Here is a 115,343-nt window from a genome sequence, read left to right as displayed (position 1 = left end):
CTGGGCATCCCCTACAAGACGTCGACCGCATACAGCGACACCATCGAGGAAGGGCACATCATCCTCGCGACGCTGCACGGGAAGGACGCCGAGGTGAACACGCACGTGAGCAAGCGCGACACCCCCACGATGAGGGTGGTCGTGTCCCGCGGCGTGAGGATGGCGACCATCCCCGACGACATCCTCGACCCGAACTCGGCGAACGGCAAGGCCCCGCTCGACGCATTGAGCAAGGCCGGATTCACGAACGTGAAGCACGACCAGTCGAAGGACGTGTACTCGGAGACGCTGCCCGAAGGCGCGACCCTGAGCATCTCCCCCGACCCGGGCACCACGCTCAAGCACAACGCGGAGATCGACGTGGCCCTGTCGAAGGGCCCGATGCCCGTCACCATGCCCGACATCGTCGGACGCACGAAGGACGAGGCCGCCACCGCGCTCGACGACCTCAAGCTCAAGGCGAACTGGAGCGAGGAGTACAGCGACACGATCGACTCCGGCAAGGTGATCTCCTCGTCCGTCGCGAAGGACACGCAGCTGCACTGGGGCGACTCGGTGGACGTGGTCGTCTCGAAGGGGCCGGAGATGGTGACCATCCCGGACGTGCGCGGCAAGACCTACGACGAGGCATCCAAGACGCTGGAGGCGCTCGGCCTCGAGGTGAAGAAGTCGGCGCCGCTCGGCGACGTGACGCACACGGTGCGCCTGCAGAGCCCCGACCCGGGCCAGCAGGTGCGCGTACGCGACGAGAAGGGCAACAAGACGGTCGTCACGCTCACCGTGGTGTGACGGCCGCTTCGGCCTCCTTCTTCGCCTTGAGCTCGGCCTTGACCTTCTGCGCGTATTCGGGCACGTACTCCTGGCCGCTGAGCTTCTGGATCTCGGCGGTCAGATGGTCGGTCAGGGAACGCAGGTCGTCGTGCGTGATCTCGTCGGCGGGCTTCCTCTCCACGTGGATCGGCTTGCCGTAGATCACCTGCGTCCTGCCCTTCTTCGGAATCGACGTGCCGATCGGCTGGAGCTTGTCGGAGCCGATGAGCGCGGTCGGCACGATCGGGCAGCCGGTCTCGAGCGCGAGGCGGGCCACGCCCGTGTGCCCCTTGTACAGGCGGCCGTCGGGACTGCGCGTGCCCTCGATGTGGATGCCGAACAGGTGGCCGTCCTCGATGATCTCGCGCGCATGCTCGAGCGCGCCCAGCGACTTGTTGCCGCCGGAACGGTCGACGGGGAACACGCCCACGGACGTGAACCACCACTTCTTGAACTTGCCCTTGATCCCCTTGCCTTCGAAGTATTCGGCCTTGCCCATGAAATGCACCATGCGCGGGCAGGTGATCGGGATGAGCGCGTCGTCGATGACGGCCAGATGGTTGGCGGCGATGATGGCCCCGCCCTTGCGCGGGATGTTCTCCAGCCCCTTGGCCGTGGGGCCGAGGCGACGGCGAGCGATGGGACCGAACACTTTGACGAAGAACCAGTAGAGCACTTGGCGTTTCCCTCCCCGCGCAGGCCATGGCCGCGCATTAGAGTGGTATGTATGACTGACCTCAACAATACCAATGCGGGCGACGAGCGGCCAACCCCCACGCCGGATGGCGACGACCGCAAGGGAGACTCGGCGGCGAAGCCGGATCTCGGCAATCTCGACGCGGCGTGGGCGGCATTCGAGGCGGAGCACAAGGACGAGCTCAAGTCGGTGGCGTCGTCGCGCAACGCGAAACGCTTCGAAAAGCACGCGGAACGCCGCGAGAAGGAACGGCTCATCGACATCGACGACCTGGCTCCCGACGCGTTCTCACGCACGGGAGCCAGCCATGGGCCGCGCGATTTCACCGGTTCCAGCTGGCTCGACACGGACAGGGTGATGGACTCCTACGATGACGGCGGCTTCACTCCCCCGAACCCCGAGATCGGCCCGGTGAGGCGTTCGACGCTCGTGTGCTGGATTCTGCTCGTCGTCGGACTCGTCGGCTCGGTCGCCACGATGTTCATCCCCGGCATCGGCTCGGTGCCGATTCTGGGATGGCTGCTGAGCTTCGTGTTCAGCATGTGCACGATCATCGGCCTCGGCGGCCTGATCGGCAAGATCCTGAACCGCAGGCGGCAGACCGGCGACCGCGGCGGCTATTTCGACGACGGCGCGCGTGTGTGACACTCTCGACGCGGACTTGTCCACGTAGGTCATCGTTGTCTTGGGCGTCTCGCCGGCGAGCGTCGGGATGGGCCGGGGCGCCGAAGACGCCTCGGGGATGACGATGCCCCGGCCGCCGGGTGGCGGTCGGGGCATCGGGGATGAGTGCGTCCGGGAACGGTTTGGGCCGTGCCGGCGATCAGGTCAGGCCTTGGCCTGCGCGACGGCGATCCACTTGTCGAACAGCGCCGAGGCCTTGCCGGAGTCGACGGTCTTCTCGGCGAGCGCGTACGCCTCGCGGAAGCGCTCGGCGAGCGTGCCGTCGGAGACCAGATGGCCGTCGGCGACGATGGCGGACGCGGCGTTGAGCAGCGCGGTGGTGCGGGCGGGAATGTCCTTGCCGGCGAGGAAGTCGCGGAACGCCTGGGCGTTGACCTCGGGCTCACCGCCCTTGAGCGTCGTGACGTCGATCTTCTCCAGTCCCAGTTCGACGGTCGGGTCGAACTCGGTCTCGGTGACCTTGCCGTCGCGGATCTCCCACACGGAGACCGGACCGGTGGGCGCGAGCTCGTCGAGGCCCTCATGGGAGGTGTACACCATGCCGGACTGGCCGTTGGCGGCGTACACGGCGGCCATGATCGGGCTCACCTCGCGCTTGGCGCAGCCGATGGCCACGTGCGAGGGCTTGGCCGGGTTGGTGAGGGGGCCGAGCACGTTGAACACGCACGGGATGCCGAGCGCGGCGCGGATCGGGCCGACGAAGCGCATGGCCGGGTGGAAGGTGCGGGCGAACGCGAAGGTGATGCCCACCTCGTCGCCGACCTCGGCGACCGCCTCGGGCTTCAGCTCAAGCGGCAGGCCGAGCTTCTCGAGCACGTCGGCGGCGCCGCACTTCGAGGAGGCGGCGCGGTTGCCGTGCTTGACGATCTTCACGCCCGCCGCCGCGGCCACGACCGAACCCATCGTGGACAGGTTCACGGTGGAGAAGCCGTCGCCGCCGGTGCCGACGATGTCGGTGGTCTCGCCGGAGACGTTCAGTGGTACCGCATGCGACACCATGGCCTTGGCCGCACCGGACACCTCCTCGGGGGTGAGTCCCAGCTGCTGCTGCATAGCGAGCGCGGCGCCCACGGCGGCCGGGTTCGCGTTGCCCTTCATCAGATCATCGACGAACCATTCGGACTCCCCGGCACTTAGATGGTCTCCCCCGACCAGCTTGGTGAGAATCGACTTCCATGTGATCTCTGCCATTGTTCCTCCTTGGCGCGCGTGCAGCGCGACCGATTCACCAGTAACGCCGCTCATTGTAGTGGCCTCGGGTTTCCTCCCGCCGGAACTTCCATATAGCAGAACGCACGGCGGCACATACGGCACGCGCATACGGAAGCGGCGGCTCCCGCCCGGAGGCAGGAACCGCCGCTCATCGAAGGACGGACGTCACATCATGGACGTCACTTCTCGTTCTGGCCGTGGCACATCTTGTACTTGCGGCCCGAACCGCACGGGCACGGGGCGTTGCGGCCGGTGCCCGGGAACGTGCGGCCGTCGGCCCACGGGGTCTTCAGCTCCTCGCTCTTCGGACGCTTGTTGGCCGGGACCTTGCCCTCGGCGTGGCTAATCGGCGCGGGGCCGGAGATGGCGGACGTGGTCTCGCCGGCCTCGGACGCCTTCGCGGCCTCGGCGATGGCCTCCTTCTCGGTCTCGTCCTGCTCGGACTCCTCCTCGACCTCGCCTTCGGCGGCCTCGGCCTCGGTCTCGCCGTCCTCGTCGGGGCCGGCGGCCTCGGTGGCGGTGGTGATGCCGAGCTCGCTTTCGGTGGCGTCGACGGCCGCGTCCTCGTCGGATTCGGTGGTCGTGTCCTCGGTGCGGGCGACCTCGCGGATGTCCACGTGGAAGAGCAGCTGGACGGACTCCTCCTTGATGGCCTCGACCATCGAGTTGTACATCTGGTAGCCTTCGCGCTGGTATTCGACCAGCGGGTCGCGCTGGCCCATGCCGCGCAGGCCGATGCCGTCCTTGAGGTAGTCCATCTCGTACAGGTGCTCGCGCCACTTGCGGTCGAGCACGGCGAGCACGACGCGGCGCTCGAGCTGGCGCAGGCCCTCGGCCCCGAGCGTCTCCTCGAACTCGGCGTACTTGGCCTTCGCGTCGGCGACGATCACGTCGCGCACCGCCTCGACGGCCTTCTCGCCCTTCTTGCCTTCGGCGGCCTCCTTGACCTCGTCGACGGTCACCTCGGTCGGAATCACGGTGTTGAGCGCCTTGAACAGGCCCTCCCAATCCCAGTCCTTCGGCTTGTCGGAGCCGTTGTTGGCACCCTTGACGTAGCTGGTGACGGTGTCGGAGATGAAGCGCAGGATGTCCTCGTGGATATCCTCGCCCTTGAGCACGGCCTGGCGCTCGGAGTAGATGACGGTGCGCTGCTTGTTCATCACGTCGTCGTACTTGAGCACGTTCTTGCGGATCTCGAAGTTCTGCGACTCGCGCGCCTTCTGCGCAGTGCGCACGCCCTTGGAGACGCTCTTCGCGTGGATCGGCTCGCCCTCCGGCAGGCCCTTGGCCATGACGCGGGCGACGAGCTGCGTGTTGAACAGGCGCATCAGGTCGTCCTCGAGGGACAGGTAGAAGCGGGACTCGCCCGGATCGCCCTGACGGCCGGAACGGCCGCGCAGCTGGTTGTCGATGCGGCGGGACTCGTGGCGTTCGGTGCCGAGCACGTACAGACCGCCGAGCTTCTTGACCTCCTCATGCTCGTCCTTGACCTGCGCCTTGACCTCGGCGAGGGTGCCCGGCCAACGCTTCTCGTACTCCTCCGGGGTGTCCTCCGGGGAGTAGCCCTCGGACTTGAGCTTGGCGTCGGCGAGGAACTCGACGTTGCCGCCGAGCATGATGTCGGTACCACGGCCGGCCATGTTGGTGGCCACGGTGACGGCGCCCTTGCGGCCGGCGACCGCGACGACCGCGGCCTCCTTCTCATGCTGCTTCGCGTTGAGCACCTGGTGCGGGATCTTGGCGACGTCGAGCAGCGTGGAGACGACCTCGGAGCTCTCGACGGAGGCGGTGCCGAGCAGCACCGGCTGGCCCTTGGCGTGACGGGCGGCCACGTCCTTGACGATGGCGGCGAGCTTCTCCTTCTTGGTGCGGAAGATGAAGTCGTCCTTGTCCTGGCGGATCATCGGGCGGTTCGTCGGAATCGGCAGCACGCCCAGCTTGTAGGTGCTCATGAACTCGGCCGCCTCGGTCTCGGCGGTACCGGTCATGCCGGCGAGCTTGTCGTACATGCGGAAGTAGTTCTGCAGCGTGATGGTCGCGAACGTCTGGTTCTCGGCCTTGACCTCGACGCCCTCCTTCGCCTCGATGGCCTGGTGCAGGCCCTCGTTGTAGCGACGGCCGGGCAGGATGCGGCCCGTGTGCTCGTCGACGATGAGCACCTCGCCGTGGGTGACGACGTAGTCGCGGTCGCGCAGGAACAGCTCCTTCGCCTTGATCGCGTTGTTGAGGTAGCCGATGAGCGCGGTGTTGCTCGGCTCGTAGAGGTTGTCGATGCCGAGGAAGTCCTCGACCTTGGTGATGCCCGGATCCTTGATGCCGACGACCTTCTTCTTCTCGTCGACCTCATAGTCCTCGTCGCGTGTGAGCTTGAGGACCAGCTTGGCGAAGGTGCGGTACCAGCGGGTCACGTCGCCTTCGGCCGGGCCGGAGATGATGAGCGGGGTGCGGGCCTCGTCGATGAGGATGGAGTCGACCTCGTCGACGATGGCGTAGTGGTGGCCGCGCTGCACCAGCTCGCTCTTCTCCCACGCCATGTTGTCGCGCAGATAGTCGAAGCCGAACTCGTTGTTCGTGCCGTAGGTGATGTCCGCGTTGTACTGCTTGCGGCGTTCGGCCGGCTTCTGCTCGGTGATGATGCAGCCGACGTTGAGGCCCAGGAAGCGGTAGATGCGTCCCATGAGCTCGCTCTGGTAGCTGGCGAGGTAGTCGTTGACGGTGACCACGTGCACGCCCTTGCCCTCGAGCGCGTTGAGGTAGCTCGGCAGCGTGGCGACGAGGGTCTTGCCTTCACCGGTCTTCATCTCGGCGATGTTGCCCCAGTGCAGGGCGGCGCCGCCCATGAGCTGCACGTCGAAGTGGCGCTGGCCGAGGGTGCGCTTCGAGACCTCGCGCACGGTGGCGAACGCCTCGGGCATGATGTCGTCGAGCTTCTTGCCGTTGTCCAGCTGCTGCTTGAACTTCGGGGTCTGCGCCTTGAGCTCCTCGTCGGAGAGCGCCGAGATTTCGTCCTCGAGCGCGTTCACGGCCTTCGCGACGTTCTCGAGTTTCTTGATCTGCCGGCCCTCGCCCATGCGCAGTGCCTTGTCAACGATATCTACCACTGTTCGCTCCTGTGTCGTTACCTTGGACCGCCCATCCGACGCGGCCCGCGCGGCCTGGACCGCACGTCCGTGTCGCGCCTGCGCGGACACACTGCCGATTATCTTACGCGATAATCGCGATAAGCCCGCACATTTTCCCCATATTCGGCGGCCTTTTTCGCCGACGGCCGGCGGGAGGACGCCAACGAAACCGTTTTCCGCCCCGCACGCATCGGGCCGCGCATACGATGAGGGGGCCGCGCCACCATGGGCGCGGCCCCCTCATCGGTCAATCGTGTCGGATGCGTCGAATCGACGTCACTCGGCGGCCTTCACGTTCTCCGGGGTGTCGATCTCGAACACGCCGTAGCTCCAGCCGTGACGGTGGTAGACGACGGACGGACGGCCGGTCTCCTTGTTGACGAACAGGAAGAAGTCGTGTCCGATCAGCTCCATCTCGTACAACGCCTCGTCGATGCTCATCGGCTCGGCGATGTGAAGCTTGCGACGGATGACGATCGGGGTGTCGCCCACCTGGACCTCGACGGACTCGCCGGGGCCGAGATCCGAGGCGACGGCCGCGGCCGGGCTGTTGTTCGGCTCCTCCTCCGGAGCCTCCTCCTCGACGACCGGCGGCTCGACGACGCCCATGTCCACCGGGACGGGGTTCGTGTAGCCGCGGCGGTGGTCCTTGCGGCGGTCGCGCGTGCGGCGCAGACGCAGCGTCAGCTTGTCCATCGCCAGGTCGAGCGCGCTGAACTCGTCGGCGCTCGATGCCTCGGCGCGCACCACGGTGCGGCCGGCGATGATGGTGATCTCCACGCGCTTGGCGGTATCCGCCTGACGCGGGTTGCCCTCATGCGACAGCACCACCTGGGCGCGCTGCGCATCGGGCGCGATAGCGGTCACACGATTCATCTTGTTCTCTACGACATCACGGAACCTGGGCTTGACCTGCGTGTGACGTCCGGTAACGACGATTTCCATGTGGACCTCCCTTAACTCAAGCGGTTGCCCGCTATTTGCGTTCCGTACGGCGTCTTCACCGTCCGGGTACGCCCCATTCTAGACGAACCGGGCGTTAACGGCGGGAGAACTCGCGGAAAGAATACCGGTTCTTCGTCATTTCCCCGACGCATGCGTGCAACATCCGCGTGATTGCATGGATTCCGCATGGGCGGGAGCCGACGCGCCCCGCGTGTCTTCCAGCGTCCGTCGAGGCGACGTGTCGGACGGTCGTGTATAGTTGTGCGGTCGAGACCCCTTGATGGCCGCGGCCCAGGTCCCGCATGGGACTCGGGCTGAGGAACTTCCGGGCTCCGCAGAGCACGATGGCGGATAACGTCCGCCCAGGGCGACCTGAGAGATAGCGCAGCAGAGAACAGACCGCCCGTCCTCGACGGGTAAGGGTGAAACGGCGGTGTAAGAGACCACCGGGCCCCTGGCAACAGCGGGCCGCATGGCAAGCCTCATCGGGAGCAAGGCCAAGCAGATGGCGGTAAGGGCTGCTCGCCCGTGCCATCGGGTAGGCTGCTAGAGCCTGGCGGCGACGTCAGGTCGAGATGGATGGCCATCCGTGCCGCGCGTTCGCGCACGGCACGACAGAACCCGGGGTATAAGGGGTCTCACCTCAATTCCTGATTCCCGCTCGCGGTTCCGACGGATACGACGGAACGATGGGCCATGATGGCCCCGGGCGGAGCGACGGTTCACCGGAACAGTTCCGACGCGACGTGACGCAGCGTCTCCGCGTCATGTCCCTTGCGCCCGCCTGCCGACCAGAACCGGCGCATGCGCACCTGACGGTCGAGTCCTTCGGTCTTGCGGGCGACCTTGCGTCCCAGCTCCCATGCGGCGTCCTCGAAGGCGCCGTCGGCGTCGGCCTCGCCGGCGACCTCCTCGGCCATCGACCGCGCGACGCCCTTGCGCGTCAGTTCCGCGACGGCGCCGCGCCGGCCCATCATCCTGCCCACGCAGTAGCGCATCGCGCTTTCGGCGTATTCACGATCGTCGAGCAGACGCACCTGAATCAGACGGTCGATGACGCCGTCGACCACGTCCTCCTCGTAGCCTTTGCCCAGCAGACGGTCGCGAAGCGCGCCGGATGCGCGCGGGGCCGCATCGAGCAGGCGCAACGCCGCCTCGCGGCAGGCGTCGAAATCCGCGGCCCCGTCGCGGGCGGTGTCACCGGATGTTCCGGGCGCATCGTCCCGGACCGCGGGGATGGGAGGCTTCCCCATCCCCGCGAGAAACGACTCGGCGCTGATCACGTCAGGCCTTGGCCGTCGTCTTGGCGTCCGCCGACGGCTTCGCCGAAGCCTTCGCCGGCGTCTTCGAGGACTCGTTGGATTCGCTGGCGGCTACCGACTCGGTGTTCGCGTCGGCCTCGGAGGCGGCCTTGGTGGCGTCGTCCTCGGCGAACTGGTCGGTCGGCTGGATGAGGCCGAATTCGGCCTTGACCTTGTTCTCGATCTCCTCGGTGATGGCCGGATTATCCTTGAGGAACTGGCGCACCTTCTCGCGGCCCTGGCCGAGCTGGTCGCCGTCGTAGGTGAACCAGGAGCCGGACTTCTTGACGACGCCGACCTGGATGGCCATGTCGAGCGCGGAGCCCTCGCGCGAGATGCCCTCGCCGTAGAGCATGTCGAATTCGGCGGACTTGAAGGGCGGGGCCATCTTGTTCTTGACGACCTTGACGCGCGTGCGGTTGCCGATGGCCTCCTCGCCGTTCTTGATGGTCTGGATGCGGCGGATGTCGAGACGCACCGAGGAGTAGAACTTCAGCGCCTTGCCGCCGGTGGTGGTCTCCGGGCTGCCGAAGAACACGCCGATCTTCTCGCGCAGCTGGTTGATGAAGATGGCGGTAGTGCCCGCCTGGGCGAGCGCGCCGGTCATCTTGCGCAGCGCCTGGCTCATCAGCCTGGCCTGCAGGCCCACGTGGCTGTCGCCCATGTCGCCGTCGATCTCGGCCTTGGGCACGAGGGCGGCGACCGAATCGACGACGATCACGTCGAGCGCGCCGGAACGGATGAGCATGTCGGCGATCTCCAGCGCCTGCTCGCCGTTGTCCGGCTGGGAGACGATGAGGGAGTCGGTGTCGACGCCGAGCTTGCGGGCGTACACCGGGTCGAGCGCGTGCTCCGCGTCGATGAACGCGGCCACGCCGCCCTTGCGCTGCGCGTTGGCGACCACGTGCAACGCGAGCGTGGTCTTGCCCGACGATTCGGGGCCGTAGATCTCGATGACGCGCCCCTTGGGCAGGCCGCCGATGCCGAGGGCCATGTCGAGGGCGAGCGAGCCGGTGGGGATGACCTCCACGTTCTGTTCGGGACGGTCGCCGAGCCTCATCGCCGACCCCTTGCCGAAGCTCTTCTCCACCTGCGCCAGCGCGGTGTCGAGCGCGGCCTTGCGGCGCGCGTCGAGATCGTCCTTGCCGCTGGCCGTCTGCCCTTTGCCCGATGCGGCGCCCGTCTTCTGTGCCATGATGTCCTCCTTCGCGGTTGCGGCGGATCTGCCGTTCCCACGGTATGGGACCGACCCGGGCCACGGCAAGACGGGACCGCCCCTGTGGTCGGAGCCCCTCCCCCGCCCGCATCTCATACGACGCGGAGAAGACGGCGAACCCAATCGGGACAACGGTTCCGGCCCGCAACGCGGCAACGCCACGCGCAACGCAGTTGGTTATCGCTGTGGATAACTATAGCGCACAGGCACGAACATTTGTTCGACTTCACGACATGCACACAAATCGGCGCGGCGCGATACGCGACCGCCGGTCTCACCGCGCGGGCATTGGCGGAGCGTTATGATCCCGTCCCCAACGTTCGGAGTCGGGAACCCCCATTTGGTCGCACAGCACGTTCCACACCACACGGGGCTCCTCCCCCGCGTCCAACGCCTCGACGACGGTCATGTTCGCCAACCGCGGCAGCTGCTGGTCATGGGAGAGCGCCCGGCCGTAGCTCCGGCCGAACACCTCCTCGAGCAGCTGCCAGAACTCACGTTCCCTCACCGGCTCAAGCCCCGATCATGTCGAGGCGGTCGGCGACCATGCGCAGCAGCTGCGCGGTGCTCACGCCGAGCGCCTCGGCGATGGAGCTGAGCAGCTCGGAGCTGGCCTCCTTCTGGCCGCGCTCCACCTCGGACAGGTAGCCGAGCGACACGCCGGCCTTCTCGCTGACCTCGCGCAGCGTCTTGTGGTCGCGCGTGCGCAGGTCGCGCAGCACACGGCCGATGGCCTCGCGCAACGTCAGCTCGGCCGGTTCACGTTCGGCTTCGCGCCTGGCGTCGGACTGGACCGCGGCGCGCGCCGGGCGCTCCTCGCCGTCGGCCTCCTCCCACATGCGGCGGCGGGCCTCCTCGGCCTCGGCCTTGGCCTTCTTCGCGGCGCGCGCCTGGATCATCTGCTGCTGGGCGAACATGACGGCGCGGCGCTGCGCGGGCGTGAGCTCGCGCATGCGGGCGGCGCCGGGGCGGACCATCGCCGCGGCGGGGTTCATCGTCGTCTGTTCGGTTCGCGTCATCGTCTCCATGTTCCCATCCCTTTCCTACGGGGTCTCATATCGCTCGATATCACTTCCAACAGCCCGACGGCACGGACTATTCCCAGAGCGAAGCGGGAAACTTCAGAAAGTTGATGTGAACTGGCTCACGTTTTGCAGGACGCGCAGCACGGTACGCTCCCGAATCTGCTGCCTGGTGCCGTCGAGCCGCAGTTCGACGGCGACGGTGCGGCGGCCGTGGCCGTCAATCGCGTCGAGACGGACCGTGCCGATCGGCGTTTCCGCCCCGATCCACGTCTCCCGCGGATCCGGCGCGAGCGCGGCCGCCGTTGCCGGGAGCGACACGCCGATGTAGACGAGGCCGGCGGGCTTGTCGCCGTCCGGACCGGGCCCGGCGACGCCGGTGGTGGCGAGACCGATCACCGTGTCGCCGTCCTCCGGCTGCGCGTACAGACGCGCCGTGGCGATGGCCATCTGGCGCGCGACCTCCGGGTGCACGGCGCCTTCGCGGGCGAGCAACGCACGGTCGACGCCGAGGATGGACGCCTTCGCACGGATGTCGTAGGTGACCGCCGAGCCGAGGAAGACGGCGGAGGCGCCGGGGATGCGCACGAACGCGTCGGCGAGCAGCCCGGCGGTCAGCGATTCGGCGCATGCGATCCTCAGGCCGCGCGTCTCGCAGGTCCTGAGGATCGCTGCGGCGAACGTGTCGCGCTGCACGTCAGCGCTTCCTCGATCCGATGAACGTGTTGTAGAGGTACACGCCGCCGGAGTAGAGGCACAGGACGAGGGCCACGTAGAGCAGCGCGTAGGTGAGGAAGTAGTAGGCGCTCAGCCACATCGGCATGGCCTGCCCCTCGTCGAACACCCACAGCGGCAGCAGCAGCATGGCCAGGCCGATGCACTGGAAGAGGGTCTTGAGCTTGCCGGGCCATGCGGCGGCGATCACCTTGCCGCCGGGGCGTTCCATCACGAAGAAGCGCATCACGGTGATGCCGATCTCGCGCACGAGGAACAGGATGGTCGCCCACCACGGGAATTCGGCGAACACGGAGGCGACGACGAGCGTGCCGCAGGTGAGCAGCTTATCGGCGATCGGATCCATGAGCTTGCCGAGCTCGGTCACCTGGTCGTACTTCCTGGCCATCCACCCGTCGAGCTTATCGGTGGAGGCGGCGATGATGAAGATGATCGCCGCGGCCCAGCGCAGGGTCTGGTCGTCGCCGCCCCACGGGCCGGCCTTCACGTACAGCACAAGGAACACCACGACAAGCACGATGCGCGAGTAGGTGACGAGGTTCGGCGGGGCGTTCCATCCGTCCAGCAGTGACGGTTTCTTGTTTTCTACGATCTGTTCGTCGGTCATGGTCTTCACGTTACCCTCACTGCTCTACCTCGGGAAGGGAACGGTCTGACGGATTCCTGTAGGAATCCCAAGAGGCCGTCCCGTTCTTCCATCTTCCCGTCTTCCCGTCGCGTCGCGCCCGCGCCCGCGCCGGCGGAACCGTCACGCCTGAGTCGCGCCCGCCGATTGCGGTGCGGGGCCATCGCCGCGGATGAACGCGAGCACCGTCTGCAGGTCCTGCGGCTGGACGAGCACCTGACGCGCCTTCGAGCCTTCGGAGGGACCGACCACGCCGCGAGACTCGAGCAGGTCCATGAGACGTCCGGCCTTCGCGAAGCCGACGCGGAGCTTGCGCTGAAGCATCGACGTGGAGCCGAACTGCGTGGTGACGACGAGCTCGGCGGCCTGCAGCAGCACGTCCATGTCGTCGCCGATCTCCTCGTCCGGCTCGTTGCCCTTCTTCTCCGCCTCCTTGGCCATCTGCTCGATGTCCTCGCGGTATTTCGGCTTGCGCTGGGTGCGCACGAACTCGACGGCCTTGCGGATCTCCGATTCGGACACCCACGAGCCCTGCACGCGCTTCGGCTTCGCCTCGCCCATCGGCAGGAACAGGGCGTCGCCCTGGCCGATCAGCGTCTCGGCGCCGGTCGTGTCGAGGATGACGCGCGAATCGGTGGCCGAGGAGGTGGCGAACGCGAGCCGGGACGGGATGTTCGCCTTGATGAGGCCGGTGACCACGTCGACGGACGGGCGCTGCGTGGCGAGTACGAGGTGCACGCCGGCGGCTCGCGCCAGCTGCGTGATGCGCTGGATCGAGCTTTCCACGTCGTTCTTGGCGACCATCATCAGATCGGCCATCTCGTCGACGACCACGAGGATGTACGGGTAGGGCGCGACCTTGCGGTTCGAGCCGGCGGGCGCGTGCACCTGTCCGGCGCGCACCGCCTTGTTGAAGTCCTTGACGTGGCGGAATCCGAAGTATTCGAGGTCCGAGTAGCGGGCGTCCATCTCCTTGACGACCCATTCGAGCGCCTGCGCGGCCTTCTTCGGATCGGTGATGATCGGCGTGAGCAGGTGCGGGATGCCCGCGTACGCGGACAGTTCCACGCGTTTCGGGTCGACCATGATGAGCCGCACCTGATCGGGCGTGGCGCGCATGATGATCGACGTGAGCATCGAGTTGATGAAGCTCGACTTGCCGGAGCCGGTGGCGCCGGCGACCAGCAGGTGCGGCATCTTCGTGAGGTCGGCGGTGACGAACTTGCCCTCCACGTCCTTGCCGATGCCGGTGAGCATCGGATTCGGGTCGGCGAGCGCGCCCTGCGAGCGCAGCACGTCGCCCAGGTGCACGATCTCGCGGTCCTCGTTCGGGATCTCGATGCCGATGGCGGATTTGCCGGGGATCGGCGAGAGGATGCGCACGTCGGAGCTGGCGACCGCGTAGGCGATGTTGCGCTGGAGGTTGGTGACCTTCTCGACCTTGACGCCCGGCGAGAGCTCCACCTCGTACTGGGTGACGGACGGGCCGCGCAGGAAGCCGACGACCTTCGCATCGACCTTGAACTGCTGGAACGTGGAGGTCAGGGCCCGGATCACGCGGTCGTTGGCGGGGGTGCGGGCCGCATGCGGCTTGCCTTTGACGAGCAGGTCGAGGTCCGGCAGGCGGTACGGCGGCTCGGCCGTTTCGGCGGCCTCGCCGGTCCCGGCTCCGGCTCCCCCGTTCGCGTCGCCGGTGTCGACGATCTCGCCGGAGACCGGATCGACGTGTGGTTCAGACGGGGCGGAGGCCGCGGGAACGGCGGGGGTCATGTCCTGTTCGCCGGTGTCGGCGCCGTAGGCGCCCGTGCCGGCTCCCATCGCCACGGTGGCGGGCTGCGCCGTATGCGCGGGCACCACGTCGGCCGCGGGCGCGCCGGCGGGCAGGTCCGCGGCGGCGCCCATCACGGTGGTCGCATCGTCGGCGGCGGAGGCGATCGGCGCCCACGGATCGGTGTAGGTGGGCGAGACGGCGGGCAGGTCGAGCGAATCCGGTGCGATGACGGTGGTCTCGGCGGCGTCGCCGTGATGCTTCGCGGCGACGCGGAACGGGTCGTCGGCGTCGTACCGGTCGAGCGACGGGTCGTCGCCGGAACGACGTCGCGAGAACAGGCGCGACAGCCATCCGAACGCGCCGGAGCCTCCGCGCGACGCGGCGTCGTCCGTCCCGTCCTCGCCGTCGTGCGCGGGCACGCCGTCGGCGAACGCGATGGTGCCGTCGCCGACGCGCACCTCGTTCGGGAACTCGTCGTCGCGTTTCTCGTCGTCGGCGGAACGCCCCTGGACGCGCGCGACGATGCGGCGGGACAGTCCGGGCAGGTCGGTGACATGCAGACCCGAGATGAGCAGGAGCGAGAACAGGCCGACGATGACGAACACGACGATGGCGAACGCCCGAGAAAGGCCCCAGGCGAGCGGCGACCCCAGTGCGTAGCCGATGAGGCCGCCCGCGTTCTGGATCGCGGTCCAGTCGAATCCGGGCGTGCCGGCGGCGAGCGCCACGTCGATGATCGAGCAGACCGACCATAGGAGCATCACCCATCCGGTCATGACGCGCGGATTGCCGGACCCCCGGCCGGAGTTGCGCATCAGCCGGAACGCCACGAGGAACAGCAGGATGGGCAGCATGACGCTCATCACGCCGAACACGCCGGACGCGAGGGCATGCAGGAGACGGCCGAACGGTCCCTGGACGCGGAACCATTCCGACGCGCAGAACAGCACGCCGAACACGAGCAGCGCGAAGCACAGACCGTCACGGCGGTATGCGGGGTCGAACTCGCCCACGCCGGACACGGAACGGACCGCGGAGCCCAGCGCGCGCGGCACGGCGAGCAACGCGCGCCGCCACCACGGTTCGTCCATGTAGTCCCCCTCGTTCACCCGATCCATGCGACGGGTCCGCCCGTCGTTCGCGCCGGAACCGGCGCCTCTGCTTCCTCGTGTCTTTGCCATAGCGCACTCCAATGTAGCGAATCGCTCGTACCGTGGCGCGCATGCCGCGCGAATCATCGTCAATTCCCCATAACGGCGGGCGAGGGAACGCCCCGGCGCATGCGTCGTGGTTTATCATGGGTTGCATGACTCCAGCCGAACGTGCGAGCGCAGTCGCATTTGCACTGAAGAACTGCGCGTTGGATTCGATGAAGCCGGGCGATGCGACGATGCGCGCCGCGGCCGACTATGAGGCGGGCCGGATCGACGTGGGCGCCCTCATCGACGCGGCGGACGGCGAGACGTCCCATGTGGTGGGCGCCTCGCGGCTCGCGGACGGTTCGCTCGACGACCATGCGCGCGACCATGCGGCATCCGTGTTCGCCCGCACCGTGCTGCTGGTCGAGCGCCCGTGGCGGCCGACCGGCGACCTCGACGAGCTGACCGCCATCCACAAAGGGCTGTTCGAGGGCGTGTTCGACGACGCGGGCCGTCTGCGCACGTCGGACACGTCGCGTGGCGTGACGAACGACACGGCGCTCGCCCACAACCCGGAGGCGTTCTTCCCGGCCGGCCTGATCGAGACGGGGGCGCTCAACATCGCCACCGAGCTGGCGGAGCGACGCAACCTGCAGGCGTTGGACCGCGGCGAGTTCACGCATCGTCTCTCCCACGTCTACGACGAGCTCGGCTACCTGCACCCGTTCCGAGGCGGCAATGCGATGACGCTGCGCATGTTCGCCTCGCGTCTCGCGCACGACGCCGGCTGGGACCTCGACTGGGGCCCGGTGACTCGCGAGGCGTACAAGGCGGCGAAGCACGCGGCCTACTGCGGCGACACGTCCGGCTTCGAGCGCATGTTCGCCGCGATCGTGCGTCCGGCGAATCCGACGCGCGTGTTCCTCATCGCCGGGTTCGAGCAGGGCCCCGCGCACTGACGGCTTCCGGCGGGCCGACCCGCATCGACGAGGCCCCGGAACGTCCGCACGGGGGACGTTCCGGGGCCTCGTCGCGTCCGCGGTCAGGCGATGTCGCCGAGATGATGCTGGACGTATTCGTCGGCGTGCGCGTCGATCGCGTCGTAGTCGCCGGCGTCGGCGTGCGCGATGACCGCCATCGCGTTGTCGACGAGCCGCGGGTTCAGCGCCTCGAGCCAGTGGATGCGCGGGTCACGGCCGAACCATCCCATCTGCTTGCGGGCGAGACGGCGCGTCTTCTGCGCGATGTCCGCCCAGGCGTCCTCCTCCTCGTCCCACATGCCGTCGAGCAGGTCGATCATCTGCTGGTAGCCGAGCGCGCGGCCGGCGGTGAAGCCCAGATGCGGGCGCAGGCGGCGCACCTCGTCGAGGAAGCCGTCCTCGCGCATCCTCGCGGTGCGGATGCCGATGCGCCGATCGAGTTCGCGACGGTCCAAGTCGAGGCCGATCTGCACGGACGGGATCACGTAGCGGTAGCGCGGCAGGCTCGCCGAATACGGCCTGCCGGTCAGTTCGATGACCTCGAGCGCGCGGATCGTGCGGCGCGGGTTACGCGGGTCCATGCGCGCGGCGGCCTGCGAATCCTTCGCCTTGAGCTCCTCGAACAGCGCGGTCGCGCCCTCCGTCCTCTCGCACTCCTCGAGTCGTGCGCGGATCGCCGGATCGGTGCCGGGGAACGAGATGTCGTCGATGGCGGCGCGCGCGTAGAGGCCGGAGCCACCGACGAGGATCGGGCGCACGCCGCGCGCCTTGAGGTCGGCAATCGTGTCGCGCGCGAGCTTCTGGAAGCGCGCGACGGTCATCGTGTCATCCGGGTCGATGATGTCGATGAGATGGTGCGGCACGCGCGCCTGCTCCTCCTTCGTCGCCTTCGCGGTGCCGACGTCCATGCCGCGGTACATCTGGTAGGCGTCCGCGTTGACGATTTCGGCCTTCTGCCCCGCCGCGGCGAGGCGTTCGGCGATGGCGATGCCGAGGCCGGTCTTGCCGGAGGCGGTGGGGCCGACGATCGAGACGACGCGCGGCTCGGCGGCCGGCGTTCCGTTCCCGGCGGAGGAGGCCGAAGACGCTTCAGTGACGGACATGGTAGGTCTGCCCCTTCCTCGGATCCGGGTCGGCGATGAGGTTGTGGCGTCCCGCATGCGTGACGGTCGCGGTCACGAAGTCGCCGATCCGCGGCGTCGGCTCGCCCTCCGGCACGCCGATGTGGACGAGCACGCCGGTCTTCTCGCGTCCGGTGACGCGGTGCGTGTCCGAATCCTTCTTGCCCTGCTGACCGGTGACCATCACCTCGACGTCACGTCCCTCGAACGTGGCGAGGTTCTCCTCGGTGATCTGCTCCTGCAGCGCGACGAGACGCTCGAACCGTTCCTGGACGACGTCGTGCGGCAGCTGCTCCATGGCTGCGGCCGGCGTGCCCGGACGCGGCGAGTAGATGAACATGAACGCGGACGAGAAGCGGGCCTCGCGCATCACGTCGAGCGTGGCCTGGAAGTCCTCCTCCGTCTCGCCGGGGAAGCCGACGATCACGTCGGTGGAGATCTGCGCGTCGGGCATGGCGGCGCGGATGCGGCCGAGGATGTCGAGGAACCTGGCGGAACGGTAGGATCGGCGCATCGCCTTGAGGATGCGGTCGGAGCCGGACTGGAGCGGGAAGTGCAGCTGGTGCATCACGTTCGGGGTCTCGGCCATCGCGGCGATCACATCGTCGGTGAACGCGGCCGGGTGGGGCGAGGTGAAGCGCACGCGCTCCAATCCCTCGATCTCGCCGCAGGCGCGCAGCAGCTTGCTGAACGCGTACCGGTCGCCGATGCCATAGCCGAACGAGTTCACGTTCTGACCGAGCAGCGTGATCTCCTTCGCGCCGCCGGCGACGCAACGGCGGATCTCGTCGAGGATGTCGCCGGGGCGGCGGTCGCGCTCCCTGCCGCGCGTGGTGGGCACGATGCAGAACGTGCACGTGTTGTTGCAGCCGACGGAGATCGCCACCCACGAGCTCACGCGGGAGGCGCGGGCGGCGGGCAGGTCGCTCGGCATGTGCTCGAGCGCGTCGGTCACCTCGACCTGCGGCTTGCCGGTGGCGCGGTTCTGGTCAAGCAGGCGCGGCAGCGAGTCGAGGTTCTTCGTGCCGAACACGGCGGACACCCACGGGGCCTTGTCGGCGATCTTCCGCCTGTCGATCTGCGCCATGCAGCCGCCGACCGCGATCTGCAGATTCGGACGGTGAAGTTTGACGCGGTTGTACCGGCCGACCGTGCCGTACATCTTCTCGGTGGCGTTCTCACGCACCGCGCACGTGTTGAGCACGATCAGGTCGAGGTCGCGCGAGGCGACCTGCTCCTCGGTGGCGGGCACGTAGCCGTCCGCCTCGAGCACGCCGGCGATGCGCTCCGAATCGTGCACGTTCATCTGGCAGCCGAGCGTGTCGATATGGAACACGCCCTTGCCGCGCCGGCCGGCGATGGCGGCCGCGTCGGCGGTCTCGACGTCGTACGAGGCGCGCTCCGCCTCGGTCATCATGTCTTCATTCACAGCGTTCCATTCTATGGGACGGCCGGGTCACGGCATGTCCCGTACGTGGTATGCGACGCGGCGGGAGCGCGGGGCGGCACGGCGGATGGTGCCGGAGGGACGTTCGTGAGGAGATTTCCTGCAGACGTCCAGGTCGGCGCGGCACCCGCGACTATAATCATTCGCGTGATACTTGACCGTCATTCCCGATTGAGCACCTCCGACCTCAAAGCCCGATTGAAGGGACTGAACCTGTCGGACAGCGTCTTCGACGCCGACCAGATCACCGAATTCGTCGATCTCATGCAGGTGTACGAAGGCGCGATGTACGAGATCTCGACGAAACTGGAGATCCTCGACAACGAGTTCCAGGTGCGGTTCGCGCACGATCCGATCCACCACATGGAACGGCGCCTCAAATCGGTGGGATCGATCATCGGCAAACTGGAACGCAAGGGACTGCCGATCGCCGTCGATTCGATCAAGGACAACCTGTTCGACGTGGCCGGCATCCGCGTGATCTGCAACTACCGTGACGACGTGTATTCGGTGTCGAACTACCTGTCCGCCCAGTCGGACATCCAGGTGCTGCGCGTCAAGGACTACATCAAACGTCCCAAGCAGAACGGCTACCGTTCCCTGCACGTGATCTACGCGGTGCCCGTGTTCCTCTCGTCGGGCGCGCACTACACGCCGGTGGAGGTGCAGTTCCGCACCATCGCCATGGACTATTGGGCGAGCCTCGAACACGCGCTGCGCTACAAGGCGGACCTGCCGGATGCGAAACTCAGCGAGCATTCGCAAACGCTGCTCGACTGCGCGCGGTCCCTCCAGAACATCGAGGTGCAGATGCAGAACATCCACCGCGACATCAACGGCGCGCCGGTGGTCGAGCAGACGCCGAAGACCTCGGACTGAGTCGGGCGGGACCGGGTGCCGCGGGCTAGCCGCGACGCATCCACTTCGGCAGTTTCGCGGGCGTCTGGGCGAGCATGGTGCCGAGGAAGATGAGCGCGCAGCCGAGGTAGCCGCGTGGGGTCATCACCTCGCCGAGGAAGATCGCTCCGCCCACGGCGGAGAAGAACGATTCGAGGCTCATCAGCAGGCTGGCTTGCGTGGGCGGCACCCACTGCTGGCCGATGACCTGCAGCGTGTAGGCGATGCCCACCGATCCGATGCCCGCGTAGACGATCGGCTCCCATGCGGCCGCGGCTCCCGTCCAGTCGATGGAGCCTTCCGCGGCGGAGCCGATCCAGCTGAGCGCGGCGGTGGTGCAGAACTGGATGAACGACAGTTCGATTGCATCGACCTTGGCGCCGAGTTCGTCGATGACGAGGATGTGCGCGGCGAACAGGAGCGCGGTGAACAGGAGCAGCAGGTCGGCGAGGCCGATTGAACCGAACCCGTCGGTGATGCACAGGCAGTAGAATCCGGCGACGGCGAGCACGACGGCCACGCCGACGAGGACGCCGATGCGGCGGCGGAGGAACACGAAGGCGAGCAGCGGCACCATCACGATGTACAGGGCCGTGAGGAATCCGGCGCGGCCGGCGGATTTGCCGTAGAGGATGCCGTACTGCTGGAGGGTGCTCGCGGTGAACAGCACGACACCGCAGATGACGCCGACGACGAACGGGTTGGCGAGCGCACGGCGGAACGATGGCCTCCTTGCCTGCACCGACGGGGAATCCGGTTCGGCCCCGATGCCGCCGGTGACGGTGACGGTGCCCTCGATATCGGCGTCGTCGGCTTCGGTCTTCTCGGCGATCCTGCCTCTACGCCCATGCCGCACGAGCAGGATGGGGACGAGGGAGACCGCGCCGAGCGTGAAGCGCGTGGCGTTGAAGAACAGCGGGGTGACCGCGTCCATGCCCTGCACCTGCGCGACGAATGCGAGCCCCCAGATGAGCGCGCATGCGGTCAGGCACAGCATGCCGATGATGTCCTGTCGTCCCTGTGTTCCCGTTCTTCCCATAGGGATTCAACCTACCGTGCGCGTGCACGGATATGGGAAGGCCCGACCACATGATGGTCGGGCCTTCCGATGATTCGTGATGCCGCCCTTGCGGCCGATCGGCGGCGGCCTGGGCGGGTGGTTCCCCGCGTTTTCCTATCAGTCCCTGCTGCCGAACAGCTGGAGGATGTAGAGGAACATGTTCACGAAGTCAAGGTACAGGTTGAGGGCGCACAGGATGGAGATCTTCTTGATCATCTCCGGCCCCTGCGCCTCATACGCCTTGAACAGGGCCCTCGTGGACTGCGCGTCGTACATGGTCATGCCGGCGAAGATGACGAGGCCGATGGCGCACACGAGCCGGGTCATGCCGCTCACGCCGGGGATGAACGCGAGCACCAGCTGGGTGATGATGAGGACGACGAGCGCCACCATGAGAATCGGCCCGAACTTGAGCATGTCGAACTTCGTGGTGAGGCTGAACATGGTCAGGGCGAGGAAGAACGCGGCGGTGACGCCGAGCGCGACGCCGATCTGGCCGAGGTCGTACACCCAGAAGATGGAGCTCAGGGTGAAGCCCATGAGCGCGGCGTACACGTAGAACATGGCGCGGGCTCCGCCGACGCTCATCTTCGTGATGCGCATGCCGAGCACGACGGCCATGCCGACCTGGACGACGCACAGGCCGATCAGGCCGATCACGCCGGTGGCGGCGAGGAAGTAGTAGTAGGCGCCGGTGATCTGCGCGAGCACGGCGACCAGGGCGGTCACGACGAGACCGATGGTCATCTCGCCGTACGCCTTGGTGACGGAGACGCGTTCCGCCTGTTCATAGGAGTAGGCGACCTGGCCGTTGACGGTGGCCGCGGCGCCGCCCTGCCCCGCGTACGCGTACTGGGGCTGGCCGTACTGCGACTGACCGTACTGGGGCGGCATCTGCTGGCTGTACTGGTTGTATCCGGCGTTCTGCTGGCCCGCGTACTGATACTGCGGCGCGCCGTAGCCGGTGTTCAACGTGTTGTTGCCCTGCGGCTCGTAGTTGGGATTGGGCTGGGGCTGCTGACCGAATGTCATGTTCGCTCCTTCTCGTTATCGACGGTTCCCATCCTACGCGGCCAACTTGGCGTTGTCTGGGAATTTCAGCCCACAGCCCGACCCGGCCCATCCGCGTCAGAACAGCGGCACGGTGCAGAAGGCGCTGCCGGCGGCCCCGGTCGCCTCCTTGGCGTCCTTCTCCTCGCCGTTGACGATGACCTTGCAGGTGACCTTCTGGTCGTTGCCGCCCATGACGTCGCCTGTGACGCTCACACCGGTGAGGTCCTTGGTCTCGTCGCCGGTGAAGGTCTTCGACCAGGAGCCGGAGAACTGCTCGGTGTTGCTCGATCCGCTCTTCGTCCAGATGACGGTGCCGTCGCCGGTGGCGGTGGCCTGCAGCTCGATGGTCTTCCCGGCCTTCCGCTCCGACGACGCGTCGCCGTCCGTCTTCGTGGAGTCCCCGCTCTGCGTCCTCCGGCTTGTCGTGGTCGACGACGCGGAATCTCCGGCGCGGGTAATCGTCGTGGACGACGATCCGATGATCTGTCAGGCGATGTCGCTGATCCTCACCGACTATTCCGACGGCCGCATCATCATGTCGTCCACGGCGACGAGCGGCGCCGACGCGGTGCGGCAGGCGGCCGAGGAACATCCGGACGTGGTGCTCATGGACATCGCCATGCCCGACATGGACGGCATCGAGGCCACGCGTCGGCTCCGGGCGCTCCCCCGTCCGCCCCACGTGCTGATGCTCACTTCGCTGAGCCCGTCGAACACCGTTGAACGCGCCGTGGAGGCCGGCGCGGAGGGGTTCGTGTCGAAGACGGACTCCCCCGGCGACATCATCCGGCGCGTGCTCGGCGTATGCGCCGACGCGCCGCAGTTCAACCCGGCGAGCCAACGTCAGCTCATCAGCGGACTGCACGCCCAGCGGCCGACGTCCCGGCGCGACGAGGCCCGCGCCATGCTCGACGCGCTGCCCGAACGCGAGCGCGAGGCGGTGGTCCTCGCCGCCGAGGGGTTCACGAACGCGCAGATCGCCGCACGCATGTTCATCTCGGAACGCACCGCGAAGGCGCACCTGTCGAACGCCGCGGACAAGCTCTCGATGGGGCGCGTGCAGATGGCGCGTCTCGTGGAACGCGCCGACCTGCCGGTGCGCCCGTAGCCGCCCGCGGCCACCGACCATGGCCACATCCCGGCGGATCACCCGGCGGATCATGCGGGGCAAGTCGGATCATGTGAGGCAAGTCGCAACATCCCCGGCTCGCGATGGCCGCCGGACACGCCGCACACTGCTAGGCTGTTACGTGACAAAAACGCATAGGGTCGTCACGCTCCGCTGCGGTTCGCGGGGCCGGCCGAAGACGCCGGAAGGAACATGACATGGGTATCAACGCCAAGGAACTGCCGCTGGGTGATGTGTTCACGCCGGACTACCGGTTGTTCATACCCTCGTTCCAGCGCGCCTACATCTGGAAGCCCGAGAACATCCTGCAGCTGGTGAACGATCTGCTGGAGGCGTGCAAGACGCCGGAGACGCCCTACTTCCTCGGCTCGCTCATCCTGGTGCGCGAGGGCGGCCCCCGCTACGAGGTGATCGACGGCCAGCAGCGTCTCGTCTCCCTGTCGATCATCATCGCCGCGCTGCGCGACCTGGAACGCGACCCCGAGTGGATGACCCTGCTCGACCATCTCATCGTCGATCCGGGCGACAAGCTGCGCGGCATCGTCAACGAGCCGCGGCTCACGCTGCGCGAACGGGATGCCGCGTTCTTCCGCGAATACGTGCAGGAAGGCAATCTGGAGGCGCTGTTCGATCTGGGCGACGAGGACTGGACGACCGCGGCGCAACGCAACATCACGCGCAACACGAAACGCGTCTACGACGAGCTGTCCTCCCTGGGCGAGGAGGAGCGTCGCGCGTTCGCCTCGTACATGGTCAAGATGGTCACGCTGGTCATCGTCACCACCGACGACCTGGACGGCGCGCACCGCATCTTCGACGTGATGAACATGCGCGGACTGCCGCTCACCGCGTCCGACGTGTTCAAGGCGCGCGCCACGTCCGCGCTGAAGCCGGCGGAGATGGACGCGTACGCCGCGCGCTGGGACGACATCATGGACCCGCTCGGCGACGACCCGCAGTCCACCGAGGAGTTCTTCGCGACGCTGCACATGGTCCTCACGCACAAGCATTCCACCGACAAGCTCATCGAGGAGTTCCTCGCCGACGTGCTGCAGCCGCGCATCGACGCGGGCGACGTGCCCGCGTTCATCGACGGGACGCTCGCCCCCTATGCGGCCGCATGGCAGGTCATCGCCCACGCGCCCGACACCGTGCTGCCCGACGATGTGAAGTCGCGGCTCGAGGCGTTGAACGACTACCGCAACCATGAGTGGAAGGCCGTCGCCATGTGGACGCTCGTCCACTCGTATCGCCATCTCGGCTCCCCCGACGTGTCGCCGTTCGCGTCGCGCGCCGGCCGCGCGGCACGAGCGAACGCGACGGTGAAGACGCTCGGCGGCCATGATGCGCACCGTCTCAATGAAGTGCTCGCCGCGCTGGAACGCATCACCGGCGTCGACACGTTGAACCGCGTGGACTCGTTCACGCGCCGCGGCCACATGACGGCAGCGATCCGCGACCTCGACAAGGGGTATCCGACGAATCTGGTGCGCGGCCTGGCCGTCAGGGCCGACGACCGCACCGGCGCGCTGATTCGGCTGCACAGCGAGATGCAGGGCGACGACGAGCTGATTCGCCTGCTGCTCATCCGCGCGAACGAGCAGGCCGCGGGCGCGCACCTGACGCGCCCGCGCCGTCTGAGCGCGCTGGCGGTCATGCCGTTGGACATCGAACGCTCCGCGTCGTTCGCGAACTGGTCGCAGGACGACCACGATTACTGGATGTACCGTCTCGGCAACATGGCGCTCGCCCAGGGCGCTCCCGACCAGCTCGACCGCATGGGCGAGTACATGCAGCGCCGCGACCGGATCCTCATGCGCGCCGACTCGCGCAGGTTCCCGCTGACCGACGGGCTGAAGGACTTCAACGAGTGCACGCCGGCGATGCTCAAACACCGTCAGGAGGAGACGATCCGCCTCATCGCCGACTACTGGCAGATCCGTTACGACGAGAACCACACGGATCTGACCAGCCAGGACAACGACGCGCTCGCCCAGGTCACGGCGGCCAAGCCGTCGCACGGATCGCGGCGGGTGACCATCCGTCAGGTCGTCAAGGCCGGGCTGCTCATCCCCGGCGAGAGGCTCGTCTGGGAGCGTCCGCGCAAGGGCGAACGCTGGTATGCGACCGTGACCGAGACCGGCAAATTCCGTCTCGACGACGGTTCCGAGCACGCCTCCCCCACGGCTGCGGCGAAGGCGGCGGCAGGCGGCAAGGCGAGCGGCGGCCTGGACGTGTGGAAGCGCACGTCGGACGGCATGAAACTGTCGGAGATCTGGAAGAAGTACCGCCAGCAGGCCGGCTGACGCGCGGCACGCGCCGGGAAACGGTCAGTCGGGTAGTGCGATACGAGAGAAGGGGTCTGGAACACAACCGTTCCAGACCCCTTCTCTCGTTCCACCTTGCGGCCGGCCATGCACCGACTACTTGCGCATGAGGTTCCTCAGCACGTACTGGAGGATGCCGCCGTTGCGGTAGTAGTCGGCCTCGCCGGGCGTGTCGATGCGCACGACCGCGTCGAATCCGACCGTCGAGCCGTCGGCCTTCGTGGCGGTCACGTGCACGGTCTTCGGCGTGACGCCGGAGTTGAGCTCATCGACGCCGGCGATGTCGTAGGTCTCGGTGCCGTCGAGGCCGAGCGACGCGTAGGACTCGCCTTCGGGGAACTGGAGCGGCAGCACGCCCATGCCGATGAGGTTCGAACGGTGGATGCGTTCGAAGCTTTCGGTGATGACGGCCTTCACGCCGAGCATCAGCGTGCCCTTCGCGGCCCAGTCGCGCGAGGAACCGGTGCCGTACTCCTTGCCGGCGAGCACGACGAGCGGCGTGCCCTCGGCCTTGTAGTTGAGGGACGCGTCGAAGATCGTGGACGGCTTGCCGGTGGTGAAGTCGTAGGTGTAGCCGCCGGGCGTGACCTCGTTGCCTGTGGAGGCGAGCAGAAGGTTGCGCAGGCGGATGTTGCCGAACGTGCCGCGCACCATGATCTCGTGGTTGCCGCGGCGCGAACCGTAGGAGTTGAAGTTCTTCGGCTCCACGCCGCGCTCGGTCAGGTACTTGCCGGCGGGGCTGGACGCCTTGAACGCGCCGGCCGGGGAGATGTGGTCGGTGGTGACGGAGTCGCCGAGCAGGGCGAGCACGCGCGCGCCGTGGATGTCGGACACGGGGGCGGGCTCGGCGCTCATGCCGTCGAAGAACGTCTGGCGGCGCACGTACGTGGACTTCGGGTCCCATTGGAACAGTTCGTCCTCGGGGACGTCGAGGCCCTTCCAGCGATGGTCGCCCTCGAACACGGAGGCGTAGTCCTTGAGGAACATCTCGCGGCTGACCGTGCCGTTGACCACGGCGGCGACCTCCTCGTTGGTCGGCCAGATGTCCTTCAGATACACGTCGTCGCCGTCCGCGTCCTGGCCGAGCGGCTGCGACTCGAAGTCGAAGTCCATCGTGCCGGCGAGCGCATAGGCGATGACGAGCGGCGGCGAGGCGAGGTAGTTCATCTTGACGTCCGGGCTGATGCGGCCTTCGAAGTTGCGGTTGCCGGACAGCACGGCGGTGACGGTCATGTCGTTCGCGTTGATGGCCTCGCTGATCTCGGGCAGCAGCGGGCCGGAGTTGCCGATGCAGGTGGCGCAGCCGAAGCCGACGAGCTCGTAGCCGAGCGCGTCGAGGTCGTCCTGGAGGCCGGCGGCCTTCAGATAGTCGGCGACGACCTGCGAGCCGGGCGCGAGCGAGGTCTTCACCCACGGCTTCGGCTTCAGACCCTTGAGGTGCGCGTTGCGGGCGATGAGGCCGGCGGCGACCATGACGGACGGGTTGGAGGTGTTCGTGCAGCTGGTGATCGAGGCGATGGCCACGTCGCCGTTGTTCAGCTCGAAGTCGCCGCGGAAGTCGGTGGAGACGGGCACCGGCTCCTTGACGGTCTTCTCGGTCTCGTAGGCGGGCAGCGTCTTCTCGAACGTCTCCTTCGCCTCGGACAGGACGATGCGGTCCTGCGGGCGCTTCGGGCCGGCGATGGACGGCACGACGGTCCCCAGGTCGAGCTCCATGTATTCGGAGTACTTCGGCTCGACGTAGTCGGGGTCCTTGGCGTCGCCCCACAGCTTGTTGGCCTTCGCGTAGGCCTCGACGAGCGCGACCTGCTCGTCGGAGCGGCCGGTCAGGCGCAGGTAGTCGAGCGTGACGTCGTCGATCGGGAAGATGCCGCAGGTGGAGCCGAATTCGGGGCTCATGTTGCCGATGGTGGCGCGGTTGGCGAGCGGCACGGAGGCGATGCCCTCGCCATAGAATTCGACGAACTTGCCGACGACGCCGTGCTTGCGCAGCATGTCGGTGATGGTGAGCACCACGTCGGTGGCGGTCACGCCCTCGGGAATGGAGCCGGTGAGCTTGAAGCCGACGACGCGCGGCACGAGCATGGAGATCGGCTGGCCAAGCATGGCGGCCTCGGCCTCGATGCCGCCGACGCCCCAGCCGAGCACGCCGAGGCCGTTTTCGGTGGTGGTGTGCGAGTCGGTGCCGACGCACGAGTCGAGGTAGGCGAGCTGGCGTCCGCGCTCCCCCGCCTTGGTCATGACGACCTTGGCGAGGTATTCGATGTTGACCTGGTGGATGATGCCGGTTCCCGGCGGCACGACGCGGAAGTTGCGGAACGCCTGCTGGCCCCAGCGCAGGAACTGGTAGCGTTCGCCGTTGCGCTGGTATTCGATGTCCATGTTGAGTTCGACGGCGTTGGGCAGCGCGTACTTGTCGATCTGCACGGAATGGTCGATGACCATGTCGGACTGGACCTGCGGGTTGATGACCTCCGGGTCGCCGCCGAGGTTCTTCACGGCGTCGCGCATGGTGGCGAGGTCGACGATGCACGGCACGCCGGTGAAGTCCTGCATGACGACGCGGGAGGGGGTGAACTGGATCTCGTGGCTGGGTTCGGCGTCCGGATCCCAGTCGAGGAGCGCCCTGACGTGGTCGTCGGTGATGTTGGCGCCGTCGATGTTGCGCACCAGGTTCTCCACGAGCACCTTCAGCGAGTAGGGCAGGTGGTCGACGCCGTCGAGGTCGGCGATCTTGTAGTAGTCGAAATCCTTGCCGGCGGCGTGGAGCGTCGCCAGTTGGTCGTCACGTAGGGACATGCTTCCTCCGAATCATTGGACCGGCTTGATGTCGCCGATTATCCACTCGAAATGGTACGGGAACGTAACTTTCCCTCTGGCGTGTCGGCTTGAAACGTGAGACAATACGCCGCCCGCCGCGCACGTGCGGAGTGAACGCTCACTTTCCGTCGCGACGGTCCGCGCGACCGACGGGACGCGCGTCCGCCCGGTCTCCAGCGGCGCGGCCGAGCAGCCTGCCGAGCGCCGTGCGCGACGCCCACGGCACCGCGGCAAGGCAGACGGCGAACACGGCGGCCGCGCCGGCGAGCGCGATCAGCGTGGGCGCGACGAGCGCGCCGGTGGGGACGACGAGCGCGAAGAAGCGCGCGACGAACGGGATGAACATGCCGATGACGCCGGCGGCGGCGAACACGGCGACGAGCGCGCCGCGCCAGCCGTTCAGGGGGCGCGCGACGCGGGCAAGCACGAACACGCCCATGACAAACAGGACGATCGCCTCGGTGGCGCGCAACGAGGCGAGGTCCGCCGCCGAACCGGCCACGTCCCAGCCCATGATGCGCGGCAGCGTCCATGCGGTGATGAGCACGGACAGGGCGGTGGCGATGCCGCCGGGTAGCGCGAATCCGACGACGCGCTTCAGGAAGCCGGGGATGTAGCGGCGCGTGTTCGGCGCGAGCGCGAGGATGAAGGCCGGCATGCCGATGGTGAGCGCGCCGATGTAGGTGATATGGCGCGGCAGGTACGGGTATGGGATCTGCGTGAGCACCACACCCAGCGAGATGAGCGCCGAGTACACGGTCTTGACGAGGAACAGGCCGGCGACGCGTTCCATGTTGGCCATGACCTGCCGTCCGCGGGCGACCACGTCGGGCAGGTGGGAGAACTTCGAGTCGACGAGCACGACCTGGGCGACGGCCTTGGTGGCAGGCGCGGCGTTGCCCATCGCGATGCCGAGGTCCGCCTCCTTCAGGGCGAGCGCGTCGTTGACGCCGTCGCCGGTCATCGCGACCGTGTAGCCGCGCGCATGCAGCGCGTCGACGATGAGCTTCTTCTGGTCGGGCAAGACGCGGCCGACCACGTCCACGTTTTCGAGGACGCGACCGAGTTCGGCCGGATCGTCGGGCAGCAGACGCGCGTCCATGATGCGTGGATCCCGGTCGCCGGCGAGCCGCACCTTACGCGCGATCGCGCCGACGGTGACGGGATTGTCGCCGGAGATGACGCGGCATCGCACACCCTGTTCGCGGAACCAGGCGAGCGTCGCCTCCGCGTCGGCGCGCACCCGCTCCGAGCACACCACCAGCGCCACCGGCACCGCGCGCCGGTCGAGCGCGATTGCATCTTGGCCCCCTCTGACGAGGGAGCTGTCGGCGCCAGCCGACTGAGGGAGAGATCCCGGCAAGTCCCCGGACGCCGCGCCTTGGCCGTCTGCACGCGCCCGCGCGACGAGCAGCACGCGGCTGCCCTCCTTCGCGATCGTCTCGACCCGTTCCAGCAGCGCCGCGTGGTCGCCGTCCAACGCCGCCAACAGCACCTCCGGCGCCCCCAGATACCATGTCGCACCGCCCGCGACCGTCACCGCGCTCCACTTGCGCGACGACGAGAACGGCACACGTGCGACGACCTCGCCCGGCGCGTACCCACGCGCCCCAAGCCCGTCGAGCACGGCGCGGCCGGTCGCGTTCGGCTGCTCCTCGTTCGCGAGATCGTAGAGCGCCTGCGTCGCCTCCCGCTCCCCGGACGTCGCGTCGCCGCCGCCATCATCGTCACTGCCGTTACCATCGCCGCCCCGCAGCATGACCACCCGGTCGAGCGCAATGCCGCCGTCGGTGATCGTGCCGGTCTTGTCGAGGTTCAGACAGTCGACGCGCGCCAGCGTCTCCACGGATTCAAGCTCCTGAACCAGCGTCTCGTGACGTGCGAGACGCATCGCGGCGACGGCGAAGTTGAGCGAGGTGAGCAGCACGAGTCCTTCGGGAATCATGCCGACGACGCCGGCGACGGCGGAGACGACCGCCTGCCGCCACTGTCCGGTGGCGAGCGAGACCGACCATCCGCCGACCGTATGGATCTGGGAGATGATGAGCAGCACGCACAACGGCACGACGAGGAACGTCATGAACTTGAGGATCGTGTTGATGCCCTTGTTGAGGTCGGAGACGGTCTTCTTATACACCTTGGCCTTCGCGGTGAGCGTGGCCGCGTACGACCGTGCGCCGACGGCGGTGACGCGTGCGAGCGCCATTCCGGAGACGGCGGTGGAACCGGAGTAGACGTCGTCGCCTTCATGCTTGCGGACGGTGCGCGATTCACCGGTGAGCATCGACTCGTCGAGCTCCAACCCCCAGTCGCGGACGATCTCCGCGTCGGCGGGCACCTGTTCGCCGGAACGAACCCAGAGCAGATCGTCCATGACGATGCCGTCATGCGGCACGGTCACGTCGCGTCCGTCGCGGCGCACGAGATAGTCGGAGGCGACGAGGATGGAGAGCCTGTCGAGCGTGCGTTTCGCGCGCAGCTCGGTGACGATGCCGATGCCGGTGTTGATGATGATGACGAAGCCGAAGACCGCGTCCTTCCACGAGCCGGTGGCGAGCACGAGAATCATCGCCGCGAGGATGATCCCGTTGAACAGGGTGAACACGTTGGCGCGCACGATGTCCTTCACCGAGCGCGACGTGGAGTCCTTCACCTTGTTGACCGCCCCGGACGCGACGCGCGCCCGCACCTCGGCTGCCGTCAGACCGGTCTCGTCCACATCGTCGCCCACGCCAATCGCTGAATTCGCACTCATGCCCACTACCCTACCGTGCGTCGCCCCGTAGAAGCTTATTATGGGCGGTCAGCCTCATATCAGCCGGATTCTACGAATGTTCCAGCAGATAGCGTTCCGCTTGCACCGCCGCATAGGCGCCGTCTCCGACGGCCGTGGCGATCTGTCTGACCTTCGTGTTCCTTACGTCGCCCACGGCGTATACGCCCGGCAGTCCGGTCGACAGATCCCGGTCGGTCACGACATGTCCGGCTCCGTCCAATTCGATCTGTCCCGTGAACTGTTTCGTGTCGGGGTCGAATCCTATGTAGAGGAACACCTGATGCACGTCCAGGGTGCGTTCCGTCGTCGCGCTCGCTTCATCACCGTCATTTGTGGGAGTCTCCACGACGATCCGTTCGAGATGGCTTTCTCCTTGATACGCCGTAAGACGGCTACGCCAGAGGAATTCGATGCGGGGATCGGCCGCGGCCTGTTCCAGCAACGTCCGCCCGCATGCCGCCTCCCGTTCCCCTCTGCGTACCACGAGATACACTTTGCTGGCATATCGTGCGAGGTACAAGGCCTCTTCGACGGCGGACTTCCCCGCCCCGACGACGGCCACGGGCAGGCCCCTGCACGCCGCCGCGTCACAGACCGCGCAGAACGAGATGCCTCGTCCGAACAGGTAGTCGTCCTCATGGGCGAGTCCGAGTGTGCGTGGTTTGCTGCCGGTGGCGATGATGACCGCACGAGCGTGGTAGTCGGCACGGAAGGTCGATACGACATGGTCTCCGTCCTTGGATAAACGGACACTGTCGACCGACGATCCCACCAGTTGGGCCCCGGATGCCCGTGCCTGCTCCTCGAACCGCTGTGAAAGCTCGCCGCCCGTAACGCCTTCGGGGAATCCCGGATAATTGCGGATGACATCCGTGGTGGTCATCAAGCCGCCGGCGGCGTTCTTCTCGAACAGCACCGTCTTCAACCGGGCCTGAGCCGCATAGGTCGCAGCCGTCAGACCGGCCGGACCGCCGCCGATGACGGCGACGTCGATCCTCTCCTCGCGTTTCCCTCGTCGAGATGACGCCTTGGCGAGGAGACCTGCAAGAACGGACGTCTCCCCGGCCACAGTCCGATCGTTTCCATCCGTCACTTGGCCACCAGCCACTTGGATAGAATCCTGCCGCCGATGATGGCGCCGAGGAACAGGAATACGAAGAACACCCAACCAGACAGGCTCAATGCGGAGATGCCGGTGAACAACGCACCGATGTTGCACCCTTGGGCCATTCTCGCCCCATACCCCATGAGCAGACCGCCGACTACGGCACCGAGGAGCTGCCGCTTGTCGCTGATCTTCCTGATGCGGAATTGGGAGGCGAGCAGGATGGCGATCAGCGCTCCCACCACTACACCGATGTCCTCGATGGATCCTCCGTCCAGAAGGAATCCGCCGGTGATGACCTTCTGTTCCTTGTCGGAGGCGTAGTACGCCCATGATGCCGGGTCGCCACCGAACGCCTGATAGATCCATGCTCCCCAGTTCGTGAATGCGCTCGTGACGCCCCACCCCTTGCCGAGCGCGGCGAACGAGGCGATCTGGAGCACGGCGAGCAATACCGCGCCCGTCACGTACGTCAACGGCTCCTTGAGCAGTTTCCTGTACAGCTCCTTCTGCCCCAATCTGACGAATGGATTGGCCGAAACCGATGTCTTCGCTGTTGCGTTTATTGCGGCGGTCATTGCACCGTCCCCTTCCCTTTGATGATGGTCGATTCCCCGATTATTCGGATTATTTGACGATGACGATCGCCCATACGCCCGTGCCGATCTCGATGGTCTCCACGTCGTGCCCGTGCAGTCGTGACCATTCCGGGATGTTCTTGATCGCGCACGTGTGATCCACGGTCACGATCAGCGTGTCGCCCTTGCTGAGTTCGTCAAGCTTGCGCTCCGTCTTCAGCAGCGGTACCGGGCATGCCTCGCCCTTGCAGTCGATCGCGTATTCAGCCGCCATATCACTTCTCCCCCTTCGCCGCGGCGATGGCCGCCTCGGATTTCTTCTCCTGCCATTTGAGCGCGGCGACCCACAACAGTGCGATCAACAGCAGCTGCAAGGCAATGGCGCCGAACCAACCGAACACATCGGGCAGGAACACCTTCGGTGCGTTGGGTGTGAGTTTGTACCAGAACGCTCCGGAATCATGGGCGCCCCACGCCGAGCCGATCACGAAGAACACAAGAACGACCAACTGCAGAGTGTTGCCCTCTCCGATTCTCATCAATGTGCCGGAGGCGCAGCCTCCCGCGATCACCATGCCGATGCCGAACAGCAGCGCGCCCAAAGGCAACGACAGGTTCAGGGCGTTCACGCCGGAGGAGACGATCTCTGCGTTCGGATCCGCCACATACGCGCCGTATTTGATGGCGCCGACCCCGATGGTAGCCACCGCGAACGCAATCAGCACACCACGCAACAAGGATGTGCTGCCGGTCAGGAACGGGTCTCTGGAAGCCGCCGCGAAGCAGAACCTGGAACGCTGCACGACATAGCCGAACGCGAGACCGAACAGCCAGAACGTGGCCACCTTCGGACTGTACGAATGGAAGAACGCCCCCGCCACGATGGCCACTGCGACCACAAGTATGGCCCAGGGTATCTGGGTCCTGCGCTCCTGTTCCAACTGCAGCCTGCGCAACTGCGCCAAATCCAGACTCGCTGCCGTCATTTCCCCTCCTTGATTCCGTTTTCGGTAAGCCGACGCCCCGATATCCGAACACCACGCTTCACCGGCCATGACATGCCGGCTTCGTGGACGGTTCCCCCAATCGCAAGGAGCAGGTCTTCCCCAAGATCCGCTCGGGCGTTACGGACAACGTACTACAGGAATGGCGGCCGTGGAACCGCGCGGCTCTAGTTAAATCCGATGACACGTTATCATCGCGGCCATGGCATTCGCATCCCATGAACGTATTCCATAATTACAATGATGACGTCAGCATCATTGCGCGAGAAGGGAGCGTCATGGCTATCCAGTCGACGATCACATTGAACAACGGCACGGTCATCCCGCAGGTGGGATTGGGCGTGTTCCAGACGCCGGACGGCGACACGACGGTGAACGCGGTCACCGCGGCGCTCGAGGCCGGCTACCGTCACATCGACACGGCGAGGATCTACGGCAACGAGGAGTCCGTGGGCGAGGGCATCCGCCGTTCCGGTGTGCCGCGCGGGGACATCTTCCTCACGACGAAGCTGTGGAACGACGACATCCGCGCGCACCGCGCGAAGGACGCGTTCCAGGAGAGCCTCGACCGTCTCGGCGTCGACTACGTCGACCTGTATCTCATCCACTGGCCGGCCGACGGCTGGCGACAGGCGTGGAGCGACATGCAGGAGATCTACGCCTCCGGACGCGCGAAGGCGATCGGCGTGAGCAACTTCCAGCGCCATCATCTCGAGGAGCTGTTGAAGGATAGCGACGTGACGCCCGCGGCCGACCAGATCGAATCGTCGCCGCAGTTCGCGAACCAGGAGCTCGTCGACTTCGCGCACGGCCTCGGCATCGCCGTCGAGGCGTGGAGCCCGCTCGGCGGCACCGGCGGCACGCTGCTCGCCGACCAGCGTCTGGCCGAAATCGGCGCGAAGTACGGCAAGTCGCCGGCGCAGGTCGTCATCCGCTGGCACATCCAGCGCGGCGTGGTCGTCCTGCCGAAGTCCACGCACGCCGAACGCATCCGCCAGAACTTCGACGTGTTCGACTTCAACCTGACCGCCGCCGACATGGCCGCCGTCGGCGCCCTGGAGACCGGCCGCCGCAACGGCGCCGACCCGGATAATTTCGATTTCTGATCGATAAGTGGCAAGTTCAACGACATTCGAGCCACGACCAAGAATAATATGTCGCCCATGCAACTGCACATGGGCGACATAAGAAGCAATATACTATATTCGGACATTATAAACTTGGCACACGAAATCCGGGAAAATGAAGTACCTGTTTGACTTCATCTGAATCGAATCCAACTTCGCAAAGTATAAGATACTGCACAATACCTTCCAAACTATTGACAAGCATAGGAAAATCGTGCACATAACGTTCATCATTACCGTGACTTAATGAATTACGCATACGGCTTAGAACGTTAGAAACATAACATACACAGTCATTTGATATTTCTTCATTTGCATATGCTTTTACAGCGTCAAATTTCATCATAGAATTGATAGCATCAATAGGAATTGACTGAAATACAGAATTTAGCTTCTGATAAAGCGGAATGTGAATATCTGGAAATAGGTGTTTCCTTATGAACTTAAGATTGGAACGGGCCTCCATACCATCAACATTGTTTTTAAGCTCTTTTAAGTATTCAAGAGCCTTTTTACGCCTTTCTTTATAATCATTGCTTTTTTCATCTATTTTCTCTTTATTTATAATATCATAATATACCTCAAGGCTTTCCACCAAAAGAAGAAATCGCATTCGGGAAAGAGACTCGCCCGATAGCATTAGTTGACCATATGGAGGCAAGAGCTCTACAATCTTCCGCTTCCACACGAAATACTTCTCAACAAACTGCGCTGGCGAAAGATGCGTTACCGGCAAAACCGGAATCTGTGATTCCTCATCTGTATTAACGATAGATTCCCCATGCACCGTACATGGAAAATCTATGCCTCCTATCGAGACCAATGCATATACGCGAAGGATACTCTCAAAACGTTGCGTCAAAACTGATACAAATGATTGCAGTGGGGCAATCCACGAGCACATAAGCCGCTCATAGCCAATCCCATTAGGATTATCAAATTGTATGTCAATATCCTTGAGCACAGAATCACGTGACATATTTTCGACAATGATCAATTCCATACCCGTGGAGTATTTTCTCCACTCCCGATAAAATGAAGAATAATCTCTGTCTACACTGTTCCACCAAGACGATTCAGACTTTTCAAAATCATCCATTTGTGTCAAATCAACAATTAATCTCATTCCAGATATACATACGGCCGTCTTCTTTACTACACATTTATCATGCGGAGATACTTCATCATCTACTGGCTGATTCGATATAAACCCTATTCTTGATTCTATATAACCAAAATTAATTATAGCATCAGGAATTAAAACTATGCGTCCATCGTCAAACTTCCCAATAACAAGTTTCCTTTTGGTTGGACCATAAAATTCATCAAAAGCCTTGGAAAGGCTGTTAATCTTACCAGTAATATGCATCTGTGATACATTAATTAAGCCGTCATATCGCATTACCTCACCTAGATCATTTGGCACGCTCCAGATAATATGTTCTTGCTTTTGTGTTAACTCAGCCATTGCCACTTCCCCATTTTTCTTTAACATTTAATTAGCCAATTACTGTTTCACTGCCATGTTTATCTACCTGCTCATTATGCAAAATCCTTTATTTGATAAAATTCAAAATTTGCCCTACGCAAACTTTGCCTTAAACAACCTGTTATCAAAAAAATAATACAGAGACGTTTGCATACTCCAATGCCGTCATATAGAATTATCTTGACAAAACTGTAGATTACTTTATCACCTTTGAAGTCTTATATATGACAATTTGACGAAGATGTAAAAAACGATTAGGCAATCCGAGCGTAGCCAAGACATTGCCAATGCTGTTTATTGTCAATAGAATCTATTGTTTTCAGCAACCAGTGGTTCAGAGTGCATCGAAATAGTCATCCATATCATCGACGGACTTGAATGAGTGGGTGTATTCGCCACTGGTCGCCTGGCGTCGAGCTTCCGCGTTGCGCAGCGCCTTGACCTCCTCCTCCAATTCCCGGAAATGACGGTAGTCATGCTCGTTGATGATGAAATACACAGGCTCGTTGTTGCGGAGCACGGTGACGGGCGTGTTGTCCGCGACCTTCGCGAACTCGGCGCTTGCGGTGCCACGGCCAAAGCGGCTGATGGGAACCAAGGTATCCACGGGGACGGTCAGCATAGCCATATCAAACCTCCATGTTTGAAACCATGTATATTTGCATGCTATCACAATGCACCGGTAGTGTTGAGGGCCCCTTCGGGCTCACGCAATAATGGGCGTATGGAATCGGAAAGGATTCTGTGGACGCGCGGCACCCACGGCTCGTTCGACTGGCCTCTGCTCGATGGCGGCTCTTTGGCCGTGGGCCGATTCGAGGTTGATGGACCTCCGCTCAACGCGTTCCACGCGCACGCTTTTCCGTGGCAGCTCCCTTCACGTCCCAGGCAGAAAACGGCACAAGCCTACGCCGCCTATAATCGAAAACGACACGGAACCGCTTTCGCGGCAGGTACCGGAAGGAGGAAATCGACCATGTGCGCACCACCTGCATGCAATCTGGAACCGGGAAACGATACGGCGTATCTCAGTACGGAGAACGGCTTCACCGTGTTCGAATATGGCGGTCACCGCATACGCTTCCGGGCCCCCTACTCACTGGAACGATACACGGATATCAAACAATGGGATGATGACGGATATCTGGTCGTAGAAGCGAAATACAAGCACAACGCCCTGCCCGAGGAAGAATACATCGATTTGGGGCCTATCCTTACGAATCTTTACATCGACGCCGCCCGTTTTCTCAAGCCGATCAAGAAAGTGAGGATATCCCATGCCTGATATCGCGGCAATCGCCAGCACTGCGGGAATGATCGTCAATGGCTACGCATTCACCAACGCCGAAAACGGCCACGTCAGAGTACTGAACCTCAATAGCCCCGACTCGGCCACCGTACTCGATCGCGACGGCACCGTGCTGGAGACCAGTATGGATGATATGGAAGTCGGCATCGTTCAGGAGTATTACCGGAACAACCGGGAATTCCTAGAAGAGGAACATGCCTAAGTACTTCCAATTCATGGTCGCCGGATACTATCTGTACTTCACTTCATTCTGTGTTATCGAATGCATGCATGTACACGCCAGCGACACCAAACTTACCGAATCCGGTTCAGCGAAGTTCTTCGTAAAAGCCAACGGCGACACCACTTTGGAACGCCAAGGCAGACTCACCGCAAAGGAAGTCTCCATAATCCAGAAGTTCATCAAGAAGAACTATCGGGAGATGTATCTCAAGTGGAAGGAGTACAGCACCGAGGACTTCTATGGACGTTCCTGAGTTCCATATCAGACTATTCGGGCAGTTCAACTCATGTTCTTCCATGCACAGCGGGCCACACGCATCCATGGCATGGGAATTCCAGGAAAGGTTGAATCGATTCGGTTCCACTGGTTTCGGCTCGATGCGGCGATGGTGACGAGGGTCCAGGCCGGGTTAGTGCAGGAATCCTATCGTCGTTCCAGCATGCGTTGCATGACGCCGTTCTTCACGGCGTCCTTGAAGTGGCCGATGTGGGCTCCTCGCAGCACGTACGACTCATCGTCGGAGCCGTCATCGTAGCGTTCCAGTTCCTCCTGCATGACGGCTCCGATCGTCTCGGCGAATTCGGTGAACGTCATGGCCTGATCCAAATCAATGCCGAGCGCGGCATACGCTCGTACCACATCGGGCTCGACACCCGCATCGAACATTTTCGTGGCGACACTCATAACGCACTCCTCCCATCGGCTTGCGACCGACATCACACCGTCATCACCCTCATCCTGGCACACCCAAAGAACACGGAGATGTGCATAAGGCGCCGGACCCATCACATCGATGTGAGTCTGCGTCGTCGATGTGCCATTGGCGTCGCTTGGTACCGATGCTTGGCATGGCAGCGACGCTGAGATGGTTTCCGGAGTCGGAAGCGCGCCAAGGATGACACAACCCGGACGCTGACGGGGGCATGAGCGTCGGCGGTCTGCCAAACTTGGCACGGATACGACGCTGGGAGAGCTCTTAGCGTCGGGAGTGCGCCATGGGTGGCGCGGAAACGACGCTTGGAGGATGCCCGGCGTAGGTTCCACGCCAAGCATGGCACGGATACGACGCATGAAAGGCACCCGGCGTAGGTTCCGCGCCAAAGCTGGCCGGAACCGACGCGGGATGGCAGGCTCCGACGGGGATGGCAGGCGGACAGCACGAATTGTGATGCGCAGCCTAGCCTTGCGCTCCCCCATCCCCTATCTCACCGTGCTGACGGTGATCCGGCGGGTGTGGGGTTCGTCGTTGAGGATGGTCATGGCGGCATCGTCGATCGGGATGGCGTCGGCGGCGCGGTCGTTGATGGTGAGCGTGGCGGCGTAGAGACGCTCGTCGGCGGGCGCATGCACGGGCGAGAGCAACGCGACGGGGATGCCGGCGTCGCGGGCGTCCTGCAACGCGGAATCCCAGCCAGACGAGTCGGTCGTGACATCGATGTCGGCGATGATGACGAGGTTCACGACGCGCGAGACCATGTCGCGCACGCCCTGCTGGGCGCGGGCGGCGGCCGTGGCGGAACCGGAACCGGCGGAGGAACCGGCGGAAGCCCCGGAATCCTTCACCGACACGTACACGGCCTCCAATCCGGCGTCGGCGAACGCATCCAACACCACCGAATCGGCGGTGGCCGTGGCGGAACCGACGACGCCGATCACCGCGTCGTCGCGCACCGTGCCGACGTGCGCGATGGACGGCGTACGGCCCTGCGTGTCGCCGACCGCGGTGCCATGCGGCGCGCACGCGGCCGGCACCAGCAGCGCCACAGCACACAACGAGCATGCGATGGCACGAACCGTCCGGATCGCGGCACCCCGCAAGGCGGCACCCCCCGTCACGCGGCGTCCCCTCCGCGGCGGAACAGTGCCACGGTTTCGACGTGGTGGGTCATCGGGTAGATGTCGTAGGCGCGCACGTCGGCGAGTTCGTAGCCGAGGCCGCGCAGCGTGCCCGTGTCACGGGCGAGCGACGTCGGATCGCATGCGATGTAGATGATGGAGCGTGCGCCCGCCTCGGCCATCTGACGGCACACCTTGGCACGGGCACCGGCGCGCGGCGGGTCGAGCACGATGAGGTCGGGGTTCGCGAGATGCGCGGGCACGTGCGCGAGCGTGCGGGCGACGTCGCCGCAGCGCGCGTCCACGTCCGCGAGATCCATGCGGCGCAGGTTGCGCTGCTGGCTTTTGACCGCGTCGCGGCCGCCTTCGACGCTGAACATGCGCGTGCGCGGGGTGACGAGCGTCGCCAGCGGCAGCGTGAACAGTCCGGAGCCGGAGTAGAGGTCCCAGATGACGGCGTCGTCGCGACCGTCGAGTTCGCGGCGCGCCAGGTCGATCACATGGTTCGCGAGCGCGACGGGCGCCTCGCGATGCACCTGCCAGAAGCCGTTCGCGTCGACCTCGTAGGTGAACGTGGTGCCGGCGACCGTGACCTGCTCGTTGAGCACGCGCGAGCCGGCGGTCAGTTCGCCGTCGACGAGGATCGCGTGATTGTCGCGGATGGCGACGCCTCCGCGCGGCTCGGGCACGGCGAGTCGGATCTGCGAGCCGGGTTCGAAGCCGCCGTCCCACACGTGCTGCCCGGCGGCTACATCGAGCAGGGTCTTCGTGGCGAGCGGCATCGTGTCGAGGGGGACGCGCACATGCGTGCCGCGACGGCGCATCGACGGACGGCCGTCCTCGTCGGCGATCATCTCGATGCGCGTGCGCCAGTGGAAGCCGCCGAGCGCCTCGTCGCCGTCCGCGCGTTCGATGGGCACGGCCACGTCGATATGGCCGAGTCGGCTCAGCTGTTCGGAGACGGTGACCGCCTTCCACTTGAGCTGGCCGGGCAGGGAGACGTGCACGAGGTCGGCGCCGCCGACGCCGCCGCCCATGGCGAGCGGGCCGGCGAGCGGCCATGCGGGCGGGACGCGGTCGTCGCTCGGTTCGATGACCTCGACGACCTCGCCGGCCCAGAACCGGTCGTCGCGGTCGTGCGGCTCGTCGAGCGCGATGCGGACGTGCTCGCCGGGCAGGGCGAAACGGACGAACACGACGCGTCCGTCGATGTGGGCGACGCAGCGGCCCTGGTCGGCGTAGCGTTCGATGCGGACTTCGGCTTCCATGGGTTCCTTTTCGGTTGTGTCTTCTTCGGCTGTGTCTTCGGTTTCGATACCTATTCGGTCTATTCGGTCGCCTCGCGGGCGCGTGCGGCCGCCTTGTGGCGGTGCAGGGGCGTCGCGATGACGAGGTAGCTCACCCAGATGGCGAGCGCCCAGAACGGGATGCCCATGAGGAGACGCGTCACGCCGAGCGCTGCCACATGATCGGTCACGTAGAGCGGCACCTGCACGGCGAGGCGCAGGGCGAACAGGCCCAGCCACAGGGCGGTGATGATCATGTACGCGCGTTTCAGCGCCTTGTCGTCCATCCAGTCGTGGAACCATGCGCGGAACCGTTCGGTGGGCATCTGGCGGATGAATTCGATGACGAGGCCGAGACCGGGCACCCGCGCGGCGAGCGAGACGGCGAGCAGCGCCGCGTACACGCCGTTCGTGAGGAAGCCCAGCATGTAGTAGTTGCGGGCCTCGTGGCTCTTCCACGCCCAGACGAGGCAGATGCCCACGGCGATGAGGCCGCTCAGCGCGCCCATCACCGATTGGCGTTGGATGAGACGCGCGAGCACCTGGATGACGGCCAGCGCGGCGGACACGCCGATGGTGAGGTTTAGATCGTTCGTCGCGATGAACAGGACGACGAACACGACGCCGGGCAGCATCGATTCGACGACGCCGCGCGGGCCGCCGATCGCCTCGATGACGGAGAAGTCCTCCCCCGCGCCGTCGCCGGCATGGTCGCCGGCCCCGGCGAGTGCGCCGAGACCGGTGCGCTTCCTCTGATTCGGATCGGCCACGTTCGCGCCCACGTCAGCGGACTTCGGAGAACATCGGGCCGCGCGAGAGCGTGGTCTTGACCTCCGTCTGCTGGTCCTGGCTCAGCGGGCCGTCCGGACGGGTGGGGACGTCCTTCAGGTGCTCCTTGCCCTGCGCTTCGGTCTCGCCTTCGGCGGCGGCCTTCGCGGCCCGGCGCTCGGACGGGCTGACCGGCGGGTGCATGGGGATGAGGTCGCGCGGGGCGAGCGGCTCCTCGCCGCGCTCGACGACGATGTCGGAGAAGAAGCGGTTGAGCGCCTCGGTCTCCTCGGCGTCCGGGTCGGTGGCGGCCACACCGGAGAAGATGCCGCGCAGCATCCAGCGGGGGCCGTCCACGCCGACGATGCGCGTGGTGAGGGTCTTGCCGCCCTTGATCTCGACGGGCAGGCGCAGCTCGGTGCCGAACACGCCCTCGACGGCGGAGGCCTTCTTGTTGGCGGCGAGGAAGTCGTCGCGCCAATCCTCCCACAGGCCGAGGGTCTTCGGCGCGGCGTACGCCTCGATCTCCAGGCTGGAGTTCTTGTAGGTGATGGTGGAGCCGAGGATGGCGCGGGTGGCGCGGTTCGCCTTGATGCGCAGCTCGATGTGCTGCATGAACGGCAGGTAGTAGGCGCCGAGGTCGAGGTAGTCGTCGTAGTCGGGCACGTCCTCGTCGTCCACGTCCCACGGGCCGCGCTCCTCGCCGCGTCCCGCGTATTCGCTGCTCGCCTCCGGCAGGGCCGCGGCGGCCGTCTCCTCGGCGGTCTCGCTGTCGGCCTTGGCGGCGGCGTTCGCGGCCGCGGCGGCCTTCGCGTCCTCGTCCTCGGTCTCGACGGCGGCCTTCGCGGCCTTGTCCTTCTTCTTGCCGAATCCGAACAGTCCCATGGTTCCTCGTTTCGTTGCTACGTTCTTTACGGTTGCGACCCTGTTAAGCCTAACACCTTCGGCTGCCCGTAGGTCACACGTCGTAGCGGATGGTGAGGGGCGCGTGGTCGGACCAGCGCAGATCGTAGGCGGGCGCCTTGTCGATGACGAATCCGCGCGCGGTCTCGGCGAGCTCCGGCGTGGCGAACTGGTAGTCGAGACGCCAGCCGACGTTGTTGTCGAAGGCGCGGCCGCGCTGGCTCCACCACGTGTACGGTCCCTGGATGTCGCCGGCGAGGTCGCGCATCACGTCGACGAACTCGTACTCGTCAAGCCACCGGTCCACGTAGGCGCGCTCCTCGGGCAGGAAGCCCGCGTACTTCACGTTGCCCTTCGCGTTCTTGATGTCGAGCGGCGTGTGCGCGATGTTGAAGTCGCCGCACAGCACGGCCTGGCGTCCGCCCTTCGCCGCCTCGTCACGCAGTTCGCCCATGCGCGTGAGCATCGTGTCGAGGAAGCGGAACTTCTGCGCCATCTTCGTCGCGTCGTCGGCGTTGCCGGCGTGCACGTACACGCATGCGACGGTGATCGAATAGCCTTGCGGGGTGACGACGTCCGCCTCGATCCAACGGCCTGAATCGACGTCCTCGTCGAGGCCGGGCAGTCCGTGGCGCACGGCGGTCACCTCCAGGTCGGAGAGCAGGGCGACGCCGGCGCGGCCCTTGACGCGGCACACCTCGTTGACGCGGTGCAGCGCGGCCGGGCCTTCGACGCGGCCCGCCTCCGCGTAGTCGGCGGCGAGACCGTCGAGGATCGGGTCGAGTTCGGCCTGCGGGGCGCGCACCTCCTGCATGCACCACACGTCGGGCGTGTTGCGTCGCGCCCACTCCTCCACGCCCTTGCGTTTCGCCGCGCGGATGCCGTTCATGTTCGATGTCGTGATGGAGATCATGCGGCTCACTATACGGGCATGCATGACGAAAGGCCCCCTCTCACTCGTGTGAGAGGGGGCCTTTCGTCATGCGTTTCGGGTCTCTTCCCCACCCGGCTTCGCCGGGAGCCCCCTCGTCAGAGGGGGCCGAGGGAAAGGGCTAAGGCTCAGTCGAGGCCGAGCTGGAGCTTGCCGCCGGGGATGGCGTCGAGCAGGTCGCGGGTGTACTGCATCTTCGGGTGGTTGAACACCTCGTCGGTGGTGGCGTGCTCGACCAGACGGCCATGCTGCATCACCACGACCTCGTCGGCGATCTGGCGGACGACGGCCAGATCGTGGGTGATGAACAGGTAGCTCAGTCCCTTTTCGGCCTGCAGGTCGTTGAGCAGGTGCAGCACCTGGTCCTGCACGAGCACGTCGAGGGCGGAGACAGCCTCGTCGCACACGATCACGTCCGGGTTGAGGGCCATGGCTCGCGCGATGGCGATGCGCTGGCGCTGGCCGCCGGACAGCTCGTTCGGGTAGCGGGTCATCACGGACTCGGGCAGTTCGACCATGTCGAGCAGCTCGCGCACGCGCTTGGCGCGGCTCGTCTTGTCGCCGATGCCGTGGATGCGCAGCGGCTCCTCGATGGAACGGTAGATCGAGTACATCGGGTCGAGCGAGCCGTACGGGTTCTGGAACACCGGCTGCACGTGGCGGCGGAACTCGAGGAGCTCCTTGCCCGTGAGGGAGGCGATGTCCTTGCCCTCGTAGAGCGCCTTGCCGGAGGTGGGCGTCAGGAGCTTCAACACCATGTTCGCCACGGTGGACTTGCCGGAGCCGGACTCGCCCACGATGGCCAGCGTGGAGCCGCGCTTGACGGAGAAGGACACGTCGTCGACGGCCTTGAACATCTCCTTCTTGCGCGGAAGCTTGAACTCCTTGGTCAGATGGTCGACGACGATGACGTCCTCGCTCTTCTCGAGCTTGTCTTCGCCGACGATGTGGTGCTCGAGCAGCGCGTCCGCGTCCTCGCCGCGCTCGTGCGCGGAGATGATGCGCTGGGAGGCGAGCGACGGGGCGGCCGCGACCAGACGCTTCGTGTACGGGTGCTGCGGGTGCTGGAGCACTTCGAGCGACGGACCGGATTCGACGACCTGGCCCTTGTACATCACGACGATGTGCTGGGCGCGCTCGGCGGCGAGGCCCAGATCGTGGGTGATGAACAGCACGGCGGTTCCGAGCGAGTCGGTGAGCATGTGCAGATGGTCGAGAATCTTCTTCTGCACGGTCACGTCGAGCGCGGAGGTCGGCTCGTCGGCGATGAGCAGGTCGGGGCGGCAGGCGAGGCCGATGGCGATGAGCGCGCGCTGGCGCATGCCGCCGGAGAACTCGTGCGGGTACTGGCGGGCGCGGGTGGCCGCGTCGGGCAGGCCCGCCTCGGAAAGGAGCCCCGCGATGCGGTCGTCCACGGTGGAGCCGGTGACGTGGGCCTTGGCGATCGCCCATGCCTTGTCGTCGGCGACGCCGGCCTTGATGAGGTCGTCGGCGACGCGCCAACGGGTCTCGGAGCCGGGCACCCACTCGCCCTTGAAGTAGTCCATGGACTTGGCGGCCGCCTCCTCGCCGACGCCGGCCTCGGCCAGCGCGGCCTTGGCGGCGTCGAGCAGGGCGGGCAGCTCGGCGGATCCGACGAACGTCTCGTCGTCGTTGCCCTTGAGCTCGACGTCCGCCTCCTCGCCGGCCAGGGCCTTGGCGAGGGCGGAGCGCTTCTCGTGCGCCACGTCCATGTTGTTGGCGGTGAGCGCCTCCTTGACCTGCGTGCCGATGCGGTACACCGGATTGAGGTTGCTCATCGGGTCCTGCGGGACGAGGCCCATCTTGTCGCCGCGCAGCTTGTCGAAGTCCTTCGGCTTCAGGCCCGTGAGCTCCTGGCCGTCGAGCTTGATGGAGCCGCCGACCACGTGGCCGGTGCCGGGCAGCAGGCCGAGCACGGCCATGGCGGACGTGGACTTGCCGGAGCCGGATTCGCCGACGATGGCCACCCACTGGCCAGGGTAGACGGAGAAGGACGCGTTGCGCACGGCGTGCACGGCGCGCTTGTCGTCGGTGGTGAAGTCGATGGCGAGGTTCTTCACCTCGAGCAGCGGGCCGTGGGCCTTCTGCATCTCGACGATCTTGGCATCGTTCGTGTTTTCCATTTGTCTTCCTACCTCACACTCAGGCCGTGCGGCTCTTCGGATCGAGGGCGTCCTTGACGGCGTCGCCCATCATGATGAAGCTCAGCACGGTGATGGCCAGCGCCACGGACGGGTAGAACAGGACCATCGGGTTGGTCATCAGGTTGACCTGCGCCTGCGAGATGTCGCCGCCCCAGCTGACGGTCGTGGTCGGCAGGCCCACGCCGAGGAAGCTCAGCGTCGCCTCGGACACGATGTAGGAGCCGAGGGACGTGGTGCCGATGACGATGATCGGGGCGAGCGCGTTCGGGATGATGTGGTGGAACAGGTTCCTCATCGGCGTGGAGCCGAGCGCGGTGGACGCGGTGTTGAACTCGAGGTTCTTCGCCTCCATCACCGAGCCGCGGGCGATACGCGCGGTGGACACCCAGCCGAACAGGGCGAGCACGAGCACGACCTTCCAGATGGAGGTGGAGGTGCGGAACATCTGCAGGACGACGATGGCGCCCAGCAGGAACGGGATCGAGTAGAAGATGTCGATGATGCGGCTCAGCAGCGCATCGACCCAGCCGCCGCAGAAGCCGGCGACCGCGCCGATGAGCGTGCCGATGGCCACGACGATGATCGTGGTCAGCAGGCCCACGGACAGCGAGGTGCGGGTGCCGTAGACGGTGCGTGCGAACACGTCGCAGCCCTGGAAGTCGTAGCCGAACGGGTGGCCGGCCTCGGCGGGCTCGAGCGAGTTGTCGAGGTTGCAGTAGTTCGGGTCGATCTTCGTGATGACGCCGGGGAACAGCGCCACGAAGACGATGCACACGATGAGCACGCCGGAGATGATGAACAGCGGGTTCTTGCGCAGCGTGCGCCACGCGTCGGCCCACATGCTCGTGGCGGGGGCGGATTCGTCGACCTTGTCGACGGCCTGCAGCGGGGTCTCGTCGAGCGGGGCGACGTAGCGCTCCTGGCCGGGCAGCGTCTCGTAGACGGCGGGTTTGGTTTCGTCGGTCATGATGTCCTTTCCTCCCTCGTCACTCGTAGCGGATGCGCGGGTCGAGCGCCGCGTACAGCAGGTCGACGATCAGGTTGCAGATCACGAACACGAGCAGCAGCAGCGTGACAATGGAGACGACGAGGTTGCCTTCGCCCTTGAGGATGCTCTGGTAGGTGAGGAAGCCGACGCCGTGGATGTTGAAGATCTGCTCGGTGATCATGGCGCCGCCCATGAGCGCGCCGAGATCCTGGCCGAGGTAGGTGACGACGGGGATGAGCGAGTTGCGCAGCACGTGGCGGACCATCACCGACTTGTTCGACATGCCCTTGGCGCGCGCGGTGCGCACATAGTCGAGGGCGATGTTCGACGAGACCTCGGAACGGGTGAGTCGGATGATGTACGCCATCGAGACCGATCCCAGCACCATCGCCGGGAAGAGCAGCTCGGTGAACGTCGGGTTGGCACTGGCCGTGACGGGGATGAGGCTCCACTGCACGCCGAGGAAGTACTGGCCGGCGAAGCCGGTGACGAACGTCGGCACGGAGATGAGCAGCAGGGAGACGATCAGGATGACCGAGTCGTACCACTTGCCCTTCTTCAGGCCGGAGATGATGCCGAACACCACGCCGAAGACCGCTTCGAAGACGAACGCCATGACCGCCAGCTTGATGGTGACGGGGAACGCGCGTCCGATCTCGTCGATGACCGGCTGCCCGGCGAACGTGTTGCCGAAGTCCAGCGTGAACGCGTTCTTGAGGAACAGCAGGTACTGGATGATGAATGGCTTGTCGAGGTTGTATTCGGCGCGGATCTGGGCGGCGACCGCTTCGTTGACGGGCTTGTCGCCGAACATCGCCTTGACCGGATCACCCGGCAGCGCGAAGACGAGCGCATAGACCAGAAGCGTCGCACCGAGAACCACGGGGATCATCTGCAGGATACGGCGCAGAAGATATTTGCCCATCGGTTTCTCCTTGTTTCACGGACCGGTGCGTGACGCCGTTCGGATGCGCCTTTCGGGCGCGTCGAAGCCGCCCTGGCCGGTCGCTCAGTACCCCGTTAGTTTACCCTATGCGCCGACACGAATGTTTCACAATGATGAATCACAGGTGGACGGGATACGACGAAGGGGACGGAACCCGGATGGGTTCCGTCCCCTTGTGGTCTCGATTCGAGAGAGGAATCGGATCAGGCGAGCGTCAGGCTCACTTGGTCAGCTCCTCGTAGACCGGCAGGTTCTGCCAGTTCATCTCGAAGCCCTTGACGCTGGTGCTCGCGACGCCGGCGGCGTTGGAGTAGTACAGCGGGATGGCCGGCAGGTCGTTGAGGAGGATCTCCTGCGACTGCTGGTAGATCTTGTTGGCGGCGTCGGTGGTCTTGGCGGCGTAGGCCTCGTCCATCAGCTTGTCGAACTCGGCGTTCTTGTAGTCGCCGTCGTTGGAGCCGTTGCCGTCCGCGGCGGCGGAGGCGTACAGCTGGAACAGGTAGTTCTCGGCGGACGGGTAGTCCGGCTGCCAGCCGGTGCGGAAGGCGCCCTTGATCTGGCGGTTGGTGACCGCGTCACGGAACTCCTGGAAGGTCGGCATCGGGTTGGTGGCCGCGTCGATGCCCAGGTTGTTCTTCAGCTGGTTGACGATGGCGTCGTAGATCGGCTTGGCGCCGCCGTCGGCGTTGTAGGCGAAGGTCAGCTGGCCGTCGTACTTGGAGATGGCGTCGGCCTTGGCCCACAGCTCCTTGGCCTTGGTCGGGTTGAACTCGAGGTTGCTCTCGCCCTTGAGGCTGCTGGAGTAGCCCGGGGTGAGCGGGGAGGTGAAGTCCTTGGCCGGGGTGGCGACGCCGCCGAGGACCTTCTCGGTCAGCTGCTTGCGGTTGATGGCCATGGAGATGGCCTGGCGACGGAGCTGGCCCTCCTCGGTGTTGGTCTGGAAGTGCTCGAGGTTGGACGGGATGGTGAAGGTCTGGGAGACGGAGCCGGCCTTGTTGTAGGCCTGGACCTTCGGATCCTTCTGGAAGGTCTTGGTGGCGGAGGCCGGGACGGACTCCATCACGTCGAGGTTGCCAGCCTGGATGTCGGCGTAGGCGGCCTTGTCGTCGGTGTAGATCTTGAAGGTCACGCCGTCGTTCTTGGCCACGTCATTGCCCTTGTAGTCGGGGTTCTTGACGAGGTCGATCTCCTTGTTGTGATCCCACTTGGAGAACTTGTACGGGCCGTTGCCGACCGGGGCCTCGCCGAAGGCCTTCGGATCCTTGTAGAAGGATTCCGGCAGCGGGGCGAACGCCAGGTAGCCGACCTTGATCGGGAAGGTGGCGTCCGGCTGGGACATGTCGACGGTGAAGGTGTGGTCGTCGACGACCTTGAGGCCGGAGAGCTGCTCGTCGCCCTTCAGGTTCTTGGCGTCCTGCAGCTCGTTGAAGCCCTTGATGGTGGAGAAGAAGGAGGAGCACTTCTGCGCGTTCTTCGCGTTGGCGGTGTAGCTCCAGGACTTGGTGAAGGACTCGGCGGTCACCGGGGTGCCGTCGGTGAACTTCCAGCCGTCCTTGAGCTTGATCGTGTACTGGGTGGCGTCGTCGTTCGGGGTGATGGACTCGGCCACTTCGTTGGAGGCGTTGCCCTTGGCGTCGAAGGAGACGAGGCGGGCGAACAGCAGGTCGCCCGGCTTGCCGCCGCCGGTCTCGTTGGTGTTGCCCGGGATCAGCGGGTTCTGCGGCTCGGAGGCGTACGAGGTGATGATGTTGTTCGAAGCGGTGCTGCTGCCGGCGTTGTTCGAAGAGCCGCAGCCGCCCAGCATGGTCGCGACGGCGCACACGGCCGCGGCGATCGCGAAGGCTTTCTTCTTCATATGGATTCTCCTGTTTCATCCGGGCGCGGGGGTTCCGCGCCCTGTCACGCGAAGGGGGCCGGTGGCCTCACGGCCAGCCAACCCCCTTGCTGATCGCGTCCCATTGTGCCGCAGAACGGAAACGTTGTGTTACCGAATTGCGAATATTCGGTGAAAGACCTTGGCGTTTCCTGCCAGTTCCGTCCCGGTTCTCCGGGAATCACGTCATCGTCGCCGCCGTTCCACATTCCGGACATCGTCGGCCGCGCCCGCGCCGCTCCCGGCTCACGCGCGCGGGAACGCCTGCGTGTAGCGCGACTTCAGCTGTTCGATCGAGACGTGCGTGTAGCGCTGCGTCGTCTTGAGCGAGGAATGGCCGAGCATCTCCTGCACCTCGCGCAGGTCCGCTCCCCCGTCGAGCAGGTGCGTGGCGGCCGAGTGGCGCAACGCGTGCGGCGAGATGTCGGGCACGCCGGCGCGACGCGACGCCTCGTGCACGATGCGGCGGGCGATGCGCTGGTCGAGCCGCCCGCCGCGCGCGCCGAGGAACAGCGCGGCCGCGGCGTCCGCACGCGCGTCCCGCCCGGCGTCGCGACGTACCGGTTCCGTTCGCCCGTCGCGAACGGAACGCCGTCCGTCGCTGCGCGCGCCATGCGCGTCGCGTGACGCGGCCGCCGCAAGGACGGGCGGCCGGCCGCGTCCGATCCACCATTCCAGCGCGCGTGACGCGGGCAGTCCGAACGGTACGACCCGCTGCTTGTTCCCCTTGCCGGTGACCCTGACGGTGCGGTTCGCGAAATCCACGTCCGTCAGGTCGAGTCCGACGAGTTCGGCCACGCGGATGCCGGTCGCGTACAACAGTTCGAGGATCGCCGCGTCGCGCAGACGCATCGCCTCGCCAAGGACTCCGTCATCGGCGGCGCCGCCGTCCCGCGTCACGCCGCCGGCCGCCGCACGCCCGTCGCCGCCGTCGTCTCCTGCGCCGCGGGGCACGCCGTGCGCCCGTTCCTCGACCTCGCCCATGAGCCGGGACGCCTGCGCTTCGGTGAGCACGGCGGGCAGGGTGCCGGGGATCTTCGGCGTCATCAGCATGGCGGCCGGATCGGTCGCGGTCACGTCATGCCCGTGCGCCCACGCGAAGAACCGGCGTACGGCGACGGTCTTGCGCGCCATGCTGGAGCGCGCGTGCGAGCGCGACTCATGCGCCATCCACGCGCGCAGGTCGTCGGGCGTCACCTCGTTCAGATCCTCGACGCCGCGCAGCTCCAGGAGATGCAGGCACTCCCCCACATCCGTCCCGTACGCCTTGAGCGTGTTCGCGCTCAGCCCGCGGTTCGCCCCGAGATACGCGAGGAACTCCCGCAACCGGTCGTCGAAGCGCATGCCGATCCTTTCCTCCATGCCGTTCTCCGATAGACTATAACCGTTCGCGATAGTGGGAAATGGGGCGGCGATGGCACGACATGCGGCACGACGGAACGGGAATCGGAACGACGTCGGACGACGCGACGACGGGGAGGTCGTGGCGCGGGCCATCGACCTGACGAAGACATACGGCGACGCGGACGCGCGCGTCACCGCCCTCGACCATGTGGACGTCGCGTTCACGCGCGGCGAGATGACCGCGATCATGGGACCGTCCGGCTCGGGCAAGTCCACGCTCATGCACATGATGGCCGGCCTCGACACGCCCACCTCGGGCCGCGTGCTGGTCGAAGGCCTCGAGGTCTCGTCGATGAGCCAGCGCCAGTTGACGAGACTCAGGCGCGACCAGATCGGCTTCATCTTCCAATCGTTCAACCTGGTGCCCACGCTCACCGCGGAGGAGAACATCCTCCTGCCGCTGCAGATCGCGAAACGGCCCATCGACCGCGCATGGTTCGACAAGGTCGTCGACGTGGTGGGCCTGCGCCCGCGCCTGAAGCACCGGCCGAGCCAGCTGTCCGGCGGCCAACAGCAGCGCGTCGCCTGCGCGCGTGCGATCATGGCGCGCCCCTCCGTGATCTTCGCGGACGAGCCGACCGGCAACCTCGACTCGCGCTCCAGTCGCGAGGTGCTCGGATTCCTCAAGGATTCAGTGCGCGAGTACGGGCAGACGATCGTCATGGTGACGCACGATCCGCGCGCCGCCTCCTACGCGGACCGCGTGCTCGTGCTCGCCGACGGGCGCATCACCCGCGACCTCAGGCACCCGACGTACGAGGAGATCCTCGCGCAGTTCGCCACCGAAGGCGACGAGGCGCGGGGACCGGAGGGGGACGAGGAGGCCGCATGATCCGTATCGGGCTGCGTGACGCGCGGGCGCATCTGCCGCGGTTCGTCATGTCGATCATCGCGATCGCGTTGGGCGTCTCGTTCGTGGTCGGCTCGTTCGCGTTCCGCGCGATGATGAACGACCAGGTCGACCAGATGCTCGGCTCGAACACCGACGCCGACGTGTACGTGCGCGGCGTCAAGGAGAAGAAGGACGACGCCGCGACGGCGGGGACGGGCTCGGACTCGTCCTCGTCGCTCAAGACGTACAACGACATCGATGCGTCGCTCGCCGACGACATCGCCAAGGTGAAAGGCGTCGAGTCAGCGGGCGTCACGTACTCCGTGTCCGGTTCGCTCGTGCTCGTCGCCAAGGACGGCAACGCGGTCTCCACGATGGGGTCGCCGACGATGGGCATCGGCCTGGAACAGGGCACATGGCGGTCCGCGCATCTGACCAAGGGACGCTGGGCGAAGGACCGTCACGAAATCGCCCTGCACGCGTTCGCCGCCGAGACCGCGGGGCTCGCGGTGGGCGACACGACGAAGCTCGTCTACCCGTCCGGACCGGAGGACGTGAAGGTGGTCGGCGTCTTCGACACCGACGTCTCGCAGGCGGGCGCGATCATCATCGGCCTCGCCCCTTCGGTCGCGCGCGACCTTCAGCAGGAGCAGACCGGCGAGATCGGCGTCACCCAGTACATCGGCGTGTACGGTTCGGCCAACGGCGGCGCGGCGCTCGACGGCGCGCAGCAGCGGGAGCTCGCCGAGCGCGTCGACGGCGCGCTGCCGGAGGACGCGAAGGCCACGGCGATCACCGGCGACCAACTGCGCGACGAATACTCGCGGTCCATCAAGGACCAGTTGGGCTTCATCCAGCCGCTGATTCTCATCTTCGGCGTCATCGCCCTGTTCGTCGGCTCGTTCATCATCGCGAACACGTTCTCGATGATCGTGCGCGAATCGATGCGCGGCTACGCGCTGCTGCGTTCGGTGGGCGCCTCCCCCGCGCAGGTGTTCTCCACGGTGATCGTGCAGGCGCTACTGCTCGGCCTGATCGGTTCGGGCGCGGGCATCGCGCTCGGCTGGGGCATGGTGCGCCTCATCGTGTTCGGACTCGCGCAGGCGGGCACACCGATGACCGGCGCCGCCGATCCGGGCCCGACGGACATGCTCGTCGGCCTCGTCGTCGGCCTCGCGGTCACGCTGGTCGGCGCGGCGCTGCCGGCGCGCAGGGCGGCGACCGCGCCGCCCATCCAGGCGATGAACGAGACCGTGAACCCGGAGAAGCCGATCATGCCGCGCGGCGTCGCGGGAACAGCGATGATCGCGTTCGGCGCCCTGTGCTGGGTCTTCTGCCACCGCATCGCCTCGGCGGGCGACGGAGGAAAGCCGACGCCGGTCGCGTTCCTCAACGATCTGGCGTCGCGGTTGGGCGTCGGATGGCCGCTCGGCGCGGGCGCGGCGCTCATCGTCGTCGGCGTGATCGTGCTCGCGCCGGCGCTGGTCGGCCCGGCCGGCGTCGTGCTCGGCTGGGTCCCCGCGCATGTGTTCCCGGTGACGGGACGTCTCGCCGCGCGCAATCTGACGCGGCAGAAACGGCGCACGGCGAACACGGCGGCCGCCCTGTTCGTCGGCGTCGCGATCGTCAGCTGCCTCGGCGTGGTCGCCTCGTCGGCGAAGGCATCGGTCGCCGGCATCGTCGACACGGGGCTCAAATCCGATTTCACCGCGATGAGCGCGTCCTCCGGTCGCATCCCCGACGAGGCGGTCACGGCGATCAGGAAGACCAAGGGCGTCGCCTCCGTGTCGCAGAGCCGCATGCTCATGGGCGTCACCTACGGTTCCGGCGACGACGCGGCGCAGGCGATGACGTTCGCCGAACAGCCGTCCCTGTTCTCGAAGGTGTTCGCGCCCGTCGCGAACTCCGGCGACGCGGACAGGGCGCTCAGGTCCGGCGAACTCGTCGTGGGGCTGTCCGTCGCGCAGGACAACGGCTGGAAGGTCGGCGACACGGTGCAGGTCAACGGCCGGCGCGTCGTCGTCGACGAGGAGGCGACCGCGAAGGCGCAGGCCGACTATCAGGCGAAGCTCATGGCCGGGCAGGCGCAGCCGGTCGACCCGTCGACGCTGGTGCGCACGACCACCGAGACCACGCATGTGAAGATGAAGGTCGGCGCGGTCATCGAGAACTCCGTCTACCGGTCGATGGTGCTGATGAATGACGAGCGCGCGGAGCAGATCAACAACGAGAACACGATGTTCACGATCATGCTGTTCATCAACGCGGCTCCGCACGCGGACACGGCCGCGGTGAAGAAGCGCCTCGTCAAGGCGGTCAAACCGTTCTACGTCATCACCGTGCAGGACCGCGACGAGTTCAAGTCGACGATGTCGACGATGGTCGACCAGATCCTCATCATCCTGTACGCGCTGCTCGCCCTGTCGATCGTCATCGCCGTGTTCGGCATCGTGAACACGCTCGCCCTGAGCGTGTCGGAACGCACGCGCGAGATCGGCCTGCTGCGCGCGATCGGCACGTCGCGCGGGCAGGTGCGCGGCATGCTCGCGATCGAAGCGTCGCTGATCGCCGTGCTCGGCACGCTGCTCGGCGTCGTGACGGGCGTCGTGGCGGGCGCGGTGATCCGCGAGGTGTACGCGTCGAACGGGTTGGAACGGCTCTCGGTCCCGTGGGGGCAGTTGGGCGTGTTCCTCGCCGCGTCGATCCTCGTGGGCGTCGTGGCCGCATTGCCGCCGGCGCGACGCGCGCTGAAGGTACCGGTGCTCGACGCCGTGGCGACGGACTGAACGGAGGAATCGGGGAGTACAGTGGCAGATACCGGACATCGACGTCCGGAACGGACCATACAACGGATCATTTCGGGGAAAGGACGAATCATGGCATTGCCGAGGCAGATACCGTCGGGCGCACGCGTCGTCGTGCGCGTCATCGAGGGCGTGGACCCGGCCGACGGACGCACCAAATTCCGCGACTACGTGGGCCACGTGCTCGGCTGGGACGGGCGCACGCTCGAACTGTCGCGCGACGCGGCCGCGAACGGCTCGCGCCCGCAGCAGCACGTGACGATCGACGCGGACACGATCGCCACGCTGAAACCGGTGCCGGAGCGGCCGCGGACGAGGCCGTAGGGAAACTCCGATCACACGGCGGAGCGGATCTCGGCGCGGGCGGCATCGGGGCCGTCGAAGGCGATGATGTGTTCGCCGCGACGGGCGGATTCGAGCAGCGCGCCGCGCCAGTCGCCGGACGGGTCGATGCGCAGCTCGACCGTCCTGTACGGATTCCCGCGTGCGGCCGCATCGGCCTGCGACGATTCCGTTTCCGCACCCCGCTCCCCCGCCTTCCGCGCGGCGATGGCGCGCTGGGCGGCCTTGTAGTCGCGGAACGGCTGTCCTTCGGCGAAGAAGCCGAGCATGTCGGTCTGCGCCTGCGCGCCGACGGCGATGTCGCGGGCGTCCTGTTCGCCGTGCAGCAGGTTCGCGACCTTGAGCAGCCGGGAGGCCACGTCGCGCAGCAGCCGTTCGACGTTCTCGGCGTCCTCCTCGACCATGGCGCGCGTGCGGTCCGGGTCGGTCAGGGCGACGCGCGTCATGTCGCGCCAGCTGCCCGCGGCGAGCGCGGCCGCGATGTTGCGGTCGGGGCTGGCGACGAGCGTGTTGATCATCGCGGTGGCGACGACGTGCGGCATGTGGCTGATAAGCGCGGCCGCCTTGTCGTGCGTGTCGTCGTCGAGGACGATCACGCGGTCGCCGACGCCGGCGGTGATGAGTCGGGCGACATCGAGGAACCGCCGGTAGTCGGTCGTCTCGTCGACGGTGATGGCCCACAGGGCGTCGTCGTAGAGGTGCGGGTCGGCGGCCGCCCAGCCGGACAGCTCGTTGCCGGCCATCGGATGCGCGCCCACGTAGCGGTCGCCGAGCCTGGCGGCCTTCACCTGGTCGCGCACCATGCCTTTGACGCTGCCCACGTCGGTGAGCGTCACATCGAGGCCGGGAGTGCCGTCGATCAGAGGTTTGAGCACGGCGAGGATGGCGGGCATCGCCTTCAACGGGTTGCACAGGATGATCGTCGAGGGTCGCGCGGCGACGAGCGCGTCAAGCGTCGGCGCGCAGCGGATGCCGGCCTTCTCGGCCTCGGCGTACGGGTGGGGGCGGTGGTTCCATGCGACGACGTCGATGCCGCGGGAGACGAGCCTGCGGGCGAGCGAGCCGCCGATCAGTCCGAGCCCGATGATGCCGATCGGCCCGGCGGATGCGGGCGTGCGATGTCCGGCGGTCGTGGCGGCCATGTCGATCGTGGCGGTCGTGTCTACCACAGCAGTTCCCTCCTCGTGGTCTCGTCCTGTTCCCAGTCGTCGCTGATGCGCGTCGCGTCGAGATGCACGCCGCCCTGCGGCAACCTCCACGCCTCGACGGGCGGGTTGGAGCGTTCGCGCCGCGGGTAGACGGCGAGCGTCTTCAGCCAGATGCCGTGCGCGGCGAGCGTCGCGAGCACGTCGCGGAAGCGCGGCTCCCACGGCGCGGCGTCGAGCGTGTCGATGAAGCTGTATGTGCCGTCGTCGCCTTTGATGGGACGGGACATGAAGCTGGTCATGTTGAGTCCCGCGTCGCGCAGGATGTCGAGCACGTTGGCGACGACGCCGGGGCCGGTGACGAGCGGGATGAACGTGATGATCGTCTCGAAGTCGGTTTCGCGCGCGCGTGCGCGGTCGTTCGACGCGCGCACGTCGTCGCGCCTGCCGAGGACGAGGAAGTCGGTGTGCGCGCCTGCGAAGTCCTGCACGCGCGCGGCGAGCGTGTCGAGTCCGTAGAGTTCGCCGCAGATGCGCGGCCCGAGCGCGACGCCGCCCGGCTGAAGGTCGCGGCAGGCGGCCGCGTTCGACGACGCGGGTGTGGGCGTGAGATGGTGGTCGGCGATGAACCGCTTGCACTGGGCGAGGCCGTGCGGGTGCGCGGAGACGGGAATCGCGGCGGAACCAGCACCGTCGGCGGTTTCCCCAGCGTCGCGCGCGGCGAGAGGATCGTCGCCGCGTCGCGTGAACGCGTCGAACGCGACGTCGACGCGCACGCGCGCGAGGCCGGCGACGTTGGTCGCGTCGATGAGCGCGTCGAGGTTCGGCACGACGTAGCCTTCGACGTTGTTCTCCCAGGCGATGACGCCCAGGCCGCGGCCCGAGCGGACGGCCTCCATGATGGCGGGGACATCGGGCAGGGGGACGAGGTCGAAGCCTGGCTCCCCCGTCGTCTCATCCGCGAGCTGCACGGCGGCCTCCATGGCCGCCTGATGCGTGAACGTGCCTTCCGGCCCGAGATAGAACAGGGTTTCGCGTGTCATAGGACACCACTGTACCGTCACTCGCCCTTCGGGGCGGGGATGCGGAACCATGATGCGGGCGGGACCAGCATGGCGACCTGCACGAGGATCACGCCGTACAGCCAGATGTAGCCGACGTGCTGGCTGAAGAACGTGGTCGGCGTGCTGAATCCGGCGACGACGAGCGCGTCGCCTCCCGGGCCGGGCACGAGGGCGAGGCCCCAGGCGACGGCCGAGGAGACGATGAGATGCAGGGCGAGGCCGGTCACGCCCTGGCGCGCGCGGGCGCAGTAGGTCGACAGGGCGATGATGAGGAACGCGAGCGCCAGCCCGTAGGGGACGTTCGAGGCCGCGCCCATGCGGTGCGCGAGCGTGCCGACGAACGCGGCGCCCGCGCCCGCGAGCGACGTGACGACGGTCCGGCCTAGAGGGCCGAACCGGTGCGACCACGGCCGCCCGTCGGAGCCGGCCGTGGTCTTCGCGCGCTCCGTCACTTCGTCACTTGCCCTGCTGGGCGGCGTTCTGGCGACGCTGCTTGGCGCGCCACTTGTACCAGTCCTCGCGGCCGAGGATGATTTTGCGCACGCGGATGGACTCCGGGGTGACCTCGACGCACTCGTCCTCGTTCGCGAAGTCGAGGGACTCCTCGAGGCTCATCTTGATCGGCGGGGTGAGGGTCTCGAGCACGTCGGCGGTGGAGGAGCGCATGTTGGTCATGTGCTTGGCGAGCGTGATGTTCACGTCCAGCTCGTCGGGCTTGTTGTTGACGCCCACGACCTGGCCCTCGTACACCGGGGACTGCGGCTCGACGAAGAAGTTGCCGCGCGCCTGGAGACGCTGCATGGCGTACGGGGTGGCGACGCCCTTGCGGTCGGAGACCATCGAGCCGTTCTGGCGGATGGTGATCTGGCCGGCCCACGGCGCGTAGCCGGCGGAGATGGAGGAGGAGATGCCGGTGCCGCGGGTGGCGGAGAGCAGCGCGGTGCGGAAGCCGATGAGGCCGCGGGACGGCACGGTGAACTGCAGACGCACCCAGCCGGAACCGTGGTTGGTCATGCCGTCCATGCGGCCCTTGCGGTCGGCCATGAGCTGGGTGACGGTGCCCATGTACTCCTCGGGCACGTCGATGGTGGTGTTCTCCATCGGCTCGTTGATCACGCCGTCGATCTTCTTGGTGACGACCTGCGGACGGCCGACGGTCAGCTCGTAGCCTTCGCGGCGCATCTGCTCGGCGAGCACGGCCAGCGCGAGTTCGCCGCGGCCCTGCACCTCCCAGGCGTCCGGACGGTCGGTGGGCAGCACCTTGATGGACACGTTGCCGATGAGCTCGCGGTCGAGGCGGTCCTTGATCATGCGGGCGGTGAGCTTGTGGTCCTTGCCCTCGGTGCCGGCCAGCGGGGAGTCGTTGACGCCGAAGGTCATGGAGATGGCCGGGTCGTCGACGTGGATGAGCGGCAGCGGCTTCGGGTCGTTCGGGTCGACGATGGTCTCGCCGATCATGATGTCGTTGACGCCGGCGACGGCGACGATGTCGCCGGGGCCCGCGGACTCGACGGGCTGGCGCTCGAGGCCCTGCGTGCGCAGCAGCTCGGCGACGCGGAAGTTCTCGATGGAGCCGTCGACGCGGCTCAGGCCGTAGGTCTTACCCTTCTCGAGCGTGCCGTTGTAGATGCGCACGAGGCCGAGACGACCGAGGAAGTCGGAGGAGTCGATGTTGGCGACGTGGGCCTGCAGCGGCGCGCCCTCCTCGTACTCCGGGGCGGGGATGTTGGAGATGATGGCCTCGAACAGCGGCTCGAGGTTGTCGTTGTCCGGCAGCCCGCCGTTCTCCGGCTGGTTGGCGGAGGCGTAGCCGGCCTTGGCGGCGCAGTAGATGACCGGCATCTCGAGCAGCTGGTCGAGATCGAGGTCGATGCCCTCGTGCTGCACGTCGTCGGCCAGGCCGAGCAGCAGGTCGGAGGTCTCGCCGACGACCTCCTCGATGCGGGCGTCCGGACGGTCGACCTTGTTCACGCACAGGATGACCGGCAGCTTCGCCTCGAGCGCCTTGCGCAGCACAAAGCGGGTCTGCGGCAGCGGGCCCTCGGAGGCGTCGACGAGCAGGACGACGCCGTCGACCATGGAGATGCCGCGCTCGACCTCGCCGCCGAAATCGGCGTGGCCGGGGGTGTCGATGATGTTGAGGGTGATGCCCTCCGGGTGGCCGTACTTGGCGGCCAGCGGGCCGGTGTACTCGACGGCCGTGTTCTTCGCGAGGATGGTGATGCCCTTCTCGCGCTCCAGATCGTTGGAGTCCATCACGCGATCCGGCACTTCCTCGCGCTCGTTGAACACGTGGGACTGCTGGAGCATCGCGTTCACCAGCGTGGTCTTGCCGTGGTCGACGTGAGCCACAATCGCCACATTACGGATATCACCGCGAACCGCCATCGAAACCTCTCTTGATTGATTCTGTTTGTTCTTGTCGCGTAACCGCGCGGCGCGGGGCCTGTCCCGCGCGCCGCCCTCCCGACAGTATGGACAGCATGGATTGGTCCAACCTGTGTGTGCACACAAACCGCACTGATGATAGCCGGAAGGCTTGACCGCGACCGCGGTCAAGCCTTCCGATGAACGGCGCTCAGTCGCCCAGGTCGAGCACGGCCGGCTTGGAGCCGTCGTGCACGAAGTACACGTCGTACCAGGTGAGGAACGTGTAGATGGTCCAGATGCGGCGGCGGTCGTCGGTCTTGCCGGCGTAGTTGTCGTCGAGCATCCTGAGAATCGCGTCCTGGTCGAAGAACTCGTTCACGTAGTCGCGTTCGAACACGGAGCGCACCAGCTTGTAGTACTTCTCCTCGCGCAGCCACTTCTTGATCGGCACGGGGAAGCCGAGCTTCTCGCGGCTCTTCCACTCCTCGGGCAGGTGACGGCCGGCGGCCTGGCGGAACGCGTACTTGGTGTTCTCGTCGTTGATGAGCCACTTGGTGGGCACCTGCTCGGCGACGCCCATGAGCACCTTGTCGAGCAGCGGGACGCGCAGCTCGAGCGAGTGGGCCATGGTGAGCTTGTCCGCCTTGAGGAGGATGTCGCCGGGCATCCACTGGTGCATGTCGAGGTACTGCTTCTTCTTGAGCTCGCTCAGCCCCTTGCCCTCGATGCGGGCGTAGGTCTTGTCGACGATGCTCTGCACGCTGGGCGCCTTGCGGTACGCGGGCTTCAGGATGCGGTCGGACTCGGACTCCTCGAACACGCGGGCCTGGCCGATGAAGCTCTCCTCGGCGGGCGCGAGGTTCGCGTACAGGTGCCATGCGCCGTGGAAGGTCTTGCCCTTGCACCAGCGGGCGATGGCGTGGCGGGCTCCGGCGGGCAGGTGGGTGAGCCAGCGGGTGACGACCTTGATGACCTTCGACTTCGTGTGCACGCCGTAGTCGATGTAGCCGCCGAACAGCTCGTCGGCGCCCTCGCCGGAGAGCACGACCTTGACGTCGTGCGCGGCGAGCTTCGAGAGGAAGAACAGCGGCACGCAGCTCGGGTTGGAGTCGGGCTCGTCAAGATGCCATTGGATCTGCGGGAAGGCGCTGAACGCCTCCTCGTCGGTCAGGGCCTCGGCCGTGTTGTTGAGCTTGAGGATCTCGGCGAGTTCGCCGGCCTGCTGGCTCTCGTTGTAGGTGCCCTTGCCGAAGCCGATCGAATACGTGTGCTGCGGGCGGGCCACGGCGGCCACGTAGCTGGAGTCCACGCCGGAGGAGAGGAACGAGCCGACCTCCACGTCGGCGATCTGGTGGGCCTTGACGGATCCCATGACCGTGTCGTCGATGGTGTCGACGAGGTGGTCGAGGGTCACGTCCGACTCGCGGAAGCGCTCGTCGTAGTAGCGGTGGATGTCCATCTTCCCGTCGCGGTACGTGAAGTAGTGGCCTTCGGGCAGCTTGAACACGCCCTTGAAGAAGGTCTCGGCGAACGGCGGGTACTGGAAGGTCATGTACGGCTTCAGCGCCTCGCGGTTGAGCTCCTTGACGAAGTCGGGGTGCTGCAGCAGGCTCTTGATCTCGGAGGCGTACATGAACGTGCCGTTCATCTTCGCGTAGTAGAAGGGCTTGATGCCGAAGTGGTCGCGCGCGCCGAACAGCTCCTTCCTGGTCTTATCCCAGATCACGAAGGTGAACATGCCGCGGATCTTCTGCAGCAGCTCGACGCCCCACTCCTCGTAGCCGTGCAGCAGCACTTCGGTGTCGGATTCGGTGGTGAACGTGTGTCCGGCCTCGATGAGCTGGGCGCGCAGCGGCTGGTAGTTGTAGATCTCGCCGTTGAACGTGATGACGAGGTTGCCGTCCTCGTTGTAGATGGGCTGCTGGCCGCCGCCGAGGTCGATGATGCTCAGGCGCCGGTGGCCGAGCGCCACGTGCTCGTCCACGTACTTGCCTTCCGAATCGGGTCCGCGGTGGGCGATGATGTCGGTCATCCGCTTGATGACCGGGCACTTGACGTCGATCGGGTCGTCGTTGACGAATCCGGCGATTCCGCACATAAGGTATTCCATCTCCTCGGGGTTGATTTCGACTGCCAATACCCTACCAACGCGATGTGACGGTCCTGTGCATCGCCGCCGGCGCGGTCATCGCCTGCGAAGTTACCGGCGGCGAAGCTCCGACGACTGAGCCGTATAGCGGAAAGCCCGGTGGGCTTTCCGTAGGCGAAGTGAGCAGCTTGCTGCGAAGTTACCGGCGGCGAAGCTCCGCCGGTAATACGAAGTGCATCGTCTCCTTGGTGGTCTCCACCGATTCGACGTCCGTGTAGCCGCGTTCGCGCAACGCGGCGATCACGCCGTCCACGTACTCCTCGGGCACGGACGCGCCGGAGGAGACGCCGACCGCCTCGACGCCCTCGAACCAGGTGGGGTCGAGGTCGCCGGCGTCGTCGACCCGGTGGGCGCGGCCGCGCTCCCCCAGCCCCTCCTGTGCGACCTCGACGAGGCGCACGGAGTTCGACGAGTTCGCCGACCCCACGATCACGACGCATCCGGAGCGTTCGGCGACGAGCTTGACGGCGGCCTGGCGGTTGGAGGTCGCATAGCAGATGTCCGAGCTGGGCGGCATCTCGATCCACGGGAAGCGGGCCTTCAGCGCGGCGATCGTGCCGGCCGTCTCGTCGACGCTCAGCGTGGTCTGGCTCAGGAGCACGAGCTTCGTGTCCGGCGTGAAGTCCAGCCCCTCGACGTCGCGCTCGTGCTCGATCAGATGCACGTGCTCCGGGGCCTCCCCCACGACGCCGACCGCCTCGTCGTGGCCCTTGTGGCCGATGTAGACGATCTCGTAGCCGGAACGCGCGAACCGCAGCACCTCGCGGTGCACCTTGGCGACGAGCGGACAGGTGGCGTCCACCACGTTGAGCCCGCGCGCCTTCGCCTCCGCCTTGACGGCGGGCGACACGCCGTGCGCGGAGAACACGACCGGCACGCCAGCGGCGGCGGCCTTGTCGGGGATCTCGTCCAGCTCCTCGACGAACACCGCGCCCTGCGAGGCGAGATCCTCGACCACATGCTTGTTGTGCACGATCTGCCGGCGCACGTACACGGGCGGCAGATCGCCGTCCGGTGCGCCGTGCGAACCCTTGAGGATCGTGCGCACGGTGAGGATCGCCCGGTCCACGCCGGCGCAGAATCCGCGCGGATCGGCCAATACGATGCGTTTCGCCATGGGAATCAGGGACCTTTCTCGACTGTCGCGGGGCATCGGCGCGTCCGGCGCCGCCCTCCCTACTGGATGCACTCTACCGCACCGCGGGGCACCGCGTCCGGCCGCGCCGCGCGCGATTCGCCGGCGACATGCGCGGCGCGGCGTGAAAATGGGGCTAGACTGGACGTGTTAGCGATAACGCAAGTTGTCGCGTACACTACAACAACCTCTATATTCACTCTGGAGTGAGATATATGGCCAAGAACCTTCCCCCGCGCACGGGACAGCAGTACACGATCACCCACGGCGACTACAAGGCCGTCATCACCGAACTGGGCGCGACGATGCGCGAAGTCACCTACAAGGGCAGGAACGTAATCGTCCCGCTCGGCCCGGACGACCCGGTCACCTGCTGCCACGGCCAGCTGCTCGTGCCGTTCCCGAACCGCATCGAAGCCGGCGTCTACACCTTCAAGGGCAAGACGTACGAGCTGCCGATCGACGAGCACGACAAGAACACCGCCATCCACGGCTACGGCTACCGCTCCTTCTGGAAGCTCGAATCCCTCACCGAGAGCTCCGTCACCCAGTCGTGGCGCGTGCCGTTCCTGCTCGGCTACCCGTTCGACGTGACCGTCACCGCGACGCACGAGCTCACCGACGACGGCCTGAAGATCACCGTCGAGGCCACCAACAACGGCGACGTGGACGCCCCGTGGGCGCTCGCCATCCACCCATGGCTCGACAACGGCTTCAACGGCTACGGCGACGAGATCGACGGCCACAACGCGCAGTGCACGCTCACCGTGCCCGCCCGCACGCACGTCACCGTCGACGAGAACCTCATCCCGACCGGCACCGAGCCGGTGGACGGCACGAAGTACGACTTCCGCGAGCCGCGCCTGCTCACCGAGCAGCCGTACGACGACGCGTGGACGGACGTCGAGCACGCCGCCGACGGCACCGCGACCGCCACGTTCCACCGTCCGGACGGCCTGACCGTCCACGTGGGCGGCGACGAGACGGTCACCTCGTTCCAGGTGTGCACCGGCACCGGCTTCCCGGCGTTCAAGCACCCGGCGGGCACCGCCGTCGAACCGCAGACCGCCTACGCGAACGCGTTCAACACCGGCAAGGACCTCATCGCGATCAAGCCGGGCGAATCCAGCGTGACGAAGCTGTTCATCAAGGCCGAAATCGACTGACGCCCCTTTCCACGGCACGCGCCGCGAACCGCCTGACGGGCATCGCCCGAAACGCGGTTTGCGGCGCGTCCGCGCTCTGTGACATAATGCCGAAGGCTTATTTATCTTTCCAGTAAAGGAGTCCATCATGGGCATGCGCGGACGTAAGCGCAAGGATCGTCGTAAGAAGGCCGCCAACCACGGCAAGCGCCCCAACGCCTGATTCTTGTCTGTTCAAGACGCGGAAAACCCGCCTGAGCCTCGCGCCCAGGCGGGTTTTCTCATGTCCCCGGCTCCCTCTGATGTCCGAGTCCTCGGCTCCCTCTGACGAGGGAGCTGTCGGCGAAGCCGACTGAGGGAGAGACATCACAAACGAGGTGCCACATGTCCCCGCGCGAGGCACCGGCTCACTGCTCGCCGCAGCAGTGGTCGAGGCACGTCTTCAGCCGCGCCTTGAGACATTCGGGCGCCGATTCGGGCCGCAGATAGGCGCGCAGCGCGGCGATCATAGCCTGCTCGCGCTCGGAGCAGCAGGTCGACGGGTCGAAGCACTCCCCCATGCCGGACGCGGCGACGTCCGGGGAGTCCACGCCGACGACGCGCGTCTCGGCGATATGCACCTCGGTGCGGCTGACCGTCCCGTCCGCGTTCATGCGGGTGATGGAGACGCTGCTGACCTGCTCCACGGATCGCTCGTTCATCGCGTCCCCTTTCCCTTGCCGTCGGTTCCATTATCGCCGGAAACACCCGAACCGGCACGGCCGCGCCCCGACTTCGCCGAGGGTGAACCGGAGGCGGAGGACGGCTTCGCCGGCAGCTGCGAGCCGTACCCGCGCTCGCGCGCATAGGAGGCGAGCTCGTGCTTGAGCTGGGTGCGCGCGCGGTTGAGCCGGCTCATCACCGTGCCGATGGCGACGCCCTGCTCCTCGGCGACCTGCCGGTACGATTTGCCGTCGATCGCCGTGTCGATGAACACCTGCCGGCGTTCGGGGGACAGTTTCGCCAACGCCTGCATGATCTCCTCGGGCGCGAACGCGTCCAGATACTCGTCCTCCGCAGATTTGAGCCCGTCCGAGGAATGCTCGGACGCCTCGTACAGGTCCCAGTCGTCGTATTCGCCGCTCGTATCGTTCGCCCGCTGCGGACGGCGCTTCGCCTTCGCATACTGGTTGAAGTAGGCGTTGCGTTCGATGGTGGTCATCCACGCCTCGAAGTTCGTCCCCGGGGTGAACGAGTCGAACGCCTTGAATCCCTTCTCGAAGGTGTCCTGCACGAGATCCTGCGCATCGTCCGGATCGTTGGTCAGGCGCATCGCCCGCCGGTACAGTGCGTCGAGCGCGGGCATGGCGAGCTTCTCGAAGCGCGCGCGGCGCTCCGCCATCGTCTCTTTCGTCTCGCTGGTCACGGTTGCCCATTGTAATCGCCGTCCACGGGATATCGTCGGCATCCTGCGACGGGAATCCAAGACACCTCCCAGCGAACGTCGAGATTCGTCGCCCACAGTGGAGCCGTCCGGACGGGAATCCCGCGGGGACGGCCCCGCACACGACCGTGCACGACCGGACGCACGACGACATACGACCGATACGAACGGGCGGGCCCGGGGCCCGCCGCGAAAGGAAGCGACACCGATGGCCCTGACCCTGAACTCCGCCGCGGCACTGCTCGAACGCCACCACCTGTTGCGCGAGGTGATCCACGGCGGACATTGGTCAAGGACGGCCACGGCGCTGCCCCACGCCGACGAGCCGTTCGCCTCGATCACCTACGACACCCGCGAGGTCGCCCCCGACGCGATGCTCGTGTGCAAGGGGCGCTTCCGCCCCGAATTCCTCGACGGCTGCGACGATCGCGGTCTCGCCGCCTACATCGCCGAGACAGACATGTCCGCCCACACCGCCGCGCCCGGACTGATCGTCGACGACGCGCGCAAGGCGCTGAGCCTGCTCGCCGCCGAGTTCTACGGACGCCCGCAGGACGAACTCACCCTGATCGGCATCACCGGCACCAAGGGCAAGACCACCACCGCCTATTTCACGCAGGCCGTGCTCAACGCGCGTTCCGGAGGCCGCTGCGCCCTGTTCTCCTCAGTGGACAACTGCCTCGACGGGCGCACCTACGTCGAATCGGATCTGACGACGCCCGAATCGCTCGACGCGTTCCGCATGATGCGCGAGGCGGCCGACAACGGCATGAGGTACCTCGTCATGGAGGTCAGCTCGCAGGCGTACAAGGTGAACCGCGTCTACGGACTCACCTTCGACGTCGGCGCCTTCCTCAACATCTCCCCCGACCACATCAGCCCGATCGAACACCCCACGGCCGAGGACTACCTCCGCTGCAAGCGCCTCATCGTGGACAACAGCCGCGCGCTGGTGCTCAACGCGCGGACCGACCACGCCGACCTGCTGCGCGAGGACGCGGCCGCCGCCGGCGTGCCCGTGACGGATTTCGCGCTGCTGGACGCCGCGCCCGCCGGGAACGACGCGCCCGCCGCGGCCGTCGCGTGGCCGACGGACGGCGGCCACGACGCCTACGCGATGCGTCTCGACGGACGCGACCTCGGCGGATATCGGCTGGCGCTCGCCGGCGATTTCAACTACGAGAACGCGCTGGCCGCCGTGGCCATCGCCCACGCCGCCGGCGTGACGGCCGACGAGGCGAGCGCGCTGCACGCGATGGAGACGACGCGCGTGTCCGGGCGCATGGAGCGCTTCCGCGACGAGGCGAGCGACACCGACGTCATCGTCGACTACGCGCACAACCACGTCTCCGTCACGGCGCTGCTCGACTTCGTCGACGCACGCTACGCAGGCCGCGATCCCGTCGTCACGCTGGTGGCCGGAGCCGCGGGAGACAAGGCGCTCGACCGCCGCCGGGAGATCGTCGAGGCGGCGCAGGACCGCATCGCCCGATTCGTGTTCACCGCGGAGGACACCGACACCGAACCCTACGAGGACATCTGCCGCGACATGCGCTCCCACGTGACGAACCCGCATGTCGCCACCGCCACGATCATCGACCGCGTCGCCGCCATCGCCGACGCGCTGGACGAGGCCCGCGCGCATCCGGAACGCACGGACGTGGTGCTCGTCATCGGCAAGGGCGACGAACGCTGGATCAAGGACCGCAACAGGCACGTGCCGTACGAGGGCGACGACCGGGTGGTCGAACGGCTTCTGGCATCGCGGTGAGACGCCGGCGGCACGGCCGTCCCGCGCCCGCCGTGCCACGTCCCCCAAGGCCATCGCACGGCGGGCGGCGGTGGAGTAGTATCGTGCGGTGACGCCGGGGAGACCCGCGTCGCCACTCGATACTAGGGAGAGAGCCATATGCCCACCACGACTTCGCCGTTGAGCCTCGCCGCCGCGGCCAAGCTGCTGGATAACCATCATCTGCTTCGTGAGATCGTCGCCGGGGACCGCTGGACGATGGACGCCTCGACGCTACCCGGCGCGAACGATCCGATCCCGTCCATCACCTACGACACCCGCGAGGTGACGGACGGCACGCTGCTGTTCGTCAAGGGACGGTTCAAACCCGAGTTCCTCGACGGCATCGACGGGCGCGGTCTCGGCGCCTACGTGGCCGAGACCCCCTACACGGACCGTACGAAGGCACCGGGCCTCATCGTCGAGGACGTGCACAAGGCGATGAGCCTGCTCTCCGCCGAATTCTACGGACGCCCGCAGGACGCGCTCACCCTGATCGGCATCACCGGCACCAAGGGCAAGACCACCACCGACTACTTCACGCACGCGATCCTCAACGCGTACTCGCACGGCCATGCGGCGATGATGAGCTCGCTCACCTGCTGCCTCGACGGGCATACATGGACGCCGTCCAAGCTCACGACGCCCGAATCGCTCGACGCGTTCCGCATGATGCGCGAGGCCGCCGACGCCGGCATGGAGTACATGGTGATGGAGGTCAGCTCCCAGGCGTACAAGGTGAACCGCGTCTACGGTCTCACCTTCGACGTCGGCGCCTTCCTCAACATCTCCCCCGACCACATCAGCCCGATCGAACACCCCACGTTCGAGGACTACCTCTACTGCAAGCGCCGCATCATCGCGAACTCGCGCACGCTCGTGCTCGGCGCCGACTGCGACCACGCCGACCTGCTGCGCGAGGACGCGCGACGCGCCGGCGTGACGGTCACGACGTTCGCGCTCGACGACCCGGCGACCGGACACACGACGCCCGCCGACGTGACGATCGCCGTGGACCCGTCGCGCAAGACCGGCATCCGCGTGACGAGCGGCGGCGCGACCGTCACGCTCGAGCTCGACATGCTCGGCGAATTCAACTTCCTCAACGCGGGCACCGCGATGACGCTGGCGATGAAGGCCGGCGTGCCGTTCGACGACCCGGCGATGCGCGCCGTCGAACGCGTGCAGGTGCCGGGACGCATGGAACGCTTCACCGAAGGCGAGAACCTGCACGTGTACGTGGACTACGCGCACAACTACATCTCCACCAAGTCGGTCGTCGACGAGGTGCTGCGCGTGTACGGCGAACGGGACCCGCGCATCACGCTCGTCGCCGGATCGACCGGCGGCAAGGCCATCGACCGCCGCGAGGGCATCGTCAAGGGCGCGCTGGGACGCGCCAAGTCGTTCATCCTCACCACCGACGATCCGAACTTCGAGGACCCGCGCGCGATCGCCGAGGAGATGGCCTCCCACGTGACCGACCCGGACGCGACGGCGAAGGTGATCGTCGACCGCGAACAGGCGATCGGGACGGCCATCGACGAGGCCCGCGCCGACGCGCGTGAGCACGGGAGGCTCAACATCGTGCTCGTCATCGGCAAGGGCCACGAGACGCGCAACATCATCGACGGCAGGCCGGTGGCGTGGCCGGGCGACGCGAACGTCGTGCGGCGCGCGCTCGAACGGCATGCGCAGGGAGTAAGGTGAGCAACCATGACCCGATTCCAACCGATTCTGCTTGGCAGCGACATCAACGTGTACGGCATGGCCCGCGCGTTCCACGAGGAGTACGGCATCGTCTCCGACGCGTACGCGTACTTCCAGCTGAGCCCCACCAAGTTCAGCAAGATCGTCAACGTGCACATCGTGCCCGACTTCGACAACTTCGTGACGTTCCGCGACTTCATGCTCGACCTCGGTCGTCGCATGAAGGCCGAGGACCCGGACCGCGCGCTGCTGCTCATCCCCTGCGGCGACGTGTACGCGAACCTGCTGAGCCAGTGCGGCGACGACCTGAGGAAGTACTTCGTCTACAACACGCTCGACATCCGCCTGTCGCGCGAGCTCGCCTACAAGGCCACGTTCTACAAGCTGTGCGAGAAGTACGACCTGCCGCATCCGAAGACGAAGACCGTGACCGCCGAGGACGTGAGGCTCGGCGCGTACAAGGACCTGCCGTTCTCCTACCCGGTGGCCATGAAGCCCGCCAACTCGGTCGAATGGCTCGACATCGACTTCGAGGGCCGCCGCAAGGCGTACATCTTCGAGCGCCCCGAGGAGCTGGACGTGATGATCCGCCGCGCCTACGACGCCGGCTACAAGTCCGAGATGATCATCCAGGACTTCATCCCCGGCGACGACTCGCGCATGCGCGTGCTCAACGCCTACGTGGACCACCACCACCGCGTGCGCATGATGTTCCTCGGCCACCCGCTGCTCGAGGACCCCTCCCCCGTGGCCGCCGGCAACTACGCGGCCATCATCCCGGACTTCAACCAGGGCGTGTTCGACCGCATCAAGGCGTTCCTGGAGAGCATCGGCTACGAGGGCGTCGCGAACTTCGACATGAAGTACGACGAGCGCGACGGCGAGTACAAGCTGTTCGAGATCAACCTGCGCCAGGGCCGCTCCAGCTACTTCGTCACGCTCAACGGCTTCAACCTGGCGAAGTACTTCGTCGACGACCTCGTCGAGGACACGCCGTTCGACGGGAACACCGTGTTCGGCCGCGGCTCGAAGCTGTGGCTGGAGATCCCGCGTTCGATCTTCACCGACTACGTCGCCGAAGGCGAGGACAAGGCGCGCGGCATGGCGATGATGAAGGCCGGCGACTGGGGCACCACGCTCGAGTACTCGAAGGACATGAACCCGCTGCGCTGGCTGATGATCCGCCACATGTTCTCAATCTACAAGAAGAGCTACGCCAAGTACTTCCGACAGAAGGGCGCATTGAAGTGAGAAGACCGTTCTTCGCCGTGCTGGGAGGCATGGGATCGCTGGCCACGGAAAGCTACGTGCGTCTCGTCAACGAGGGCACGCACGCGCATTGCGACCAGGAGTACCTCGACTACGTCGTGTTCAACGACGCCGCCGTGCCGGACCGCACCGCGTTCATCACCGGCCAGTCTGACGACGACCCGTTCCCGGTGATCGCCGACGACATCGAGAAGGCGACCGCGATGGGCGCGAGCTTCATCGTGCTCACCTGCAACACGGCGCACTATTTCTACGACCATTTCCAGGCGCTCACCCCCGTGCCGATCCTGCACATGCCGCGCGGGGCGGTCGCGCGCCTCGCCGAACTGTACCCACATGCGCCTTCGGGCACGTGCGAGCGCGTCGGCTTCCTCGGCACGCTCGGCTCGCGCGCCGCGGGCGTGTACCGTCAGGCCGTCGAGGAGGCGGGCTACGAGTTCGTCGAACCGGACGACGCGCTGCAGGACCGCATCACGTCGCTCATCTACGACGACGTGAAGGGCGACGGCGGATTGAACCTGGAACGCTACGAGTCGGTACTGCGCGACATGCTCGACCCGTCCGGACCGGTGCGCGCCGACGCGCTGATCCTCGGTTGCACCGAGCTGAGCGTGCTGAACGAGGCGTTCCCGATGCCCCAGCTGCCGCTCGTGGACGCGCAGGCCGTGCTCGTGGACGATACGATCGTCCGCGCCAAGGCGTTGCGCGAGTCACGCAAGGCGTGAGCCGATCGGTTCTTCCGGTTCTTCCGGCTCTTCCGGCGGCATGACGAAGCCCCCTTCCATCCCGTAACGGGTGGAAGGGGGCTTCCGCGTCTTCGTGTCTTCGTGTCTTCGCTCAGTCGGCGATGGCGAGGCCGCCGTCGAGCTTCTGGCTCACCACGGCGGTGACGCCGTCGGCACGCATCGTCACGCCGTAGAGCGCGTCCGCGATCGACATCGTACGCTGCTGGTGGGTGATGACGATGAGCTGGGCGTGCTCGCGCAGATCGTCCAACGCGTCGAGCAGACGTGTGAGGTTCACGTCGTCCAGCGCGGCCTCGACCTCGTCCATCACATAGAACGGGCTGGGACGCGCGGTGAAGATCGCGAACAGCAGGGCCAGCGCGGTCAGCGAACGTTCGCCGCCGGACAGGAGGCTCAGCTGTTTGACGCGTTTGCCGGCGGGGCTCGCCTCGACGATCACGCCGGTCGAAAGCGGGTCGTCGGGGTGTTCGAGCCGCAGACGACCGGTGCCGCCGGGGAACAGAGTCGCGAAGACCTGTTCGAACGCCTTGGCGGTGTCGTCGAACGCGGTGAGGAACACGTCGACCATCGTCGCGTCGAGGTCGTGGATGAGCCGCATGAGGTCGTCGCGCGAACGGGCCACGTCGTCGCGCTGCCCGTTGAGGTACTTATTGCGCTCCTCCAACGCCTCATACTCCTCGGTGGCGAGCGGGTTCACCTTGCCGAGTTTGGCGAGGTCGCGCTTCGCCTTGTCGAGACGCCGCTCCTGCTCCTCGCGCACGTACGGCGTGGTGCGGATGGCGGCGGGAGCGCCGTCGGCGGCGGTATCGGCGGCGGTCGCATCGGTCTCGGTCGCATCGGTGGTATCGGTCGCGTCGGTATCGGCGGTCTCGACGGGAATCGGACGGCCGTGCTCGTCGAGCACCGGCACCGGCCGGTCCGGACCGTACCCCATGACGAGCTCCTCGACCGTCATGCCGAGTTCGTCGCCCGTCTTGCGTTCGATCTGCGCGTATTCGCCCGCGTAGCGCTCGCGGTCCACGTCGAGCGCATGCTCGCGTTCCGCCAGTCCGCCGACCTTTGGTTCGAGCCCGTTGCGGCGTTCACGCAGTTCGCGCAGCTCCTCGTTGCGTCCCGCCGCCGCGGCCCGAAGCGCGTCGCGCTCGGCGACGACCTTCGCGATCGCCTGCTCCGCCTTCGACGCCGCCGCGCCGGCCTTCCGCGCGAGCGTCCGGGCGTGCGCGGCGCGTTCGCGACGTTCCGCGGCGAGCCTGTCGAGCCGTTCGCGGCGTTCGCGCGCCGCCTGCGCCTGCGTGTGCAGGAGCATCGTCTGACGTTGCAGCGATTCGGCCTTGCGTTTCGTCTCCGTCCATGCGATCTTCGCGGCGACCTCCCGGTCGCGGGCCGTGGCGAGCGCCGTCTCGAGCTCCCGCGCGCGTTCGGCGAGCCCGTCGGCGTCCTGCCGTCCCGCGTCGTCCGCCGTTTCCGCGTCGAGCGCGGCAGCGAGGTCGGCGAGACGGGTGCGGTGGCCCTCCTGCTCCTCGCGCGCGGCGGCGAGCCGTTCGTCGAGTCGTGCGATCTCACGCGTGACGCCGTCGAGACGCGATCGGACATCGCGCGTCTCACGTTGCGCCTGTTCGGCTTTGAGCCGCTGTTCGGTGCGTCGTCGGGTCTCGGCGTCGACGTTCGCCGACGCCTGCGCGAGTGCGGTGCGCGCCTGCGATACCTTGGGCTCCAGCTGTTCGAGCCGTGCGGCGAGTTCCTTCGCGCGGCGCAGCGCCTTATCGCGGCGGGCGGCCAGCGACAGGTCGCTTTGCGCGGAGCCCGCGCCGCCCGCCGCGGCGACGCCGGCGACCAGCACGTCGCCGGCGCGCGTCACGGCGCGGGTCGCCTCGCCTGCGGCGACGATGCGTTGCGCGTCCTCGAGCCGGTCGGCCGTGGCCGTGTCGGCGAGCAGGGCGCGCACCGCGGCGACGACGCGGGCGGCGAGCGCCGGATCCGCGGCATGGGGGTTCGCGGCGACGAGCGAGGCGAGCGTGGGCGTACCGGCGACCGCGTCGCCTTCCTCGGTGTCGCCTTCTGTGGCATCGGCCGATGCTCCCGCAGTATCCGGGATGTCGCATCCCGCGTTGATGACCGCGGCTTTGCCGATGCGGCGTTCGCGGGCGGCGCGCAACGCGGCGAGCATGGCCGTGTCGTCGGGGACGATGAGCGCGCCCGCATACCCGTCGAGCGCATGGGCGACCGCCTCCTCCCATCCGTCGGCGACGTGGATGAGGTCGGCGAGACGCCCGAGCACGGTCACGTCCGGATCGGATTCGAGCGAACCGGCGTCGCCACGTGACTCGAGCGTATCCTTCAGCGCCTCGGATTTGGCGTCGAGCGAGATGATCGCGGACTGGAGGTCACGCTGTTCGGCGAGCAGCGCGTCGAGGGCGCCGCGACGTTCGTCGAGCGCGGCACGCGCCTCGTCCAACGCGACGTTCCCGTCGTCGCCGCCGGTTCCGGTCTGCTCGCGCAGGCGAGCGAGCCGCGTGCGCGCGTCATATTGCTGGGCGAGCAGGGATTCGCGTTGCGCCGCGAGGTCCTTGCCTCGTCCCTCCCCCAGTTCGACGGCGGCCTCCTCGCGCGCGATGAGCTCGCGCATCCGTGCGGCGCGCGCGTCGCGTTCTCGTGAGGCGCGGTCGACTTCGGCGATCGTACGTCGCATGCCGGCGAGTCGCCGCTCGTCGGCGGCGCGCGTCTCGGTTGCCTGTTCGAGCGCGAGCCGCGCATCCTGTTCCGCGTCCCGCGCTTCGGCGGCCTGACGGTCGAGTTCCGCGGCGCGATGGTCGAGGATGTCGGGATCCTCGCCGCGTTCCGGCGCGACGGCCGCGGACAGCGCACGGCCACGTTCGTCGGCGAGCGCGGCGAGCGAACCGAAGCGTTCCTTGAGCTGCGTGAGCTCATGCCAGGACCGGTCGAGCCGTTCGATGGCGGGGTCGGCTTCGCCGGCCTGCGCCTCCACCTGTTCGATGCGCACTTTGACCTGTGCGAGTTCGCGGCGCATGGCGTTGAGGTCGCCGCGGACGGCCGTCAGCTCCTCGTGCGCCCGGTCGCGTCGTCGCATCGCCTTGACCGCGTCCTCGGCGTAGAGACGTGACTGGGCGTCGCGCAGCGTGACCTTGATCGCGTCGGCGCGGCGGGAGACGCGGGCCTGGCGGCCGAGCGGCCCGAGCTGGCGGTGGATCTCGCCGAGCAGGTCGTCGAGCCGGCGCAGGTTCGCGTCCGTGTTGGCGAGTTTGCGCAGCGCGCGCTCCTTGCGTTTGCGGTGTTTGAGGACGCCGGCCGCCTCCTCGATGAACGCGCGGTGCCCGGCCGGGTCGGCCCTCAGGATCTGGTCGAGACGCCCCTGGCCGACGATCACGTGCATCTGCTGGCCGAGGCCGGTGTCGCTCAACAGCTCCTGGATGTCGAGCAGACGGCATGGCGAGCCGTTGATCGCGTATTCGGAGCCGCCGTTGCGGAAGATCGTGCGCGAGATCGTGACTTCCGTGTAGTCGATGTCGAGCGCGTGGTCGGTGTTGTCGATGGTGAGGCTCACCTGCGCGCGGCCGAGCGCCGGACGGGAGGACGTGCCCGCGAAGATCACGTCCTCCATCGACGTGCCGCGCAGGTTGCGCGCGCCCTGCTCGCCCATCACCCAGGTGAGCGCGTCGACGATGTTCGATTTGCCGGAGCCGTTCGGTCCGACCACGGCGGTGATGCCGGGCTCGAAGCGCAACGTGGTCGCCGAGGCGAACGATTTGAAGCCGCGCAGCGTCAGTTCCTTGAGATACACCCCTTGGTCGTCCTTTACTCGGCCTTGTCGGCGGCGTTCGTGGCGGTGTCGGCGTTCGCGTTCGTGTCGGCGGAGGACCGCTCCTCGCCGCCGAACAGACCGCCGAGCACGTCGTCGCCGTCGTCCTCGTCGGAGTCGGAGCCGGTCTTGCCGGCGTCGCCGTCGTCCGGCTCGACGACGGGCTGGTGGATGCTCATCGCCTTCCTCATGATCGGGCTCGCATGCTCTTCGAGCATCTCACGGGCGTCGCCGGCGGTGACGAAGCTGCCGCAGATGAGCACGCCGTGGCCGTAGCCGACGCCGAGCTCGTCGGCCTCGTCGACCATGTTGACGGCGGTCTGGATCGCGTCCGGCAGTTCCGGCTCCTTGACGACGCGGTCGCGGCCGAACACCTCGACGGCGATCTTCTCCAGGTCGTCGGCGGACATGACGCGGTCGCGCCACGAGTTCTCGGTGACGACCACCTGGCTCAGGACCGGTTCGAGCACGCCGAGATACTCCTCGACCTGCTTGTCCTCCATCATGGCGACCACGCCGACCAGCTGCTCGAAGTGGTAGTTCTCCTCGATGGCGGCGCGCAGGGATTCGGCGGCGTTCACGTTGTGGCCGCCGTCCACGATGATCGTCGGCGAGGTGCGGATCTGCTCGATACGGCCCGGGATTTTCACGCTGGAGAGCGCCTCGGCGACGATGTCGCCGTCCAACGCGCCGGAGACGGGAATCACGGCCTCGCAGGCGGCGAGCGCGGAGAGCGCGTTGTGCGCCTGATGTTCGCCGAACTTGGCGATCGGGACCTCGGTGTACGTGCCGAGCGGCGTGGACAGGGTGGCGACCTGCCCGCCGACGGCGGGCATGCGGTTGACGACCTCCATCTCGTAGCCGTCGCGCACGAGCTTCGCATGGTTGCGTTCGGCGGCCGCCTCGATGATCGGCATGACCTCCTCCTCATGCGGCTGGGGGCCGATGACGGCGGTGCAGCCGGGCTTGATGATGCCGGCCTTCTCGGTGGCGATCTCCTCCACGGTGTCGCCCAGCCACTTCATGTGGTCCATGTCGACCGGTCCGATGATCGCCGCGTCCGCGTCGAGCACATTGGTCGCATCCCAGGCTCCGCCCATGCCGACCTCGACGATGGCCACGTCCACGGGCGCGTCGGCGAACTTCCAGATGGCCATGGCGGTGAGCACCTCGAAGAAGCTCATGCGCGGCTTGCCCTGCTCCTCCATCTTGCGGTCGACGAGCGCGACGAGGTCCTTGATCTGGTCCCACGCGTCGATGAAGTCGTCGTCGGAGAGCTGCTGGCCGTCGATGGCGATGCGCTCGTTGATCTTCTCCAGATGCGGCGACGTGTACAGGCCGGTGCGCATGCCATAGGCGCGGCAGATGGCCTCGGCCATGCGTGCGGTGGACCCCTTGCCGTTGGTGCCGGTCACATGGATCACGCGGAACGACTCCTCCGGGTGCCCCAGCACGTCGAGCATCAGGTTCATGCGGTCCAGGTCGAGATTCGTGGTGTTATGCTCCGGCGGACGGCTCATGATGTCCAGCTCGACGTCCTGGATGGTCTCGTTGTTCCTGTTCGGATGCTCGAATGACATGGTTCCTGTGCTCCTGCTTGTTCTTCTGTGCCGTCTATATGGCCTCACATGCCCAAACCCCACAATGATAGCCGACCCCCTGCCGTCATGCGCCCTCCGTTCGCCGCCCGCTCAGAGAACGGATGCCGTTCGACGGCACCGACCGACCCGATGCCGGCAAGCATTGACGTCCTCGTCACTAGATTGGAGTTCTGAGGAGACGGACGGCGCATTCCATTCCGAGGAGGAAACACGCATATGAGGTATTTCACCACTGACACGCATTTCGGGCATCCGCTGGTGAGCGTGCTGCGCGGATTCACGACATTCGATCCCGGTCGCGAACGCTATGCGGCGCTGCTCGCCGACCAGGGGCGCAAAGCCGCCGAGGATTGGGCGAAGGGCGTCGTGCTCGACGATTCGCGGCTCAGCTTCCGCACCGCGGCCGACACGGACGCGCATGACGAGACCGTCGTCGCGAACATCAACCGGCTGGTCGGCGAGGATGATGAGCTGTGGATTCTCGGCGACATCGGATTCCGCACATCCGTCAATCATCTCAAGGACTGTCTGAGGCGGCTGCGCTGCCGGCATCTGCACGCGGTGATCGGCAACCATGACGACTGGTGGCTGGACGATCGTCCCGCCCGCAACCTGTTCGCCTCGATCGAACCGAACGGCACGGTCGGTCTCATCGGTCTCGACGCCGCACGGCCGGACGCGGTCCAGACCGTGAACCTGTCGCATTTCCCGTACCGCGAGGATCTCGCCTACGGTTGGCCGGACGACGCCGTGCGGTTCCACGACAAGGCGCTGCCGTTCGACGGGCGTCGTCTGCTCTACGGCCACACGCACCAGCTCTCGCCCGAAGGCGCCCGCCCGGAAGCGCTCAACGTGGGCCTCGACGCGTGGAATCTCGAACCGGTGAGCGAGACCAGCATCGCCGACTGGTTCCACGGGCACGCCGGCGACAATCCGCGCGCCGCAATGCTCGACATGCCATCGGATGGAAGAATCTGAATGGTCGGATTCCGGTCGCGGAACCGCGAGCCTAAGCCAGCGCGGGATCGGCGAAACGGCGGTTGGCGAGGACCGGGAGCGCCCGGCGGGCGGCGGTGAGCGCGTCACGACGCAGTCCGGCGGTGATGAGCGTCGGTTGCGGGCCCGCCGCCGCGACGACCTCGCCGAGCGGGTCGATGATGCGGCTCAATCCGATGGTCCTCGCTCCCGTCGCACTGCAGGCGAGCACATAGCAGGTGTTCTCCAACGCGCGTGCGGCGGCCATGATCTCCCAATGGCGTTCCTTGCGCGGGCCGCGCACCCATGCGGCCGAGACCGCGATCGCGTCGGCACCGCGCACGGCCAGCGAGCGCGCCGTCTCGGGGAACCGCAGGTCGTAGCAGGTCATCACGCCGATGCGCCATCCGTCGATGTCCACGATCGGCGGGAGCGCATCGCCCGGCTCGACCGTGTCGGACTCGCGTTCCGCGAACGCGTCGTACAGATGGAGTTTGCGGTAGGTCGCAGCGATTTCGCCATCCCTGATGACGACGAACACATTGGAGACCCGTCGGGCGGTCGCACCCACCGTGTCCAGGGCGTCCGCCGGCACATGCACGGTGCCCATCAGCGCGATGCCATACCGCTCGCCGATATGACGCAATCCTGTGACGAACGGACCGTCCAACGGCTGCGCCATGCGCGCCGTATACGAGGGATCCCCGTCGTCGCGCGCGATCAGTCCCTCTGGCAACAGCAGCATCCGCGTGCCGTCTTCCGCAGCCTGACGCGCGTACCCCTCGATGGTCTCAAGGTTCGCGGCCGGTTCTTTCGCCACCGTGAACTGAGCGACACCGACCTTCAGCACGTCATTCCCATGCATTTCGACATCCATATCGCCATTATCCGCCGCCGCTCATCCGAATGTCCGGTTCCTCTCGAGACCCACGTCACATGGTTTCGGCGTGTCGCGAATCCGGGATCGGGGACGGGCGGAACGCGCGTAGAGTTGGTGGGGATGCGGCGGATCCGCCCGCACCATATGACCATATGTCCAATGAAGGGAACCATCATGGCAACACTGCTCGACCCTCCCGCCATCCCCGTACGCCGCGCGCATGACGGGCTGGAACTGCCGGCCATCGGCTTCGGCACGTACAAGGTGAACGGCTTCGCCGGCGTGGATGCGATCAAGTCGGCGCTCGAGGTCGGCTACCGTCTCATCGATTCGGCGTTCAACTACGAGAACGAGGGCGTGGTCGGCAAGGCGATCCGCGAATCCGACGTGCCCCGCGAGGACATCATCGTCGCCTCGAAGCTGCCCGGCCGCCACCACCAGTACGACCAGGCGCGCGCGACCATCGAGGAGTCGGTGGCGCGCATGGGCCTCGACTACATCGACCTGTATCTCATCCACTGGCCGAACCCGTCGCAGGGCCAGTTCGTGGAGGCGTGGCAGGCGCTGGTCGACGCGCAGCAGCAGGGTATCGTCAGGCATATCGGCGTGAGCAACTTCCTGCCCGGCCACATCGACCTGCTCATCCGCGCCACCGGCGTGACGCCCGCGGTCAACCAGGTGGAGCTGCACCCGTTCTTTCAGCAGAACGAGCAGCGCGCCTACGACGACGCGCACGGCATCATCACCGAGGCGTGGAGCCCGCTGGGACGCGCCAACCAGATGCTCAAGGATCCGACGATCACGCGCATCGCCGCCAAGCACGGTGTCTCCCCCGTCGCCGCGATCCTGCGCTGGCATATCCAGCTGGGCGACGTGGCGATCCCGAAGTCGATGCACCGCGAACGCCAGCGCGCGAACCTCGACCTGACCGGATTCACGCTCGACGAGCAGGACATGCGCGACATCGCCGCGATGGACAATCCGGAGGGCTACACGTTCGGCCAGAACCCGCACTGGCACGAGGAGGCCTGACCGGTTCCGTGACCGGACCCCGGCATACGGGTTTCGCGGCTACACTCGAGGTATGAGTCTTCCCGCGAAACCCGCGCTATACGAGTTCGAGTCCATGTTCGACGACGCGCCATGGATACTCGAACGCGCCTATGACTATTGGCAGGATGGCCGCGTGGAACGGATCGAGAGCATCGCGCCCTCGTTGTTCCACGCGCAGGTCGCCGGCAGCGAAGCCGGTCCCTACGATGTCGATGTCCGCATCGACGATGCCGGCGACGTCATGTCGGCCGCATGCACCTGCCCGTATCACCTGACCCCATACTGCAAGCATGTGGGCGCGACGCTCTACGAGCTGCGCTGGCGCTGGGCCGACGGACACGGTGATGCGGCGCCCGACGCGTCCGATACGTCCGAATCGTCCGGCGGACGCCGCCGCCGGGTGCCGTCCTATGTGCTCGGCGGCGTGCTGAAGCGCATCGACGAGGAGAAACGCGATTCCGACGGCCGCAACGTGCTGTTCTTCTGGTCGAACACATGCATCGAATACGCGGATCATCTGACGCGCGAGGGCTCGTCCGGACCGCTGATTCCCACCCGTGAGGCGGGTCGGATGATGCTCGGCCCCATGGACGCCTACCACCGGCGGCACGGTATCCATCATCAGGACGACGGCATCCCCCTCGACGACATGGATGGCGGGCTTCTGCCGCCAGACGCCCTCGACGACGCCCTCGACCATCCCCACGGGGATGACGATATGCCACGGCCCGATGATCCGACGCTCGCCGAAGCCCTCTCCGGTTTCCACACGGTCGTCGACAACGCGCTCCATTCCACGGATTGGGAACACGCCTGCCTGAACCTGGCCATCAGCGCCTCGGCGCTGGCCGCGTTCACGAACTCCGTCGAGGATGAGCGGCACGAGCTATGCAACGAGAACGACCTGCTGTCCAGCGAGATCCGCTGTTACATGGAAAACGTCGCCCGCTACGCCGACTCGGCGACGGCGAGCATCGCGCTGGGCGAGATCGCGAAGGCCGCATACGAGCCCGAACTCCAGTTCTACGACCCCGTCAACGCGGCCATGCTGCTGGCGTCCGCCACCGCGTTCGCCCGTCACGGCGACAAGACGATGTGGGCGTACGACGTCGTCGATACCGCGCTCGAACGGTTCGGCGAGCACCATGACGCCGACCTGCCGCATGAGGCGTTGGTCGCTTCACGCCGTGTGCTGCGCCGCTACATGCTCATGGTCGCCTACGATGTACGCCGCCTCGCCGGAGACGACGAGGGATGCGCCGCGCTTTGGCGTGAGCATCCCGATATGGCTCCACTCACGCTGATGCGCGTCGTCACGTTGCTCGACGACCGCCGGTTCCGTGAGGCGCGCGAGACGGTCGAAGCGTTCCTCGCCACGGTGACGGACCGATTCCAGGCCGATGCGTTCATCACGCGCAATGGGCTGCTGCCGGGGCTGCTGCCACACGGCTGGCGCACGCTGCTGGAATGTTGCGCGGAAGGTACGGACGACGCGGCACGGCTCGCCGACCTGTACCGCGACTACATCATCACAGGCAATGACAAAAGGGACGCCGCATACGTGAACCGTCTGCGACGGCTGCTGTCCACGGAACGTCCCGGCGGCGCGGACGATGCCGGTGACGAGCGATGGCATGACGAGGCCCGGCATCTCGCCCGCCGTTGCGCCCGCGACATCGCCGAACGCATCACGTCGCGGCCCGAGATGACGACGGTCGACGACGGGTACAGGGTCGCCAGGCGCAGCAGCTGGCGCAATCCCGCATATGAGAAGCTCATCGTGGACGAACGTCTGACCGACGACGCGCTCACCTACTGCGTGACCATCGCCTATCCCCCGCTGCCGTTGCTGAAGACGATGGCGATCGGGCACCCGGACAAGGCGCGCGAGACGATTCTGGAGGCGATGCCGCAGGGCGCGTTGTCCGAGGACGACGTCATGCGGCTGCTCCATGCCGATGCCGCGGATCCGTCCCGGCCGTCGGGCGCGGTGCGCGCGCCGCGAGCGGGCATGGTGCGGTTGAGCGCCACCCGTGCCGTCTACCGGCAGATCGCGAAACAGCTGCGCCGCTACGCCGACGTGTTCGACGACGCCTCGGCACGGCTCGTCGCCGATCTCATCATCCGCAGGTATCCGAACCGTCCCGCATTGCGCGAGGAACTCGCCTTCATCCGAGGATGACGCCGGACCACGGCGTGAACCCACCCCGCGTTCCTGCCACCCCGGCACGGTATTGCAACGAAAAAGCGCCGCCCCTTTCGGAGCGGCGCTTTCGTGTGGTGGAGTCGCGGGGAATTGAACCCCGGTCCGGTGACCGTACCCTCAGTCTTCTACGTGCGTAGTCCGCTGGCCATGCGGCGGTTTTTCTGCTCCCAACTATGTCGCGGACAACCGTTGGCGGGCATATTCGCAGTAAAAGTCCCGATGCGACCCTGTGACTCAATCACATCAGCAAGTCCTCTAAACGACGCTCAGCATCCCCCCAAGGACGAGGAGGAGTGAACGGAGCGGCTGCTCACTGGTTAATCCTGGCGCGAAGCTCAGGCAGCGAGAGCGAACTCAGTGCGGTTAGATTTAGCACTTATTCTTTTGCCGGGGGCATCCACGAGCGGACCCGGCGTTCTCGGCACGCTTCCCTGCGACGAACAGGTCACCGTCGAAACCGATCGACCCCATTCTTGAATTATCAAGCTCCGGTCTTGCGGCCGGACTTTTCAGAATACACCCGGCCTCCGCCTATCGCAAACGGGGCCGGCACTTACGCTGTCAGCGCAGCACCGGCCGCAACGGCGCGGACACGTCGATCTCGGTCTTGTCGCCGATCACGTTCGAGTCGGACAGGATCTTGTCGACCACGGCCTTCTTGAGCTTCAGATCCGAGGAGTTGCCCCACACGATCACATGTTCGCCGCCGTTCAGTTCGGTGGTCACGGAATCCTGCGTGCCGGCGGTCACCTTGGTGATCTGCTTGCGCAGCGATTCGGGAAGCGAATCCAGTATCGTGAGCGTCTCTTTGACGGCCCGGCTCTTGAGCCCGGCGTCCACGTCGCCGACGTCGATCACCGGCACGCCCTCCACGGAGGCGTTGGCGGACACCGAGTTCAGGATGCGGGCCTTCGCGTCGACGGCGGTCAGCGCGTCCGAGCCCTTCTCCCTGAGCATGGCCGCGGGCCGCTGCGCCTTGATGGTCACGGCGAGCCCGTGCGGGAACTTCTTCACCGCCTCCGCCCGGCTCACGCCGGCGATGGCGGTCATCTCGTCGGTCATCGCGTTCGTGTCGACGAGCAGCAGCGATTTGCCGGTCTGTCCGTCCACGATTTGCCGCACCTGACGTTCGCTCACCCATTCGTTGGCGCCGGAGACGGTCACCTGCGAGGCTTCGAGCCGCAGCACCGGGGACAGGAACAGCAGCCATCCCAATCCGACGACCAGGGCGGTCACGAGCACCGCGACGCCCACGCGCAACGCGATGATGCGCGCACCCACGCGCCTGCGCTCCTTGGCGCGCGCCTTGAAGTCCACGACCTTGGGTCGCGTGGCGAGGCCGAGCGTGCCGGAGTTCTCCTGCAACGTCCGGGCGACGAGGTCCTCGCTGGCGAGCCGGCGCGCGTCGACGAACTGTCCCGGTTCGGAACGTGACACCGGTTCTCGCGAGCCGGCCTCGCCGACGGCCCGGCGGGGGCGGCGTTCCGTCTCCGATCCGATTCCGGCCGTGTGCGGCGCGTCGAGGCCCGCCGGAGCGGCGGCGCGGCGGCGCGCGACCGACCTGCCGGACACTGCGGACGAACGCGTCTCACGGGGTTTGCCGGAACCGCCGTATCCGCCGGAGTCCGCGAACCTGCCGGAATCGTCGTATCCGCCGGCTTCCCGCCCGGACGCACCGCCGTCCGACCTGACGACGCGTCCCGCCATCACTCGCAGCTTTCGCGGTGGGCTTCGAGCGCGTGCAGGATCACCTCGTCCATTTCGGTGATGTCGCCCGCGCCCACGGTGAACACGACGTCGCCGTGGTGCGCGCGCATGGCCATCATGCGGGCGGCGAGGTTCATGTCGTCGACGGCGCGGAATTCGACGCCCGTCATCCCCTGCGATTCACGCACGATGGTGAGCGGTCCCACGCCCGGGAAGTCCTCCTGCTTCTCACGCGCCGGGAACACGCCGGTGACGATCACGTCATCGGCCTTGGCGAGCGCCTCGGCGAACTCGCGCGCGAAGAACTTCGTGCGGCTGAACAGGTGCGGCTGGAACAGCACGCGGATCGTCGACTTCGGGTAGCGGCGGCGCGCGGCGTCGAGCAGCGCGGCGATCTCGGTGGGGTGATGCGCGTAGTCGTCGACGACGGTGACCTGCTTGACGGTGCCGCGGACCTGGAACCGGCGTGCGGCGCCGCGGAACGACGCGATCGCGGCGGCCGCGGCGGACGGCGCCACGCCGAGCAGCACGGCGGCGGAGATCGCGGCGGCCGCGTTGCGCGCGTTGTGCAGTCCGGGCACGGCGAGCGTGACCGGCTGGTCGACCGGCTCGCCGCCGGTCACCGCTTCCGGCAGATGGAGCGTGAAGTGTTCGGCGCCGGTCCCGGCGGTCTCGTTCTCCGATTCGATGTGCACGTAGGCGGCACCGTTGAGGTCGCCGGCTTCGGCCGGATCGGCGGTGCCGTAGGCGATGGCGTGCGCCGCGACCGACGGATCGAGCGCGCGCAGCACGGCGAGCGCGTCGGCGTCGTCGGCGCAGATGACGATGTGACCGGTCGCGTGCCCCGCGTGTTCGACGAACGCGGCGCGGTAGTGCGCCTCGTCGCCGTAGTGGTCGAGATGATCGGCCTCGCAGTTGGTGATGATCGCGATCTCGGGACGGTATTTCTCGAAGCTGCCGTCGGATTCGTCGGCTTCGGCGACGAGCGGCGCGCCCGCGCCGACGTGGCCGCCGTCGATGGTGGTGCCGTCGGGCCCCTGGATGGAGCCGCCGATCGCGTAGCTCGGTTCCTCGCCGCAGTGTTCGAGGACGTGCGCGAGCATCGAGCTGGTGGTGGTCTTGCCGTGGGCGCCGGCCACGGTGACGGCGCGCTTGCCGTGCATGAGCAGGGCGAGGATGTCGCTGCGGTGGACGATGCGCTTGCCGGCTTCGTGCGCGGCGACGATCTCCGGGTTGTCCGGCTTGATGGCGCTCGAATAGACGATGGTGTCGGCGTCGGCCACGTTCTCGGCCCTCTGGCCGAACGCGACGGTGATGCCGAGCGATTCGAGTCGGTCGGTCTTGGCGCTGCGCTCACGGTCGGAGCCGGACACGGCCACGCCGCGTTCGTGGAGCATTTCGGCCAGGACGGACATGCCGGCGCCGCCGATGCCGATGAAATGCGTGGCCCCCAGCGTGTCGGTGGTCTCTTCCGGACGGAAGGCCGCGCGTGCGGGGTCGAGGATGATGGACGATGAGGTGTCTGCGCTCACGAAACGTGCTCCTTGTGGGAATGATCTGCGGCCCATCCGCGTCTGTCCGCGGCACGGGCCTGTTCCATTATGGTCGGATATGTCGTATCGGTCCACTCGCGTATCGGCCTATTCGCGGCCGGTGCCGGCCAAGGCGAGGATGCGGCGCGCCATCGTGTCGGCCGCGTCGCGGATGCCGTACTCCCAGGCCTTCGCGCCCATGGCCCTGAGCCGTTCGGAATCGGCGAGCAGGGCGGGGATGTGACCGTGCACCCAGTCGGGCGTCATGTCGGCGTCGGCGACCATGACGCCGCCCTGGGCTTCGACGACCGGTTGCGCGTTGAACCGCTGTTCGCCGTTGCCGATGGGCAGCGGCACGTAGACGGCGGGCAGACCGAGCGCGGTGAGCTCGGCGACCGTGCCCGCGCCGGAACGGCAGATCACGAGGTCGGCGCACGCGAACGCCAGGTCGATGCGTTCCAAGTATTCGGCGACATGGTAGTCGCCCTGTCCCGCGGCGTCGCCGTCGTTGAAGCGCAGTCCGGCGAGATGGCCCTCGCCGGCGTTCACGTCGACGAGCCCGCGCACCTCGTCGGCCTTGCCTCGACCGGTCAGGTGGATGACCTGCGCATGGGCGAGGATGTCGCCCGCGGCCGCGGCGACGGCGCGGTTGAGGCTGACCGCGCCGAGCGAGCCGCCGGTGACGAGCACGAGCGGACGGTCCGGGTCGACGCCGAGCTCGGCCGCGGCACGGCGGCGCGCCCCGGCGCGGTCCTTCACCAGCTCGCCGACGAGCGAGGCGATGGCGGGCCTGAGCGGCAGGCCGACGCGTTCGATCTCGGTCCCCTTGCCCGGCTTCAGGCCGGTGCCCTCGTACACGGTGCCGATGAAGTCGGCCCAGCGGGCGCCCAGCTTGTTGGCCATGCCGGCGCGCGCGTTCTGCTCGTGGATGACGATGGGCAGGCCCATGCGGTGCGCGGTCGCGTAGACGGGCGCCGAGGCGTAGCCACCGAAGCCGGCGACCACGTCGGCCTCACGCGCCTCGAGGATGCCGCGCACCTTGCGCGTCTCCGCCCTCCATTTCGCGGGGAACCGCAGCATGTAGAGGTTGGGGCGGCGCGGGAACGGGACCTTGTCGATGGCGTCGAGTTCGAATCCGGCGGCCGGGACGAGATCCTTCTCCAGTCCGACGGCCGTGCCGATGACCGTCACCTTCGCGTCGGGGTCGATCCCCCGGATCGCGTCGGCGACGGAGAGCAGCGGGTTGACGTGTCCGGCGGTGCCGCCGCCGGCGAGGACGATATGCTTCATGGGTATCGAGCATAGTCAGGCGCGCGGCCATCTACAGTCTGGACGTGTCCGCCTTGACCTGCGGCTGCTGGCGCATGAGCCCGCTGGCGAATCCGGCCGTCATCAGGCACATGAGCATCGACGAGCCTCCGGACGAGACGAACGGCATCGGCACGCCGAACACGGGGAAGATGCCGACGACCACGCCGATGTTGACGAACGCCTGCCCGACGAACCAGGTGGCCACGCACATGAGGGCGATCGCGCTGTAGCGGTCCTTGGCCTGCATGGCGCTGAACAGCAGGCACCAGCCGAGGATCGCGAAGATAAGAATCACCATCGCGCAGCCGACGAAGCCGGTCTCCTCGCCGATGATCGCGAAGATGAAGTCGTTGTGCGCGGCCGGCAGATAGTTCCATTTCTCGCGCGAGTTGCCGAGTCCCACGCCGAGGAACCCGCCGGAGGCGATCGCGTAGCGCGCGTGCGTCGACTGGTAGCAGATGTCCTGCGCGTCGGCGGCAGAGCATTGCGTGTATGCGGCGAGCACGCGTTCGCGGCGGTTGGGGCTGGACGCGACCATCGCGACCACGGCGGCCATGCCGATTCCGGCGATCGCCGCCAGTTTCCTCCCCGGGAATCCGGAGACGAGCAGGGCGACGAAGCCGATGAGCATGACGACCATCGCGGTGCCGAGGTCCTTGCCGCCGAGCACCAGCACCAGGCAGGCGCCGTACACGATGAGCACCGCCCGGTACGCGGAGAACACGTCCTTCCATCCGGTCCGGTCGCCGAGGATCCGGCGCGCGGCGATCAGCGCGGACGGCATCCACACGCACAGGGCGAACTTCGTGAACTCGGCGGGCTGGAAGGTGAGCGACGTGCCGGGCAGGGCAATCCAGCCGTTGTTGCCGTACTGGCCGACGCCGAGCGGCGTGAAGGTGAGCGCCTGGACGAAGGCCGCGACCACGACGAGCGGGAATCCGGCCTTCCGGTAGAGCCGCGTCGGGCACGCGCCGACGAGCATGCCGAGCACCAGACCCACGACGCACACGCCGACCTGGCTGAGCGAATCGGTGAACGGCGACCGGCCGGCCGACGCCGACGAGACGGCGGACGACGAGAACACCATGATCACGCCGAAGACGCTCAGGCCGAGTACGGCCATGCGGAAGCCGTGGTAGCACCACAGCGGGTTGAGCAGGCTGCGGATGCCGGGATGGTCGCGATCAGTCTTCGCCATGCGCCTTCACCCAGCGGCGCGCGGCTTCGGCGAAGCGGTTGCCGCGGTCGGCGTAGGAGACGAACTGGTCCATGGAGGCGCAGGCGGGCGCCATGAGCACCACGTCGCCGGGCGCGGCGTACGCGCCGGCGGCCTCAACCGCGCGGTCCATCACCGTGCCGTTCGGTTCGGGGTCGATGACGGTGAGCGGGGTGTCGGGCGAGGAGGCGGCGAACGCGTCGAGCATCGGACGCTGGTCCTTGCCGATGATGACGGCGGCCTTGATCGTGGCCTTGCGGTCGGCGACGAGATGCTCGAACCGGCTGCCCTTGGCGAGGCCGCCGGCGATCCACACGACGGTGCCGTCGGCGAAGCTGGTGAGCGAGGCGTTGGCGGCGTGCGCGTTCGTGGCCTTCGAATCGTCGACGAAGCGGATCGTGCGGTCTTCCGCGTCGGCGGCGGTGGCGGCGACGGTCTCGATGCGGTGGCCGCCCGGGTGGAAGGCCTTCAGCGCTTCGAGCGCCTTGTCCTTGTCGGCGCCGTAGCCGAGCACGAGGGCGAGCGCGGTGAGCGCGTCGGCGAGCAGGTGCGGGTAGATGGTGCCGTCAGGCTCGGTCAGATGCGTGAACTCGGCGATGGGCGCGACGCGCGTCGCCTCGCCGGGCTCGCCGCCCGCGACGCCGCTCCTGTCGACGATCCAGCCGTCGGCGACGCCGATCTGGCCGGCCTCGGGCTCATGCAGCGTGAATCCGACCTTGAGGCACCCGTCCGCGGGCTCGGCGGCCCCGGCCTTGGCGGTGACGAGCGCGTCGTCCGCGTTGTAGACGAGCGCACGCTTGACGCCGTGGAACACCTTGGCCTTGTCGGCGGCGTAGTTCTCGCGGCCGCCGTGCCAGTCGAGATGGTCGTCGGCGATGTTGGTGATGGCGGCGCAGTCGAGCGCGAGCGAATCGGTGAAGTGCAGCTGGAACGAGCTCAGCTCGACGCACAGCACGTCGTGCGCGGGGTTGGTGGCGCAGCGCGACAGCGACATCGCCATGTTGCCGGAGGCGATGTTGCCGGCGCATGGCGCGTCGAGCCCGCAGGCGGTGAGCATGGCGGAGGTCATCTCGGTGGTGGAGGTCTTGCCGTTGGTGCCGGTGATGCCGATCCAGCCGGCGGGCTCGCCGGTGCGCGCGGAGTCGACGCGCAGACGCCACGCGAACTCGACCTCGCTCATCACCGGGATGCCGCGGCGCTGCGCCTCGAGCACGAACGGCGTGCGGGGGTTGAACACGGGCGACGACATGACGTAGTCGACCGTGTCCCAGTCGATCTGGTCGAAGGAGTGGAGGTCGGCCTCCGGCTTGCGCTCGTCGACGCCGATCACGTGCGCGCCGCGCTCCCGCAGCACCTCCGCCAGCGACGTGCCCGACACGCCGAGTCCCGCGATGACGACCGTCTTTCCTGTGATGTCCATGTCTTGATCCCCCTTAGGATGTCCGCATGATGTCCGCGATGCCGTGACGGGTCACGCCGCGGCTCCAGCGGCATTATTCCAATCGATTGTTACGCCGAACGCCGGTCCGGCCGCCGGTCCGGCCGGACTCAGCTGAACAGCAAGCCGGAGCGGGTCACCCAATCGCCGTAGAAGACGACGAGGCCGATGAGCACGAACATGAGCTCGATCATCCAGAAGCGCACGACGACCTTCGACTCCTGCCATCCGCACAGTTCGAAGTGGTGGTGGATGGGGGCCATCTTGAACACGCGCTTGTGCGTGGCCTTGAAGTAGCCGACCTGGATGACGTCGCTCATCGCCTCGATGACATACAGGCCGCCGATGATGACGGCGAGGAACTCGGTGTGCGTGGCGATGGAGAGCGCGGCGAACAGGCCGCCGAGCGCAAGCGAGCCGGTGTCGCCCATGAAGATCTCGGCCGGGTTGGTGTTGTACCACAGGAAGCCGATGCAGGCGACGGCCGCGCAGATCGCGATGATGGTCAGGTCGAGCGGGTCGGAGACGCCGTAGGCGAAGCCGTAGTGGCCGGCGCCCTTGAGGTGGTAGCTCTCCCAGAACGCGATGACGCCGTAGCCGGTGAACGCGATCATCGAGGATCCGGCGGCGAGGCCGTCGAGGCCGTCGGTGAGGTTCACCGCGTTCGTCCACGCGGCCATAAGGAAGTTCACCCAGATCACGAAGATGACGATGGCGACGGCGCGTCCGGCGAAGTCGAAGCTCAGGAACGGCTTCTCGATGAAGCTCATGCCGGCCTGCGCGCTGGGGAACCCGTTCTTGGTGGGGATGAGCAGCGCGAGCACCGCGTAGACGGTGGCGAAGATGAACTGGCCGATGAACTTGCCGCGCACGGTCAGGCCCTCGTTCTGCTTCTTGCGCACCTTGGCGAAATCGTCGATGAAGCCGAGCAGGCCCATCGAGAGCATCGCGAAGAGCACGAGCACGGCCGACCACGAGGGCACGTCGCCGTTGCGCAGGTAGCGGTAGAGCGCGGAGGCGCCCCAGCCGAGCAGGATGGCGAGGTTGATGACGACGCCGCCGAGCGTCGGCGTGCCGCGCTTGACCAGATGCGACTGCGGGCCGTCCTGGCGGATGTACTGGCCGTAGTGCAGCTTGTGCACGAGGCGGATGAGCATCGGCGTGCCGACGATCGTGACGAGCAACGACACGAGGATTCCAATGATGAGCGCGATCACTTGCTGTTCCTTTTCCCTGTCTGTTCCCTCGCCGGGGTCTCGTCCCCGGCATGTTCCCGGTTGGCGGCGGTGTGCGGCGGCGTCATGCGTCCGGGGTCCAGCGCGCGGCGAGCGCGCTCAGCCCGGAGGCGTGCGATCCCTTGAGCAGCACGACGGTGCCGGCATGTCCGCGGGCCGCCTCGCGCACGAGCGCGTCGGCCGCGTCGGTGTCGTGCACCTGCGCGACGGCGTCGGCGTCCATGCCCGCCTCCGTCGCGCCCTGCGCGATCGAGGCGGCGAGCGCGTCGAACTCCGGGTCGTCCGGCGAGCCGACGGCGATGACCCGGTCGATGCCGGCGTGGGCGGCGTATTCGCCGATGCCGCGGTGCAGGCCGCGTTCGTCGCCGCCGAGTTCGAGCATCGCGCCGAGCACGGCCACGCGGTACGGTTCGGGGCCGCTTCCGGCGCCCCAGCGGGCGAGTCCGTCGATGCCGGCCTTCATCGAATCCGGGTTCGCGTTGAACGAGTCGTCGATGAGCGTGAATTCGGCGTCGCCTTCGCGCACCGTGGAGACGGCCATGCGGTGCGGGCTGATGCGCTTCTGTTCGCCGAGCGTGCGGGCGATGTCGTCGAGTCCCATGCCGAGGCGGCGGGCCACGGTGGCGGCGGCGAGCGCGTTCATCACGTTGTGCGCGCCGGGGATGCCCATCGTCACGTGCGCGTCGGCGCCGTCGTCGGCGGCGAGCGTGAAGGACGCGCGGTCGGTCGCGTCGCAGGCCACGTCGCGCGCGGTGAGCGCGTCCTTGCCGGCGTTGGCCGGGTCGACGCCGAACCACAGGACGTCGCCGGGCGCGATGGCGGCCATGGCGGCGACGTGCGCGTCGTCGGCGTTGAGAACGGCCGTGCCGCCGGGCGCGAGGCCGCGCACGATCTCGGACTTCGCCTGCGCGATGCGTTCGACGGAGCCGAATTCGCCCAGATGCGCGACGCCGACCTTGAGCACGATGGCGATGTCCGGCGGGGCGATGCGGGTGAGCCCGGCGATCTCGCCGACGTGGTTGGCGCCCATCTCGGCGACGAAGTAGCGGGTGGACTCCCCCACCGTCAGCGCGGTGAGCGGCAGTCCGATGTCGTTGTTGAACGAGCCGACCGGGGCGACCGTCTCGCCCATCGTGGCGAGCAGCGCCTTGAGCAGGTCCTTGGTGGTGGTCTTGCCGACCGATCCGGTCAGTCCGATGAGCGTGAACGGCTCGCCGGTGGCGCGGCGCAGTTCGATGTTGCGCTTCGCAAGCGCGCCGAGCGCCGCGACCGTGTCGTCGACGACGATCTGGGTGACGTCGGCGCCGGCGACCTCGTGGTCGACGATCGCCGCGACGGCACCCTGGGCTCCCACACGCGCCACATAGTCGTGTCCGTCGACGCGTTCGCCCTTGATGGCGACGAACACGCCGCCCTCGCTGACCTGCCTGGAATCGCTGACCGTGTGGCGCGCGACCGCGCCTTCCGGCACCTGTCCCGCCGCCGGCGGGACGATGCGTCCGTCCGTCGCCTCCGCGATCTGGCCGATGGTCATCGGCATCATTGTGCTGTCCGTCAAACCTGAGCTCCTCGTTTGTCGTTCGTTGTCGTTCTTCGGTCGTTCTTCAATCGTTCCGTCCGTCGCGCGGCTGTCCGCGTCACGGACGGGCGCGCGTCACGGCGGCGCGCCTCATGAGAGGTCGCCGGCCACCCGCAGCGCGTTCCTGATGTTGTTGCGCCGCACTCCCGCGGCGAGCACCATGGCGATGGCGAGGGACAGGCGCCGCCGTTCCTCGTCCGTGTCCGTGGTGGTCGCGATCCGGGCCAGCGTGTCCGATTCCTCGGTGCGGCTGGTCACGCGCATCTGCTCGTCGGCGCGGAAGCCGTATTCGTCCTGCATGCGTTCGATCACCGCGCGGTCGGCGTTCGCCGGCGCGGGCGTCGCCGAGCCGAACACGTCGACGCTGACCGATTCGAGCGCGTGCGTGGAGACGGTCAGATCGTCCAGGGCGATGACCACGGCCGCCGCGCCGTCCTCGGCGCATACGGCGAGCGTGCGCTGCAGGTCGAGCACGCCGAGTGGATAGTCGAGGTCGAGGCCGCGTTCCAGCGAATACGAGCCGCCGACGCTGATCACGCCCACCGGATTGCCGAGCATGTGCAGGAACTTCGCGAGCTTGTCCACCACGGCGACGCTTTCGGTCGGCGTGCCGCCGCTCACGGCGAACACGGCGAGCGTGTTGGACGGGTTGCCGGCCATCTGCGCGGCCAGCGCGCCGAGCTCCTCGTCGGTGGGTGACGCGTACAGGATCGGCATGTCGGGATCCTCGGGCAGGTTGCCCCGCGTGCTTTCGGGGACGATCGCCGCGTAGGCGCCCTTGCGGCGCGCGCGGCGCAGCGCGTCCACGTCGAGGTCGTGGTCCGACCACAGGAGCGCGCCGGGGGCGACCGAGTCGATGTCGTCGGCGAGCGAGGTGACGGTGACGGACTTGGCGAACGGCGGCACCAGATCCCAGCCGTAGTGCTCGACGAGATGCCCGAGTGTCATGCGCTGCATGATGGACTCGCTCACTGCGCTCATATTCTCCCTTTCGCCCGTGTTACCACTCAACCGGAATAGCATCCGTGCGCGGCGACGAGGTCGGCACCTCGTACTTCTGCATGAGGAATTCACCGATCTGCGCGAACAGCTTGCCGGATGTGGTACCACCATACATGCCGTCCGGGTCGAGCATGACCACGGTCACGACATAGCGCGGATCGTCGGCCGGGATGATGCCGGAGAAGTCGGCGATGATCGAGGTGAGCTGGCCGGTGGAGCCGACGACCTCGGCGGTGCCGGTCTTCGCCGCCACGCGGTAGCCGTCCACGCCCGCTGTGGTCTTGTACTCCTCGGCGACCGACTCCATCGCGTTCTTGATCTCGTCCGACACGCTCTCGTCGATGACGCGCGTCGCCTCGCCGTGGGACTCGTCGGTCACGTGCCCGTCGGCGTCGGTCACGGACTTGATGATCGACGGCTGGCGCATGACGCCGCCGTTCGCGATGACCGACACGGCGCGCGTCAGCTGCAGCGCGTTGACCGTGTAGCCCTGGCCGAACAGGATCGTGTCCTTCGTGCGGCCGTCCCACGATTCGGGCGTGCCGAGCACGCCCTGCGACTCGCCGGGCAGGTTCAGGCCGGTGGGCTGTCCGATGCCGAACTTGGTGAGCATGTCGTAGCGCTGCTGCGAGGTCACGTTCTCGGAGGCCATGACCATGCCGACGTTCGAGGAGTTCTGCAGGATGCCGGCGAGCGTCCAGTGCTTCGTGGCGTGCTCGACGACGTCGTGGAACTTCTGCCCGTTGCTCTTCGTGTACTCGTAGGGCACGGAGAACTTGTCGGTGATCTTGTGCGCCCCGTTCTGCAGGATCGCGGCGAGCGCCGGCACCTTGCCGATCGAGCCGGGCTCGAAGGTCTGGCTGACCGCGCGCGAGACCGAGAGCTTCGCCTCGTCGGAGCCGGCCTTGACCTGGTCGGAGTCCTCGAGGGCGACGATGCCGCCGGTCCGCGTGTCCATGACGACGGCGATGCCCCACTGCGCGTGGCTGGACTGGACGCCCTCGGTGAGGACCTTCTTCACGTACCAGTCCACGTCGGAGTCGATGGTCAGCGTCACGTCCTTGCCGTCGACGGCCTCCTTCGACTCGGTGACGGTGCCGGGGATGACCTCGCCGCCGTTGCCGCGCTGGTAGACCGTGTAGCCGTCAGTGCCGCTCAGCGTCTTGTCGAGCGTCTGCTCCAGACCGGCCGCGCCGTGCCCGTCGTCGTTCATGCCGCCGAGCAGCGAGCCGAGCAGCGTGCTCTCCGCGTAGACGCGCTCGCTGCTGAGCTCGCCGTAGACGATGCCGTACAGGCCGAGCTTGTCGATCTGGCGTTTGACCTGCGGGGTGACGTCCTTCTTGATGACGACGTACTGGCCGGCGCCGTTGAGCATGGCGCCGAGCTCCATCGCGTCCATCTTGAGGATGGGGGCGAGCAGGCGGGCGACGGCGGCCGCGCCGGTCGCGCCCACCGGCTTGCCGTCGATCTCGTGGCAGTAGCCGAGGGATTCGGCCTGCTTGGAGCCGCAGGACACGGGGGTGAACCCGGTGGCCGCGTCCGGCACGCCGATGATGTTGTAGCGTTCGACGCTCTGGGCGAGCACGGTGCCGTTCGCGTCGAGGATCTTGCCGCGGTTGGCGCTGGTGACGACCTTGGAGGTGCGCGCGTTGGTGGCCGCCTGGGCGGTGGCCCGGCCTTCGAGCAGCTGCACGCAGGCGAGCCTGCCGAGGCACACGGTGCCGATCACGGCGAGCGCGATCCCGACGGCGAGGCTCTTCACCATGAAGCCGTCCATCCCGTGGGCGCGGGCGAACGCCCTGATGCGCTTCATCATCACTGGCCGCCTTCCTGTGGCTCCTGGTAGCCGTTCAAATCGATGGTCACCGATCCGGACTGCGGGACCATGCCCATGTCGCTGGCCTTCTGGGGCAGGGACGCCTCGAGCTGGTCGAGCTTCGCCTGGTCGTCCTGCACGTCCTGGGTGAGGCGGCTGATCGAGGTCTCGAGCTGGGAGACCTCGAAGGCGTTGCTCACCATCTGCGTGCGCAGCATGAGCGCGCCGATGAGCGTGCCGGCGAGGAACGTCACCGCCACGACGATGTGCACGGTCGGGGCGGAACGGGTCCTCACCCACGTCATGAACCGTCCGAGCCCCTCGACGAGGCCGGCGCGGTCGTCGGCGCCGCCGTCGACGACGCGCAGCTCGGGGCGGGACGCCGGCCGGGAGGCGGGTTCGGGGCGACGCGACGCGACGGAACGTGTCGTGCGTGCTGGGGTCGCCATGTCAGTTCCTCCTTCCGTGCCTGCGGCGGTCGTCCGCCGCGCGGCCGGCGTGCGCGTCGCGCGGCAGCGCGTCCCGTCCGAACCGTTCGACGGCGCGGGCGGGAAGCGGCCTGGACAGTTCGACGGCGCGCAGACGCACGGACGCGGACCGCGGGTTCGCCGCGATCTCCTCGGCGTCCGCCTTGACGGCGCCGCGCGTCAGCTCCCTGAAGAACGGGCGCGCCTCCGGCGGGACGACCGGCATGTCGGGCGGCACGTCGGCGGTGAGTCCCTGGGCCATGAAGGTCTTGACGGTCTTGTCCTCCAGCGAGTGGTAGGACTCGACGACGATGCGCCCGTGGGGGGCGAGGCGCAGGGCGATCTGCGGCAGGGTGCGCGCGAGCTTGTCGAGTTCGCCGTTCACCTCGATGCGCAATGCCTGGAACACGCGCTTGGCGGGGTTGCCGGCGGGACGGTGCGCCTTCGGGATCACCTCGTCGACGAGCGCGTTGAGCTGGGCGGAGGTGGCCAGCGGCCCCTCCTCCTGCCGCCGCCTGACGATCTCGCGGGCGATCGGACGGGAGAACTTCTCCTCGCCGTAGGTGCGGAAGATGCGCGTCAGGGCGCGCTCGTCGTATTCGGCGAGCACGCGGGCCGCGGTGAGCGGCTGGCTCACGTCCATGCGCATGTCGAGCGGCGCGTCGTGGGAATAGGAGAAGCCGCGGTCGGTCTCGTCGATCTGCAGGCTCGACAGGCCCAGGTCCATGAAGACGGCGTCGACGCGGCCGATGCCGTGCGCGTCGAGCGCCTCGGTGAATTCGTCGAAGGCCGCGTGCACGGGGATGAAGCGGTCGGCGAGGCCCTCGCGTCCCATGCGTTCGGTGGCGAGCGCGAGCGCCTCGGCGTCGCGGTCGATGCCGACGAGGCGGGCGTGCGGCGCCGCCTTGAGGAAGGCGGTGGCGTGTCCGGCGAGTCCCAGCGTGCAGTCGACGATCACCGGATGGTCCGAGCGGTCGAGCCCCGAGGTGACCAGACGCACGCAGTCGTCGAGCAGGACCGGCTGGTGGATCGTGGCCGGGTCCCTCGTCGCGGCGCTCGTGTCGCTCATGTCGTGCTCCTTGGAATGTTCGTGGTTCACCGTCGTCGCGGTCTGCGTTCCGATGGTTCCGTTGGTTCTGGTTCGTTCGTCGTCCGTGCCGGGGACGGCGCCGCCGGCGGTCACGGTCCTCACAGTCCCACCTCCGGCAGGACGTCGTCGGCGATGTCGGCGTATCCCTGTTCCTTGTCGGCGAGGTAGGTCTCCCACGCCTCGCGGTTCCAGATCTCCGCGCGGGTGCCCACGCCGATCACGACGATGTCGCTGCCGAGGTTCGCGTAGTCGCGCAGCATCTGCGGCACGAGCACGCGCCCCTGCTTGTCGGGATCCTGGTCGACGGCGCCGGACAGGAAGACGCGCAGGTAGTCGCGCGCCGCCTTGTCGCCCATCGAGGTGCGTTGGATCTGCATCGCGATGCGTCGGAACTCCATGGCGGGCAGCAGGTACACGCAACGCTCCTGCCCGCGCGCCATGACCAGCCCGGTGCCGAGCTGCGCGCGCATCTTGGCGGGCAGCGCCATGCGTCCCTTCGCGTCGATCTTCGGTGTGTAGGTGCCGAGCATGAGCGGCGGGAGCGCCGCCTGCGGCTGGATTGCCTGCGGCGCGGGGGCCGGCACGCCCGCCATGCCGCCTCCGGCGACGCCGGGCTCGTTTCCGGACGCTACGGGCGCCCCCATGACGGGGTATCCCGGGTACGCCTGATAGCCGGCGTATCCCGGATAGCCGGCGAGGTTCGCTCCCCCCTGGGCGGGGCCGAACCCCTCCGCCTGCATCCCGTTCACGGTCTCGCCGGCCATCCGCCCCACCTCCTTCGCGCGACATCCAGACACACTCCGACCACACTGCCTCCCCACTCTACCCCACTTTTCCCCATCGTTCCCCACACGCGCACACAATCCGCGCTTTTTCGCCGCCCCGGACGCCACGCGGACGGAATTCACCGGGAATTCACCCATGGAGAACGGACCGCGCCCCGCGCTCGTTGGGGGTGAGGAGTAGATTGGAACACTCAAGTTTTCAGGAGACCAGAACAGGGGAAACGGAACACATGTCGAGTTACGCCTCGCAGATCGAGGAGGAGCAGCGCGCGGTCAGCCGCGCATACGACCGTCTGGACGCGTTGCGCGCGGAGGCCAGGCAACGTCTCGACACCGTGCGCGCCGCGGGCTCGCATGGCTCGCCCACCCAACGGACCGAACGCGACTCGTTCGCCACCATGTACGAGGACCGGCTCACCCAGCTGCGCGCCGTGGAGGACCGTCTCGTGTTCGGCCGTCTCGACGACGTCTCCGGGTCGCGCCGCTACATCGGGCGCATCGGCCTGTCCGACGAACGGCATGTGCCGATGCTCACCGACTGGAGGGCCGAGGCCGCACGGCCCTTCTACGAGGCGACCCCCTCCCATCACGGCGACATCGTGATGCGGCGCCACATCACCCTGAGCTTCCGCGACGTGGTCGCCTTGGAGGACGAGGTGCTCGACGTCCATTCCGACCAGGTCGGCGAGGCGTCCAAATCGGGCACGCTGACCGGCGAGGGCGCGCTGCTCGCCTCGCTGAGCTCGCGCCGCACCGGCAAGATGACCGACATCGTCGCCACTATCCAGGCCGAGCAGGACCATATCATCCGTTCCGCGATGGACCGCGCGGTGGTCGTGCAGGGCGGCCCCGGCACCGGCAAGACGGCGGTCGCGCTGCATCGCGCCGCCTACCTGCTGTACACCCACCGCCGCACGCTGGAGCGTTCCGGCGTGCTCGTGGTCGGCCCCAGCACGACGTTCCTGCACTACATCGACCAGGTGCTGCCGTCCCTCGGCGAGACCGGCGTGGTCTCGCGCACCATCGCCGACCTCATCCCCGGCGTCGAGGCGACCGCCACGGACTCGCCGCGCGCCGCCCAACTCAAGGGCGACCACCGCATGGCCAACGCGGTGCGCAACGCCGTCGCCGCGCGCGAACGCGTGCCCGCCGACCTGCCGGTCGTGCAGATCAACGGCATGAGCGTGCCGATGCTCGCCGTGGACGTCGAACAGGCGATCGGCGACGCCAAGCGCACCCGCCAGCCGCACAACAAGGCGCGCGAGACCTTCGTCAAGTCGATGATCTCCGCGATGCGCACGCGCTACGAGGAGCAGCTCGACTACACGCCCGACCAGGACGAGCTCAACCGCGCGGTCTCGCTGCTGCGCATGAACGACAAGGTCCGCGTGGCCCTGAACCTCGCCTGGCTGCCGATGAACGCCGCATGGCTCATCGACGACATGTTCTCCAAGCCGGCGAAGCTGCGCCGCTTCGCCCCCTGGCTCGGCGAGGAGGACGTCGCCGAACTGACCCGCCCGAAGGGCTCGGCCATCACCCGCTCCGACGTGCCGCTGCTCGACGAGGCGCTGGAGCTGCTCGGCGAGGATCCGAAGATCGCCTCGAAGCGGCGGCGCGAGGAGGCCGCGCAGGCCGAACAGCTGCGGTTCGCGCAGGACACGCTCGCGCAGAACGGCATCGGCACCGGACTGGTCACCTCGCAGATGCTCATCGACCAGATCAACGGCCCGGACGGCGAGGCGACGGCCCAGCGCGCCGGCCGCGACCGCGAATGGACCTACGGGCACATCGTCGTCGACGAGGCGCAGGAGCTCACCGCCATGGACTGGCGTATGCTCATGCGCCGCTGCCCGTCCCGCTCGTTCACAATCGTGGGCGACGTGGCGCAGACCAGCGCGCTCGGCGGCACCCGCTCGTGGCCGAAGACGATGAACCGTCTGTTCGGCCGCGGCCGCTGGGACCTCAACGAGCTGACCATCGACTACCGCAACCCGCAGGAGGTGTCCGACCTGGCCGGACGGTTCGCCGAGGCGCAGGGGCTCTACATCTCCACCGTGCACGCGGTGCGGCGGATCGCGGACTCCGTGTCCCGCACCACGGTGGGCACGCGCGACGAGCTGGTCGGGGCGGCGGCCCGGCAGGCGGCCGAGCTCGCGAAGCGCTTCGTCGCCCAGGACGGTTCGGGCCGTGTGGCCGTGATCGCCCCCGACGCGCTGCGCTTCGAGCTGCGCCGGGCGCTCGCGCCGCAGCTGAAGGCCGTCCTCGGCGACGACGAGGCGCGCAGGCTCGCCGAACAGGAGACCTGGGACCGTCAGGTGGACGTGTGCGGCACCGAGACGGTGAAGGGCCTCGAATACGATGCGGTCGTGCTCGTCGAGCCCGGGCTCATCGACCAGGAGGCGCCGAGCCGCCTGGTGGCGGCCGCCGACCTGTACGTGGCGATGACCCGTCCGACGCAGCGTCTGGCCATCGTGCGGACCGCATTGGACGAAAAGGACCTGGAACTCTAAGGTGGGGAATATGCCTAAAGCACTGTTGTTGGAGAACATTCACCCGGACGCGGCCAAGTCGCTGCGCGACCACGGGTTCGAAGTGGAGACGATGAAGGGGGCGCTGAACGAGGACGAGCTCATCGACGCGCTGGACGGCGTCGACGTGGTCGGCGTGCGTTCCAAGACGAGCGTGACGCGCCGCGTGCTCGAGGCGCGCCCGACGCTGTCCGCCGTCGGCTGCTTCTGCATCGGCACCAACCAGGTGGATCTCGATTTCGCCGGGGAGCAGGGCATCGCCGTGTTCAACGCCCCGTATTCGAACACGCGATCCGTGGTGGAGCTGGTGCTGTGCGACATCATCTGCCTGATGCGCCGCATCCCCGCCCACACGCACCATCTCAAGCACGGAGTATGGGACAAGACGGCCACCGGCTCGCACGAGGTGCGCGGCAAGACCCTGGGCATCATCGGCTACGGCAACATCGGCTCCCAGCTGAGCGTGCTCGCCGAGGCGCTGGGCATGCGAGTCGTCTTCTACGATCTTGAGGAGAAGCTGGCGCTCGGCAACGCCCACCGTTGCGCGACGCTCAACGAGCTGCTCGAACAGTCGGACGCGGTGACGATCCACGTGGACGGCCGCAAGTCGAACACCGGCTTCTTCGGCGAGGACCAGTTCGCCCACATGAAGCAGGACGCGATCTTCATCAACGCCTCGCGCGGCTTCGTCGCCGACCTCGGCGCGTTGAAGCAGCATCTGGACTCCGGCCACCTGTCCGGCGCGGCCGTGGACGTGTTCCCCGTGGAGCCGAAGAAGACCGGCGACCCGTTCGAGACGGCGCTGGCCGACGAGGACAACATGATCCTCACGCCGCACATCGGCGGCTCGACGCTGGAGGCGCAGGAGGCCATCGGCCACTTCGTCTCGCAGCGACTCGAGGACTACTGGGAGAAGGGCTCGACCTCGCTGTCAGTGAACCTGCCGCAGATCAATCTGGGCGCGAACCGCGGCGTGGCCCGCATCGCCCACCTGCACGCCAACCTGCCGGGCGTGCTCGCCCACGTGAACCGCGTGCTCGGCGAGGAGAACATCAACATCGCCGCGCAGTCGCTCGGCACCGAGGGCGAACTGGGCTACGTGGTGACCGACGTGTCCCAGCGTCCCTCCAAGACCGCCCTGGAGGCCCTGCGCTCCATCGAGGGGACCATCCGCATGCGCGTGATCTCCTGACGCGTCGCGCCCGTCGCGCCGCGTGTCCGTCCCTCGTCGCCGTCCGCCGGCGGCCCGGGACGGACATGGCAAGGCCCCGGTGTCCCGTTCCGAAACAGGAACGGGACACCGGGGCCTTGTCGAAGATGCCGAGGATCGGTATGGTCCGTTCAGTCCTTGAGCGCGTCGATGGCGCGCTGAAAGTCGGACAGGTCCTCGAAGTTCTGGTAGACGCTGGCGAACCGCAGGTAAGCGACCTGGTCGAGCTCCCGCAACGGCTTGAGGATGGCCTTGCCGACCTCGTCGGAGGTGACCTGGGCCTGTCCGGTGGATCGCAGATCCTCCTCGACGCGCTGGCCGAGCTTCCTCAGGTCGTCCTCCTTGACCGGACGCCCCTGGCAGGCCTTGCGCACGCCGGAGATGACCTTGTCCCTGTTGAACGGCTCCAGGCTTCCGGACCGCTTCTCGACCAGCAAGGTGGTGGTCTCCAGTGTGGTGAAACGCTTGTTGCAATGCAGGCACATGCGCCTACGACGAATCGAATAGCCGTCTTCGCTGACGCGGGTCTCGATGACCTTCGTCTCGGCATGGTGACAATACGGGCAATGCATGCCATCCACCATACCGTGACCCACCCCGCGCCCCGCCGCGGCGGGGTTTCGACACGCCCCGGAACCCGTCACCTCGCCGCGTCCCTGGGCACCACGATGCGCTGGCCCGCACGCACCTCGGTGCCGCTCATGTCGTTCAGCCGCATCAGCTCGTCCACCGATTCGGACACGTCGCCGCCCTCCGGGGTAATCATCTCGGCATAGGTCCACAACGTCTGCCCCGGCTGGACCGTATAGCTCGTCACCTCCATTGCGCCCGTGGCGCTCCTCGCCTGCGCCGGGGAGAACAGCACACCCACGCCGATCCATATCGCGACGGCCGCCAACACCACCACGACCGCCCGTTCCATCGTCTTCGCCATGACGACCACATCCTTTCGAACAGACGTTCCATCGAACAGTTGTTTTGATTGTGGCACATATGTTCGAACATCGCAACCCGCCGTGTCGAACATATGTTTTGCCGATTGCCCGTTTCGGCGCTATGCTTGCATCATTCACAGGAAAGGAGCGCGCATGGGCACCGTACCGTTCAGGCCGGGGAACGCCGGCGAACCGGACGAGAGGGAGCTGACGGAACGTCAGCGGATGATCCTCGACGCGATCAAGACGTATCAGAGCGAGCGCGGCTTCTCCCCCTCCTTCCGCGACATCGGCCGGGCGGCCGGTCTGAAGAGCCCCTCGTCGGTGAAGCACCAGCTGCAGACGCTCGAGACGAAGGGGTTCATCCGCCTCAACGCCAACAAGGGGCGCGCCATCGAGATCCTCCGGCCCACGGCGGGGGCGTCGGCCTTCGGCGCCGCTCCGGAACGCATCGACGACGCCCCCTCCCCCGTCTCCTCGCCGATGGCGGAGGGTTCCACCGTGGTGGTGCCGTTCCCGGCGTCGTCGTCCGCGTCGGTGCGGGAGTCGCGCGACGTGCCGCTGGTGGGCCGCATCGCCGCGGGCGTGCCGATCACCGCCGAGCAGCATGTCGAGGATGTGATGCGTCTGCCCGAACGGTTGACGGGCCCCGGCGGCAATCTCTTCATGCTCGAGGTCCATGGCGATTCGATGATCGACGCGGCGATCTGCGACGGCGACTTCGTGGTGGTGCGCGAGCAGCAGGACGCGGTGAACGGCGACATCGTGGCCGCGCTGCTGGACGGCGAGGCCACGGTGAAGACGTACCGCAGCGAGAACGGGCACCTGTGGCTGATGCCGCACAATCCCGCCTATCCGCCGATCGACGGCACGCATGCGACGATCATGGGACGCGTGGTCACGGTGCTGCGCCGCCTGTAGCGGCGGGCGTGCTATAGTCGTCATCGTCATGGACCCCGGCCGCAACGCCGGGGTCCTCGTGTTTTCGGACGCTACCGGGAATGGTAGTGAGAAACGGTCTCACCTGCGTGGGGCCGATGGAAGCGAGGTGTCGTCATGGTTCACGATCATGCGCATGGTTCGGCCGCAACGCCGTCGCCATCCGGCCGGGAGGCGGCGGCCCATCGCCGCAGGCTTACGGCCACGCTGGCGGTGACGGCTTCGGTGTTCGTCGTGGAGGTGGTGGCCGCGGTGCTGACCGGCTCCCTCGCGCTGCTGGTGGATGCCGGCCATATGCTGACGGACATGTCGGTGTTGATTGCCTCGACGGTGACGGCGGTGCTGATGGGCCGCAGGCCGAGCAGCACGCGCACGTGGGGCTGGGCGCGGCTCGAGGTGCTGACGGCTGCGGCCGGCGCGGTGGTGCTGCTCATCGTGGGCGTGTACGCGCTGGTGGAGGCGGGCATGCGCCTGTTCGGTGGTGCCGGTCATGGCATCGACGACGTGAATCTGCTGTTGTTCGTGGGTATCCTGGGCTTGTCGGCCAATGTGGCGTCGATCTTCATCCTGGCTTCGCAGCGCGGCGACAACATGAACATGAAGGCGGCGTTCCTCGAGGTGATGAACGACGCGTTGGGTTCGGTGGCGGTGGTGCTGTCTGCCTTGGTGATGATGTCGACGGGTTGGATGGGCTTCGACGCGGTGGCGGGCGGCGTGATCGCGCTGATGATGATTCCGCGCGCGGTGTCGCTGCTGCATAAGGCGGTGCATGTGCTGCTGGAGGAGACGCCGGAGGGGCTGGACTTGGACGAGGTGCGCGAGCATCTGGAGCAGGTGCCGCATGTGGTGGCGGTGCATGACCTGCATGCGAGCACGGTGTCGACGGGCATGCCGTTCCTGATGGCGCATGTGGTGGTGGATCGGGGGCTCACGATGGAGCAGGCCGCGGTGATCCTCGAGCAGCTGCAGGATTGCCTGCGCGAGCATTTCCCGGTCTCAATCCCCCACACCACGTTCCAGCTCGAACCGGAAGGCTACGACTCCCCCTCCGACGAATCCCTCCACGAGTAGGTCGAGCCACCCTAGAGTAGACACGAATATAAAAAAACGGGGGCTCGAATCCTCAAGGATCCAAGCCCCCGTAGAGGTCTGCCAGCCCCATGAAAATGGTGATGCGCGCGTGCGGCTTCAAGGCGCGGGAGGCGAAGGCGTACGAAGGTACGTCGAGCCTACCGCAACGCCGAAGACGCTCCGCGCATCGCCGTTTTCATCAGAAGCCGAACTGGGCGGCGGTCTCCTTCAGCGTCTCGGCGGAGCGCTTGAGGGCCGCGAGCTCCTTGTCGGAGACCGGGGTGTTGATGGCGGTGTTGACGCCGGCGCGGTTGATGAGGGTCGGGACGGACATGCACACGTCGGAGATGCCGTGGAAGTCCTTGAGCATGGAGGACACCGGCAGGATGCGGTTGGAGTCCTTGAGGACGGCTTCGATGATGTCGACGCCGGACATGCCGATGGCGTAGTTGGTCGCGCCCTTGCCGTTGATGATCTTGTAGGCGGCGTTCTTGACGTCCTGGTGGATCTGCTCGCGGGTGTCGGCGTCGAGCGGCTCGTGGCCCGGCAGCGGGGTCCAGTCGAGCATCGGGACGCCGCCGATGGTGGCGGAGGTCCACAGCGGGACTTCGGAGTCGCCGTGTTCGCCGGCGATGTAGGCGTGGACGTTCTTGACGTTGACGCCGGTCTGCTGGGCGATGAGGAAGCGCAGGCGGGCGGAGTCGAGGTTGGTGCCGGAACCGAAGACCTGGTTCTCGGGCAGGCCGGAGATCTTCTGGGCGACGTGGGTGGCGATGTCGACCGGGTTGGTGATGAGCATGTAGATGGCGTTCGGGGCGACCTTGACCAGGTTCGGGATGATGGCCTGGAGGATCTTGACGGTGGCGCCGACGAGCTCGAGGCGGGACTGGCCCGGCTTCTGGCGGGGGCCGGCGGTGATGACGACCATGTCGGCGTCGCGGCAGATCTCCGGATCGTCGGAGCCGTCGATGGAGACGGTCGGGTAGAAGCTGGAGCCGTGCTGCATGTCGAGCACCTCGGCCTCGACGCGCTCCTTGGCGATGTCCTCGAGGACGATCTCGCGGGCGATGCCGCGCTGGGCGGCGGCGAACGCGAGGGTGGAGCCGACGGCGCCGGCGCCGATGACAGCGAGCTTCGTGGGCTTGTTGACCAATTCAGCCATGTTAATGAACCTCTCTTAGAGTCAATGCCCGTTGCCGGGCATCATTCAACCAACGGCTACCAATGTACTCGCATAACGTGACGACGCGTCGAACGTTGGTTGGCGGAATCCTTGCAACGGCAACGTTGTTACCGCTCACACGCGCATCGCGCGACACATGTGGGCAAAGTCACATCGCGAGCCATGAAGATATTGGACGGCGGCCGCGCGACACCGCACGCCGCCGCGCCGACGTCAGTCGACGGCGGCGGCGACGATGCGCGCGGCGAGATGCGCGTCGACGTCGGCGACGACCTTCACGCCGTCGTCGCGCCATTCGACGCTTTCGACATGGCCGTATTCGCGCACCTGGGACAGCAGGGCGCCGGCCGTGTACGGCAGGAGCGCGTCCACGTGCACGTTGGGCACGGGCAGCAGCGATTCGACGGCGTCGCGCAACGCGTCGACGCCGCGGCCGTCGAACGCGGAGACGATGTGCGCGTCCGGTTCGAGCGCGGCGAGCCGTTCCAGCGTGGTCTCGTCGCACATGTCGGCCTTGTTGAACGCGATGATGCGCGGGATGGATTCGGCGCCGTCGATGCCGGACAGCACCTCGTTGACCGCGTCGATCTGCGAGAACGGGTCCGGGTGCGAGCCGTCGACGACGTGCAGGATCACGTCGGCCTCGGCGACCTCCTCCAGCGTGGATTTGAACGCCTCGACGAGCTGCGTGGGCAGACGACGCACGAATCCGACGGTGTCGACGTAGGCATAGAGACGGCCGTCGCGCGCCTTCGCGCGGCGCACGGCCGTGTCGAGCGTGGCGAACAGCGCGTTCTCGACGAGTTCCGTCGATCCGGTGAGCCGGTTCGTCAGCGACGACTTGCCCGCGTTCGTGTAGCCGACGACGGCGATGGTGGGCAGCCCGTAGCGCCGGCGCGAGCCGCGCTTGACCTCGCGGGCGGGCGCCATCTCGCGGATCTGACGCTTGAGGCGGGCTATGCGCGTGCGGATGACGCGTCGGTCCATCTCGATCTTCGTCTCACCCGGGCCTCGCGATCCGATGCCGCCGTCCGCGCCGGCCGCGCGGCCGCCCGCCTGACGCGACAGGGACCCGCCCCAACCGCGCAGGCGCGGCAGCATGTATTCGAGCTGGGCGAGCTCCACCTGCGCCTTGCCTTCGCGGCTGGTGGCGTGCTGGGCGAAGATGTCGAGGATCACGGCGGTGCGGTCGACGACCTTCACCTTGGCGGCGTCCTCGAGTCCGCGGCGCTGGCTCGGCGGCAGGTCGTCGTCGACGACGATCGTGTCCGCCTCCTCGCGCGCGACGATGTCGGCGATCTCGCGCGCCTTGCCGGAACCCACGTAGGTGGCGGCGTCCGGCTTGAGACGATGCTGGAGCAGGCCGTCGCACACCTCGGCGCCCGCGGTCTCGGCGAGCGCGGCGAGCTCGCGCAGCGACTCCTCGGCCTTCGCCTGCGTGGTCTTCGCGCTCGACCATACGCCGACGAGCACGACGCGTTCGAGGCGCACCTTGCGGTATTCGACCTCGGTGACGTCCTTAAGCTCGCCCAGGCCGGCGACGTGCTTCAGCTGGTTGCGCGACTCGCGTTCCGCCCACTCCTCGTCGTGGCGTTCCGCCCAGCCGGCGCCGTTCCCTTCGTCGAGCAACACCTCGGACGCTTCGGCGAGCACTCCCCCGCCGTCCGTCGCGACGGCCTCCTCGCCGGTGCTGCTGGCGTGCGATGGTTCACGGGTCGCGGTGCTGCTGCTCAATGTCACCTCTGGTCTGTCGGAAGGTTCCTCGATTGCGTTATGGTCCTTATTATCATCATTGAGGTGACATGCGCCGGCATGCGCACCATGGGACGGACGGTCCGGGCGACGCGCGACGCGGGCGTCGGGGCGGTAAGGAGTTTGAGGACATCATGGCGGAACAGTATTTCGCGGCGGAACCGACGTCGAAGGACGTGCGTCGCACGATGCACGTCACCCTGCGCGGCCACGAGGCGGACGTGGAGACGTCGAACGGCGTGTTCTCCGGTTCGCGCGTCGATCTCGGCACGTCGGTGCTGCTCAGGCAGGCGCCCGAACCTCCCGAGACGGGCGATCTGCTCGATCTCGGCTGCGGCTGGGGCCCGGTCTCGCTGGCGTTGGCCGCCGAATCGCCCGAGGCGCGCGTGTGGGCGGTGGACGTCAACGAGCGCGCGCTGGAGCTGACCGCGTCGAACGCGCGTCGCAACGGCGCCGCGAACGTGCACGTGACGGCGACGGACGCGCAGGGCGCGCCGCTCGCCGCCCAGCCGCTCGACGTGTGCGAGGCGATGCCGGACGATCTCAAGTTCGACGCGATCTGGTCGAATCCGCCGATCCGCATCGGCAAGGAGGCGCTGCATACGCTGCTGATGGCGTGGCTGCCGCGTCTGAAGCCGGGGACGGGCGCTGCGTATCTGGTCGTGCAGAGGAATCTCGGCTCGGATTCGCTGATCCCGTGGCTGGCGGACGCGCTCGGCGAGGGTTATGCGGTGGGCAAATACGCGAGCTCCAAGGGATTCCGTATCATTGAGGTTTTGCGAAAGTAACGACCAGTAGGAAGTCAGCCCAGCAGCATGCGTTTCGAATATCCAGCGGAATTGCCGGTCTCGGCGGCGCGCGACGAGATCGCCGACGCCGTCCGTCACAGCCAGGTGGTGATCGTCTCCGGACAGACCGGTTCGGGCAAGACCACGCAGCTGCCGAAGATCCTGCTGGAACTGGGGCGCGGCACGCACGGCAGGCAGATCGTGCACACGCAGCCGCGCCGCATCGCCGCGCGCACGGTCGCCGAGCGCATCGCCTCCGAGATGGGCGTGCGGCTCGGCGACGAGATCGGCTATCAGGTGCGCTTCACCGACGAAAGCTCGCCGAAGACGCGTCTGAGGGTCGTGACCGACGGCATCCTGCTCGCGCAGATCCAACGCGACCCGCAGCTGAGCCGCTACGACACGATCGTCATCGACGAGGCGCACGAGCGCAGCCTCAACATCGACTTCCTGCTCGGCTACCTGACGGCCCTGCTGCCCAAACGCCGCGACCTGAAGCTCGTCATCACGTCGGCGACCATCGATTCGGAGAAGTTCCAGGAGCATTTCGAACACGCCCTGCACGAGAAGGTGCCGGTCATCGAGGTGTCGGGACGCACCTACCCGGTGCAGGTCGTCTACGAACCGCTCGGCACGGCGCCCGCGCTGATGCGCGAGGTGCCGGGCTTCGCGACCGGCGCGCGCCCGGGCGACGCCGACTACGAGGAACTGGCGAACGCGATCGCCGGCGAGGACGACGGGCCGGCGCGCGGTGGCCGCGGGCCGGCGCGCAACGCGAACTCGTCGTATGAGGACGACGGGATCACCGACATGCCGACGGCCGTGGCGCGCGCCTGCGCCGAGCTCGTCATCCACTCCTCGCACGAGCGGGGCCCGCGCGACATCCTCGTGTTCGCGTCCGGCGAGCGCGACATCCACGAGTTCGAGGCGGCGCTGCGGCACCATTACGGTCCGCGCGCCGAGGACATGCGCCGCGCGGACGCCATCGAGATCATGCCGCTGTTCGCGAGGCTCTCCGCCGCGGACCAGCACAAGGTGTTCGAGGCGCACACGCACCAGCGCATCGTCATCGCGACGAACGTGGCGGAGACGTCGCTGACCGTGCCGGGCATCCGCTACGTGGTCGACCCGGGCACGGCGCGCATCTCCCGCTATTCGAAGACGGCGAAGGTGCAGCGCCTGCCGATCGAGCCGATCAGCCAGGCGAGCGCCAACCAGAGGAGCGGCCGATGCGGCCGTGTGGCGGACGGCATCGCGATTCGCCTCTATTCGCGCGAAGATTTCGAGACGCGCCCGCGCTTCACCGAGCCGGAGATCCTGAGGACCTCGCTCGGCGCGGTGGTGCTGCACATGCTGTCGGTGGGCGTGGCCCGCACCGCCGAGGACGTGACCGGCTTCGGTTTCATCGACCCGCCGGACGTGAAGGCCGTCTCCGACGGCTTCAACGAGCTCACCGAGCTGAAGGCGGTGGCGAGGAGGCGCGGCGAGGTGACGCTCACGCACATCGGCCGCCAATTGGCGCGCATCCCGATCGACGTGAGACTCGGACGCATGGTGATCGAGGCGGCGCGCACCACGTCGCCGAACACGCTGGCCGCGGTGCTTGTCGTCGTCGCGTTCCTGAGCCTGCAGGACCCGCGCGAACGCCCGGACGAGAAGCGCGAGGAGGCGGACCGCATCCACAACCGCTACGCCGACCCGACCTCCGACTTCCTGACGGCCTTGAACATCTGGGACCGCGTGTTCCAGGCGGACGGCAATCCGAGCAACAACGCGCTGCGCCGCATCTGCAAGACCGAGTATTTCAGCTGGCTAAGGATGCGCCAGTGGAAGGACCTGGTCGCCCAGCTGACGCAGATGTGCTGCGAGATGAAGTTCAAGGTGGGCGAGCCGCAGCCCGCCTCGCGCGCCGGTCTCGAGATCCGCCAGCTGCCGATCAACCAGCAGGCGGCGCATTCGCTGTGCTGCTCGTGGGACGCGGAAGGCATCCACAAGTCGATGCTCGCCGGGCTCCTGTCGATGATGGGCATGCAGGTGGTGCGCGAGCCGAAGGCCTCCGACTACGCGCACCTGAAGGGCGCGGCGAGGGCGAGGGCGTTGAAGCGCGCGCAGAAGATGTCGAAGAACGACTATCTGGGCGCGCGCGGCACGCATTTCGCCCTGTTCCCCGCCTCCGCGGTCGCCAAATCGACGCCGAGCTGGGTGATGTCCACCGAACTGGTGGAGACGTCGCGTCTGTGGGCCCGGTATTCGGCGGTCATCGACCCGGCGTGGGCGGAGCCGCTGGCCGGCACGCTCACGCGCACCACGTACGCGGAGCCGCACTGGTCCGGTTCGCGCGGTTCGGCCGTGGCGACCGCGCGCGTGCTCCTCTACGGTCTGCCGATCGTGCAGGACCGCACCGTGCAGTGGGGGCGCATCAACCCGTTGGAGGCGCGCGACTTCCTGCTGCGGCAGGGTCTCGTGGAGGGCGACATCCAGCAGCGGTTCAGCTACGACGACTTCGTCGCGAAGAACCTCAGGCAGCTGGAGGAGGCGGCGGACGACGCGAACCGCACGCGCCAGATTGCCGAGACCGTGTCCGACGAGGACCTGTTCGACTTCTACAACGCGGTCATCCCGCACGACGTGACGAGCGTCGCCGCCCTCGCGAAATGGTGGAAGGGCGAGCACGACGCGCATCCGACGCTGCTCGACTTCGACCCGAGCAAGGTGGAGCGTCTCCAGTCCGCCGAATCGGTGAGCCTCGACGACTATCCGGACCATTGGCATACGCTCGGCACCGACGGCCAGCCGATCGACCTGCGATTGAGCTACGTGTACGACCCGTCCGACACGGCGGACGGCGTCACCGTGCATGTGCCGTTGAAGGCGCTCTCGCGCGTCACGCCGGAACAGTTCACGTGGAACGTGCCCGGCCTGCTCGACGAGCTCATCCTCGCGATGATCAAGGCGCTGCCGAAGAAGCTGCGCGTCCAGTTCGTACCCGCGCCCGACGCGACGCGCAGGATCCGCGCGTGGATCGACGTGCATTACCCGGACCTGCCCGGCTCCGGCTCGCAGCGCAAGCCGAACCTGCCGCCGGAGGACGCCGGTGGCGACGCCGCGGACGGCGCGGCCGGCGGCGGTGCGGGGGCGGCGGGCGGCGCCGCATGGCCGGATCTCGCGCACGTGTTCACGCGCGCCGCGATCGAGACGGTCGGCGCGCAGATCCACCCCGAAGTGCTGGGACCGGAGCTCGTCGAACGGCTCTCCCCGTACCTGAAGATGACGTTCGCGGTCGAGCAGCCGCTGGACGACGGACGCGGCGGGCACGGCGGCGACGGCCGACGTGCCCGCAGGCGCGGCAGGAACGCGGTCAAGACGCTCGGCACCGGCAAGGACCTCAAGGCCCTGCAGGTCAGGTTCGCGCAGGAGGCGCAGGTCTCCGCGCGCAAGGCCGTGCGCCGCAAAGCCGACCAGGCCGCCGGACAGGGCAGGCTCGTCGAACAGGCGAACCTGCTGCACAAGGCGGGCGCGACCACCGAGTCGCGCGCATCGATGCTGTGGCGGGGCGCGCTCGACGCGCTGCGGCTGCCCGACGAACGCGTCTCGTCGCGTTGGCTCGGCACGGAGGCGCTCATGCTCGCCGCCGCCCCCTACAAGTCGACGAAGGCGCTTGTCGAGGACCTGCAGCTCGCCGCCGTCAAACGGCTGCTGCCCGACGTGGACCGTCTGCCCGACGACGAGGCGCTCGCCAACGCGGTGCTCGACGTGCGCGAAGTGTACGAGGACACCGTCTACCAGGTGGCGCACGACGTGATCGCGATCCTCAAACGCTACGCGGAGGTGGACAAGGCGGTGTCCGGCAAGGCGGACCTGCCGATGCTCTCCGTGCTCCAGTCGATCCGCGAGCACATCGCCACGCTCGTCCACCCCGGGTTCATCGGCGCCGCTCCCCCGGCCTCGCTGCGGCACATCGAACGGTACCTGCACGCCGACCTCATGCGCCTGACGAAGGCCAAGTCGGACAAGAACCGCGACGTGCGCTGGGCGTGGGAGGCCGACGAGGCGAAACAACTCGTCGACAAGGCCATGGCCAAGGCGAAGGCCGAACCCGCCGGCCCGAGGCATGAGGAGCTCATGCGCAAGGCCACGGACGCGCGCTGGCTCTTGGAGGAGTTCTACGTGAGCCTGTGGGCGCAGGAGCTCGGCACGCCCAAGCCGGCCAGCATGAACCGCATCCGCAAGGCGCTCGCCTGACCCTGCCGGTACAATACCGACGACGATACCGGCGACGATACCGGCGAAGCCGCGTCGATACGACGCGGCCGGCAAGAGAAACACAGAGATCTAAGGAAACGACTATGGCACTGACCAAGAAGCAGACCAAGCAGCTGCGCGGCATGGCGAACACGATCAAGCCGCTCATCAACATCGGCAAGAACGACGTGACCGACGCGCTCGTCAAGCAGGCGAGCGAGACCCTGGAGAACCGCGAGCTCGTCAAGTTCAGCGTGCAGGACGGCTCCGGTCTGACCGCCAAGGAGGCCGCCAAGAACCTGGCCGGCCAGCTCGGCGCCGAGGTCGTGCAGACCATCGGCAACCGCTTCACCCTGTTCCGCCGCTCCAAGCGCAAGGACGTCGAGCACATCCGCCTCGTGCGCGAGTGATAGTGCGGGAGATCGGGGCTTCCTCCCTCTTCCCCCTCCCCGTCGCTCCCGGCGTTGTCCAGCGTGACGCGATACACTGCACACGCCGGGAGCTCTCCGCAGATCCGTGCGGCCAGGGCCGGCTTCAGCATCCTGGACAGTCAGGCCATCCGCGATTCCGCCCATGTACCGGGCATCGCGACGATGATACGGGATTTTGCAACCAATGACAGAACAGAAGAAGGACACAAGCGGACAGGCGCGCGGCGTCATGCCGGACGAGAGGATTCCCGGCAAGCTGATCGGCGCGATCATTGCGACCGGCGCGCTCGCGTTCATCGGCATCCTCACCGAAACGGTGATGACGGTGCTGTTCCCCGCGCTGATGCGCGAATTCCACGTGGACACGGCCACCGTGCAGTGGATCACCACGATCTATCTGCTCACCGTGGCGGCGACGATGCCGATGTCGTCGTTCCTCAAACGCCGGTTCCGATTGAAGGCGATCTTCGTGGCCGCCGTGCTGCTGGCACTCGTCGGCTCGGTCATCATGATCGTCGCGCACGCGTTCCCGCTGCTCATCGTCGCCCGCATCATCCAGGGCGTCGGCTCGGGTGTGGCCACGCCGCTGATGATGAACATCATCCTCGAACAGTCGCCGCGTTCCAAGATCGGGCGTCTCATGGGCGTCGGTTCCCTCGTCATCACGGTCGCGCCGGCCATCGGCCCGACCGTCGGCGGCGCGGTGACGACCATCCTGCCGTGGCGCGCGATCTTCGTGATCGCCGTGCCGTTCATCCTGCTCGCGCTGCTGCTCGGCATGCTGTGCATCGAACAGAAGGCCCCCACCGAAGCCGCCTACCTCGACCCGTTCCAGGTGGTGACGATCGTCGTGGCGCTCGTCGGCATGGTCCTCGGATTGAACCAGGCGGGCGTCGCGGTGAGCGCCGCCGTGGCCGGACGTTCGGCCACCCGCGCGGCCATGGTCGCCGCCGTGAGCGTGGTCGTCGGCCTCGCCGCGCTGGCCGCGTTCTGCTGGCTGACGAAGCGCGCGTTCTCGCCACTGCTCAGGCTCGGCATCCTGCGCGATCCGGTCGTGCTGCTGCATCTGGTCGCCTATCTGGTGATGCCGATCGTGTCGATCGGATTCGGCTACGTGATCACCAACGTGGCGCAGCTGGGTCTCGGCACGAACGCGTTCCTCGCCGGTTCGCTGGTGCTGCCAGGCGCGCTAATCGGCGCCGTGTGCGCGCCGCTGGGCGGCTGGCTGTACGACCGCTTCGGCGCGGTGAAGCCGATTCTCGTGCCGTTCGGCATCGCGACGCTCGGTCCGGTGCTGCTGTTCGCGTTCGCTCTGCGGCTCACCCCCGTGATGCTCGCCGGCTTCTACTTCATCTTCGGATTCTGCTTCGCGCTCGGCAACTCGAACGTGATGACGAGCGCCCTGAGTTCGATTCCCCGTCAGTTCGCGCCGGACGGCAATGCGATCTTCAACACGGCGCTCCAGTTCGGCGGCGCGGCCGGCACCGCCCTGTTCTCGACGATTCTGGCGGTCGCGCAGGCCGGTCATGGCGCGGAGGGATCGGCGGAGTTCATGCACGCGACCGCGGTGGGCGGCCAGTGGGTGTTCGCCACGATGATCGCGATCTGCGTGGCCGGATGGGTGAGTCTCGCCGCCGCGTTCCGCGCCCGCGCCCGTCGCGGGCTATGAACCGTCTGTCCGGCGACCGAAACGGGACACGAACCACGTGACCGGCACCCGACTGACGGCCGACTGACCGCTAACTACGTTCCAAGGGGTACTTCGTGACGGTGACTGACAGCCATCTTGTCTCCGAGGGGTACCCGCTCGGGTAGAGAGGGCGCCGAAATGGCTTGGCCCCGGTGCAGAACGCCGTCGGCACCTGCCCCTGTGCGGTGACGGATACCCCTCGTTAGCGAGATGGCGATCCGCATCGGAGCGGAAGCACCCCTGACAACGCAGATACCTCTACGCCGGTGGTCAAACGGCATCGGATCGTCCCGGATACGCGTTCCGCGACCGCAATGCCCTTTGGCGCAGCAGCCAGTCTCGATCGCGTCGCAGCCCGGCGCAAGAAATCCCGGAGATCTTCAGCGGTTTCCGGGATTTTTCGTATCGGGTCACCGACGACAATAATCGTCGGCACAGCCATCGGCGCGAGAAATCCCGGTTCCGTCCCAATCGTCCGGGATGTATTGCGCAGAGAACGAGTCGGTGCGAGGATTCCCGGACGGCTCCCCTCTTTTCCGGGATTCCTTACGCAGCCTCGGGGCGGATCGCATGGAGATACGAAGTTGCTGAGAGATACGAATTCCGTTCCGCACCGCGAGCCGCGAGCCATGAGCCACAAGTAAGTTCATGGGGAACTTCCGAAACAACGCGTGTGGCCCGTCCCGAGGGATCTCGGGACGGGCCACACGCGGATGAAAGGAAGGAAATGAAGGAAGAGAGAGGGTGGATGCCGGCGGACGTGTCACCGTACGGTCCCCGCGCGAAGCTCTCGTTGCTTCAAGGCGAGGAGGATTGCCTTTGCGGGCACCGATGGCGTATCGCCCGCCGGTCTCCATGTTCAGTTATCGCTTATTCAGTTATCGGTATTCGGTTATCACGATGTTCGGTTATCACCGCGGTCGTCATCACGGTAGACGGCGACCGCTGCGGGGCTCCGATCGGTCCGGGGGAACCGCCGCGCCGGGCGGCGCCTCCCCCGGACCGATCATCGCCTATTTCTTCTCGCCGACCGCGGTCACCACACGCTGGAGGACCACGAAGGCGAGAATCATCAGGCCGACCACGATGGTCGTCCACTCGGCCGGGACTCCGAAGTCGGAGGTCAGCGGGTCGATGATGGAGCGGACCAGGGCGCCGAGGGCGGAGCCGAGGACGTAGCCGAAGCCGCCGGTGATGATCGTACCGCCGATGACCACGGAGGCGACGGCGTCGAGCTCCCAGCCGACACCGACCGTGTTCTTCGCGGAACCGAGGTTGGCGATGTACACGATGGAGGCCAGCGCGGCGAGGGTCGCGGAGGTGATGTAGATCGTGAACTGGGCGCGCTTCACGGGCAGACCCATGAGCTCCGCGGAGGAGCGGGAGCCGCCGATCGCGTAGATGGTGCGGCCGGTGCGGGTGTGGTGCAGCAGGATGTAGCCGAACACCAGCACCACGAGCGAGATCACGACGCCGATGTTGAAGTAGAGGTCGTTGCTCAGCTTCGGGTTGTCGATGATCGTGATGCTCTGCGCGATCCAGTCGAAGTTGTTGTTGTCCGGGAAGGTCAGCGAATCGGTGGAGATGATGGAGGCGATACCACGGGCGAGGAACATCGTGGACAGCGTCGCGATGAACGGCTGCATGTTGAATTCCTCGATCAGGATCGCGGCCAGCAGGCCGAACGCCGCGCCGATGAGCAGCATGACGACCATCACGACGAGGGCGGGAACGCCCGCGTTGGCCATCTTGATGCCGATGACGGCGGTGATGGCGACGATGGCGCCGACCGACAGATCGATGCCGCCGGTGAGGATCGGGAGCGTCATGGCCACGGCCAGGATGATGAGGTAGGCGTGGTCGATGAACAGGGTGGAGATGAAGCCGAGTCGCAGGTAGGTGCCGAAGAGCGCCTGGCCCATGATCATCATCAGGATGAAGATGACGACGGCCGCGATGGTCGGAATCATCTGTGCGTCGATGCGACGCGTCTTCTTCACGGCCTTCTTGGCCGGGGTTGCCGTAGCGTTTGTCATGCTGCCACCGCCTTTTCAGAGGACTTGAGCGCGCGCTTACGCTTGAGTTCCGCGCTCAGGTTACGAACCTTGGGTGCCTGC

General features: G+C 66.9%; 94 protein-coding genes and 2 other RNA genes (2 of these 96 cut by a window edge). 31 read left to right on the top strand and 65 right to left on the bottom strand.

Annotated elements, in window-relative coordinates; translation table 11 throughout:
* Nucleotides 1-789: the final stretch of a protein kinase domain-containing protein gene (locus AC1AYP_RS01550; protein WP_476546568.1), read on the top strand. 1,710 nt of this gene lie to the left of the window's left edge; only the last 789 of its 2,499 coding nucleotides appear in the window; its start codon lies beyond the left edge, outside the window; the stop codon is at nucleotides 787-789.
* On the opposite strand, the gene AC1AYP_RS01545 is transcribed toward AC1AYP_RS01550, so the two are convergent.
* Nucleotides 776-1,486, bottom strand: a complete 711-nt coding sequence (locus AC1AYP_RS01545; RefSeq protein ID WP_476546567.1) for a lysophospholipid acyltransferase family protein — start codon at nucleotides 1,484-1,486, stop codon at nucleotides 776-778. The genes AC1AYP_RS01550 and AC1AYP_RS01545 overlap by 14 nt on opposite strands.
* Nucleotides 1,487-1,537: 51 nt before the next feature.
* Here AC1AYP_RS01545 and AC1AYP_RS01540 point away from each other — a divergent pair, with 51 nt between their 5' ends.
* Nucleotides 1,538-2,152: a hypothetical protein gene (locus AC1AYP_RS01540; protein WP_476531887.1), complete on the top strand. Its 615-nt coding sequence runs from the start codon at nucleotides 1,538-1,540 to the stop codon at nucleotides 2,150-2,152.
* Between the two features lie 183 nt (nucleotides 2,153-2,335).
* Here the strand turns inward: AC1AYP_RS01540 and trpD are convergent, their stop codons facing one another.
* The 3 genes from trpD to hpf form a co-directional block, all read right to left on the bottom strand.
* On the bottom strand, nucleotides 2,336-3,382 hold the full coding sequence (trpD, locus tag AC1AYP_RS01535; protein WP_476501876.1) for an anthranilate phosphoribosyltransferase: 1,047 nt from the start codon (nucleotides 3,380-3,382) through the stop codon (nucleotides 2,336-2,338).
* A 200-nt stretch (nucleotides 3,383-3,582) separates the two neighbouring features.
* The gene (secA, locus tag AC1AYP_RS01530) at nucleotides 3,583-6,504 is read right to left on the bottom strand and encodes a preprotein translocase subunit SecA (protein WP_476501877.1); all 2,922 of its coding nucleotides are present in this window, start codon (nucleotides 6,502-6,504) and stop codon (nucleotides 3,583-3,585) included.
* Between the two features lie 297 nt (nucleotides 6,505-6,801).
* Nucleotides 6,802-7,470, bottom strand: coding sequence for a ribosome hibernation-promoting factor, HPF/YfiA family (gene hpf, locus AC1AYP_RS01525; protein WP_476501878.1), 669 nt, complete (start codon nucleotides 7,468-7,470; stop codon nucleotides 6,802-6,804).
* A gap of 268 nt (nucleotides 7,471-7,738) precedes the next feature.
* Here hpf and rnpB point away from each other — a divergent pair.
* An RNA gene (gene rnpB, locus AC1AYP_RS01520) (RNase P RNA component class A) lies at nucleotides 7,739-8,115 on the top strand.
* A 77-nt stretch (nucleotides 8,116-8,192) separates the two neighbouring features.
* On the opposite strand, the gene AC1AYP_RS01515 is transcribed toward rnpB, so the two are convergent.
* The 7 genes from AC1AYP_RS01515 to AC1AYP_RS01485 all read right to left on the bottom strand — a co-directional run bounded on the left by AC1AYP_RS01515 (nucleotide 8,193) and on the right by AC1AYP_RS01485 (nucleotide 15,321).
* Nucleotides 8,193-8,753: a regulatory protein RecX gene (locus tag AC1AYP_RS01515; RefSeq protein ID WP_476546566.1), complete on the bottom strand. Its 561-nt coding sequence runs from the start codon at nucleotides 8,751-8,753 to the stop codon at nucleotides 8,193-8,195.
* Between the two features lies 1 nt (nucleotide 8,754).
* The gene (recA, locus tag AC1AYP_RS01510; RefSeq protein WP_476546565.1) at nucleotides 8,755-9,966 is read right to left on the bottom strand and encodes a recombinase RecA; all 1,212 of its coding nucleotides are present in this window, start codon (nucleotides 9,964-9,966) and stop codon (nucleotides 8,755-8,757) included.
* Between the two features lie 295 nt (nucleotides 9,967-10,261).
* Complete coding sequence (locus AC1AYP_RS01505; protein WP_476531868.1) at nucleotides 10,262-10,495, bottom strand: DUF3046 domain-containing protein; 234 nt, start codon at nucleotides 10,493-10,495, stop codon at nucleotides 10,262-10,264.
* A gap of 4 nt (nucleotides 10,496-10,499) precedes the next feature.
* Entirely contained in the window at nucleotides 10,500-11,015 is a 516-nt protein-coding gene (locus AC1AYP_RS01500) for a helix-turn-helix domain-containing protein (protein ID WP_476501882.1), read from the bottom strand.
* 93 nt (nucleotides 11,016-11,108) lie between these two features.
* A complete protein-coding gene (locus AC1AYP_RS01495; protein ID WP_476546564.1) occupies nucleotides 11,109-11,705 on the bottom strand; it encodes a CinA family protein in 597 nt (198 codons plus the stop codon).
* 1 nt (nucleotide 11,706) lies between these two features.
* Complete coding sequence (pgsA, locus tag AC1AYP_RS01490; RefSeq protein ID WP_476531864.1) at nucleotides 11,707-12,351, bottom strand: CDP-diacylglycerol--glycerol-3-phosphate 3-phosphatidyltransferase; 645 nt, start codon at nucleotides 12,349-12,351, stop codon at nucleotides 11,707-11,709.
* Between the two features lie 141 nt (nucleotides 12,352-12,492).
* The gene (locus AC1AYP_RS01485) at nucleotides 12,493-15,321 is read right to left on the bottom strand and encodes an FtsK/SpoIIIE family DNA translocase (protein WP_476546563.1); all 2,829 of its coding nucleotides are present in this window, start codon (nucleotides 15,319-15,321) and stop codon (nucleotides 12,493-12,495) included.
* 125 nt (nucleotides 15,322-15,446) lie between these two features.
* On the opposite strand from AC1AYP_RS01485, the gene AC1AYP_RS01480 reads away from it, so the two are divergent.
* Nucleotides 15,447-16,238 (top strand): Fic/DOC family protein, encoded by a 792-nt coding sequence (locus tag AC1AYP_RS01480; RefSeq protein WP_476546562.1) that lies wholly within the window; start codon nucleotides 15,447-15,449, stop codon nucleotides 16,236-16,238.
* An 83-nt stretch (nucleotides 16,239-16,321) separates the two neighbouring features.
* Here the strand turns inward: AC1AYP_RS01480 and miaA are convergent, their stop codons facing one another.
* Both miaA and miaB read right to left on the bottom strand, forming a co-directional pair.
* Complete coding sequence (gene miaA, locus AC1AYP_RS01475) at nucleotides 16,322-17,362, bottom strand: tRNA (adenosine(37)-N6)-dimethylallyltransferase MiaA (protein ID WP_476546561.1); 1,041 nt, start codon at nucleotides 17,360-17,362, stop codon at nucleotides 16,322-16,324.
* Nucleotides 17,349-18,797, bottom strand: coding sequence for a tRNA (N6-isopentenyl adenosine(37)-C2)-methylthiotransferase MiaB (miaB, locus tag AC1AYP_RS01470; protein WP_476502026.1), 1,449 nt, complete (start codon nucleotides 18,795-18,797; stop codon nucleotides 17,349-17,351). Before miaB ends, miaA begins: the two co-directional genes overlap by 14 nt.
* Nucleotides 18,798-18,965: 168 nt before the next feature.
* Between miaB and AC1AYP_RS01465 the strand changes: the two genes are divergently transcribed.
* Entirely contained in the window at nucleotides 18,966-19,706 is a 741-nt protein-coding gene (locus tag AC1AYP_RS01465; protein ID WP_476502027.1) for a GTP pyrophosphokinase, read from the top strand.
* Between the two features lie 25 nt (nucleotides 19,707-19,731).
* Here the strand turns inward: AC1AYP_RS01465 and AC1AYP_RS01460 are convergent, their stop codons facing one another.
* The 3 genes from AC1AYP_RS01460 to AC1AYP_RS01450 all read right to left on the bottom strand — a co-directional run bounded on the left by AC1AYP_RS01460 (nucleotide 19,732) and on the right by AC1AYP_RS01450 (nucleotide 22,050).
* A complete protein-coding gene (locus AC1AYP_RS01460; RefSeq protein ID WP_476546732.1) occupies nucleotides 19,732-20,721 on the bottom strand; it encodes a DMT family transporter in 990 nt (329 codons plus the stop codon).
* Nucleotides 20,722-20,901: 180 nt separating this feature from the next.
* Nucleotides 20,902-21,816, bottom strand: coding sequence for a Bax inhibitor-1/YccA family protein (locus AC1AYP_RS01455; protein ID WP_476501888.1), 915 nt, complete (start codon nucleotides 21,814-21,816; stop codon nucleotides 20,902-20,904).
* A 96-nt stretch (nucleotides 21,817-21,912) separates the two neighbouring features.
* Nucleotides 21,913-22,050 carry a hypothetical protein gene (locus tag AC1AYP_RS01450; protein WP_476501889.1) on the bottom strand — a complete coding sequence of 46 codons (138 nt, stop codon included), beginning with the start codon at nucleotides 22,048-22,050 and terminating at the stop codon, nucleotides 21,913-21,915.
* A gap of 211 nt (nucleotides 22,051-22,261) precedes the next feature.
* Between AC1AYP_RS01450 and AC1AYP_RS01445 the strand changes: the two genes are divergently transcribed.
* Both AC1AYP_RS01445 and AC1AYP_RS01440 read left to right on the top strand, forming a co-directional pair.
* Complete coding sequence (locus AC1AYP_RS01445) at nucleotides 22,262-22,945, top strand: response regulator transcription factor (protein ID WP_476546731.1); 684 nt, start codon at nucleotides 22,262-22,264, stop codon at nucleotides 22,943-22,945.
* A gap of 218 nt (nucleotides 22,946-23,163) precedes the next feature.
* Nucleotides 23,164-25,272: a GmrSD restriction endonuclease domain-containing protein gene (locus tag AC1AYP_RS01440; protein WP_476546560.1), complete on the top strand. Its 2,109-nt coding sequence runs from the start codon at nucleotides 23,164-23,166 to the stop codon at nucleotides 25,270-25,272.
* 117 nt (nucleotides 25,273-25,389) lie between these two features.
* Here the strand turns inward: AC1AYP_RS01440 and acnA are convergent, their stop codons facing one another.
* The 6 genes from acnA to AC1AYP_RS01410 form a co-directional block, all read right to left on the bottom strand.
* Nucleotides 25,390-28,092 (bottom strand): aconitate hydratase AcnA, encoded by a 2,703-nt coding sequence (gene acnA, locus AC1AYP_RS01435; RefSeq protein WP_476546559.1) that lies wholly within the window; start codon nucleotides 28,090-28,092, stop codon nucleotides 25,390-25,392.
* A gap of 139 nt (nucleotides 28,093-28,231) precedes the next feature.
* Nucleotides 28,232-30,868, bottom strand: a complete 2,637-nt coding sequence (locus AC1AYP_RS01430) for an HAD-IC family P-type ATPase (protein ID WP_476546558.1) — start codon at nucleotides 30,866-30,868, stop codon at nucleotides 28,232-28,234.
* Nucleotides 30,869-30,938: 70 nt separating this feature from the next.
* Entirely contained in the window at nucleotides 30,939-31,958 is a 1,020-nt protein-coding gene (locus AC1AYP_RS01425) for an NAD(P)/FAD-dependent oxidoreductase (RefSeq protein WP_476546557.1), read from the bottom strand.
* Between the two features lie 20 nt (nucleotides 31,959-31,978).
* A complete protein-coding gene (locus AC1AYP_RS01420; RefSeq protein ID WP_476546556.1) occupies nucleotides 31,979-32,572 on the bottom strand; it encodes a YeeE/YedE thiosulfate transporter family protein in 594 nt (197 codons plus the stop codon).
* A 49-nt stretch (nucleotides 32,573-32,621) separates the two neighbouring features.
* Nucleotides 32,622-32,846 (bottom strand): sulfurtransferase TusA family protein, encoded by a 225-nt coding sequence (locus tag AC1AYP_RS01415; RefSeq protein ID WP_476546555.1) that lies wholly within the window; start codon nucleotides 32,844-32,846, stop codon nucleotides 32,622-32,624.
* A 1-nt stretch (nucleotide 32,847) separates the two neighbouring features.
* The gene (locus AC1AYP_RS01410) at nucleotides 32,848-33,558 is read right to left on the bottom strand and encodes a YeeE/YedE thiosulfate transporter family protein (protein ID WP_476546554.1); all 711 of its coding nucleotides are present in this window, start codon (nucleotides 33,556-33,558) and stop codon (nucleotides 32,848-32,850) included.
* A gap of 296 nt (nucleotides 33,559-33,854) precedes the next feature.
* On the opposite strand from AC1AYP_RS01410, the gene AC1AYP_RS01405 reads away from it, so the two are divergent.
* Nucleotides 33,855-34,682 (top strand): aldo/keto reductase, encoded by an 828-nt coding sequence (locus AC1AYP_RS01405; protein ID WP_476546553.1) that lies wholly within the window; start codon nucleotides 33,855-33,857, stop codon nucleotides 34,680-34,682.
* A 106-nt stretch (nucleotides 34,683-34,788) separates the two neighbouring features.
* Here AC1AYP_RS01405 and AC1AYP_RS01400 read toward each other — a convergent pair whose 3' ends face one another.
* Nucleotides 34,789-36,171, bottom strand: a complete 1,383-nt coding sequence (locus tag AC1AYP_RS01400; protein ID WP_476546552.1) for a HEPN domain-containing protein — start codon at nucleotides 36,169-36,171, stop codon at nucleotides 34,789-34,791.
* Nucleotides 36,172-36,526: 355 nt separating this feature from the next.
* Nucleotides 36,527-36,820 (bottom strand): prevent-host-death family protein, encoded by a 294-nt coding sequence (locus AC1AYP_RS01395; RefSeq protein WP_476546551.1) that lies wholly within the window; start codon nucleotides 36,818-36,820, stop codon nucleotides 36,527-36,529.
* Nucleotides 36,821-36,916: 96 nt separating this feature from the next.
* Here AC1AYP_RS01395 and AC1AYP_RS01390 point away from each other — a divergent pair, with 96 nt between their 5' ends.
* From AC1AYP_RS01390 to AC1AYP_RS01380, 3 genes are read left to right on the top strand one after another with little or no spacing between them, the layout of a single operon-like run.
* Nucleotides 36,917-37,477: a DUF7724 family protein gene (locus tag AC1AYP_RS01390; protein ID WP_476546550.1), complete on the top strand. Its 561-nt coding sequence runs from the start codon at nucleotides 36,917-36,919 to the stop codon at nucleotides 37,475-37,477.
* The gene (locus AC1AYP_RS01385; protein WP_476546549.1) at nucleotides 37,470-37,703 is read left to right on the top strand and encodes a DUF7723 family protein; all 234 of its coding nucleotides are present in this window, start codon (nucleotides 37,470-37,472) and stop codon (nucleotides 37,701-37,703) included. Before AC1AYP_RS01390 ends, AC1AYP_RS01385 begins: the two co-directional genes overlap by 8 nt.
* Nucleotides 37,696-37,977 (top strand): DUF4160 domain-containing protein, encoded by a 282-nt coding sequence (locus tag AC1AYP_RS01380; RefSeq protein ID WP_476531825.1) that lies wholly within the window; start codon nucleotides 37,696-37,698, stop codon nucleotides 37,975-37,977. Before AC1AYP_RS01385 ends, AC1AYP_RS01380 begins: the two co-directional genes overlap by 8 nt.
* 170 nt (nucleotides 37,978-38,147) lie before the next feature.
* On the opposite strand, the gene AC1AYP_RS01375 is transcribed toward AC1AYP_RS01380, so the two are convergent.
* The 11 genes from AC1AYP_RS01375 to AC1AYP_RS01325 all read right to left on the bottom strand — a co-directional run bounded on the left by AC1AYP_RS01375 (nucleotide 38,148) and on the right by AC1AYP_RS01325 (nucleotide 50,764).
* Nucleotides 38,148-38,318, bottom strand: a complete 171-nt coding sequence (locus AC1AYP_RS01375; protein WP_476546548.1) for a hypothetical protein — start codon at nucleotides 38,316-38,318, stop codon at nucleotides 38,148-38,150.
* Nucleotides 38,319-38,924: 606 nt separating this feature from the next.
* A complete protein-coding gene (locus tag AC1AYP_RS01370; protein WP_476546547.1) occupies nucleotides 38,925-39,488 on the bottom strand; it encodes a hypothetical protein in 564 nt (187 codons plus the stop codon).
* A gap of 68 nt (nucleotides 39,489-39,556) precedes the next feature.
* Entirely contained in the window at nucleotides 39,557-40,828 is a 1,272-nt protein-coding gene (locus tag AC1AYP_RS01365; protein ID WP_476546546.1) for a class I SAM-dependent RNA methyltransferase, read from the bottom strand.
* Nucleotides 40,829-40,887: 59 nt separating this feature from the next.
* A complete protein-coding gene (locus tag AC1AYP_RS01360; protein ID WP_476546545.1) occupies nucleotides 40,888-41,616 on the bottom strand; it encodes a DUF3159 domain-containing protein in 729 nt (242 codons plus the stop codon).
* Nucleotides 41,617-41,629: 13 nt separating this feature from the next.
* Nucleotides 41,630-42,499: a DUF3710 domain-containing protein gene (locus AC1AYP_RS01355; RefSeq protein ID WP_476531816.1), complete on the bottom strand. Its 870-nt coding sequence runs from the start codon at nucleotides 42,497-42,499 to the stop codon at nucleotides 41,630-41,632.
* Between the two features lie 73 nt (nucleotides 42,500-42,572).
* Nucleotides 42,573-43,430 carry an exodeoxyribonuclease III gene (locus AC1AYP_RS01350; RefSeq protein ID WP_476546544.1) on the bottom strand — a complete coding sequence of 286 codons (858 nt, stop codon included), beginning with the start codon at nucleotides 43,428-43,430 and terminating at the stop codon, nucleotides 42,573-42,575.
* A gap of 146 nt (nucleotides 43,431-43,576) precedes the next feature.
* Nucleotides 43,577-45,592, bottom strand: a complete 2,016-nt coding sequence (locus AC1AYP_RS01345) for a dipeptide ABC transporter ATP-binding protein (RefSeq protein ID WP_476531814.1) — start codon at nucleotides 45,590-45,592, stop codon at nucleotides 43,577-43,579.
* 19 nt (nucleotides 45,593-45,611) lie between these two features.
* Nucleotides 45,612-46,580: an ABC transporter permease gene (locus AC1AYP_RS01340; protein WP_476531812.1), complete on the bottom strand. Its 969-nt coding sequence runs from the start codon at nucleotides 46,578-46,580 to the stop codon at nucleotides 45,612-45,614.
* 19 nt (nucleotides 46,581-46,599) lie between these two features.
* Complete coding sequence (locus AC1AYP_RS01335) at nucleotides 46,600-47,526, bottom strand: ABC transporter permease (protein WP_476501904.1); 927 nt, start codon at nucleotides 47,524-47,526, stop codon at nucleotides 46,600-46,602.
* Nucleotides 47,527-47,767: 241 nt separating this feature from the next.
* The gene (locus AC1AYP_RS01330) at nucleotides 47,768-49,402 is read right to left on the bottom strand and encodes a peptide ABC transporter substrate-binding protein (RefSeq protein WP_476546543.1); all 1,635 of its coding nucleotides are present in this window, start codon (nucleotides 49,400-49,402) and stop codon (nucleotides 47,768-47,770) included.
* Between the two features lie 264 nt (nucleotides 49,403-49,666).
* Complete coding sequence (locus tag AC1AYP_RS01325; RefSeq protein WP_476546730.1) at nucleotides 49,667-50,764, bottom strand: tyrosine recombinase XerC; 1,098 nt, start codon at nucleotides 50,762-50,764, stop codon at nucleotides 49,667-49,669.
* 70 nt (nucleotides 50,765-50,834) lie between these two features.
* Between AC1AYP_RS01325 and AC1AYP_RS01320 the strand changes: the two genes are divergently transcribed.
* The 3 genes from AC1AYP_RS01320 (at nucleotide 50,835) to AC1AYP_RS01310 (ending at nucleotide 54,784) form a co-directional block, all read left to right on the top strand.
* Entirely contained in the window at nucleotides 50,835-51,656 is an 822-nt protein-coding gene (locus tag AC1AYP_RS01320) for an ABC transporter ATP-binding protein (protein ID WP_476546542.1), read from the top strand.
* Nucleotides 51,653-54,442, top strand: coding sequence for an ABC transporter permease (locus AC1AYP_RS01315; RefSeq protein ID WP_476546541.1), 2,790 nt, complete (start codon nucleotides 51,653-51,655; stop codon nucleotides 54,440-54,442). Before AC1AYP_RS01320 ends, AC1AYP_RS01315 begins: the two co-directional genes overlap by 4 nt.
* A 90-nt stretch (nucleotides 54,443-54,532) precedes the next feature.
* Nucleotides 54,533-54,784, top strand: coding sequence for a DUF6725 family protein (locus AC1AYP_RS01310; RefSeq protein ID WP_476501909.1), 252 nt, complete (start codon nucleotides 54,533-54,535; stop codon nucleotides 54,782-54,784).
* A gap of 11 nt (nucleotides 54,785-54,795) precedes the next feature.
* On the opposite strand, the gene AC1AYP_RS01305 is transcribed toward AC1AYP_RS01310, so the two are convergent.
* From AC1AYP_RS01305 to AC1AYP_RS01280, 6 genes are all read right to left on the bottom strand, one after another.
* Entirely contained in the window at nucleotides 54,796-55,944 is a 1,149-nt protein-coding gene (locus AC1AYP_RS01305) for a prephenate dehydrogenase (protein WP_476546729.1), read from the bottom strand.
* 20 nt (nucleotides 55,945-55,964) lie between these two features.
* Complete coding sequence (locus AC1AYP_RS01300; RefSeq protein WP_476546540.1) at nucleotides 55,965-56,990, bottom strand: prephenate dehydratase; 1,026 nt, start codon at nucleotides 56,988-56,990, stop codon at nucleotides 55,965-55,967.
* A gap of 17 nt (nucleotides 56,991-57,007) precedes the next feature.
* Nucleotides 57,008-57,463 carry an alcohol dehydrogenase gene (locus AC1AYP_RS01295; protein WP_476546539.1) on the bottom strand — a complete coding sequence of 152 codons (456 nt, stop codon included), beginning with the start codon at nucleotides 57,461-57,463 and terminating at the stop codon, nucleotides 57,008-57,010.
* Between the two features lie 4 nt (nucleotides 57,464-57,467).
* Entirely contained in the window at nucleotides 57,468-59,399 is a 1,932-nt protein-coding gene (typA, locus tag AC1AYP_RS01290; protein ID WP_476501912.1) for a translational GTPase TypA, read from the bottom strand.
* A gap of 190 nt (nucleotides 59,400-59,589) precedes the next feature.
* Nucleotides 59,590-61,479, bottom strand: a complete 1,890-nt coding sequence (asnB, locus tag AC1AYP_RS01285) for an asparagine synthase (glutamine-hydrolyzing) (RefSeq protein ID WP_476546538.1) — start codon at nucleotides 61,477-61,479, stop codon at nucleotides 59,590-59,592.
* Nucleotides 61,480-61,669: 190 nt separating this feature from the next.
* Entirely contained in the window at nucleotides 61,670-62,647 is a 978-nt protein-coding gene (locus tag AC1AYP_RS01280) for a 4-hydroxy-3-methylbut-2-enyl diphosphate reductase (protein WP_476546537.1), read from the bottom strand.
* 233 nt (nucleotides 62,648-62,880) lie between these two features.
* Here AC1AYP_RS01280 and AC1AYP_RS01275 point away from each other — a divergent pair, with 233 nt between their 5' ends.
* The gene (locus tag AC1AYP_RS01275; protein ID WP_476546536.1) at nucleotides 62,881-63,831 is read left to right on the top strand and encodes an aldose 1-epimerase family protein; all 951 of its coding nucleotides are present in this window, start codon (nucleotides 62,881-62,883) and stop codon (nucleotides 63,829-63,831) included.
* A gap of 127 nt (nucleotides 63,832-63,958) precedes the next feature.
* Complete coding sequence (locus AC1AYP_RS01270; RefSeq protein WP_003817083.1) at nucleotides 63,959-64,033, top strand: 50S ribosomal protein bL37; 75 nt, start codon at nucleotides 63,959-63,961, stop codon at nucleotides 64,031-64,033.
* A gap of 184 nt (nucleotides 64,034-64,217) precedes the next feature.
* Here AC1AYP_RS01270 and AC1AYP_RS01265 read toward each other — a convergent pair whose 3' ends face one another.
* Together AC1AYP_RS01265 and AC1AYP_RS01260 are read right to left on the bottom strand one after the other, a co-directional pair.
* Nucleotides 64,218-64,511, bottom strand: coding sequence for a hypothetical protein (locus tag AC1AYP_RS01265; protein WP_476546535.1), 294 nt, complete (start codon nucleotides 64,509-64,511; stop codon nucleotides 64,218-64,220).
* Nucleotides 64,508-65,191, bottom strand: coding sequence for a sigma-70 family RNA polymerase sigma factor (locus tag AC1AYP_RS01260; RefSeq protein WP_476502032.1), 684 nt, complete (start codon nucleotides 65,189-65,191; stop codon nucleotides 64,508-64,510). The genes AC1AYP_RS01265 and AC1AYP_RS01260 overlap by 4 nt, the downstream gene beginning before the upstream one ends.
* A gap of 250 nt (nucleotides 65,192-65,441) precedes the next feature.
* On the opposite strand from AC1AYP_RS01260, the gene AC1AYP_RS01255 reads away from it, so the two are divergent.
* From AC1AYP_RS01255 to AC1AYP_RS01240, 4 genes are all read left to right on the top strand, one after another.
* Entirely contained in the window at nucleotides 65,442-67,004 is a 1,563-nt protein-coding gene (locus tag AC1AYP_RS01255) for a UDP-N-acetylmuramoyl-L-alanyl-D-glutamate--2,6-diaminopimelate ligase (protein WP_476546534.1), read from the top strand.
* Between the two features lie 138 nt (nucleotides 67,005-67,142).
* A complete protein-coding gene (locus tag AC1AYP_RS01250) occupies nucleotides 67,143-68,732 on the top strand; it encodes a UDP-N-acetylmuramoyl-L-alanyl-D-glutamate--2,6-diaminopimelate ligase (protein ID WP_476546533.1) in 1,590 nt (529 codons plus the stop codon).
* A gap of 6 nt (nucleotides 68,733-68,738) precedes the next feature.
* Nucleotides 68,739-69,983 (top strand): carboxylate--amine ligase, encoded by a 1,245-nt coding sequence (locus AC1AYP_RS01245; RefSeq protein WP_476501919.1) that lies wholly within the window; start codon nucleotides 68,739-68,741, stop codon nucleotides 69,981-69,983.
* Nucleotides 69,980-70,726, top strand: a complete 747-nt coding sequence (locus AC1AYP_RS01240) for an aspartate/glutamate racemase family protein (RefSeq protein ID WP_476531788.1) — start codon at nucleotides 69,980-69,982, stop codon at nucleotides 70,724-70,726. The genes AC1AYP_RS01245 and AC1AYP_RS01240 overlap by 4 nt, the downstream gene beginning before the upstream one ends.
* Nucleotides 70,727-70,838: 112 nt before the next feature.
* Here AC1AYP_RS01240 and smc read toward each other — a convergent pair whose 3' ends face one another.
* Nucleotides 70,839-74,546, bottom strand: coding sequence for a chromosome segregation protein SMC (gene smc / locus AC1AYP_RS01235; protein ID WP_476501921.1), 3,708 nt, complete (start codon nucleotides 74,544-74,546; stop codon nucleotides 70,839-70,841).
* 14 nt (nucleotides 74,547-74,560) lie between these two features.
* Nucleotides 74,561-76,144, bottom strand: coding sequence for a bifunctional folylpolyglutamate synthase/dihydrofolate synthase (locus tag AC1AYP_RS01230; RefSeq protein WP_476501922.1), 1,584 nt, complete (start codon nucleotides 76,142-76,144; stop codon nucleotides 74,561-74,563).
* Nucleotides 76,145-76,381: 237 nt separating this feature from the next.
* Here AC1AYP_RS01230 and AC1AYP_RS01225 point away from each other — a divergent pair, with 237 nt between their 5' ends.
* Nucleotides 76,382-77,143: a metallophosphoesterase family protein gene (locus tag AC1AYP_RS01225; RefSeq protein WP_476546532.1), complete on the top strand. Its 762-nt coding sequence runs from the start codon at nucleotides 76,382-76,384 to the stop codon at nucleotides 77,141-77,143.
* Nucleotides 77,144-77,174: 31 nt separating this feature from the next.
* Here the strand turns inward: AC1AYP_RS01225 and AC1AYP_RS01220 are convergent, their stop codons facing one another.
* Nucleotides 77,175-78,005, bottom strand: a complete 831-nt coding sequence (locus AC1AYP_RS01220; protein ID WP_476546531.1) for a nitrilase-related carbon-nitrogen hydrolase — start codon at nucleotides 78,003-78,005, stop codon at nucleotides 77,175-77,177.
* 198 nt (nucleotides 78,006-78,203) lie between these two features.
* Between AC1AYP_RS01220 and AC1AYP_RS01215 the strand changes: the two genes are divergently transcribed.
* Both AC1AYP_RS01215 and AC1AYP_RS01210 read left to right on the top strand, forming a co-directional pair.
* Nucleotides 78,204-79,052, top strand: coding sequence for an aldo/keto reductase (locus AC1AYP_RS01215; RefSeq protein ID WP_476546728.1), 849 nt, complete (start codon nucleotides 78,204-78,206; stop codon nucleotides 79,050-79,052).
* 52 nt (nucleotides 79,053-79,104) lie between these two features.
* Complete coding sequence (locus AC1AYP_RS01210) at nucleotides 79,105-81,255, top strand: SWIM zinc finger family protein (protein ID WP_476546530.1); 2,151 nt, start codon at nucleotides 79,105-79,107, stop codon at nucleotides 81,253-81,255.
* 96 nt (nucleotides 81,256-81,351) lie between these two features.
* Here the strand turns inward: AC1AYP_RS01210 and ssrA are convergent.
* From ssrA to mraZ, 13 genes are all read right to left on the bottom strand, one after another.
* Nucleotides 81,352-81,748: a transfer-messenger RNA gene (gene ssrA / locus AC1AYP_RS01205) on the bottom strand.
* A gap of 92 nt (nucleotides 81,749-81,840) precedes the next feature.
* Nucleotides 81,841-82,986 (bottom strand): cell division protein FtsQ/DivIB, encoded by a 1,146-nt coding sequence (locus tag AC1AYP_RS01200; protein WP_476546529.1) that lies wholly within the window; start codon nucleotides 82,984-82,986, stop codon nucleotides 81,841-81,843.
* Complete coding sequence (gene murC / locus AC1AYP_RS01195; protein ID WP_476546727.1) at nucleotides 82,986-84,491, bottom strand: UDP-N-acetylmuramate--L-alanine ligase; 1,506 nt, start codon at nucleotides 84,489-84,491, stop codon at nucleotides 82,986-82,988. The genes AC1AYP_RS01200 and murC overlap by 1 nt, the downstream gene beginning before the upstream one ends.
* 135 nt (nucleotides 84,492-84,626) lie before the next feature.
* Nucleotides 84,627-85,808: a UDP-N-acetylglucosamine--N-acetylmuramyl-(pentapeptide) pyrophosphoryl-undecaprenol N-acetylglucosamine transferase gene (locus AC1AYP_RS01190; protein WP_476546528.1), complete on the bottom strand. Its 1,182-nt coding sequence runs from the start codon at nucleotides 85,806-85,808 to the stop codon at nucleotides 84,627-84,629.
* A 31-nt stretch (nucleotides 85,809-85,839) separates the two neighbouring features.
* Entirely contained in the window at nucleotides 85,840-87,027 is a 1,188-nt protein-coding gene (locus AC1AYP_RS01185) for a peptidoglycan glycosyltransferase FtsW (protein ID WP_476501939.1), read from the bottom strand.
* On the bottom strand, nucleotides 87,014-88,465 hold the full coding sequence (gene murD / locus AC1AYP_RS01180) for a UDP-N-acetylmuramoyl-L-alanine--D-glutamate ligase (protein WP_476546527.1): 1,452 nt from the start codon (nucleotides 88,463-88,465) through the stop codon (nucleotides 87,014-87,016). Before murD ends, AC1AYP_RS01185 begins: the two co-directional genes overlap by 14 nt.
* A gap of 128 nt (nucleotides 88,466-88,593) precedes the next feature.
* The gene (gene mraY, locus AC1AYP_RS01175; protein ID WP_476501941.1) at nucleotides 88,594-89,700 is read right to left on the bottom strand and encodes a phospho-N-acetylmuramoyl-pentapeptide-transferase; all 1,107 of its coding nucleotides are present in this window, start codon (nucleotides 89,698-89,700) and stop codon (nucleotides 88,594-88,596) included.
* A gap of 82 nt (nucleotides 89,701-89,782) precedes the next feature.
* Nucleotides 89,783-91,261, bottom strand: coding sequence for a UDP-N-acetylmuramoyl-tripeptide--D-alanyl-D-alanine ligase (locus tag AC1AYP_RS01170; RefSeq protein ID WP_476546726.1), 1,479 nt, complete (start codon nucleotides 91,259-91,261; stop codon nucleotides 89,783-89,785).
* A gap of 126 nt (nucleotides 91,262-91,387) precedes the next feature.
* Complete coding sequence (locus AC1AYP_RS01165; RefSeq protein ID WP_476501942.1) at nucleotides 91,388-92,278, bottom strand: UDP-N-acetylmuramyl peptide synthase; 891 nt, start codon at nucleotides 92,276-92,278, stop codon at nucleotides 91,388-91,390.
* Between the two features lie 19 nt (nucleotides 92,279-92,297).
* Nucleotides 92,298-94,115, bottom strand: a complete 1,818-nt coding sequence (locus tag AC1AYP_RS01160) for a peptidoglycan D,D-transpeptidase FtsI family protein (protein ID WP_476546526.1) — start codon at nucleotides 94,113-94,115, stop codon at nucleotides 92,298-92,300.
* On the bottom strand, nucleotides 94,115-94,564 hold the full coding sequence (gene ftsL / locus AC1AYP_RS01155; protein WP_476501944.1) for a cell division protein FtsL: 450 nt from the start codon (nucleotides 94,562-94,564) through the stop codon (nucleotides 94,115-94,117). The genes AC1AYP_RS01160 and ftsL overlap by 1 nt, the downstream gene beginning before the upstream one ends.
* Before the next feature lies 1 nt (nucleotide 94,565).
* Nucleotides 94,566-95,651 carry a 16S rRNA (cytosine(1402)-N(4))-methyltransferase RsmH gene (rsmH, locus tag AC1AYP_RS01150; RefSeq protein ID WP_476546525.1) on the bottom strand — a complete coding sequence of 362 codons (1,086 nt, stop codon included), beginning with the start codon at nucleotides 95,649-95,651 and terminating at the stop codon, nucleotides 94,566-94,568.
* 119 nt (nucleotides 95,652-95,770) lie between these two features.
* Nucleotides 95,771-96,265: a division/cell wall cluster transcriptional repressor MraZ gene (gene mraZ, locus AC1AYP_RS01145; protein WP_476502036.1), complete on the bottom strand. Its 495-nt coding sequence runs from the start codon at nucleotides 96,263-96,265 to the stop codon at nucleotides 95,771-95,773.
* Between the two features lie 422 nt (nucleotides 96,266-96,687).
* On the opposite strand from mraZ, the gene AC1AYP_RS01140 reads away from it, so the two are divergent.
* Entirely contained in the window at nucleotides 96,688-98,967 is a 2,280-nt protein-coding gene (locus AC1AYP_RS01140) for a HelD family protein (protein ID WP_476546524.1), read from the top strand.
* Between the two features lie 10 nt (nucleotides 98,968-98,977).
* On the top strand, nucleotides 98,978-100,177 hold the full coding sequence (gene serA / locus AC1AYP_RS01135; protein WP_476501947.1) for a phosphoglycerate dehydrogenase: 1,200 nt from the start codon (nucleotides 98,978-98,980) through the stop codon (nucleotides 100,175-100,177).
* A 149-nt stretch (nucleotides 100,178-100,326) separates the two neighbouring features.
* On the opposite strand, the gene nrdR is transcribed toward serA, so the two are convergent.
* Both nrdR and AC1AYP_RS01125 read right to left on the bottom strand, forming a co-directional pair.
* Complete coding sequence (gene nrdR, locus AC1AYP_RS01130; RefSeq protein WP_476502037.1) at nucleotides 100,327-100,767, bottom strand: transcriptional regulator NrdR; 441 nt, start codon at nucleotides 100,765-100,767, stop codon at nucleotides 100,327-100,329.
* Between the two features lie 68 nt (nucleotides 100,768-100,835).
* Nucleotides 100,836-101,129, bottom strand: coding sequence for a LysM peptidoglycan-binding domain-containing protein (locus AC1AYP_RS01125; RefSeq protein ID WP_476501948.1), 294 nt, complete (start codon nucleotides 101,127-101,129; stop codon nucleotides 100,836-100,838).
* 154 nt (nucleotides 101,130-101,283) lie between these two features.
* Here AC1AYP_RS01125 and lexA point away from each other — a divergent pair, with 154 nt between their 5' ends.
* Both lexA and AC1AYP_RS01115 read left to right on the top strand, forming a co-directional pair.
* Nucleotides 101,284-102,051, top strand: coding sequence for a transcriptional repressor LexA (gene lexA / locus AC1AYP_RS01120; RefSeq protein ID WP_476546523.1), 768 nt, complete (start codon nucleotides 101,284-101,286; stop codon nucleotides 102,049-102,051).
* A 135-nt stretch (nucleotides 102,052-102,186) separates the two neighbouring features.
* Nucleotides 102,187-103,140 carry a cation diffusion facilitator family transporter gene (locus AC1AYP_RS01115; RefSeq protein ID WP_476501950.1) on the top strand — a complete coding sequence of 318 codons (954 nt, stop codon included), beginning with the start codon at nucleotides 102,187-102,189 and terminating at the stop codon, nucleotides 103,138-103,140.
* A 199-nt stretch (nucleotides 103,141-103,339) separates the two neighbouring features.
* On the opposite strand, the gene AC1AYP_RS01110 is transcribed toward AC1AYP_RS01115, so the two are convergent.
* On the bottom strand, nucleotides 103,340-104,302 hold the full coding sequence (locus AC1AYP_RS01110) for an L-lactate dehydrogenase (protein ID WP_163196046.1): 963 nt from the start codon (nucleotides 104,300-104,302) through the stop codon (nucleotides 103,340-103,342).
* A 234-nt stretch (nucleotides 104,303-104,536) separates the two neighbouring features.
* A complete protein-coding gene (hflX, locus tag AC1AYP_RS01105) occupies nucleotides 104,537-105,976 on the bottom strand; it encodes a GTPase HflX (RefSeq protein ID WP_476546725.1) in 1,440 nt (479 codons plus the stop codon).
* Between the two features lie 233 nt (nucleotides 105,977-106,209).
* Here hflX and AC1AYP_RS01100 point away from each other — a divergent pair, with 233 nt between their 5' ends.
* The 4 genes from AC1AYP_RS01100 to AC1AYP_RS01085 all read left to right on the top strand — a co-directional run bounded on the left by AC1AYP_RS01100 (nucleotide 106,210) and on the right by AC1AYP_RS01085 (nucleotide 113,205).
* Nucleotides 106,210-106,863, top strand: coding sequence for a class I SAM-dependent methyltransferase (locus AC1AYP_RS01100; protein WP_476546522.1), 654 nt, complete (start codon nucleotides 106,210-106,212; stop codon nucleotides 106,861-106,863).
* A 27-nt stretch (nucleotides 106,864-106,890) separates the two neighbouring features.
* The gene (locus AC1AYP_RS01095) at nucleotides 106,891-111,105 is read left to right on the top strand and encodes a DUF3418 domain-containing protein (protein WP_476546521.1); all 4,215 of its coding nucleotides are present in this window, start codon (nucleotides 106,891-106,893) and stop codon (nucleotides 111,103-111,105) included.
* Between the two features lie 104 nt (nucleotides 111,106-111,209).
* Nucleotides 111,210-111,515, top strand: a complete 306-nt coding sequence (locus AC1AYP_RS01090; RefSeq protein WP_476546520.1) for a YhbY family RNA-binding protein — start codon at nucleotides 111,210-111,212, stop codon at nucleotides 111,513-111,515.
* A 205-nt stretch (nucleotides 111,516-111,720) separates the two neighbouring features.
* Nucleotides 111,721-113,205, top strand: a complete 1,485-nt coding sequence (locus AC1AYP_RS01085) for an MFS transporter (protein WP_476546519.1) — start codon at nucleotides 111,721-111,723, stop codon at nucleotides 113,203-113,205.
* A 1,034-nt stretch (nucleotides 113,206-114,239) separates the two neighbouring features.
* Here AC1AYP_RS01085 and fruG read toward each other — a convergent pair.
* Together fruG and fruF are read right to left on the bottom strand one after the other, a co-directional pair.
* The gene (gene fruG, locus AC1AYP_RS01080) at nucleotides 114,240-115,262 is read right to left on the bottom strand and encodes a fructose ABC transporter permease FruG (protein ID WP_476501955.1); all 1,023 of its coding nucleotides are present in this window, start codon (nucleotides 115,260-115,262) and stop codon (nucleotides 114,240-114,242) included.
* A protein-coding gene (gene fruF, locus AC1AYP_RS01075) for a fructose ABC transporter permease FruF (protein ID WP_476501956.1) crosses the window boundary here: on the bottom strand, nucleotides 115,259-115,343 show its end. It continues 989 nt past the right edge of the window; only the last 85 of its 1,074 coding nucleotides appear in the window; the start codon falls outside the window, past its right edge — the gene reads right to left on this strand; it ends in the stop codon at nucleotides 115,259-115,261. Before fruF ends, fruG begins: the two co-directional genes overlap by 4 nt.

This window comes from Bifidobacterium sp. LH_424, assembly GCF_056356895.1.
The sequence above is the reverse complement of the archived record's forward strand: the minus strand, read 5'-3'. Positions and strand labels throughout refer to the sequence as shown.

Coding starts and splice junctions, on each gene's coding strand:
- AC1AYP_RS01375 (WP_476546548.1), bottom strand. CDS start 38,318: ATGACGTTCACCGAATTCGCCGAGACGATCGGAGCCGTCATGCAGGAG.
- AC1AYP_RS01430 (WP_476546558.1), bottom strand. CDS start 30,868: ATGAGTGCGAATTCAGCGATTGGCGTGGGCGACGATGTGGACGAGACC.
- trpD (WP_476501876.1), bottom strand. CDS start 3,382: ATGGCAGAGATCACATGGAAGTCGATTCTCACCAAGCTGGTCGGGGGA.
- AC1AYP_RS01140 (WP_476546524.1), top strand. CDS start 96,688: ATGTCGAGTTACGCCTCGCAGATCGAGGAGGAGCAGCGCGCGGTCAGC.
- AC1AYP_RS01160 (WP_476546526.1), bottom strand. CDS start 94,115: ATGATGAAGCGCATCAGGGCGTTCGCCCGCGCCCACGGGATGGACGGC.
- AC1AYP_RS01395 (WP_476546551.1), bottom strand. CDS start 36,820: ATGGCTATGCTGACCGTCCCCGTGGATACCTTGGTTCCCATCAGCCGC.
- AC1AYP_RS01095 (WP_476546521.1), top strand. CDS start 106,891: ATGCGTTTCGAATATCCAGCGGAATTGCCGGTCTCGGCGGCGCGCGAC.
- AC1AYP_RS01405 (WP_476546553.1), top strand. CDS start 33,855: ATGGCTATCCAGTCGACGATCACATTGAACAACGGCACGGTCATCCCG.
- fruG (WP_476501955.1), bottom strand. CDS start 115,262: ATGACAAACGCTACGGCAACCCCGGCCAAGAAGGCCGTGAAGAAGACG.
- AC1AYP_RS01220 (WP_476546531.1), bottom strand. CDS start 78,005: ATGCATGGGAATGACGTGCTGAAGGTCGGTGTCGCTCAGTTCACGGTG.
- AC1AYP_RS01420 (WP_476546556.1), bottom strand. CDS start 32,572: ATGACCGCCGCAATAAACGCAACAGCGAAGACATCGGTTTCGGCCAAT.
- AC1AYP_RS01345 (WP_476531814.1), bottom strand. CDS start 45,592: ATGGAAAACACGAACGATGCCAAGATCGTCGAGATGCAGAAGGCCCAC.
- AC1AYP_RS01440 (WP_476546560.1), top strand. CDS start 23,164: ATGGGTATCAACGCCAAGGAACTGCCGCTGGGTGATGTGTTCACGCCG.
- AC1AYP_RS01390 (WP_476546550.1), top strand. CDS start 36,917: ATGGAATCGGAAAGGATTCTGTGGACGCGCGGCACCCACGGCTCGTTC.
- AC1AYP_RS01125 (WP_476501948.1), bottom strand. CDS start 101,129: ATGGCGAAGACGATGGAACGGGCGGTCGTGGTGGTGTTGGCGGCCGTC.
- AC1AYP_RS01200 (WP_476546529.1), bottom strand. CDS start 82,986: ATGGCGGGACGCGTCGTCAGGTCGGACGGCGGTGCGTCCGGGCGGGAA.
- AC1AYP_RS01320 (WP_476546542.1), top strand. CDS start 50,835: ATGGCACGACATGCGGCACGACGGAACGGGAATCGGAACGACGTCGGA.
- AC1AYP_RS01230 (WP_476501922.1), bottom strand. CDS start 76,144: ATGTCATTCGAGCATCCGAACAGGAACAACGAGACCATCCAGGACGTC.
- AC1AYP_RS01280 (WP_476546537.1), bottom strand. CDS start 62,647: ATGGCGAAACGCATCGTATTGGCCGATCCGCGCGGATTCTGCGCCGGC.
- recA (WP_476546565.1), bottom strand. CDS start 9,966: ATGGCACAGAAGACGGGCGCCGCATCGGGCAAAGGGCAGACGGCCAGC.
- AC1AYP_RS01300 (WP_476546540.1), bottom strand. CDS start 56,990: ATGACACGCGAAACCCTGTTCTATCTCGGGCCGGAAGGCACGTTCACG.
- murD (WP_476546527.1), bottom strand. CDS start 88,465: ATGGACATCACAGGAAAGACGGTCGTCATCGCGGGACTCGGCGTGTCG.
- AC1AYP_RS01410 (WP_476546554.1), bottom strand. CDS start 33,558: ATGACGGCAGCGAGTCTGGATTTGGCGCAGTTGCGCAGGCTGCAGTTG.
- pgsA (WP_476531864.1), bottom strand. CDS start 12,351: ATGACCGACGAACAGATCGTAGAAAACAAGAAACCGTCACTGCTGGAC.
- AC1AYP_RS01115 (WP_476501950.1), top strand. CDS start 102,187: ATGGTTCACGATCATGCGCATGGTTCGGCCGCAACGCCGTCGCCATCC.
- AC1AYP_RS01380 (WP_476531825.1), top strand. CDS start 37,696: ATGCCTAAGTACTTCCAATTCATGGTCGCCGGATACTATCTGTACTTC.
- AC1AYP_RS01365 (WP_476546546.1), bottom strand. CDS start 40,828: ATGGAAGCCGAAGTCCGCATCGAACGCTACGCCGACCAGGGCCGCTGC.
- rsmH (WP_476546525.1), bottom strand. CDS start 95,651: ATGAGCGACACGAGCGCCGCGACGAGGGACCCGGCCACGATCCACCAG.
- AC1AYP_RS01385 (WP_476546549.1), top strand. CDS start 37,470: ATGCCTGATATCGCGGCAATCGCCAGCACTGCGGGAATGATCGTCAAT.
- AC1AYP_RS01305 (WP_476546729.1), bottom strand. CDS start 55,944: ATGGCCGCCACGACCGCCGGACATCGCACGCCCGCATCCGCCGGGCCG.
- AC1AYP_RS01340 (WP_476531812.1), bottom strand. CDS start 46,580: ATGACCGACGAAACCAAACCCGCCGTCTACGAGACGCTGCCCGGCCAG.
- AC1AYP_RS01275 (WP_476546536.1), top strand. CDS start 62,881: ATGGCCAAGAACCTTCCCCCGCGCACGGGACAGCAGTACACGATCACC.
- AC1AYP_RS01100 (WP_476546522.1), top strand. CDS start 106,210: ATGGCGGAACAGTATTTCGCGGCGGAACCGACGTCGAAGGACGTGCGT.
- AC1AYP_RS01225 (WP_476546532.1), top strand. CDS start 76,382: ATGAGGTATTTCACCACTGACACGCATTTCGGGCATCCGCTGGTGAGC.
- AC1AYP_RS01250 (WP_476546533.1), top strand. CDS start 67,143: ATGCCCACCACGACTTCGCCGTTGAGCCTCGCCGCCGCGGCCAAGCTG.
- AC1AYP_RS01355 (WP_476531816.1), bottom strand. CDS start 42,499: ATGGGACTGTTCGGATTCGGCAAGAAGAAGGACAAGGCCGCGAAGGCC.
- typA (WP_476501912.1), bottom strand. CDS start 59,399: ATGGCGGTTCGCGGTGATATCCGTAATGTGGCGATTGTGGCTCACGTC.
- AC1AYP_RS01500 (WP_476501882.1), bottom strand. CDS start 11,015: ATGGAGACGATGACGCGAACCGAACAGACGACGATGAACCCCGCCGCG.
- AC1AYP_RS01415 (WP_476546555.1), bottom strand. CDS start 32,846: ATGGCGGCTGAATACGCGATCGACTGCAAGGGCGAGGCATGCCCGGTA.
- AC1AYP_RS01190 (WP_476546528.1), bottom strand. CDS start 85,808: ATGAAGCATATCGTCCTCGCCGGCGGCGGCACCGCCGGACACGTCAAC.
- hpf (WP_476501878.1), bottom strand. CDS start 7,470: ATGGAAATCGTCGTTACCGGACGTCACACGCAGGTCAAGCCCAGGTTC.
- AC1AYP_RS01325 (WP_476546730.1), bottom strand. CDS start 50,764: ATGCGCTTCGACGACCGGTTGCGGGAGTTCCTCGCGTATCTCGGGGCG.
- AC1AYP_RS01540 (WP_476531887.1), top strand. CDS start 1,538: ATGACTGACCTCAACAATACCAATGCGGGCGACGAGCGGCCAACCCCC.
- miaB (WP_476502026.1), bottom strand. CDS start 18,797: ATGATGACCGAGGCGGAGCGCGCCTCGTACGACGTCGAGACCGCCGAC.
- AC1AYP_RS01255 (WP_476546534.1), top strand. CDS start 65,442: ATGGCCCTGACCCTGAACTCCGCCGCGGCACTGCTCGAACGCCACCAC.
- serA (WP_476501947.1), top strand. CDS start 98,978: ATGCCTAAAGCACTGTTGTTGGAGAACATTCACCCGGACGCGGCCAAG.
- mraZ (WP_476502036.1), bottom strand. CDS start 96,265: ATGGCGGGCGTGCCGGCCCCCGCGCCGCAGGCAATCCAGCCGCAGGCG.
- AC1AYP_RS01110 (WP_163196046.1), bottom strand. CDS start 104,302: ATGGCTGAATTGGTCAACAAGCCCACGAAGCTCGCTGTCATCGGCGCC.
- ftsL (WP_476501944.1), bottom strand. CDS start 94,564: ATGGCGACCCCAGCACGCACGACACGTTCCGTCGCGTCGCGTCGCCCC.
- AC1AYP_RS01350 (WP_476546544.1), bottom strand. CDS start 43,430: ATGATCTCCATCACGACATCGAACATGAACGGCATCCGCGCGGCGAAA.
- acnA (WP_476546559.1), bottom strand. CDS start 28,092: ATGTCCCTACGTGACGACCAACTGGCGACGCTCCACGCCGCCGGCAAG.
- AC1AYP_RS01090 (WP_476546520.1), top strand. CDS start 111,210: ATGGCACTGACCAAGAAGCAGACCAAGCAGCTGCGCGGCATGGCGAAC.
- AC1AYP_RS01315 (WP_476546541.1), top strand. CDS start 51,653: ATGATCCGTATCGGGCTGCGTGACGCGCGGGCGCATCTGCCGCGGTTC.
- AC1AYP_RS01335 (WP_476501904.1), bottom strand. CDS start 47,526: ATGGGCAAATATCTTCTGCGCCGTATCCTGCAGATGATCCCCGTGGTT.
- AC1AYP_RS01245 (WP_476501919.1), top strand. CDS start 68,739: ATGACCCGATTCCAACCGATTCTGCTTGGCAGCGACATCAACGTGTAC.
- lexA (WP_476546523.1), top strand. CDS start 101,284: ATGGGCACCGTACCGTTCAGGCCGGGGAACGCCGGCGAACCGGACGAG.
- AC1AYP_RS01210 (WP_476546530.1), top strand. CDS start 79,105: ATGAGTCTTCCCGCGAAACCCGCGCTATACGAGTTCGAGTCCATGTTC.
- AC1AYP_RS01185 (WP_476501939.1), bottom strand. CDS start 87,027: ATGGCGAAGACTGATCGCGACCATCCCGGCATCCGCAGCCTGCTCAAC.
- AC1AYP_RS01260 (WP_476502032.1), bottom strand. CDS start 65,191: ATGGCGGAGCGCCGCGCGCGCTTCGAGAAGCTCGCCATGCCCGCGCTC.
- AC1AYP_RS01460 (WP_476546732.1), bottom strand. CDS start 20,721: ATGCTGTGCCTGACCGCATGCGCGCTCATCTGGGGGCTCGCATTCGTC.
- AC1AYP_RS01165 (WP_476501942.1), bottom strand. CDS start 92,278: ATGAGCGCAGTGAGCGAGTCCATCATGCAGCGCATGACACTCGGGCAT.
- AC1AYP_RS01085 (WP_476546519.1), top strand. CDS start 111,721: ATGACAGAACAGAAGAAGGACACAAGCGGACAGGCGCGCGGCGTCATG.
- AC1AYP_RS01400 (WP_476546552.1), bottom strand. CDS start 36,171: ATGGCTGAGTTAACACAAAAGCAAGAACATATTATCTGGAGCGTGCCA.
- AC1AYP_RS01170 (WP_476546726.1), bottom strand. CDS start 91,261: ATGATGCCGATGACCATCGGCCAGATCGCGGAGGCGACGGACGGACGC.
- miaA (WP_476546561.1), bottom strand. CDS start 17,362: ATGTCCGTCACTGAAGCGTCTTCGGCCTCCTCCGCCGGGAACGGAACG.
- AC1AYP_RS01330 (WP_476546543.1), bottom strand. CDS start 49,402: ATGAAGAAGAAAGCCTTCGCGATCGCCGCGGCCGTGTGCGCCGTCGCG.
- asnB (WP_476546538.1), bottom strand. CDS start 61,479: ATGTGCGGAATCGCCGGATTCGTCAACGACGACCCGATCGACGTCAAG.
- AC1AYP_RS01485 (WP_476546563.1), bottom strand. CDS start 15,321: ATGGCAAAGACACGAGGAAGCAGAGGCGCCGGTTCCGGCGCGAACGAC.
- AC1AYP_RS01310 (WP_476501909.1), top strand. CDS start 54,533: ATGGCATTGCCGAGGCAGATACCGTCGGGCGCACGCGTCGTCGTGCGC.
- AC1AYP_RS01455 (WP_476501888.1), bottom strand. CDS start 21,816: ATGACATTCGGTCAGCAGCCCCAGCCCAATCCCAACTACGAGCCGCAG.
- AC1AYP_RS01265 (WP_476546535.1), bottom strand. CDS start 64,511: ATGAACGAGCGATCCGTGGAGCAGGTCAGCAGCGTCTCCATCACCCGC.
- AC1AYP_RS01480 (WP_476546562.1), top strand. CDS start 15,447: ATGACTCCAGCCGAACGTGCGAGCGCAGTCGCATTTGCACTGAAGAAC.
- nrdR (WP_476502037.1), bottom strand. CDS start 100,767: ATGCATTGCCCGTATTGTCACCATGCCGAGACGAAGGTCATCGAGACC.